Genomic DNA, 115,343 nt, shown 5'->3' on the forward strand with positions numbered 1-115,343 from the left:
GATGCTGGCTCCGAACCTGTTCAAACAGTTCGAAATTGAAACCGGCAAGTCCACCTGGCTGCTGGGGCTGGCGGGCATCACCGAAGGGGCAATTCCGATGGCTATCGAGGATCCGTTGCGGGTCATTGGCTCATTTGTTCTGGGGTCAATGGTGACCGGAGCGATTGTCGGGGCGATGGGGATTGGGCTATCCACCCCCGGCGCGGGCATTTTCTCGCTCTTCTTACTGCATGATGCCGGGCTGGGCGGCGTGATGGCCGCTGTCGGCTGGTTTGGCGCCGCGCTGGCTGGCGCCGCAATCTCTACGCTCATTTTACTGCTATGGCGACGCCAGGCCGTGAAGAGCGGCACCTACGTGACTGAAGACATACCATCGTAAACACGCACTGACAGGAAACGAAGATGAAAGCTGTATCTCGCGTTCATATCACGCCACATATGCACTGGGACCGGGAGTGGTACTTCACCACCGAAGCGTCACGTATTCTTCTGGTCAATAATATGGAAGAGATCCTCACTCGTCTTGAGCAGGACACAGAGTATAAATACTACGTACTCGACGGCCAGACGGCGGTGCTGGAAGATTATTTTGCCGTGAAACCGGAAAACAGGCCACGCGTGAAGGCGCTGGTGGCGGCCGGGAAGCTGATTATTGGGCCGTGGTATACCCAGACGGATACCACCCTTGTTTCCGGCGAGTCGATTGTCCGAAATCTGATGTACGGTATACGCGACTGTCTGGCCTTTGGCGAGCCGATGAAAATTGGCTATCTGCCGGACTCCTTCGGCATGTCTTCCCAGCTGCCGCACATTTACAATGGTTTTGGCATCACGCGCACCATGTTCTGGCGCGGGTGTTCCGAGCGGCACGGTACCGATAAAACCGAATTTCTCTGGCAAAGTCAGGACGGCAGCGAAGTGACGGCACAGGTGCTACCGCTGGGCTACGCGATTGGTAAGTACTTACCGGAGGATGAGGCCGGGCTGCGCAAACGGCTCGACACGTACTTCGAGGTGCTGGAAAAAGCCTCCGTGACGAAAGAAATTTTGCTGCCTAACGGCCATGATCAGATGCCGCTCCAGCAGAACATCTTTGCGGTGATGGATAAGCTGCGCGAAATCTATCCGCAGCGTCAGTTTGTGATGAGCCGCTTCGAGGAGGTGTTTGACCACATTGACGCGCACCGCGATGAACTGGCGACGCTGAAAGGGGAGTTTATTGACGGTAAATATATGCGGGTGCACCGGACGATAGGCTCCACGCGGATGGATATCAAAATCGCCCACGCCCGGATAGAGAATAAAATCGTCAACGTCCTTGAGCCGCTGGCCACGCTTGCCTGGACGCTGGGCTTTGAGTATCACCACGGCTTGCTGGAAAAAATGTGGAAAGAGATCCTCAAGAATCACGCCCATGACAGTATCGGCTGCTGCTGTAGTGACAAAGTGCATCGTGAGGTGATGTCCCGCTTCGAGCTGGCGGAAGACATGGCCGATAACCTGACGTGCTTCTATATGCGCAAGATTGTTGACAACATGCCGCAGAGCGAGGAAGACAAACTAGTGATGTTTAACCTCACGCCCTGGCCGCGTGAGGAAGTGATTAACACCACGATACGTCTGCGCGCCAGCCAGTTCCGCCTGCTGGACGATAGGGGGAATGAAATCCCTTACTGCCTGCGCAGCGCGCGTGAAATCGACCCCGGCTTGATTGACCGGCAAATTGTGCATTACGGCAACTACGATCCCTTTATGGAGTTTGATATCCAGCTCAATCAGATCCTGCCATCAATGGGTTACCGCACGCTCTATATCGAGCCGCACGTGGCCGGCAAGCTGCTGGCGGCAGAAAAATCGTCGGAGGCGTTGCTGGAAAATGCTTTCTGGGAAATAACGTTAAACGACGACGGCACCCTGCGTCTGCTCGATAAAGCGTCCGGGCTTATCTATGACCGCGCGCTGGAAATAGAAGAGAGCTCGGATGATGGCGATGAGTACGACTACTCGCCTTCACGGGAAGAGTGGAGACTCACTTCCGCTCAGGGCGAGCATGAGGTTGAGGTGATCCACGAGGCCTGGCAGAGCAGGGCGGTGATCCGCCATCGCATGGCGGTGCCGGCGGATCTCGCCGAACGTTCTGCGCGTCAGCAGACGGGAACGCTTGAGGCAGAACTCACGGTCACGCTCAGCCATAACAGCCGACGTATCGACGTTGAGGCGCGTCTCGGAAATCACGCGGATGACCACCGTGTGCGGGTGCTGATCCCGACGCCATTTACCACAGACACGGTGTTAGCCGATACCCAGTTCGGTTCGCTGACGCGTCCTGTACAGGATGAAGCGATGGCGAACTGGCAGGAGGAGGGCTGGAAGGAAGCGCCGCTGCCGGTGTGGAATCTGCTTAACTACGCTGTGCTCCAGGAACGGCGTAACGGAATGGCCCTGTTTACAGAAGGGTTGCGCGAATTTGAAGTGACTGGCGAGCGTCAAAAAACGTTTGCCCTGACGTTGCTTCGCGGCGTGGGGGTGCTTGGGAAGGAAGATTTACTGCTGCGCCCCGGCAGACCGTCCGGGATCAAAATGCCGGTGCCTGATTCGCAGATGCGGGGCCAGTTAACCTGTCGCTTTAGCCTGTTCAGTTTTAATGGTACGCCCGTCAGTGCTGGCGTTGCGCAGCAGGCGAAGTCGTGGTTAACGCCAGTGCACTGCTATAACAAAATCCCGTGGGATGCGATGAAGCTTAACCGCGCCTCTTTCACCACCCCTTGTAGCTATAGCCTGTTAACGCTGGCGCCTAACGGATGCGTACTCAGTGCGCTGAAAAAAGCGGAGGATCGTGACGAGATGATTCTTCGTCTGTACAACCCTGCGGAGACCCGCTCCGGTGATGTGGCTTTGTCTGTGAACCGTGAGGTCCAGGCCTGTTGCGAAACGGACATGAATGAGGTGCGCAAGGCGCAAGGGGAGGAGGGTTCAGCCATTACGGGGTCGTTCCGGCCATGCCAGTCACGCACCTTTAGCATAAAAATTGAAAGGTAATCCTCCGAACAAAATAAAGGCCGCATTCCTGCGGCCTTTATTTCATCAAATAGTCACGAAAGGGTGTTAATTTTAAGATTATTAAAGGTGAATGAAATGTAATCTTTTCGGCGGGTAGCAAAGCGAAAGAAAAATACTGTGAAGCAGATAACATTATATGGTTATCTTCCGGCAAAATGCGTTTTTTCTCGCGCGTTAATAAAAATCACAACTGTTTATATTATCTTCTGGCTTTTATAACCAATAACGCCTTTAAATATACATATTGTTAACAAGGTTTTTACTATCCGCACCACAAAGAAACATCATTAACAGCTCTGACTGTTTTTGATTTAAATCAATGTTTAATACTTGGAAAAAGGCTCCGAAAGGCGTTAAATTGTTCCCGATCAAAATGGCCGAAAAGTGGTAATTTTGCTATAAATTGATCGCCGTCGAAAAACGTAAATCTGTTCGAATAAAAACCTGTTTATTGTAAGGGTTTTGCAGCGTATTATATTTACGGGATCAATTTGGTTTTTTCTTAACGTATTTGTAACCTTTCATCATTGCTTTTTTCTCCTGAAGAGAATAAGCAACGAAGAAGGGAAGCAGATAACTTTGTATTGGGGCATGCGTGTGGATCCTTATCTAACGGGGTTCACTCTCGGAGTCTTCATGCGATGAGCAAGGAGTCATAATGTTAGACGTAGTCGAACTGTCGCGCTTACAGTTTGCCTTGACCGCGATGTACCACTTCCTGTTTGTGCCGCTGACGCTCGGTATGGCGTTCCTGCTGGCCATCATGGAAACGGTTTACGTCCTCTCCGGCAAACAGATTTATAAAGATATGACCAAGTTCTGGGGCAAGTTGTTTGGTATCAACTTTGCGCTGGGCGTGGCAACCGGTCTGACCATGGAGTTCCAGTTCGGGACAAACTGGTCTTACTATTCCCACTATGTAGGGGATATTTTCGGTGCGCCGCTGGCCATTGAAGGTCTGATGGCCTTCTTCCTCGAATCCACCTTTGTAGGTCTGTTCTTCTTCGGTTGGGACCGTCTGGGTAAAGTCCAGCATATGGCGGTAACCTGGCTGGTGGCATTAGGCTCCAACTTGTCCGCACTGTGGATCCTGGTGGCGAACGGCTGGATGCAAAACCCAATCGCATCTGATTTCAACTTCGAAACCATGCGTATGGAGATGGTCAGCTTCGCTGAGCTGGTCCTGAACCCGGTTGCTCAGGTTAAATTCGTTCACACCGTGGCGTCTGGCTATGTGTGCGGCGCGATGTTCGTGCTGGGCATCAGCTCCTACTATATGCTGCGCGGCCGTGACTTCGCGTTCGCCAAGCGTTCTTTTGCTATCGCAGCAAGCTTCGGTATGGCCGCGATTCTGTCCGTGATTGTTCTGGGTGATGAATCCGGTTACGAAATGGGCGACGTGCAGAAAACCAAACTCGCCGCAATTGAAGCTGAATGGGAAACCCAGCCGGCACCGGCAGCGTTTACCCTGTTCGGTGTGCCTGACCAGGAAGCGCAGGAAAACCGCTTCGCCATTCAAATTCCTTACGCTCTGGGTATTATCGCCACGCGCTCCGTCGACAAACAGGTGACTGGCCTGAAAGATCTGATGGTGCAGCATGAAGAGCGTATCCGTAACGGGATGAAAGCCTACTCGCTGCTGGAACAGCTGCGCGCCGGCTCTACCGACCAGGCCGTTCGCGATCAATTTAACGACGTGAAGAAAGACCTCGGTTACGGTCTGCTGCTGAAACGCTATACCCCGAACGTCTCCGACGCGACGGAAGCGCAGATTCAGATGGCAACCAAAGACTCTATTCCACGCGTTGCGCCGCTGTACTTCGCGTTCCGCATCATGGTGGGTTGCGGCATTATCATGCTGCTGATCATCGCGGCCTCGTTCTGGTCAGTCATTCGTAACCGTATCGGTGAGAAAAAATGGCTGCTGCGCACCGCGCTGTACGGTATCCCACTGCCATGGATTGCTATCGAGTCCGGCTGGTTTGTTGCGGAATATGGCCGTCAGCCGTGGGCGATCGGTGAGGTGCTGCCAACAGCGGTAGCGAACTCCTCCCTGACCGCAGGCGACCTGATCTTCTCCATGCTGCTCATTTGCGGTCTGTACACCCTGTTCCTGGTGGCTGAACTGTTCCTGATGTTCAAGTTCGCGCGCCTTGGCCCAAGCAGCCTGAAAACCGGTCGCTACCACTACGAGCAGTCTGTTGCGACTACTCAGCCGGCACGCTAAGACAGGAGTCATCAAATGATCGATTATGAAGTATTGCGTTTTATCTGGTGGCTGCTGATCGGTGTTCTGCTGATTGGTTTCGCGGTCACCGATGGTTTCGACATGGGCGTGGGCATGCTCACCCGTTTCCTCGGTCGTAATGACACCGAGCGTCGAATCATGATCAACTCCATCGCCCCGCACTGGGACGGTAACCAGGTGTGGCTGATCACCGCAGGCGGCGCGCTGTTCGCTGCCTGGCCGATGGTCTACGCGGCTGCGTTCTCCGGTTTCTATGTGGCGATGATTCTGGTGCTGGCTTCTTTATTCTTCCGTCCGGTGGGTTTCGACTACCGTTCCAAGATTGAAGACACCCGCTGGCGTAACATGTGGGACTGGGGCATCTTCATCGGTAGCTTCGTTCCACCGCTGGTCATTGGTGTGGCGTTCGGTAACCTGTTGCAGGGCGTACCGTTCCACGTCGACGAATATATGCGTCTGTTCTACACCGGTAACTTCTTCCAGCTGCTGAATCCGTTTGGTCTGCTGGCAGGCGTGGTGAGCGTGGCGATGATCATCACCCAGGGGGCAACCTATCTCCAGATGCGTACCGTAGGTGAACTGCATCTGCGTTCCCGCGCTACCGCTCAGGTGGCAGCGCTGGTGACGCTGGTCTGCTTCGCTCTGGCAGGCGTGTGGGTGGTGTATGGTATTGATGGATACGTGGTGACGTCCGCTATCAACCATGCTGCACCGTCTAACCCGCTGACCAAAGAAGTGGCGCGTCAGGCCGGTGCATGGCTGGTGAACTTCAACAATACCCCTGTGCTGTGGGCTATCCCGGCTCTGGGTGTGTTGCTGCCACTGCTGACCGTGCTGACGTCTCGTCTGGAGAAAGGCGCTCTGGCGTTCGTATTCTCTTCCCTGACGCTGGCGTGCATCATCCTGACGGCCGGTATTGCGATGTTCCCGTTCGTAATGCCATCCAGCACCATGATGAATGCCAGCCTGACCATGTGGGATGCAACGTCCAGCCATATGACGCTGAACTTAATGACCTATGTGGCTTGCGTGTTCGTTCCGATTGTTCTGGCTTACACCATCTGGTGTTACTGGAAAATGTTCGGTCGTATCACTAAAGAACATATCGAAAGCAACACCCACTCTATGTACTAAGTAAGGAGCTGAATATGTGGTATTTCGCATGGATTTTAGGGACGCTTCTTGCCTGTGCGTTTGGTGTCATCACTGCCCTGGCGCTTGAGCATGTAGAAGCGACCAAAGCAGGTGAAGAAAAGCACTAATGAATATTATCGCAACGTTATATGCGGTAATGGATAAGCGCCCCTTGAGGGCGCTTTCCCTCATTATGGCATTACTGCTGGCAGGCTGTATCTTCTGGGACCCGTCGCGCTTCGCGGCGAAAACCAGCGAGCTTGAAATCTGGCACGGCTTCCTGATTATGTGGGCGGTGTGCGCAGGCGTGATTCACGGTGTCGGCTTTCGTCCGAAAGCGCTACACTGGCAGGGCATCTTCTGCCCACTGATTGCCGATCTGGTTCTCCTCGCCGGTTTGATTTTCTTCTTCTTCTGAATAAGAAATGTCCGTTAACGTTATGGGCTTACCCTGGCCCATAAAAATTTACTCTCCGTTTACTTTCTCCCATTCCAAACCATCATTCCCGCGCGTATAGTAGCGAAGTTTGAAAGCTCCAACTTTTCTTGTATTACCGGGATGTAAAGTGAATACAACGCTGTTTCGATGGCCGGTACGTGTCTATTACGAAGATACCGATGCCGGTGGTGTGGTCTACCACGCCAGCTACGTTGCTTTTTATGAACGGGCACGCACAGAGATGCTGCGCCATCATCACTTTAGTCAACAGGTGCTGTTGGCTGAGCGAGTTGCCTTCGTGGTACGCAAGATGACGCTTGAGTATTTTGCGCCTGCCAGACTCGACGATATGCTCGAAGTCCAAACAGAAATTACATCAATGCGCGGAACTTCACTGGTTTTCACGCAGCGGATAGTCAATGCAGAGAACACGGTACTGAACTCAGCTGAAGTCCTGATTGTCTGTGTTGATCCAACCATAATGAAGCCTCGTGCGCTTCCTAAGTCTATTGTCGCGGAGTTTAAGCAGTGACTGACATGAATATCCTTGATTTGTTCCTGAAGGCAAGCCTTCTGGTTAAACTTATCATGTTGATTTTGATTGGTTTTTCAATCGCATCCTGGGCCATCATCATCCAGAGAACGCGTATCCTCAATGCCGCTGGCCGCGAAGCCGAAGCGTTTGAAGATAAGTTCTGGTCGGGTATTGAGCTTTCTCGTCTGTACCAGGAAAGCCAGGGACGCCGTGATAACCTTTCAGGCTCCGAACAAATTTTCTATAGCGGTTTCAAAGAGTTCGCTCGCTTACATCGCGCTAACAGCCATGCGCCGGAAGCCGTGGTAGAAGGGGCGTCGCGTGCGATGCGCATCTCCATGAACCGCGAACTGGAAAATCTTGAAACGCATATTCCTTTCCTCGGAACCGTTGGCTCCATCAGCCCGTATATCGGCCTGTTTGGTACGGTGTGGGGGATCATGCACGCCTTTATCGCCCTTGGGGCGGTGAAGCAGGCAACGTTGCAGATGGTTGCGCCGGGTATCGCAGAAGCACTGATCGCGACCGCAATCGGTCTGTTCGCCGCAATTCCGGCGGTAATGGCGTACAACCGTCTGAACCAGCGCGTGAACAAACTGGAACTGAACTACGACAACTTTATGGAAGAGTTCACCGCGATTCTGCATCGTCAGGCGTTTACCAGCACCGAGAGCAACAAGGGGTAAACCATGGCCAGATCGCGTGGACGAGGTCGTCGCGAGCTCAAGTCCGAAATCAATATCGTTCCGTTACTGGACGTGCTGCTGGTGCTGCTGCTGATCTTTATGGCGACGGCGCCCATCATCACCCAGAGCGTGGAAGTTGATCTGCCGGATGCGACAGAATCACAGGCGGTAAGCACCAATGACGATCCTCCGGTCATCATTGAGGTTTCCGGCGTAGGGCAGTACAGCGTGGTGGTAGAGAAAGATCGTATGGATCAGCTTCCGCCAGAGCAGGTTATTGCTGAAGCGCAACGACGCCTGGAGTCAAATCCGAAGACGGTCTTCTTAATCGGTGGTGCGAAAGACGTACCATATGATGAAATTATCAAAGCGCTGAACTTGCTACATAGCGCGGGCGTTAAGTCAGTTGGCTTAATGACTCAGCCTATTTGATCATCTGCGTAGTTTTTGGGAACCGATAGTGTCAAAGGCAACCGAACAGAACGACAAGCTTAAGCGAGCGATAATCGTCTCCGCAGTGCTGCACGTAATTCTTTTTGCAGCGCTGATCTGGAGTTCGTTCGATGAGCACCTTGATGCATCAGGCGGCGGTGGGGGGTCCTCCATCGACGCCGTTATGGTGGATCCTGGTGCGATCGTTCAGAACTATAATCGTCAGCAACAGCAGCAGGCGAGCTCTAAACGTGCTGAAGAGCAGCGAGAAAAACAGGCGCAACAGCAGGCGGAAGAGCTGCGTGAAAAGCAGGCCGCTGAGCAGGAACGTCTGAAGCAGCTTGAGAAAGAGCGTTTGCAGGCGCAGGAAACCGCTAAAGAGCAGGCGGAGCAGCAGAAACAGGCTGAAGCCGCAGCGAAGAAGGCGCAGGAACAGCAGAAGCAGGCGGAAGAGGCGGCAGCCAAAGCCGCGGCAGACGCGAAGGCGCAGGCAGATGCTCAGGCTAAGTTAGCCGCAGACGCGGCGAAGAAAGCGGCTGCTGATGCGAAGAAGAAAGCAGAAGCCGAAGCGGCGAAAAAAGCGGCCGCTGACGCACAGAAGAAAGCCGAAGCGGAAGCCGCCAAAAAAGCTGCGCAGGAAGCAGAGAAGAAAGCGGCTGCTGATGCTGCGAAAAAAGCGGCCGCCGCCGAGAAAGCTGCGGCAGAAAAAGCCGCCGCTGCGGAAAAAGCCGCTGCTGATAAAAAAGCGGCAGCTGAGAAAGCCGCTGCTGATAAGAAAGCGGCTGCCGAAAAAGCCGCAGCTAAAAAGGCCGCTGCTGCGGAAAAAGCCGCTGCCGCAGGGGTTGACGATCTGCTGGGCGACCTGAGCTCCGGTAAGAATGCACCGAAAACGGGCGGTGGGGCGAAAGGAAGTAACGCAGCACCGGCAGGAAGTGGTAACACTAAGAACAACGGTGCTTCTGGCGCTGAGATCAACGACTATAAGAATCAGATTGCTGCGGCTATTGCCAGCAGACTTAACGATAAATCGCTCTATACCGGGAAAACCTGCCGACTGCATATTAAACTGGCTACGGATGGTATGGTGCTGAGCGTTGAGTCAGAAGGGGGAGATGAAGCGTTATGCCAGGCTGCACTTGTGGCAGTGAATCAGGCAAAACTGCCAAAACCTCCGTCACAGGCTGTCTATGAAGTGTTCAAAGACGCTTCGCTGAACTTTAAGCCATAAGCAGAGCTGCGGTTATCGGGTTCTGATAGTTTTGTGTATTTGAGTTTGTTAACCTTCTGCTAAATTATCCAGGACTTATTGTTCGGATAAGGGAGATATGATGAAGCAGGCATTACGATTAGCTTTTGGTTTTTTAGTACTGTTGACGTCAGCAGTGCATGCCACAGTAAGCATCGACATTACCGACTGGAACGACTCAGCGCGTCCAATCGGTGTCGTTCCGTTCCAGTGGGCAGGCCCGGGCGCTGCGCCTGAAGATATTGGCGGCATTGTTGCAGCTGACCTGCGTAACAGCGGTAAATTTAACCCCTTAGATCGTTCTCGTCTGCCGCAGCAGCCGGGTACCGCTCAGGAAGTTCAACCTGCTGCATGGTCTGCACTGGGTATTGATGCCGTGGTTGTCGGACAGGTTACTCCTGCGCCAGACGGCGGCTATAACGTCGCTTATCAGCTGGTGGATACCGGCGGTGCGCCGGGTACCGTTCTGGCTCAAAACACGTATAAGGTGAACAAGCAGTGGCTGCGTTACGCAGGCCATACGGCGAGTGACGAAGTGTTTGAGAAGCTGACCGGTATTAAAGGTGCGTTCCGTACTCGTATCGCGTACGTAGTACAGACCAACGGCGGCCAGTTCCCTTATGAGCTGCGCGTCTCTGATTACGATGGCTACAACCAGTTCACCGTACACCGTTCACCACAGCCGCTGATGTCTCCGGCATGGTCTCCGGACGGCTCTAAGCTGGCGTACGTGACCTTCGAAAGCGGCCGTTCCGCGCTGGTTATCCAGACGCTCTCTAACGGTGCTGTGCGTCAGGTTGCGTCATTCCCGCGTCACAACGGTGCGCCTGCGTTCTCTCCGGACGGTACCAAACTGGCGTTTGCCCTGTCTAAAACCGGTAGCCTGAACCTGTACGTGATGGATATTGGCTCTGGTCAGATCCGTCAGGTCACGGATGGTCGTAGCAACAACACTGAGCCAACCTGGTTCCCGGACAGCCAGAATCTGGCCTTTACGTCTGACCAGGCAGGTCGTCCACAAGTTTATAAAGTGAATATCAACGGCGGAGCAGCGCAGCGTATTACCTGGGAAGGTTCTCAGAACCAGGATGCTGACGTCAGTGCCGATGGTAAAACAATGGTAATGGTCAGTACTGCGGGTGGTCAGCAGCACATTGCCAAACAAGATCTGGTAACGGGGGGCGTACAAGTACTGTCGTCAACGTTCCTGGATGAAACGCCAAGTCTGGCACCTAACGGCACCATGGTAATCTACAGCTCTTCTCAGGGGATGGGATCCGTGCTGAATCTGGTTTCTACAGATGGGCGTTTCAAAGCGCGTCTTCCGGCAACTGATGGACAGGTAAAATCACCTGCCTGGTCGCCGTATCTGTAATAATAATTAATTGATTACTAAAGGAATCTTAGAAATGCAACTGAACAAAGTGCTGAAGGGGCTGATGATCGCTCTGCCTGTTATGGCAATCGCAGCGTGTTCTTCTAACAAGAACGCAAGCAATGACCAGAGCGGCGAAGGCATGATGGGTGCCGGCACCGGTATGGACGCTAACGGCAATGGCAATATGTCTTCTGAAGAGCAAGCGCGTCTTCAGATGCAGCAGTTACAGCAGAACAACATCGTTTACTTCGATCTGGATAAATACGACATCCGTTCTGACTTCGCTGCAATGCTGGATGCGCACGCAAACTTCCTGCGTAGCAACCCGTCTTACAAAGTCACCGTAGAAGGTCATGCGGACGAACGTGGTACTCCGGAGTACAACATCTCCCTGGGTGAACGTCGTGCAAACGCTGTTAAAATGTACCTCCAGGGTAAAGGCGTTTCTGCTGACCAGATCTCCATCGTTTCTTACGGTAAAGAAAAACCAGCAGTACTGGGTCACGACGAAGCGGCTTACTCCAAAAACCGTCGTGCCGTACTCGTTTACTAAGAGAATTGCATGAGCAGTAACTTCAGACATCATCTGATGAGTCTGTCGTTACTGGTTGGAATAGCGGCCCCCTGGGCCGCTTTTGCTCAGGCACCAATCAGTAGTGTCGGCTCAGGCTCGGTAGAAGACCGGGTCACTCAACTCGAGCGTATTTCTAACGCTCACAGCCAGCTTTTAACTCAACTCCAGCAGCAGCTTTCCGATAACCAGAATGATATTGATTCCCTTCGTGGTCAGATCCAGGAGAGTCAGTATCAGCTTAATCAGGTTGTGGAGCGCCAGAAGCAAATTTTGTTGCAGATGGATAGCCTGAACAGCGGCGGAGCAGCAGCACAGCCAGCAGCAGGCGATCAAAGCGGTGCGGCAACGCCTGCACCTGCGGCAGATGCCTCCGCGTCGTCTGGTGCGCCTGTACAGAGCGGTGACGCGAATACGGACTACAACGCGGCCATTGCCCTGGTGCAGGACAAATCGCGCCAGGACGATGCTATCGTTGCGTTTCAGAACTTCGTTAAGAAGTACCCTGACTCCACTTACCAGCCTAATGCGAATTACTGGCTGGGTCAGTTGAATTACAACAAGGGTAAAAAGGATGATGCGGCGTTTTATTTTGCCTCTGTGGTGAAAAATTACCCGAAATCACCGAAAGCGCCTGATGCGATGTATAAAGTCGGCGTGATCATGCAGGACAAAGGCGACACTGCAAAAGCCAAAGCGGTTTATCAGCAGGTGGTTGCAAAATTCCCGGGTACAGACGGCGCCAAACAAGCGCAAAAACGTTTGAGTTCGATGGGTTGATTATCGCATGACCAGAAATCGCGTCATTTCTGGTCGTGCAGCATGATTCCTAAGCAGTTAAGTGATCTTCATCGAAATTTTTGTTGCGCAGAATTCTTAAATCAGTAATATATGCCGCCGTTGCCACGGGATATCAAACAACGTGAAAGCAGCGCAAAAGTGGGTCGTTAGCTCAGTTGGTAGAGCAGTTGACTTTTAATCAATTGGTCGCAGGTTCGAATCCTGCACGACCCACCACTTAAAGCAGTTCTGGCAGTACAGAGTGGGTGATTAGCTCAGTTGGTAGAGCATCTCCTTTACACGGAGGGGGTCGGCGGTTCGAGCCCGTCATCACCCACCACTCGGGTCGTTAGCTCAGTTGGTAGAGCAGTTGACTTTTAATCAATTGGTCGCAGGTTCGAATCCTGCACGACCCACCAATTTTATTGGTTCCGAGTGATAATTCAGGCAACACCCGAATGGGTCGTTAGCTCAGTTGGTAGAGCAGTTGACTTTTAATCAATTGGTCGCAGGTTCGAATCCTGCACGACCCACCAGCCTGAATAGATTTGAAGTACATCCCGCAAGGGGTCGTTAGCTCAGTTGGTAGAGCAGTTGACTTTTAATCAATTGGTCGCAGGTTCGAATCCTGCACGACCCACCAGTGTTGAAAGGCGCCCTAAAGGCGCCTTTTTGCTATCTGTCGTTCGCCAGTGCCTTGTAGGTCGGGTAAGGCGAAGCCGCCACCCGACAGATGCTACCGGCATCAATTCCCGATGACATTCCCCCTCAAATTCGCTATCTTGTTTAGTATACAAAACACCATTGCCTCATTTTTGTTATCTCATGCAAAACAAAGGCAATATTGTTAAGCCAGTAAAACGAGAAGCCATAATGAGTGTGATGTTTGATCCCGAAACCGCAATCTATCCCTTCCCGCCGAAGCCCGCTCCGCTAAGCCGGGATGAAAAACAGTTCTATCGTGAAAAAATCAAGCGCCTGCTTAAAGAGCGTGATGCGGTGATGGTGGCGCATTACTACACCGACCCGGAAATTCAGCAGCTGGCAGAAGAGACGGGCGGCTGTATCTCAGATTCCCTGGAAATGGCGCGTTTCGGTGCAAAACATCCTGCCTCCACGCTGCTGGTTGCAGGTGTGCGCTTCATGGGCGAAACGGCAAAAATTCTCAGCCCGGAAAAAACCATACTGATGCCGACGCTGAATGCCGAATGCTCCCTTGACCTCGGTTGCCCGATTGATGAGTTCACCGCCTTCTGTGATGCCCACCCTGATCGTACCGTGGTGGTCTATGCCAACACGTCTGCGGCGGTGAAAGCCCGGGCAGACTGGGTAGTGACCTCTAGTATCGCCGTTGAGCTGATTGAGCATCTGGACAGCCTGGGGGAGAAAATCATCTGGGCGCCCGATCGTCACCTGGGAAACTATGTACAAAAACAAACCGGTGCGGATGTGCTGTGCTGGCAGGGCGCCTGTATCGTTCACGACGAGTTTAAGACCCAGGCCCTGACGCGCATGAGAGGGTTATACCCGGACGCCGCGATTCTGGTGCACCCGGAATCCCCGCAGTCCATCGTCGACATGGCGGATGCCGTCGGGTCAACCAGCCAGCTCATTCATGCTGCGAAAACCCTGTCACACAAGCAGCTCATTGTGGCGACCGATCGCGGTATCTTCTACAAGATGCAGCAGGCCGTGCCGGAAAAAACGTTGCTCGAAGCGCCGACCGCCGGAGAAGGGGCGACCTGCCGAAGCTGCGCGCATTGCCCGTGGATGGCGATGAATGGGCTCAAAGCGATTGCGGAGGGCCTGGAGAACGGTGGCGCAGCGCATGAGATCCACGTGGATGCCGCTCTGCGTGAAGGCGCGTTAATTCCACTTAACCGTATGCTGGATTTTGCGGCTACACTACGTACTTAACTTATTACGCCCCGGAGAAAAAATGGATTTTTTTAGCACACAGAACATCTTGGTTCATATCCCGATTGGTGCGGGCGGCTATGACCTGTCGTGGATTGAAGCGGTGGGTACGCTGGCCGGTTTACTCTGTATCTGGCTGGCCAGCCTTGAGAAGATCAGCAACTATGCGTTCGGGCTGATAAACGTCACGCTGTTTGCGATCATCTTTTTCCAGATCCAGCTCTACGCCAGCCTGCTTCTACAGCTGTTCTTCTTCGCAGCCAATATCTATGGCTGGTACGCCTGGTCTCGGCAAAACAGTCAGCAGGAGGCGGAACTGCAAATCCGCTGGCTGCCGTTGCCAAAAGCCATCGCCTGGTTCGCGGCCTGCGTGGTGGCTATCGGCTTTATGACCGTCTTTATTGATCCGGTATTTGCCTTCCTGACGCGCGTGGCGGTCTCGGTCATGTCGGGTCTGGGATTAAATGTGACGATGTCTGAGCTTCAGCCGGATGCCTTCCCGTTCTGGGATTCCTGCATGATGGTGTTGTCGATTGCCGCAATGATCCTGATGACCCGTAAATACGTTGAGAACTGGCTGCTGTGGGTGGTCATCAACGTCATTAGCGTGGTGATTTTTGCCCGCCAGGGTGTTTATGCCATGTCGCTGGAGTACATGCTGCTGACGGTCATTGCCCTGAACGGTAGCCGCATGTGGATTAACAGCGCGCGTGAGCGTGGCTCGCGCGCGCTTTCCCGTTAATGGTGATGGGCGTGTGAGTGGCCGGACTGCGCCTCGTTCAGGTGACAGTCTGGCCCGTTACATGGCTGATACTCCATCTGGATGGTGGCGTGCGCAATTTCGTAGTGATGCTCAAGGAAGTGCCGAATACGTTCAAGCAACGCATCGTGATCGTGGGGCGGAATAACCTGAACGTGCAGCGTCATAAGCGGTTTCTCACCCACCAGCCAGACGTGAACGTGGTGAACGTTACGGACTTCAGGAATGGAACGACACAGATTGCGTTTTAGCTCGCCAATATCCAGCGACGTGGGAGCGCCTTCCAGCAGCTCATTGACGCTCTCTTTCAACAGCCGCCAGGCACTGCGTAATACAAGGCACGATACCAGCACGGAAAGAATCGGGTCGATGGGAGTCCAGCCCGTGCCCATAATGATCAGCGCGGCTACGATGGCACCTACGGAACCCAGCAGATCGCCCAGCACATGAAGCGCCGCGGCCCGTACGTTCAGATTTTTTTCACTGCTGCCGCGGTGCAATATCCAGAACGCCAGAATATTGGCGACCAACCCGGCAATGGCGATAACCATCATTGTCGTCCCGGCTATCGGTTGTGGATGCCGAAAGCGCTGAAAAGCCTCCCAGACGATAAGAAGAGTAATGACCACCAGTGCAATCGCATTCACAAAGGCGGCAAGCGTGGTCAGTCTGAGCCAGCCAAAGGTGTGGCGGGTATTGGGAGGGCGACGGGCAAACTGCACGGCCAGCAGAGCAAACAGGAGCGCGGCAGCGTCGGTCAGCATATGCCCGGCATCGGCCAGCAGCGCCAGCGATCCGGATATCAGCCCGCCTATTACCTCAATTATCATAAAGGTGGCAGTGACGCCAAAAGCCAGCAGAAGCCGTTTGGCATTTTCATCGCCAGTGGAGTAGGAATGGGAGTGGGAGTGCGCCATGGTATCGTTCCTGATTTATTATTATTTTTAGTTTAGCGTTTTTAAGAGCTTAAATAAAAAAGGAGAGCATTCGCTCTCCCTGTTTTACCTTACGGAAGGTTACTGGGTAGTACCGTCCGTTTTGGTATTGGCATCGCTGCCTACTTTGTCATTCGGGTCCGGGCATTTCCCGTCTTTACACACAGAGTTTTTATGAACCTCGTCGGTGGTCATACCCTCATGGTTCATCGTGCCTGTGCTCGTCCCGCCGGTGTTGGTATTGCCCGTGTTGATATTACTGTTATCAACATTGTTTGGCGCAATATTCTGTTTTGCATCCGGCGCAACCTGGCCCGCTTCGGCAGCGGCATTAGCGTCGCCGTTGCTGCCGGATGAGCCTGCGTCAGCAGCCAGTACGCTACCGCTTGCCAGAGTTAGGGTTGCCGTCAGGAAAAGCGTAGTCAGTTTCGTCATTTTCATCATGGTGCTCCTGTTCTTATCGTTACGCTGGATAACATTCTCCAACAGTGCATCTTGTTCAGTGGCGAAAGATCCCAGTTTCCTGATTTATGTCAGGATGGAATCGCGTATAAATATTTAAAAACAGTCGTTACAAGTAAAAAGCTTAGGCCAGATCTCATTTTTCGCTATTTTGTTGTGTATTTTAGGCGAATTCCAGGAATTATCTGCGCGAAGTGTAAAAGCCCGTTTACACTTCGTGGCCGACAAGTTAGATTGAAAGGATTGCTTTCATTACTAAAGATATGGCAGAGCCGGAAAGAAGATGAATTATCAGAACGACGATTTACGCATTAAAGAGATCAATGAGTTATTACCTCCCGTAGCGCTCCTTGAAAAATTCCCCGCCACCGAAAATGCCGCCAACACGGTGTCTCATGCCCGCAAGGCGATCCACAAGATCCTGAAAGGTAGCGACGATCGTCTTCTGGTAGTCATTGGGCCGTGCTCCATTCACGATCCTGCTGCGGCCAAAGAGTATGCGTCGCGTCTGCTCGCCCTGCGTGAAGAGCTGAAAGGCGAACTGGAAATCGTGATGCGCGTTTATTTCGAAAAACCGCGTACCACCGTGGGCTGGAAAGGGTTGATCAACGATCCGCATATGGACAACAGTTTCCAGATCAACGACGGCCTGCGCATTGCGCGTAAGCTGCTGCTGGAGATCAACGACAGCGGGCTGCCTGCTGCCGGAGAATTCCTCGATATGATCACCCCGCAGTATCTGGCTGACCTGATGAGCTGGGGCGCTATTGGCGCGCGTACGACGGAATCTCAGGTTCACCGTGAGCTGGCGTCTGGCCTGTCATGCCCGGTGGGGTTCAAAAATGGCACTGATGGCACCATTAAAGTCGCTATTGACGCCATTAATGCGGCTGGCGCGCCGCACTGCTTCCTGTCGGTGACCAAGTGGGGCCACTCCGCTATCGTGAATACCAGCGGTAATGGCGATTGCCATATCATACTGCGCGGCGGTAAAGAGCCTAACTACAGTGCTAAACACGTAGCGGAGGTAAAAGCAGGGCTGGAGAAAGCGGGTCTGGCACCGCAGGTGATGATCGATTTCAGCCATGCCAACTCCAGCAAACAGTTTAAAAAGCAGATGGAAGTCGGCGCAGATGTGTGTCAGCAAATCGCCAGCGGTGAACGCGCAGTGATTGGGGTGATGATTGAGAGCCATCTGGTGGAAGGCAACCAGAACCTGGAGGGCAGCGAGCCGCTGGTCTACGGTAAGAGCGTGACGGATGCCTGCATTGGCTGGGACGATACCGATGCGATCCTGCGTCAGTTGGCGGATGCGGTTAAAGCGCGTCGCGGCTAAGTTTGTCCCGGGCAATAAAAAAGCGTGGATTGCTCCACGCTTTTTTTATGTCCGGCGAATATTACTTCGCTTTACCCTGGTTCGCCACGGCCGCCGCTTTTGCAGCGATTTCGTCGGCGTTACCCAGGTAGTAATGTTTAACTGGCTTGAAGTTTTCGTCGAACTCGTACACCAGCGGCACGCCGGTAGGGATATTCAGCTCGAGGATTTCATCTTCACCCATGTTGTCCAGGTATTTCACCAGCGCACGCAGGGAGTTACCGTGAGCAGCGATAATGACGCGCTCGCCGCTTTTCAGGCGTGGCAGAATGGTTTCGTTCCAGTAAGGCACAACGCGGTCGATGGTCAGCGCCAGGCTTTCGGTCTGCGGCAGTTCAGCCTCAGTCAGCTTCGCGTAACGCGGATCGTGGCCCGGGTAGCGCTCGTCATCTTTGCTCAGCTCTGGAGGCGTGACCGCAAAACCACGACGCCACTGCTTAACCTGCTCGTCACCGTATTTTTCTGCGGTTTCCGCTTTGTTCAGACCTTGCAGCGCACCGTAGTGACGCTCGTTCAGTTTCCAGGATTTCTCAACCGGCAGCCAGGCCTGATCCAGCTCGTCCAGAACGTTCCACAGGGTATGGATGGCACGTTTCAGCACAGAGGTGTAAGCAAAGTCAAAGGTGAAGCCTTCTTCTTTCAGCAGTTTACCTGCCGCTTTTGCTTCGCTCACGCCTTTCTCGGACAGATCAACGTCATACCAACCGGTGAAGCGGTTTTCGTTGTTCCACTGGCTTTCGCCGTGGCGCACCAGGACAAGCTTAGTATTAGCCATTTCTTACTCCTCAAGCATTTTGAATGATAACAATTCTCATTATATTGCCGTGACTGTGCCAGCAGCAACGCTTAACCCTAACCATAGCGAAAATAGTTCGAGAGTGTAAGATGCATGTGAATCCAGGGTTATGATTTTGTCTGCGATCGCCGCTATTTTCAGCAAGGCGGAGATAAAAAAGCCCTCGCGATGAGGGCCAGTCTTTTTTGCCGGATGGCGCTTCGCTTATCAGGCCTATATTCGTAGGCCCGTGCGCCGCCGGACATTAAGCGCGCGGAATGAAATGATACTCGGTGACGCTAACGTACTCTTCACCCGGACGTAGCACGCAGTCCGGCTGCGGCCATTCAGGATGGTTAGGCGTGTCCGGAAGGAACTCGCTCTCCAGCGCCAGTCCTTGCCAGGCGCCGTAGGCGTCATGTTCACGCGCCGTGGTACCCTCCAGATAGTTACCGGAGTAGAACTGTAGGGCGGGGGCGGTGGTGTAGACCGTCATCTGTAACTTCTCATCAGCAGACCAGACCTGTGCGGCAGGTTGAGAAAGATCGCCTTTTGCCTGCAACAGGAACGCGTGGTCGTAGCCTTTCACCTTGCGCTGATCGTCATCACTCAGGAAATCCTGAGCAATGGTTTTCGGCTGACGGAAATCAAAGCTATTTCCGCTTACCGGTTTCAGCCCCTGATAAGGGATACCCATCTCATCGACCGGCAGATACTCATCCGCCAGGATCTGGAGTTTGTGGCTGCGGACATCGGTCTGATTACCGTCAAGGTTGAAATAGGCGTGGTTAGTCAGATTGACCGGGCACGGCTTATCGACGGTCGCGCGGTACTCAATGGCGATGCGATTATCTTCGGTCAGGGTGAAGCGCGCAGTTGCGGTGAGATTGCCCGGGAAGCCCTGGTCTCCATCGAGGGAGTCCAGAGAGAACCAGACCTCACCGTCATTTTGCTGCACAATCTTCCAGCGACGTTTATCAAACCCTTCCGGGCCGCCGTGTAGCTGATTTTCGCCCTGGCTGGCAAGCAGGGAATACGTTACGCCGTCCAGCGTAAACTGGCTTCTGGCGATGCGGTTAGCGTAGCGGCCTATGGATGCGCCCAGAAAAGCGGTCTGCTCGATATACTGCTCCGGCGATGCGCAGCCAAGCAGGGTTTCGCGCACGCTGCCGTCAGGCATCGGTACGCGGGCAGAAAGTAACGTTGCGCCCCAGTCCATCAGCGTAACCACCATCCCGGCACTGTTGCGCAGGGTTAACAGGCGATACGGCAGACCATCCGGTGCGAGTGTTGGTGTTTCGTTTAGCACTGTCCGGCTCCTTGTGATGCTTTGCAGACATAGAAAGTTTCTTTGATGCCCGTTTTGGCTTCGTACTGTTTAGCCACCGCGTCCTGAATGGCAGGGACCAGCTCTTCCGGCACCAGGGCGACGACGCACCCGCCAAATCCGCCGCCGGTCATACGCACGCCGCCTTTGTCGCCAATCGTGGCTTTCACAATTTCAACCAGGGTGTCGATTTGCGGCACGGTGATTTCGAAATCGTCACGCATGGAGGCATGCGATTCGGCCATCAGCTCGCCCATCCGCTTCAGGTCACCTTTTGCCAGCGCGGAGGCGGCTTCTACGGTACGGGCATTTTCCGTCAGTATATGACGCACGCGCTTCGTGACAACCGGGTCCAGCTCGTGGGCAACCTTGTTAAATTCATCAAGTGAGACATCACGCAGGGCTGGCTGCTGGAAGAAGCGCGCGCCGGTTTCGCACTGTTCGCGACGGGTGTTGTACTCGCTGCCCACCAGGGTGCGTTTGAAGTTGCTGTTGATGATCACCACAGCCGCCCCTTTAGGCAGTGGAACCGCTTTGGTCCCGAGGGAGCGGCAGTCAATCAGCAAAGCGTGTTCTTTATTGCCCAGCGCGGAAATCAGCTGATCCATAATGCCGCAGTTGCAGCCTACGAACTGGTTTTCCGCTTCCTGACCGTTGAGGGCGATTTGCGCCCCGTCCAGCGGCAGATGATAAAGCTGCTGGAACACGGTGCCGACCGCCACTTCCAGCGATGCGGAAGAGCTTAATCCCGCCCCCTGCGGCACGTTGCCGCTGATCACCAGATCGGCCCCGCCGAAATTCTTGTTACGCTTTTGCAGGTGCTTCACCACGCCGCGAACATAGTTCGACCACTGCTGGCTGTCGTGGGTCACGATCGGCGCATCGAGGGAAAATTCGTCAATTTCGTTGCCGTAATCCGCGGCGATCACTCGCACATGACGATCGTCGCGTTTCGCGCAGCTGATCACCGTCTGGTAGTCGATGGCACACGGCAGGACAAAACCGTCGTTATAGTCTGTGTGCTCGCCGATCAGATTAACGCGGCCTGGCGCCTGGATAACATGGGTGGCAGGGTAGCCAAATTTTTCAGCAAACAGGGATTGTGTTTTATCTTTCAGACTCATTTTTAGACTCCTGATTCGCGGTAATGGACGTCGCTAACGGCACGCAGACGTTCTGCCGCCTGTTCCGCCGTCAGGTCGCGCTGGGTTTCCGCCAGCATTTCATAGCCCACCATGAATTTACGTACCGTCGCAGAACGCAGCAGCGGCGGGTAGAAGTGTGCATGTAACTGCCAGTGTTGATTCTCTTCGCCGTTAAACGGCGCGCCGTGCCAGCCCATGGAGTAGGGGAAGGAGCACTGGAAGAGGTTGTCGTAGCGGCTGGTCAGTTTTTTCAGCGCCAGCGCAAGGTCGTCTCGCTGGGCGTCGCTGAGTTCGGTAATGCGCTGAACATGGGCTTTAGGCAGCAGCAGCGTCTCAAACGGCCACGCCGCCCAGTAAGGGACCACCGCAAGCCAGTGCTCGGTTTCCACCACGGTACGGCTGCCATCCGCCAGCTCACGCTGGGTGTAATCCACTAGCATCGGCGAACCGTTCTGGGCGAAATATGCTTTTTGCAGTCGGTCCTCACGCTCGGCTTCATTTGGCAGGAAGCTGTTCGCCCAGATCTGACCGTGCGGATGCGGGTTGGAGCAGCCCATCGCCGCGCCTTTGTTTTCGAACACCTGCACCCACGGATAGCTCTGCCCCAGCTCTGCGGTTTGCGCCTGCCAGGTGCTGACCACCTCTTTCAGCGCCTCAACGCTGAGCTCCGGCAGCGTTTTACTGTGATCGGGCGAGAAGCAGATCACGCGGCTGGTGCCGCGGGCGCTTTCGCAGCGCATCAGCGGATCATGGCTTTCCGGCGCGTCCGGCGTATCGGTCATCAGCGCGGCAAAGTCGTTAGTAAACACGAAGGTGCCTTGGTAGTCCGGGTTTTTATCGCCCGTCACGCGCATATTGCCCGGGCAGAGGAAACAGTCCGGATCATGCTGCGGCAGCGTCTGTTTGGCAGGCGTCTCTTGCGCCCCCTGCCAGGGGCGCTTGGCGCGATGCGGTGAAACTAAAATCCATTGCCCGCTGAGCGGGTTAAAACGACGATGCGGGTGATCGACGGGATTGAATTGCGTCATGACAAATCCTTAATCTGGATAGCCTTGCGGATGGCGCGACTGCCAGTGCCAGGTATCCTGTGCCATTTCATCAAGCGTGCGGGTGACACGCCAGTTAAGCTCTTTATCCGCTTTGGTGGCATCGGCCCAGTAAGCCGGGAGGTCGCCATCCCGGCGGGGAGCGAAGTGATACTTCACCGGCTTGCCGCAGGCTTTACTGAAGGCATTCACCACGTCCAGCACGCTGCTGCCGATCCCGGCGCCGAGGTTGTAAATATGCACGCCCGGTTTATCAGCCAGCTGCTGCATCGCCGCCACGTGGCCGTCGGCCAGATCCATGACGTGAATGTAATCGCGCACGCCGGTGCCATCTTCGGTGGGATAATCGTTACCAAAAATCGCCAGGGAATCGCGGCGCCCTACGGCAACCTGCGCGATATACGGCATCAGGTTATTAGGAATGCCCTGCGGATCTTCGCCCATATCACCTGACGGATGCGCGCCAACCGGGTTGAAGTAGCGCAGCAAGGCAATGCTCCACTCAGGCTGAGCTTTTTGCAGGTCGGTCAGGATCTGCTCTACCATCAGCTTGCTTTTGCCATACGGGCTTTGCGGTGTACCGGTCGGGAAGCTTTCAACGTAAGGGATTTTTGGCTGATCGCCGTAGACGGTCGCGGAGGAGCTGAAGATAAAATTTTTAACGTTGGCCGCACGCATGGCGGAGATCAGACGCAGTGTACCGTTGACGTTGTTGTCATAGTACTCAAGCGGTTTTGCCACCGATTCGCCAACCGCTTTCAGGCCCGCGAAGTGGATAACGGTTTCAATCGCGTGATCGTGAAGGATTTCAGTCATCAACGCTTCATTGCGGATGTCGCCTTCCACGAAAGTCGGCTGTTTACCCGAAAGGCGTTCAATGACCGGCAGCACGCTGCGCTTACTGTTGCACAGGTTATCAAGAATGACGACATCGTGGCCGCTTTGCAGCAGTTGCACACAGGTATGACTTCCTATGTAACCGCTACCACCTGTTACCAGAACTCGCATATTTCGCTCCATTAGGCTTATGGTATGAATTAACCATAGCATATCAGAGACGCGAAAAGTGTGACATGGGATAAAATAGTGGTATCGTTTACACTGGTTTTCACACGCGCTTTTTCTCAGACTGAGAGCATTGTAGATCAAAGAGATAGAGATGTATTGTTGCAGGTTGTCTGAAAAGCGGAGGGCAGCGCCCTCCACGCGTTAATCGATTTTGCTCAGCAGGTAGCGGTATTGCTCGCCGTCAGGCACAAATTCCAGCCGATGGGTGATGCAGGACGGGGCATCTTCAGCATGGTGGGACACAAACAGCAGCTGGGTTTCACCTTCGCTAATCAGGACATCCACAAAGCGGCGGATCAGCTGACGGTTGAGCGGATCCAGCCCCTGCAACGGTTCGTCAAGAATCAGCAGCGTAGGGTGCTTGACCAGCGCGCGGACGATCAATGCCAGCCGCTGCTGCCCCCACGACAGGCTGTGGAATGGCGCATCGGCGACCCGGTTATCCATACCCAGAATATCCAGCCACTGCTGCGCCAGCTTGTGCTGCTTGTCGGATACCGCCTGATAAATACCAATGGAGTCGAAGAAGCCAGAGAGGATCACGTTTCGCACCGTGGTGCTCACCCGGTAGTCCAGATGCAGGCTGCTGCTGACATAGCCGATGTGCTTTTTGATATCCCAGATGGTTTCCCCGCTGCCGCGGCGACGGCCGAACAGGGTGAGATCGTTGCTGTATCCCTGCGGGTGATCCCCGGTGATCAGGCTCAGCAGCGTGGATTTACCCGCTCCGTTGGGGCCGACGATCTGCCAGTGCTCACCAGGATTAACCGTCCAGCTGAGGTGATTAAGAATAGGGCGATCGTCGTAAGCAACCAGCCCATCGCGCAGCACAATGCGCGGCTGGTCAGGCTCCAGCCCGTGGCGTGCCGAAGGCGCATCCGGCTCCGGCAGGGCAATACCGTCCAGTTTCTCGCTGTGCGCCAGCTGCGCAATCAGCGCCTGCCGGAGCAGTACGGCTTTCTCGCCGGTTTCGGTCAGGCTACAGTCCGCCAGCACGCCCGCATAATGTACGAAATCCGGGATCTCATCAAAGCGGTTAAGAACCAGCACAAGCGTGTATCCCTGCTGGTTAAGCGACGCCAGCAACGCTGCCAGCTGCGCGCGGGACTGCACATCCAGTCCGTCAAACGGTTCATCCAGGATCAGGAGTTCCGGCTCGCTCATCAGCGCCTGACACAGCAGCGTTTTGCGCGTTTCACCGGTTGAAAGGTATTTAAAGCGGCGATTAAGCAGGGCGGTAATGCCAAATTGCTCCGCCAGCTGCTGACAGCGGGCAGGATTTTTTATCTCATCCTGGATAATTTCCGCCGTCGTGCGGCCGGTATCTTCTTCGCCGGGGCTGAGCAAATCGGTATTGTTACGCTGCCACTCATCGCTGACCAGCTTTTGCAGCTGTTCGAAGGAAAGGCGCGTCAGCCGGGTAAAGGTGCACCGACGTTCACCCTTAAGTTGGGTTAATTCGCCTGCCAGAGCGCGTGCCAGCGCGGATTTTCCGCTGCCATTCGTGCCCACAAACGCCCAGCTTTCTCCGGCGCGAAGGGTTAACTCTGGCAGCGATAAGGTACGGGTATCGCTAAGACGAAACGTGCCTTGCGAAATATGCAATGATGACATGTGTTATCCCATTTTTTGCAGCAACAGATGTCAGGGATACTCAGTGTTAGCGGGGTTGTCAATGCGATTAGCACAATGTGGCGATAATTACCCGGTCTGCATTGAAATATGCGGTCACCACAGCACCTTCGTCTAATTCGGTCGCGTCGTTCACCGGAACGGTGGCGCAGAGCGACTGTCCATCCGGCAGAGTCATCAGCACTTCACACTGTTCTGCGCCGCGCTCGATGTGGCTGATACGCCCGCGTAGCTGGTTGTCGGCCTCTGCGGCCTGCTCAGGGTTGAGTGCGATGCTGATCCAGGGCGCTTTGAGTAATACCAGCACCTCCTGACCTTCGTTCAGCCCAAGGCGTTGACCACTTTGCGCGGTGATGGCGGCTTTCAGGCGCGTCGCACCGTCCGCAAGCAGGATCTCTATATGCTCCTGCACCTGCGAATGATCGCGCCCCGTCACCGTACCAAACCACTGGTTGCGGGCGCTGGTCTGCAAAGAGAAACGGGAGATGGCACCCAGCAGGCTGTCCAGCGGCAGGTTGTCGTCATCGCTCAGCACATCAAATGCTTTTTGCTGGATCTGCGCCAGTAAATCGTAGAGCTGGATCAGACGTTGCCCGTAACGCGTCAACACGGCGCCGCCGCCGCCTTTCCCGCCGGTGGCGCGCTCAACCAGCGTGTGTTCGCTCAGGGTGTTCATGTCGTTAATCGCATCCCAGGCGCTTTTATAGCTGATACCGGCGTTTTTGGCGCCCTGGCTAATCGAGCCAGTTTGTTCTATTTGTTTTAACAGGGCGATGCGTCGCGGATCGGCGAAAAGCTTCTGCTGAAGTCGTAGGGTGAGGAGAATTTCGGCCTGCATAACAGTGTCCCGGTAAAAAGGCTATTGTGACCCAAATGCCCGGGGGCGGAAAGCGCACCGCACAAAAGGGGATGTTTTTCTTACTTTTCAGGGTAGAATAAGCCGTTCACAAGATCTGGAGAAAACCATGTTAGAGTTGTTGAAAAGTCTGGTATTCGCGGTAATCATGGTGCCAGTAGTGATGGCTATCATCCTCGGTGCCATCTACGGCCTGGGTGAAGTGTTCAACGTCTTTTCGAACATTGGTCATCGTCGTGACCAGCCTAAAAAGCAGCAATGATTTCCTCCAAAACGCCCGGCCAGCCCGGGCGTTTTGCTCTCAAGTTTATTCCTTTCCCGCCGATATCTTTTACAACGTTCCTTGAGTTTACGCATTAATGGGTACGATTTAGCGCTAGGAACGCCTGCGATATGTCGTTATATTTATGTGTATATAACGACACGCACAGGAGCTTCAAATGGCACGTTCATGGGTACGCCTTTTCGCAGGGGCAACGCTGACTCTCTCACTCACCGCCCACGCACTGGCGGATGAAGGAAAAATCACGGTCTTTGCGGCGGCGTCGCTGACTAACGCGATGCAGGATATTGCTGCGGTATACAAAAAAGAGAAAAACGTCGAGGTGGTCTCGTCGTTTGCCTCCTCGTCCACGCTGGCCCGCCAGATTGAAGCGGGGGCACCCGCGGATCTGTTCATCTCTGCCGATCAGAAATGGATGGATTACGCGGTGGAGAAAAAATCTGTTGATACGGCGACCCGCGAAACGCTGCTGGGAAATAGCCTGGTGGTGGTCGCGCCCACAAACAGCAAGCAGGACGACATCGCCATCAACAAACAGACGGACTGGACCCGTCTGCTCAACGGTGGCCGTCTGGCGGTAGGCGATCCGGAGCATGTTCCTGCCGGGATTTATGCGAAAGAAGCGCTACAAAAACTGGGTGCATGGGAGACCTTATCGCCGAAGCTGGCTCCCGCAGAAGATGTGCGTGGCGCGCTGGCGCTGGTGGAGCGTAACGAAGCGCCACTCGGGATCGTTTACGGCTCCGATGCCGTCGCCAGTAAAGGTGTGAAGGTGGTGGGCACCTTCCCGGAAGACTCGCATAAGAAAGTAGAATATCCTGTTGCGATAGTTGATGGACATAAAAATGCGACCGTGACGGCCTTTGTTGACTACCTGAAGGGGCCGGAAGCGTCCGCGATCTTTAAACGTTACGGATTTACGACTCACGAATGATATTGACCGAACCTGAATGGCAGGCCGTGCTGCTGAGCCTGAAAGTCTCTTCCCTGGCGGTTGCGCTGAGTTTGCCCTTTGGGGTGTTCTTTGCCTGGTTACTGGTTCGCGTGAAGTTTCTAGGCAAAGCCCTGCTCGACAGTGTTCTCCATCTTCCGCTTGTCTTACCGCCTGTGGTGGTCGGATATCTGCTGCTGATCTCCATGGGGCGGCGCGGTTTTATCGGCGAATGGCTGTACGACTGGTTCGGACTGACCTTTGCTTTCAGCTGGCGCGGCGCGGTTCTGGCCGCGGCAGTAATGTCCTTCCCGCTGATGGTGCGCGCTATCCGCCTGGCGCTGGAAGGGGTGGATATCCGGTTAGAACAGGCCGCCCGCACGCTGGGCGCAGGCCGCTGGCGGGTATTCCTGACCATTACGCTTCCGCTCACGTTACCGGGCATTATCGTCGGTACGGTGTTAGCCTTCGCCCGCTCGTTGGGTGAGTTTGGCGCGACCATCACCTTTGTGTCGAACATTCCCGGCGAGACGCGGACCATCCCGTCGGCCATGTATACCCTGATTCAGACCCCGGGCGGCGAAGGTGCGGCGGCCCGGCTGTGTATTATTTCGATTGTGCTCGCTCTGGTCTCGCTGCTGGTGTCTGAGTGGCTGGCGCGCCTCAGCCGTGAACGGATGGGGAAATCGTGATGCTGGAACTCAACTTTACGCAAACCCTGGGCAGCCACACCCTGACGCTGAACGAAACGCTGCCTGCCAGCGGTATCACCGCCATTTTTGGCGTGTCCGGGGCGGGGAAAACGTCGCTGATTAATGCGATTAGCGGCCTGACGCGTCCCCAGTCTGGCCGTATTGTGTTAAATAACCGCGTCTTGAATGACGCGGAGAAGAAGGTCTGCCTGTCACCGGACAAACGCCGTATCGGCTATGTGTTTCAGGATGCGCGCCTGTTTCCGCACTACAGCGTTCGCGGGAACCTGCGTTACGGCATGGCAAAAAACATGGCCGGACAGTTCGATAAGCTGGTGGCGCTGCTGGGCATCGAACCGCTGCTGGATCGTCTGCCGTCGTCGCTGTCGGGTGGTGAAAAACAGCGCGTGGCGATTGGCCGCGCCCTGTTAACCGCGCCGGAACTGTTGCTGCTGGATGAGCCGCTGGCCTCGCTGGATATTCCGCGCAAGCGCGAGCTGCTGCCGTATCTGCAACGTCTGGCGCGGGAAATCAATGTGCCAATGCTCTACGTCAGCCATTCGCTGGATGAGATTTTACATCTGGCCGACAAAGTGCTGGTGCTGGAAGCGGGCAGGGTGAAGGCATTCGGCAATCTGGAGGAGGTGTGGGGCAGCAGCGTTATGCATCCATGGCTGCCAAAGGAGCAGCAGAGCAGCATTCTGAAGGTGAGCGTGCTGGAGCACCATCCGCACTACGCGATGACCGCGCTGGCGCTGGGCGATCAGCATTTGTGGGTGAATAAAATCGATACGCCGATTCAGTCCACGTTACGGATCCGCATTCAGGCGTCGGATGTCTCCCTGGTCCTGCAACCGCCGCTGCAAACCAGTATCCGCAATATTTTGCGCGCAAAAGTGGCGCAGTGTTTTGATGATAACGGCCAGGTGGAAGTGCAGCTGGAAGTAGGCAACAGAACGCTGTGGGCGCGCATCAGCCCGTGGGCCAGGGATGAGCTAGGCATCAAGCCTGGCCTGTGGCTTTACGCGCAAATCAAGAGCGTTTCCATAACCGCCTGATTACAGCAGGTGGGTATAAATATACTGCGCGATGCTGTCGGTGGTGTTATCGCCAATCACCACGTCAGCGCGCGCTTTCACCGCGTCATCGGCATTACCCATCGCCACGCCCGTTCCGGACGCTTCCAGCATGCTGATGTCGTTATAGTTATCGCCGAAGGCAATTACGTCCTGCATTGATCCGCCCTGCGATTCGACGAACTGGGTCAGACGCTTTCCTTTGCTGTTGCCTTTGCGGGCGATATCCACCTGATCGTGCCAGGACCATTCACATTCCAGACCCAGCGTATGCTCGACATGTTTTGCGAAAGTATTCAGTTTGGCGGTGTCTTCATCGGTCAGGGCAAATTTCCAGATTGCGTCGACGTCTTCCGCCGCCTGGCGCAGGGAGGAAACCTGAGTGAACACCGGACGCTGCGCTTCCGGCAGAGACAGAGCCCAGTTGCTGGTGCGGATCACATGGCCGGTAGGGCGTTCATACACCATGGCGTTGTCCACATACATCAGGCCGTGAATGGCATGCTCATCCAGTAAATCAATCAATTGCAGCGCCTGCGTAACGGGAAGCGGATCGGAGGCTAAAACCTTTTTTGCCTGATAATCATACAAATAGGTGCCATTACAACAAATTGCAGGTGTATCTAAGCCCAGTGCCTGATAAAAAGGATGAATGGCTACGTGATGTCGACCCGTTACGATGAGAAGTTGATACCCCGCTTCCTGGGCTCGTTTGAGGGCCTCAAGAGAAGAGGGGAGCAGGGTTTTCTGAGGGGTAAGCAGTGTTCCGTCTAAATCCAGGGCAATCACTCGCGAGGTCATTTTTTCTTCCGGGTTAATGTTGAATTTAAGGTCTGTCGGGATGGTACACCGAGAGCGGAACCCTGCAAAATCCCGGACTACAATTCAGCATTCACCGTTAAAAATAATCAGGAGTATTCATGAAACAAACCGTTTATACCGCCAGTCCTGAAAGTCAGCAGATCCATGTCTGGCGTTTGAATACAGAAGGTTCGCTTACGCTGGTTCAGGTTGTTGATGCGCCAGGCCAGGTGCAGCCGATGGTCGTCAGCCCGGATAAACGTTTTCTTTATGTCGGCGTACGCCCGGAATTCCGCGTACTGGCATACCGTATCTCCCCGGATGACGGCGCGCTGACCTATACCGCAGAAGCCCCGCTGCCGGGCAGCCCGACCCATATTTCCACTGACCATAAAGGCAACTTTATCTTCAGCGGCTCCTACAATGCAGGCTGCGTGAGCGTCACCCGCCTGGAAGACGGTATTCCCGTTGAAACCGTCGACGTGGTAGAAGGGCTAGAAGGTTGCCACTCCGCCAACATTTCGCCGGATAACCGCACGCTGTGGGTGCCAGCGCTTAAGCAGGACCGCATCTGCCTGTTCACCCTGAGCGATGACGGCCATCTGGTCGCGCAGAGCCCGGCGGAAGTCACCACCGTGGAAGGCGCAGGCCCGCGCCACATGGTCTTCCACCCGAATCAGCAGTATGCCTATGTCGTTAACGAGCTGAACAGCTCGGTAGACGTGTGGGAGCTGAACGATCCTAACGGACAGATCGAGTGCGTACAGACGCTGGACATGATGCCATCTGATTTCTCCGACACACGCTGGGCGGCAGACATTCACATTACGCCGGATGGCCGTCACCTGTATGCCTGTGACCGTACCTCCAGTCTGATCACCATCTTCAGCGTCTCTGAAGACGGCAGCGTCCTGGCAGTTGAAGGCTTCCAGCCGACAGAAACCCAGCCGCGCGGCTTTAATGTCGATCACAGCGGCAAATACCTGATTGCGGCGGGGCAGAAATCCCACCACATTGCGCTCTATGAAATCCAGGGCGTGCAGGGTCTACTGGAAGAGAAAGGACGCTATGCGGTCGGACAAGGGCCGATGTGGGTTGTGATTAACGCTCATTGATCCGTAGACGAAAAAAAACCTCGCAAATGCGAGGTTTTTTTATGCGCGGTTAATGCATGAGGTAGGCCGGGTAAGGCGCAGCCGCCACCCGGCAGCAGGCATTTTACTGCTTCGGCTCAGCAACCACTTTGCTACCCAGACCGCGGTTGTTATATTCCCACATGCGGTTAAAGTTAGCGTCATTCAGGTTACGCTGCACGTTGTCTTTATCATCCACCGTGCCGGTGTTGCCGGAGAAAGGACGTTTCGAGATCGCCGCATCCGCCCACGGTTTCGCCATGTTAAAGCCTTCGTTAATCACGCTGTCGCGGATCACGACCTGGCCGTTAGTGGCGGAGTCCACGTCCAGAGAGCGACCAAGCTGCGCCACGCCATCGCCAGCAGCAGTAAAGCGGCTATTCACGGCCAGGAAGCCATAGAACAGGTTAGACTGCGTGGCCGGGGCAAAGACGTAACCTTCCTGCTGCGTACGTGAATTCACCACGCGGAAGTCGGTGTTATCAAATACCACCGCGCCGCGGCCAGAGACCATATCCACGTCGCCTTCAATGTAGCTGTTGGTGACCAGAGTACGCGTCAGACGGTTGTTCTGAAGGGTATTCTGCACGCCGCTGTTGGTCACGAAGAAGGTGTTCTGGCGGCCCAGGATATTGACGTTGTTAATCTGTACCTTGTCGCCATCGCTACGCAGCGCCACGGCCTGATGATTACCTGCGTCAACGCTGTCGCCCAGGGTGTTCTGAATGGTCAGGTTCTGCAATTGCAGGCCATTGTTCTGTGACCAGAATACCGCCGAACACATCACGCCAATGGTGGCGGCACGCTTGCGCTGGCAGTTATCAAACATATACCACGCCGGTTTACCTGGCATGTATTTACCGGCCGGGTTCACCAGATGGCGCCAGGTGGTGCTGTCGATCTCTGAATCAATCGCCAGGCCAATTTTTACGTCGACCGCTTTTTCGCCCAGGCCGTAAAGCGTAATGCTTCCCGGTGCCGCCGGAACATAAACGGTTCCTTCGTATTCACCCGGCAGGATGGCAATGTACTGACGAGATGCGCTGTGTTTGGTGATTGCGGCATCAACGGCTGCCTGAATAGAGGTGTGTGTAACGCCCTCTGCCCCGGCCGGGCCGACAACGAAGTCTGGCTGTTTCGGCAGGTTAATAGAAGAAGGCGTCCACGGGGCTGCATTGGGATCCATCGCCGAGAAATAGTGCGCACGGGTGAAGTTCTTCGCTTCAGCCGCTGACAGGATCGGACGGGAAGCGGTGCCCGGAGCAACCTGCTCAGAAGGTTGCTGATCCGGTGGTGTTGAACTGCAAGCGGATAAAGTCACGCCAAAGGCGAGTGCCAACGCCAGACGGGAAATCCTGGAAATATTCAAGGTAATGCTCCTGGGTATGCAAGTCTTATCTGGATAGACGAAATAGCCTGCTTTTTTATACTAAGTTGAGCGAAACGGGAAGATAAAAACCGGAAAAGTTGCATTTTTGCCCGCAGGCGACGGGAAAGTCATCACAAATAAATAACATTTTCCCCCAATGCGGTTGACAGCAGGCGGCAGATGAAAATAAATGTCTATACAACCCATGACAAGCGGAAGGCACATGCAGCAGCTTCATCCCGATGATGTGATATGGCGAAATGCGCGACTGGCAACCCTGGCGACAGGTGAGGCGGAGCCCTACGGCCTGAGAGAACAACATGCCATCGTTGTGCGCGGCCAGACGATTCTGGCCATTATTCCTGAATCCGGGATCCCCTCCGGGCATCGTCAGTGTGTCGATCTCGACGGGCGTCTGGTTACCCCCGGCCTGATCGATTGCCACACCCATCTGGTGTTCGGCGGCGATCGCGCAGCGGAATGGGAGCAACGGCTTAACGGCGTGTCATATCAGACCATTAGCGCGCAGGGCGGCGGAATTAACGCCACGGTCACGGCCACCCGCAACAGTTCGCCGGAAACGCTCCTGACGGTGGCGCAGCAGCGACTCCAGCGGCTGATGAATGAAGGCGTAACGACCGTTGAAATCAAATCGGGATACGGACTGAATGCCGAAGCCGAAGAGAAAATGCTGCTGGTTGCCCGCCAGCTCAGCCTGAATAATCTGGTCGATATCAGCCCGACGCTGCTGGCCGCGCACGCCGTTCCTGCCGAGTACCGACAGGATCCGGATGCCTATCTGGCGCTGGTCTGTGAGCAGATCATGCCCACGCTGTGGCAAAAAGAGTTATTTGAAGCGGTGGACGTGTTTTGTGAAAACGTCGGCTTTACCCCGGCGCAAACCGAGCGCCTGTTCCGGGCCGCCGCCGCGCTCGGGATCCCGGTAAAAGGGCATGTAGAACAACTGTCGAATCTCGGCGGCGCGGCGCTGGTCAGCCAGTATAAAGGGCTGTCGGCCGATCATATTGAGTATCTTGATGATGAAGGTATTCAGGCGATGGCGCAAAGCGGCACGGTGGCGGTATTGCTCCCCGGCGCGTTCTATTTTCTTCAGGAGCGCCAGCGTCCACCGGTGGCGCAGTTGAGAGAGCAGGGCGTGCCGATGGCGGTGGCTACCGACTACAATCCGGGCACCAGCCCGTTTGCCAGCCTGCATCTGGCAATGAACATGGCCTGCGTCCAGTTTGGCCTCACGCCGGAAGAGGCCTGGGCTGGCGTGACGCGGCATGCGGCGCAGGCGCTAGGACGTGGTGCGACGCACGGGCAGTTAAAGCCCGGTTATGTGGCTGATTTCGTCGTCTGGGAGGCGAATCATCCGGTTGAGATGGTTTACGAGCCGGGGCGGAATCCTTTGTATCAACGCGTGTTTCGGGGGCAGGTAGCATGAAACTGTGGCATCCCGTCTCTCCGCAGGTCTGGCAGGGTCGTGACGACAGCGCCGAGTCCAGCACCGCGAAACGTCTCTTCCAGACCATACAGCAGCGCGAACACTTTTCTCCCGCGCCGTCAGGCATCGCCCTGCTGGGCTTTGAATGTGATGAAGGGGTTAAGCGTAACCAGGGCAGGCCCGGTGCTGCACAGGCGCCCGATGTGTTGCGTGGCGCGCTGGCGAATATGGCGAGCCATCAGGGGCATGCGCGCCTCGTGGATATGGGCGCTATTTATGTTGAAGGCCACGCGCTGGAGGCGGCACAGCAGGCGCTGAGCGAGGCCATAACCGCGTGCCAGCAATCCGGGATGCGTACTCTGGTTTTCGGTGGTGGACATGAAACCGCCTGGGCGCACGGGCGCGGCGTGCTGGACGCCTTTCCGAACGATCGCCTTGCGGTGATCAACCTGGATGCGCACCTCGATTTACGCAAGGCCGAACGGGCAACGTCCGGCACGCCGTTCCGCCAGCTGGCGCACTACTGCGCGTCTCAGTCGCGGGTGTTTCACTACGCCTGCCTGGGGGTAAGCCGTGCGGCGAATACTCAGGCGCTGTGGGAGGAAGCTGAGCGGTTGAACGTGACGCTGGTTGAAGATCTCGATTTTCGCCGGGATGCGCTATCCGCGCTGGATAGCGTGCTTGCGCAGGCAGACCGGGTTTATCTCACCGTTGACCTCGATGTGCTGCCTGCCGCAGAAATGCCCGCCGTGTCCGCCCCTGCGGCGTTGGGGATCCCGGCGCTGGATCTGTTCCCGGTTATTGAGCGTATCTGCCGAAGCGGTAAACTACAGGCGGCGGATCTGGTGGAATTTAATCCGCACTACGATCGGGACGGTCAGGGCGCTAAGCTCGCCGCCCGACTGGCCTGGCAAATTGCTCACTGGTGGGCATAACAACATTCAAGGAGTCATGATGTTTTCACGCTCGCCCCTGCCGCAGCCGAGCCCTCCCGCGCCTTTTTACGAAAAGGTGAAGCAGGCGATCAGCGAAAAAATCGCCGCCGGCGTCTGGCGCCCGCACGACCGCATTCCGTCCGAGGCCGAGCTGGTGGCGCAGTTTGGCTTTAGCCGAATGACCATCAACCGCGCATTGCGTGAACTGACCGATGAAGGGTTGCTGGTGCGTTTGCAGGGTGTCGGAACCTTTGTCGCCGAGCCAAAAGGACAGTCGGCGCTGTTTGAAATCCGCAGCATTGCCGATGAAATTGCCGCCCGCAACCATCAGCACCACTGCGAGGTGCTGGTGCTTGAAGAGACGCAGGCCAGCGCCGAACAAGCCATCGAGCTGAACGTTACCGAGGGCACCCGGATTTTCCATTCGGTGATGGTGCATTATGAGAACGACATTCCGGTCCAGATTGAAGATCGCTGCGTCAACGCGGAGCGGATACCGGATTACCTGAGCCAGGATTACACCCAAACCACACCGCATGCGTATCTCTCGCTCGTCGCCCCGCTGACGGAAGGGGAGCATATCGTGGAAGCCGTGCGCGCCACGCCGCAGGAGTGCGAGCTGTTGCGTATTAAAGAGCACGATCCCTGTCTGCTGATCCGCCGTCGTACCTGGTCGTCCTCGCAAATTGTGTCGCATGCGAAGCTGCTATTCCCGGGGAATCGCTACCGGTTGCAGGGCCACTTTATGTCATAAGTTTTATAAGCGTGATCGCTAACGCAATATAGCAAAATTGTATCTTTTTTGTTAAATCCGACCTTGTGTGTGCTTGTCTATACAAGTATATCTAAATGCATCACCTGTCCCTTATGAGGAACACACAATGTCGTCAGATAAATACCGCAAGCAGGATGTCCGCGCCGCGCGCGGCACCACGCTCACCGCAAAAAGCTGGCTCACCGAAGCACCGCTGCGCATGTTGATGAACAACCTTGATCCTGAGGTAGCAGAAAATCCCCACGAGCTGGTGGTCTACGGCGGCATTGGCCGCGCCGCGCGCAACTGGGCGTGCTATGACGCGATTGTCGAGTCTTTGACGAATCTCGAAAACGACGAAACGCTGCTGGTGCAATCCGGCAAACCGGTGGGCGTATTCAAAACCCATAAAAATGCGCCCCGCGTGCTGATTGCCAACTCCAACCTGGTGCCGCACTGGGCGACGTGGGAACACTTCAACGAGCTGGACGCAAAAGGGCTGGCCATGTACGGCCAGATGACCGCGGGTAGCTGGATCTACATCGGCAGCCAGGGGATTGTGCAGGGCACGTATGAAACCTTCGTGGAAGCGGGCCGTCAGCACTATAACGGATCACTGAAAGGCCGCTGGGTGCTCACCGCCGGACTGGGCGGCATGGGCGGCGCGCAGCCGCTGGCCGCGACGCTGGCGGGCGCGTGCTCCCTGAACATTGAGTGCCAGCAGAGCCGCATCGATTTCCGTCTGCGTACCCGCTATGTTGATGAGCAGGCCGACAACCTCGATGACGCGCTGGCGCGCATCAAAAAGTACACCGCTGAAGGCAAAGCCGTGTCGGTTGCCCTGTGCGGCAACGCGGCGGATATTCTGCCGGAACTGGTGGCGCGCGGCGTGCGTCCGGATCTGGTCACCGACCAGACCAGCGCTCACGATCCGCTCCACGGCTATCTGCCAAAAGGCTGGACGTGGGAAGACTATCAGCAAAAAGCGGAAACCGATCCTGAGGGCACGGTACTGGCGGCCAAACGCGCCATGGCGGAACACGTCTCCGCGATGCTGGCCTTCAGTAAGATGGGTATTCCGACCTTTGATTACGGGAATAACATCCGCCAGATGGCGAAAGAGATGGGGGTGAATAACGCCTTTGACTTCCCCGGCTTCGTGCCCGCCTATATTCGTCCTCTGTTCTGCCGCGGCATTGGGCCGTTCCGCTGGGTTGCCCTGTCCGGCGACCCGGAGGATATCTACAAAACCGACGCCAGAGTGAAAGAGATTGTCGCCGACGACGAACACCTGCATCGCTGGCTGGATATGGCGCGCGAACGCATTAACTTCCAGGGCCTGCCGGCGCGTATCTGCTGGGTCGGGCTGGAGTGGCGGCAAAAACTCGGCCTCGCCTTTAACGAAATGGTGCGCAGCGGCGAAGTCTCCGCGCCGATCGTCATTGGCCGCGACCACCTGGACTCCGGCTCTGTCGCCAGTCCGAACCGTGAAACCGAAGCCATGCGCGACGGCTCGGATGCGGTCTCCGACTGGCCGCTGCTGAATGCCCTGCTGAACACCGCCAGCGGCGCGACCTGGGTGTCGCTGCACCACGGCGGCGGCGTCGGGATGGGCTTCTCCCAGCACTCCGGGATGGTCATCGTCTGTGACGGAACTGATGAAGCGGCCGCGCGTATCGCTCGCGTGCTGCACAACGACCCGGCAACCGGCGTGATGCGTCACGCGGATGCGGGTTACGAGATTGCCATTGATTGTGCCAAAGAGCAGGGCCTGAACCTGCCGATGATCCCCGCCACACAAGGAAAGCCTGCATGAACGCGTTAACACTTACTCCCGGCTCGCTGACGCTCAAACAGCTGCGTCACGTCTGGCGTCAGCCGGTGACACTCTCCCTTGATGAAAGCGCCAACCGTGCCATTAACGACAGCGTGGCCTGCGTGGAGGCGATTGTGGCGGAGGGGCGCACCGCCTACGGCATCAATACCGGGTTTGGCCTGCTGGCGCAGACCCGCATCGCCACGCACGATCTGGAGAATTTACAGCGTTCGCTGGTGCTGTCGCACGCGGCGGGGGTTGGCCAGCCGCTGGACGATGAGATCGTCCGCCTGATGATGGTGTTGAAAATCAACAGCCTGGCGCGTGGGTTTTCCGGCATTCGTCTGAGCGTGATCCAGGCGCTGATGGCGCTGGTCAATGCGGAAATTTATCCGTGGATCCCGGCGAAGGGCTCCGTCGGCGCCTCCGGCGATCTGGCGCCGCTGGCGCATATGTCGCTGCTCCTGCTGGGTGAAGGCCAGGCGCGCTGGCAAGGGGAGTGGCTGCCTGCGAAAGAGGCGCTGAAAAAAGCTGGCTTAACGCCGATCACCCTCGCGGCAAAAGAGGGGCTGGCGCTGCTCAACGGCACGCAGGCGTCGACCGCTTTCGCGCTGCGCGGTCTGTTTGAAGCGGAAGATCTGTTCGCCTCGGCGGTGGTGTGCGGTGCACTGACCACTGAGGCGGTGCTCGGCTCGCGTCGTCCGTTCGATGCCCGCATCCACGAGGTGCGCGGCCAGCGCGGTCAGATTGATGCCGCCGCCATGTACCGCCTCGTACTTACCGATACTAGCGACATTGCCGATTCGCATCACAACTGTGAGAAGGTGCAGGATCCGTATTCCCTGCGCTGCCAGCCGCAGGTGATGGGCGCATGCCTGACGCAGCTGCGCCAGGCGGCAGAAGTGCTGCTGGTCGAAGCCAATGCGGTGTCCGATAACCCACTGGTATTTGCTCAGGAAAACGAGGTGGTTTCTGGCGGTAACTTCCACGCCGAGCCGGTGGCGATGGCCGCAGATAATATCGCCCTGGCGATTGCCGAAATCGGGGCGTTGTCTGAGCGTCGAATCGCGCTGATGATGGATAAGCACATGTCCCAGCTGCCGCCATTCCTGGTGCGCAACGGCGGCGTGAACTCGGGCTTCATGATAGCCCAGGTCACCGCCGCGGCACTGGCAAGCGAGAACAAAGCCCTGTCGCATCCGCACAGCGTGGACAGCCTGCCAACCTCAGCCAACCAGGAAGATCACGTTTCGATGGCCCCGGCTGCCGGGCGTCGCCTCTGGGAGATGGCCTCTAACACCCGCGGCGTGCTGGCGGTGGAGTGGCTGGCGGCGTGTCAGGGTATTGATTTGCGCGAAGGGCTAAAATCCAGCCCGCTGCTGGAGCAGGCGCGCCAGGAACTGCGCGAGCAAGTTACGCACTACGATGACGACCGCTTCTTTGCGCCGGATATTGATAAGGCGATGCAGCTTCTGGAGGAAGGACGGCTGGTGGGGCTGTTACCTTCGGTGCTGTGATTTTATGCCCGGTGGCGCTGCGCTTACCGGGCCTACGAGTGCGAAATGTAGGCCGGGTAAGGCGTAGCCGCCACCCGGCTTTTTTTACGAATACATCGCCGTAATCGACGCGCTGCCCAGCGAATGGAAATGCACGTTAAAGCCTACCATCGCACCGCTCGCCCCTTCGTCGACCTCAATCTTGTCCACATCCAGCGCGTGCACGGTGAAGATATAGCGGTGCGTTTCCCCTTTTGGCGGCGCCGCGCCGCCGTAGCCCGCTTTGCCAAAGTCAGTGCGCGTCTGAATCGCACCGTCAGGCAGAGCAACCAGATCGGAACCGGAGCCCTGCGGCAGCACGCGCGTGTCGGCGGGCAGGTTTGCCACGATCCAGTGCCACCAGCCCGACCCGGTTGGCGCATCCGGATCGTAGCAGGTCACGACAAAACTTTTGGTTCCCGCTGGCACATCGTCCCACGCCAGATGGGGAGAGATATTATCCCCCTGATAACCCATCCCGTTAAACACGTGACGTTCCGGCAGCTTTTCGCCGTCGCGCAAATCTTTACTGATGATTTTCATCCGATTTCCCTCGTTACTCACTCATTCAGAAAGTGTAACGCATGGGGTTAAATCGCGAAATGCGCTGAAGTGTTAACGGCTTCAACCACTGCCCCGGTCAGCTTGCGGAGCTGATCCGCAGAAATGGTGTACGGCGGCATGAGGTAAATCAGCTTACCGAAAGGTCGCACCCACACGCCCTGGTCAACGAAGAAGCGCTGCAACGCGGCCATGTTCACCGGATGCGTTGTCTCGATTACCCCGATGGCGCCCAGTACGCGGACGTCCGCGACGTATTCCGCCTCCGCCGCCGCGCTTAACTGCTGCTTCAGCTGCGCCTCAATCGCCGCCACCTGCGTCTGCCATGCGCCGCTTTCCAGAATGGCGAGGCTTTCGCTTGCCACGGCGCAGGCCAGCGGGTTGCCCATAAACGTCGGGCCGTGCATAAAGCAGCCCGCGTCGCCGTCGCTGATGGTATCGGCAACCTGGCGGGTGGTAAGCGTGGCGGAGAGCGTCATGGTGCCGCCGGTGAGCGCTTTCCCCAGGCACAGAATATCCGGCGCGATCCCCGCATGCTCGCAGGCGAACAATTTCCCGGTGCGGCCAAAGCCGGTGGCGATCTCATCGGCAATCAGCAGGATCCCTTCGCGGTCGCACATCTTCCGAATGCGCTTCAGCCACTCGGGATGGTACATCCGCATTCCGCCCGCGCCCTGCACAATCGGTTCGAGAATAACGGCGGCAATCTCGTGGCGATGGGCCGCCATCAGCCGCGCGAAGCCCACCATGTCCATCTCGTCCCATTCGCCGTCGAAGCGGCTCTGCGGGGCTGGCGCAAACAGGTTTTCCGGCAGATAGCCTTTCCACAGGCTGTGCATGGAGTTGTCCGGATCACATACCGACATCGCGCCGAAAGTGTCGCCGTGATAGCCGTTGCGGAAGGTAAGGAACCGCTGGCGCGTTTCGCCCTTCGCATGCCAGTACTGCAACGCCATTTTCATCGCCACTTCCACGGCCACCGAGCCGGAGTCGGCCAGGAAAACGCACTCCAGCGATTCAGGCGTCATCGCTACCAGGCGACGGCATAAATCCACCGCGGGCTGATGCGTGATCCCGCCAAACATCACGTGTGACATCTGGTCAATCTGCGCTTTCATCGCCGCGTTCAGTCGCGGGTGGTTGTAGCCATGGATCGCCGCCCACCAGGAGGACATCCCGTCAACAAGCCGCTCGCCGCTGGCAAGATGCAGCTCGCAGCCGTGGGCCGAGGCTACTGGATAGACGGGAAGGGGGCGGGTCGTGGAGGTGTAAGGGTGCCAGATATGCTGCTTGTCGAAGGCGAGATCGTCCTGGGTCATAATCGACTTGTAAACCATTTTGAAAAGTTTTAGGTTTACAAGTATAAACCGAACCGACAATTAACAAAACCCTTTGGAGAAGCCCGATGGCTCACCACGCACGCTGGACGATGTCGCAAGTCACTGAATTATTCAACAAACCTTTCCTGGATCTGATGTTTGAGGCGCAACAGGTGCACCGCCAGCACTTCGATCCGCGTCATGTTCAGGTCAGCACGCTGCTGTCGATCAAAACCGGGGCTTGCCCGGAAGACTGCAAATATTGCCCGCAAAGCGCGCGCTATAAAACCGGTCTCGAATCCGAGCGCCTGATGGAAGTCGAGCAGGTGCTCGACTCCGCGCGCAAGGCCAAAAACGCTGGCTCGACCCGCTTCTGCATGGGCGCGGCGTGGAAAAATCCGCATGACCGCGACATGCCCTATCTGGAGCAGATGGTGAAGGGGGTGAAGGAGATGGGGCTTGAAGCCTGCATGACCCTCGGCACGCTGAACGAGGAGCAGGCGCAGCGTCTCTCGGCGGCGGGGCTGGATTACTACAACCACAACCTCGATACTTCGCCGGAGTTCTACGGCAACATCATCACCACGCGCACCTATCAGGAGCGTCTGGACACGCTGGATAAAGTGCGTGATGCGGGGATCAAGGTCTGTTCCGGCGGGATCGTGGGACTGGGAGAGACGGTAAAAGATCGTGCCGGCCTGCTGTTACAGCTGGCAAACCTGCCGACCCCGCCGGAAAGCGTGCCCATCAACATGCTGGTGAAGGTAAAAGGGACGCCGCTGGCGGATAACGAGGACGTGGATGCCTTCGATTTCATCCGCACCATCGCGGTGGCGCGCATCATGATGCCGACCTCTTACGTTCGCCTCTCTGCCGGTCGCGAGCAGATGAGCGAGCAGACCCAGGCGATGTGCTTCATGGCCGGGGCCAACTCCATCTTCTACGGCTGCAAACTGCTGACCACGCCAAACCCGGAAGAGGACAAAGATGTCCAGCTGTTCCGCAAGCTGGGGTTGAACCCACACCAGACCGAGGTACAGGCGGGGGATAACGAGCAACAGCAGCAGCTGGAGCAGCAGATTTTTAACGCCGACACCGACCAGTTCTACAACGCGGCAGCCGTATGACCTGGCAGGCACGTATCAGGACCGCGCTCGACGAGCGGCGGGCGGCGGATGCGTTTCGGGTGCGCAGGGTAGTGGAAAACGGTGCAGGCCGTTTTCTCTCCCGGGAAGGAGAGCGGTTCTGTAATTTCTCCAGCAACGATTATCTGGGCCTGAGCCAGCACCCGCAGATCGTTCGCGCCTGGCAGCAGGGCGCGGATCGTTACGGCGTGGGCAGCGGTGGCTCCGGGCACGTCAGCGGCTACACCACGGCGCATCAGGCGCTGGAGGAAGAGCTGGCCGACTGGCTGGGCTACCCGCGGGCGCTGCTGTTTATCTCCGGTTTTGCCGCGAATCAGGCGGTGATTGCCGCCCTGATGGGCAAAGACGACCGCATCATCGCGGACCGCCTGAGCCACGCGTCCCTGCTTGAAGCGGCCAGTCTCAGCCCGGCGCAGCTGCGGCGTTTTGCCCATAACGATGCCTCTCAGCTGAACGTCCTGCTGGGTAAACCCTGTTCAGGGCTTCAGCTGGCGGTGACGGAAGGGGTATTCAGCATGGACGGCGACAGCGCGCCCCTTGCCACCTTGCATGACGTCGCAAAACAGCAGAACGCCTGGCTGCTGGTCGACGATGCCCACGGCATTGGCGTCACCGGCGAGGAGGGGCGCGGAAGCGCGCACCAGCAACGCGTCAGGCCGGAACTGCTGGTGGTCACCTTCGGCAAAGGCTTCGGCGTCAGCGGCGCCGCGGTGTTGTGCAGCGAGCCGGTGGCCGATTACCTGGTGCAGTTCGCCCGGCACCTGATCTACAGCACCAGCATGCCCCCGGCGCAGGCCGTGGCGCTCTCTGCGTCGCTTGCGGTGATCCGCGGCGAAGACGGCGCTGAACGCCGGGCGCGCCTGGCCGACCATATTCAGCGTTTTCGCCGGGGGGTAAGCGCACTGCCTTACCGGCTTACCGACTCGCACAGCGCCATTCAGCCCGTGATTGTGGGTGAAAACCCTCGGGCGCTGATGCTGGCACAGGCGCTACGAGAACGCGGGCAGTGGGTCACGGCGATCCGCCCACCCACCGTGCCGCCAGGCACCGCGCGCTTGCGTCTGACGCTCACGGCAGCGCACGAGCCGCAGGATATCGATACGCTTCTGGAGGCACTGTATGTCTCCCGTCAATAAACAGGCCGTTGCCGCCGCGTTTGGCCGGGCAGCGCAAAGCTATTCACAGCACGATGAGCTGCAACGCCTGAGCGCCCGCGGGCTGCTGGCCGCGCTCGGTGAGGGGCGTTTTGCGCAGGTGCTCGACGCTGGCTGCGGGCCTGGCGGCAATAGCCGCTACTGGCGCGCAACGGGTAGCCACGTCACGGCGCTGGATTTATCCGCGCAGATGCTGGATGAGGCCCGCCAGCAGCAGTCAGCAGACCGTTATCTGGTGGCCGATATCGAGGCCATCCCGCTGGAGGATGCGCTGTTTGACCTTGTCTGGAGTCATCTGGCGGTGCAGTGGTGCGCCAGCCTGCCGCAGGCCCTACGCGAGCTATACCGCGTGGCGCGGCCCGGCGGAGCGGTGGCCTTTACCACCCTGCTGGAAAGTTCGTTGCCAGAGCTGAATCAGGCGTGGAGGGCAGTGGATGCGCAGCCGCACGCCAACCGGTTTCTCTCGCACGTACAGGTCACTCAGGCGCTGGCAGGCTGGCGCTATCGCAGCGTGGTCCAGACCGTCACCCTCGAATTTAGCGATGCGTTAAGCGCCATGCGATCGCTTAAGGGCATAGGCGCGACGCACCTGCACGCCGGACGGGAGAAGAAACCCCTTACCCGCGGCCAACTCCAGCGTCTCGAGCTGGCCTGGCCGCAGGAGCGGGGCCGGTTCCCGCTCTCTTATCATCTTTTTCATGGGATTATTGAACGTGACTGAACGTTATTTTGTTACCGGCACGGACACTGAAGTCGGTAAAACGGTTGCCAGCGCCGCGCTGTTGCAGGCGGCGCGTCTGCTGGGGAAAACTACGGCCGGGTATAAGCCCGTAGCCTCCGGCAGCGAGATGACGCCGGAAGGCTTACGTAATACCGATGCGCTGGCGCTACAGCGTAACAGCAGCCTTACGCTGGCCTATTCTGCGGTGAACCCCTATACCTTTGCTGAACCCACCTCGCCGCACATCGTCAGCGTCGATGAAGATCGTCCGATTGATTTTTCGGTGCTCTCTTCCGGGTTACGCGTCCTGGAAACGCAGGCCAACTGGGTGCTGGTGGAGGGGGCTGGCGGCTGGTTTACCCCGCTGTCCGACGAGCAGACATTTGCTGACTGGGTGCAGGCCGAGCAGCTTCCGGTCATTCTGGTGGTTGGCGTGAAGCTTGGCTGTATCAATCACGCCATGCTGACCGCCCAGGCCGTGCAGCAGGCCGGGTTGCGTCTGGCAGGGTGGATTGCCAATGACGTGGTAGCGCCGGGTAAACGTCATGCTGAGTATCTGGCGACGCTGAAGCGGGTGCTGCCTGCGCCGTTTCTCGGCGAGATCCCGTGGCTTGCCGACGGCGCAGAGCAGGCGGAAACCGGACGCTATCTCGACCTCAGCGCCTTATGTCCCGCGCCATCCAGTGCGCAATAAGGTCGTCATCCAGCTCGTTAACGTGGCCCTGTGCCACGTTACGTCCGCGATAGAGCATGCAGAAACGCTCCGCTACCCGGCGGATAAACGACAGCTGTTGCTCCGCTAACAGCACCGTCATTCCCAGCTCCCGATTCAACCGCACCAGCAACTGCCCCAGCCTGCGCGCGAAACCGTGCCCTGCGCCATGCATGGGCTCATCCAGAATCAACACGCGCGGACGATTAACCAGCGCACTGGCGAGGGCCAGCTGATACTGGTCGTCAGGGGACAGCGCAGAGGCACGGCTCTGTCGCAGCGGATAGAGCTCCGGAAACAGGGCATACACGTCACTTTTTGATGCCGGATCGGGTTTCCCCGTCGCCCGCATAGCGATATGCAGATTTTCATCGACGGTCAGCTGGGAAAATATCCGCCGATCCTGCGGGACGTAGCCTATCGTCGGCGGCGCCGGGAATGCTGACGCAGGGTTGAGCAAGTTATGCGGCGGCGCGCCAGCCTCATGCCAGATGATGGTGCCGCTCTCGACGGGCACCTTTCCGGTAATGCAGTTCATAAGCGTGGATTTGCCCATGCCAGGCAGGCCAACAATGCCCGTACAGATGCCTTGCGGGAAATCGATATTCACGTTCCATAGCGTATGTTGGCTTCCGTAAAACTGATTTACAGCACGCAGACTCAACATCTTTCTCTCCTTAAAAATGTGTGGGGTGATGCACAGAGTGATGTCTGCAAAACGCCTGCCAGGAACTTCATAATGATTAAAAAAAGGCCATTTTTAGGAATAACTCACTATCAAAAGCTGAACGTTTATACGAATTGCACACTCCCGGTGCTGCGTATGTCGAATTGTGGTGCAGGAGAAATGACAGAATTGTGATTAAGATCTCGCCAGTCGCTTATGAAAAAATGAACGTTTTCCAGGCAAAAAAGAGTGATAAAAATTTTTTACTGCCGCTTCGTGGGAAAAACCGGGAATTTGCTGGAGTGCATGCTGTACGGGCTGGAGGCAGTTATCCACTATTCCTGTGGATAACCTTGTGCATTAGAGTTAGAAAACCCGCGATAAGCGAGAGAATACGCGGGTTACAACCAAATTGATGCGAAACGCGGCTTAATAAATTAGTCTTTATTTTTTAACGAATTAGATAAAAGCAATTCCCTCAACGCCAGTGACACCTGTTGCCATAAAACTTTCATAACCGCCCTTGACAAATGTTAAAAAAGTAATAGTTCTGGGGATAACCCCCTGAGGCTGGTGTTTTATTTTGTCACAGTCGAAATTTGGCTCGCGAACGCACTAATCCTCTCTGCGCTACGCTAAATATCCTGACACGCTACTGGTTTTTCATCCAGTGTTTTTTACTGGCAATCCTGGCCACAACGAGTAAAATTACTCACCTGCCGCTTATTCTGTCATCAGGTCGTCGCCCATGAGTAAACCGTTTAAACTGAATTCTGCTTTCCGTCCTTCCGGGGATCAGCCCGAGGCTATTCGTCGCCTGGAAGAGGGGCTGGAGGACGGGCTGGCGCACCAGACCCTGCTGGGGGTTACCGGTTCGGGCAAAACCTTCACCATTGCCAACGTCATTGCCGATCTCCAGCGTCCGACGATGGTTCTCGCGCCGAACAAAACGCTGGCGGCGCAGCTGTATGGTGAGATGAAAGAGTTCTTCCCGGAAAACGCGGTGGAGTATTTCGTCTCCTACTACGACTACTACCAGCCGGAAGCCTACGTTCCCAGCTCCGACACGTTTATCGAGAAAGATGCCTCGGTGAACGAACATATCGAGCAGATGCGTTTGTCGGCGACCAAGGCGCTGCTGGAGCGTCGTGATGTGGTGGTGGTGGCCTCGGTGTCGGCGATCTACGGCCTGGGCGATCCGGATCTCTATCTCAAGATGATGCTGCACCTGACGCAGGGGATGATCATCGATCAGCGTGCGATTTTGCGCCGTCTGGCGGAGTTGCAGTACACCCGTAACGATCAGGCGTTCCAGCGCGGGACCTTCCGCGTGCGCGGCGAGGTGATTGATATCTTCCCGGCGGAGTCGGACGATATGGCGCTGCGCGTGGAGCTGTTCGACGAAGAGGTTGAACGCCTGTCGCTGTTCGATCCGTTGACCGGTCACGTCGAGTCGGTGATCCAGCGCTTCACCATCTACCCGAAAACGCACTATGTAACGCCGCGCGAGCGTATTGTGCAGGCGATGGAAGAGATCAAAACCGAGCTGGCGGACCGCCGTAAGGTGCTGCTGGCGAACAATAAGCTGCTGGAAGAGCAGCGCCTGAGCCAGCGTACCCAGTTCGATCTGGAGATGATGAACGAGCTGGGCTACTGCTCCGGCATCGAAAACTACTCGCGCTACCTCTCCGGGCGCGGGCCGGGCGAAGCGCCGCCGACGCTGTTTGACTACCTTCCGGCGGACGGCCTGCTGGTGATCGACGAATCCCACGTTACGATCCCGCAGATCGGCGGGATGTACCGCGGTGACCGCGCGCGTAAAGAGACGCTGGTGGAGTACGGGTTCCGACTGCCGTCAGCGCTGGACAACCGTCCGATGAAGTTTGAAGAATTTGAGGCGCTTGCTCCGCAGACCATCTACGTATCGGCGACGCCGGGCAACTACGAGCTGGAAAAATCCGGTGATGACGTGGTGGACCAGGTGGTGCGTCCGACCGGGCTGCTGGATCCGATTATCGAGGTGCGTCCGGTGGCGACGCAGGTGGACGATCTGCTCTCGGAAATACGTGCCCGTTCCGCCATCAACGAGCGCGTGCTGGTTACCACGCTCACCAAACGTATGGCGGAAGATTTGACGGAGTATCTGGAAGAACACGGCGAGAAGGTGCGGTATCTGCACTCGGATATCGATACCGTGGAGCGTATGGAGATCATCCGCGATCTGCGTCTGGGCGAGTTCGACGTGCTGGTAGGGATTAACCTTCTGCGAGAAGGGCTGGATATGCCGGAGGTGTCGCTGGTGGCGATTCTGGACGCGGACAAAGAGGGCTTCCTGCGTTCTGAGCGCTCACTGATCCAGACCATTGGCCGCGCCGCGCGTAACGTCAACGGGAAGGCGATCCTGTACGGGGATAAAATCACCCCGTCGATGGCCAAAGCGATTGGCGAAACGGAACGTCGTCGCGAGAAGCAGCAGCGCTATAACGAAGAGCACGGCATCACGCCGCAGGGGCTGAACAAGAAGGTGGTGGATATCCTGGCGCTGGGTCAGAACATTGCGAAGACCAAAGCGAAAGGCCGCAGCAAGGCCCGTTCAGTGGTGGAAGAGGATACCGTCGCGCTGACGCCGAAAGCGTTGCAGCAGAAGATCCACGAGCTGGAAGGGCAGATGATGCAGCATGCGCAGAACCTGGAGTTCGAAGAGGCCGCGCAAATCCGCGATCAGCTGCATCAGCTGCGGGATCAGTTTATTGCGGCATCGTAGTTTTTTGCCCGGTGGCGTTTTCGCCCTCTCCCTGTGGGAGAGGGCCGGGGTGAGGGCATCAGGCCGCACAAAACGAACCTAACCTAATGCCTGAATCGCCTTCTCCAGCGCCTCGCGCAGCAGATGGCGGTCGTGGCGATATTTAATATCGCTGGCTTCCAGCGGCTCCTGCACCACCACGCGATCGCCAATCCCCGATACATCCACTTTCGGCCCGACCACGACACCATCGATAATTTTCTTACCAACGTACTGTTCCATCAGGTCCAGCTTATCCGCCAGCGACAGGCTTGCCGCCGCCGGGCTGAGTTCGCGGCCTAAATTACCGATATAGACCATGGGCGCAGGCGTTCTGCGCAGCGCCTGCGCCAGCTCTTTCACCAGCAGGATCGGCATCAGGCTGGTATAAAAACTTCCCGGCCCAATCAGGATCAGATCGGCCTCGGCAATCGCTTCTACCGCTTCACGCGTTGCGGGTACGCTGGGGTAGGTCATCAGCTCTTTTGGCGGAAGAAGAAGCTGGTCGATATTCACTTCACCATACACTTCGTGATCGTCGGCATCGATCGCCATTAAATCCACCGGCTGTTCAGACATCGGGATCAGGAATGCATCCACCTTTAACAGGTTACGAATTAAATTGATCGCTTCCAGAGGGCGCACGCTCAGGTGATCCAGCGCCTTTAACATCAGATTTCCAAGGTTATGGCCTGAAAGTTCACCATTTCCGCCAAAACGGTACTCAAACATTGCCGAGGCCACGCTTGGCTCCGTGATGAGCTGGTTGAGGCAATTGCGCATGTCACCCCAGGCTATCCCGCCTTCAGCACGTCGGATCCGCCCGGTTGAGCCGCCGTTGTCCGTTGTTGTCACGATGCCCGTCAGGCGCGAGCCCAGTGACGATAACGAGGACATCACTCGTCCCAGACCGTGACCTCCGCCAAGAGCGACCACACGGTCCAGATCCGCAAAAGTGCGATTGCGCATACCTATTCCTTATCCTGTTAAGCTTGCGTCACAGTAACGCAACTACTCCTAAAAGACGATGCCTCTCACAAACCATAATGACGTATATCAATGCGAAAGCGCTGTTTTTGCGTATTCTGTAGTGAAAATGCACGATAACATCGTTATATATAAATTTATATAGCGAAAAGCGACAATGGCGAAGTGGCGATTTCCACGCTACTATCGCCATAACCCCGTTTTCAAAACTGAAAACATACACTCTAGCCCTGGCGCCTGTGTCGAGAGATATGGCGCCCTGGCCGTGGCGGATTTGCCACCAGGGTACAGAAAGAAATGACTGTGCCTCCCGATCTGGAAAGGTGTACATGGCTTCACAACTTACTGATGCTTTCGCGCGTAAGTTTTTCTACTTACGTTTGTCGATTACCGACGTGTGTAACTTCCGTTGCACCTACTGCCTGCCCGATGGCTACAAGCCGGGCAGCGTCACCAATAATGGCTTTCTCTCCGTGGATGAAGTACGCCGCGTCACGCGCGCGTTCTCTGAACTTGGCACGGAAAAAGTGCGTCTTACCGGGGGAGAGCCCTCCCTGCGCCGTGATTTCCCTGACATCATTGCCGCCGTGCGTGAAAACGAACGTATCCGCCAGATCGCGGTGACCACCAACGGTTACCGCATGGCGCGTGACGTGGCGAACTGGCGCGATGCGGGGCTGACGGCGATCAACGTCAGCGTCGATAGCCTGGACGCCCGTCAGTTCCACGCCATTACCGGCCAGGATAAGTTCCAGCAGGTGATGGACGGCATCGATGCCGCGTTCACCGCCGGTTTCGACAAGGTCAAAGTCAATACCGTGTTGATGCGTGATGTGAACCACCATCAGCTGGACACTTTCCTGGCGTGGATCAAACCGCGCCGCATTCAACTGCGTTTTATTGAGCTGATGGAGACCGGGGAGGGCAGTGAGCTGTTCCGTCGCCATCATATCTCCGGCATGGTTCTGCGCGACGAACTGCTGAAACGCGGCTGGATCCACCAGATCCGCCAGCGCAGCGATGGCCCGGCGCAGGTCTTTTGTCATCCGGATTATGAAGGCGAAATCGGCCTGATCATGCCCTATGAAAAAGACTTCTGTGCCAGCTGCAACCGCCTGCGCGTCTCCTCCGTCGGCAAGCTCCATCTTTGCCTGTTCGGGGATGGCGGCGTCGATCTGCGCGATTTGCTGGAAGATGACGCCCAGCAGGACGCGCTTGAAGCACGTATTTCCGAGGCGCTGACGCACAAAAAGCAGACCCATTTCCTGCATCAGGGCAACACCGGCATTACTCAGAACCTGTCCTATATCGGCGGGTAATCAGGCTTTAGAAGGAACCAGAAGATGAGTCAGGTAAGCGCGGAATTTATCCCGACACGCATTGCTATTCTTACCGTTTCCGAACGTCGTGGTGAAGAGGATGATACCTCTGGCCACTGGCTGCGCGAGGCGGCACACGAAGCCGGACACCAGATTGTTGATAAAGCGATCGTCAAAGAAAACCGTTACGCCATTCGCGCTCAGGTCTCACAGTGGATTGCGGGTGATGACGTCCAGGTTGTGCTGATCACTGGCGGCACCGGCTTTACCGCAGGCGACCAGGCGCCGGAAGCGCTGCTCCCGCTGTTCGATCGCGAAGTGGAAGGCTTCGGCGAAGTGTTCCGCATGCTCTCCTTTGAAGAGATTGGCACCTCTACGCTTCAGTCCCGTGCCGTCGCGGGGGTGGCGAATAAGACGCTGATCTTCGCCATGCCGGGGTCGACCAAAGCCTGCCGCACCGCGTGGGAAAACATTATTGCCCCGCAGCTGGATGCCCGTACCCGTCCGTGTAATTTCCATCCCCATTTAAAGAAATAAGCTATGTCACAACTGACCCACATTAACGCCGCTGGCGAAGCGCATATGGTGGATGTCTCCGCCAAAGCCGAAACGGTGCGCGAGGCGCGTGCTGAAGCGTTCGTCACCATGCTGCCGGAGACGCTGGCGATGATTATCGACGGTAGCCATCACAAGGGTGATGTGTTTGCCACCGCCCGCATCGCCGGTATTCAGGCCGCTAAACGTACCTGGGACCTCATCCCGCTCTGCCATCCGCTGATGCTCAGCAAAGTGGAGGTAAATTTGCAGGCGCAGCCGGAGCATAACCGCGTGCGTATCGAGTCCCTGTGCCGCTTAACCGGGAAAACCGGCGTGGAGATGGAGGCGTTGACGGCGGCCTCCGTGGCGGCGCTGACCATCTACGACATGTGTAAAGCGGTGCAGAAAGATATGGTGATTGGCCCGGTGCGTCTGCTGGCAAAAAGCGGCGGCAAATCCGGTGATTTTAAGGTGGAAAGCCATGATTAAGGTGCTCTTTTTTGCCCAGGTCCGTGAGCTGGTCAATACCGACAGCCTGACGCTGGACGGCTCTTTCGAAAATGTCGCCGCCCTGCGTGCGCATCTGGCGGCGCAAGGCGACCGCTGGGCGCTGGCGCTGGACGAAGGCAAACTGCTGGCCGCCGTGAACCAGACGCTGGTGGAGTTGACCCACCCGCTGGCCGATGGGGACGAAGTGGCCTTCTTCCCGCCGGTCACAGGGGGTTAAGATGACGGAAACCCGAATTCTGGTCGGCCATGAGCGTTTTAACGTGGGCACGGAATATGACTGGCTGGCCGGGCGCGACGAAGACGGCGCGGTCGTGACGTTTACCGGGAAAGTGCGTAATCATAATCTCGGCGACAGCGTAAAAGCGCTGACGCTGGAGCACTATCCGGGAATGACCGAAAAATCGCTGGCGGCCATTGTGGAAGAGGCGCGAGGCCGCTGGCCGCTAGGGCGCGTTACGGTTATCCATCGCATCGGCGAAATGTGGCCCGGCGAAGAGATTGTATTTGTCGGCGTCACCAGCGCCCATCGCGGGAGTGCTTTTGCGGCAGGGGAGTTCATCATGGATTACCTTAAAACCAAAGCGCCGTTCTGGAAGCGTGAAGCGACGCCGGAAGGTGAGCGCTGGGTGGAATCACGCGACAGCGATAAACATGCCGCCAGCCGTTGGTAGTTGGTTTACGCGGATGTGTTACTCTTAACGTGTGTGTTTACTTAATCAGGAGTGAATCATGGACCGATTTCCGCGTTCCGATTCGATAGTTCAGCAGACCCGTAGCGGGCTGCAAACCTACATGGCTCAGGTGTATGGCTGGATGACGGTTGGCCTGCTGCTTACCGCGTTTATCGCGTGGTATGCGGCAAACACGCCTGAACTGATGATGTTTATCTTCTCAAGCAAAATCACCTTCTTTGGGCTGATTATTGCGCAACTGGCGCTGGTGTTCGTGCTCTCCGGGCTGGTGCACAAGCTCAGCGCGGGTATGGCGACCACGCTGTTTATGCTCTATTCGGCGCTGACCGGGCTGACGCTTTCCAGTATTTTCATCGTTTACACCTACTCTTCCATCGCCAGCACGTTTGTGGTGACCGGCGGGATGTTCGGTGTGATGAGCCTGTACGGTTACACCACCAAACGTGACCTGAGCGGCTTCGGCAACATGCTGTTTATGGGGCTGATTGGGATTGTGCTGGCGTCGCTGGTGAACCTGTGGCTGAAGAGTGACGCGCTGATGTGGGCGGTGACCTATATCGGGGTGGTGATCTTCGTGGGCTTAACCGCTTACGATACCCAGAAGCTGAAAAACATCGGTGAACAAATTGATGTTCGCGACAGTTCAAATCTGCGCAAATACTCGATTCTGGGCGCGCTGACGCTTTATCTGGACTTCATCAACCTGTTCCTGATGCTGCTGCGTATCTTCGGCAACCGTCGCTAGTTATTTCCCCCTCACCCTAACCCTCTCCCTCAGGGAGAGGGGATTGCACGGTGCGGGCTTTTCTCCCTCTCCCCGTGGGAGAGGGCCGGGGTGAGGGCATCAGACCGCAGCGCTACCCGACACAACTCACTTCGCCAACATCCTCTCGTTCTTCGCGCGCAGCTTCTTCGCCCGACTCTCCAGCACCAGATAACAGACCGTTGCCAGCGCCAGCGGCAGGAAGTAGTAGATCATGCGGTACGCGAGCAGGGCGGCGATAATCGTCCCGTGAGACACATGCTCCCCCGCAAGCAGCGCGATAAACACCGCCTCCAGTACGCCAATACCCGCCGGAATATGCACAATCACCCCGGCAATACTGCTTACCAGCAGCACGCCCAGCACGAAGAAGTAGTTCACATCTTCGCCAATCAACAGCCAGATAATGGCCCCCATCGCCATCCAGTTAGCGCTGGAAACCACCATTTGCAGGACGGCAAACTTCCATGACGGCAGCACCAGCTTCTGGCCTTTAATGGTCATGTGACGACGTTTGGCAAAGGCGCAGGCCCACAGGTAGGCGGCGATGATCAGCAGCAGTACGATGCCCAGGATGCGCAGGGTAGCCTCATCGATGTACCAGTGCGCAGGCAGCTGCACCACGCCGATGGTGAAAATCACCCCGCCCAGCAGGATATACCCCAGCCAGTTGGTGGTGATGCTTAAGGAGAAAATACGCGTGATGGTGCCGCCCGGTAAGCCAAGGCGGGAGTACAGGCGATAGCGCATACCAATCCCGCCCACCCAGGTGCTCAGCGTCAGGTTAAAGGCATAGCAGATGAATGACACCAGCATAACCTGCCGTTTGGCAAGCTTATGTCCGCAGTAGGCACGTCCCAGCAGGTCATAGCAGCCGTACATCAAGTAGCTCACAATCACCAGCCCAACGGCCCCCAGCAGGACTGTCCGGTTGTAGTTGCGAATAACTTTCCACACCTCTTCCCAGTCCACCTTTTGGGCATACACCACCAGCAGGACCGCGACGGCAATGAAGAACAGCCAGGTCAGGATTTTTTTCGCCAGCCGCCAGCGAGGATGAGATTTCGACATCAGGTTTTCCCTCCATCTTCCGCCTCTACGCGGTCCTGGGTTTCCATTTCGGGTTGCACAGGCGGATCCACCAGCGCCAGTTTCGGCGTATGCGCGGGCAGCCAGCCCACCATGGCCGGGAAGTGGCGCAGGAAGTGGAACACCACCACGCCGATGCCCACGTTCCACCAGCTCCGTTTCGGCACCATGGACTCATCCACACGCACGCAGTCTTTATTGATAAGACCCTGAAGGTTATCGCGCAGGGTCTGATTAAACTGGCGATCGTGGATGATCAGGTTCGCTTCCAGATTGAGCGATAAGCTCAGCGGATCGAGGTTGCTGGAGCCAACGGTCGCCCAGTGGTCATCCATCACGGCGACTTTGCCGTGCAGCGGGCGGCGGCGATATTCATAGATCTGCACGCCGCTTTTGACCAGATAGCGATAGAGCAGACGCGCGCCGACCTTCACAATCGGCATATCGGGCTCACCCTGCACGATAAGCTTCACGCTCACGCCGCGTCGGGCCGCGTTGCGCATGGCGTGCAAAATCCGGTAACCGGGGAAGAAATAGGCGTTGGCGATAATCACCTCGCGCTTCGCGTTCGCCAGCATCTTCAGGTAATGACGCTCGATATCGTCCCGGTGCTCCTCGTTATCCCGCCAGACAAACAGCGCCTGCGCCTCGCCGGGCTTGCGGTTCTCTTCCGGGCGATGACGGCGTCGCCACCAGCGGCGAGCGGCCTCTTTGCCGGGTAAGTTTTCCAGCACGAACAGCTGGATGTCCTGAACCACCGGTCCTTCGATACGGATCGCGTAGTCCTGTTTAGCTTCGGGACCGTAATCCGACATATGCTCGGCGGAGTAGTTAATGCCGCCAACGAAGGCCACTGTTTCATCCACCACCACAATTTTGCGGTGCATTCGACGGAACAGGTTGGTGCGCATGCCGAACAGACGCGGGCCGGGATCGTAATAGCGGAACACCACCCCTGCGGCGGTGAGCTCGTTAACAAATTCCTCGCTGAGATCCGGCGAACCATATCCGTCGAGCAGAACCTCGATTTTTACACCGCGACGGGCGGCATGCAGCAGTGCGCTGTGCAACTGCCTGCCCACGTCGTCTTCAAACCAGATAAACGTTTCCAGAAAGACTTTCTGATGTGCGTGGCTAATCGCCTCAAAAACCGCCGGATAAAAGTTATCGCCATTTTCCAGCAGCGTAATACGGTTACCTTCCTGCCATGTGCATTTCATAAGTGGATCTCCGCGCTGAGTGGGGCATGGTCGGAGAGATGTCGCCAGTTGAGTAAAGCCAGCGCCGTCGGGCTGCTGGCGTGGGCATTTTTTACGTAGATGCGGTCAAGGCGCAGCAGGGGGAAGCGCACCGGAAACGTCCGCGCGGGACGACCGCGTGAGCGGGTAAAGATCTCCTCCAGCCCCGCCTTCACCTTCAGCGGATGGTTGGCCCGCTGTCGCCAGTCGTTGAAATCACCGGCCACCACTACGGGCTCGCCCTCCGGCAGCGCATTGGTCCAGTCTGCCAGCATCTGTAGCTGGGCCTGACGGTGGGCTTCACGCAGGCCAAGATGAACACAGCCCACATGAATGGGAAAATCGAGCGCCGGGGGGGTGATACGACAGTATAACAGCCCGCGTTTTTCGCTCTCGCCAACGGAGACGTCGCGGTTCTCATAATGCTCGATAGGAAAACGCGACAGCACCGCGTTACCGTGATGCCCCTCCGGGTAGACCGCATTGCGCCCGTAGGCGTAATCGCTCCACATGGTATCCGCCAGAAACTCGTAGTGGGGCGTGTCGGGCCAGTTTTCGAAATGCATAGGGTGCACTTCGTGCGCGCCCATGACCTCCTGGAGGCAGACAATATCGGCGCTGACGGTGCGTACCGCGTCGCGCAGCTCCGGTAAAATGAAGCGGCGGTTAAATGCTGTGAAGCCCTTATGAATGTTTATCGTCAGCACCTTAAGCGAGAAATGCTGCGTTTTTTTGCTCATAAACACCTTCCTGGGTGACTATCCCGATGAAAATAAAGTGTAGTAGGCGTCACAAAAAGATGCGGCGTTACGGAATTTTCCGTAAAGTGCGGTAGTCTGAATTAGCAGAGAAAAATCCTTCAGGAGAGAAGCCATGAAGTGGCAACAACGCGTTCGTGTCGCAACCGGTTTGAGTTGCTGGCAGATAATGTTGCATTTACTGGTCGTGGCCGTACTGGTGATGGGCTGGATGAGCGGCACGCTGGTGCGTGTCGGCTTAGGGTTATGCGTGGTTTACGGCGTGACCGTGCTGTCGATGCTGTTTTTACAGCGTCACCACGACGCGCGCTGGCGTGAAGTGGGTGATGTGCTCGAAGAGCTCACCACCACCTGGTATTTTGGTGCGGCAATGATCGTCCTGTGGCTGTTGTCACGCGTGCTGCAAAACAACCTGCTGCTGGCCCTGGCGGGTCTGGCTATCCTCGCAGGGCCTGCGGTGGTGTCATTGCTCACCAAAGAGAAAAAACTACGCGATGTTTCGTCTAAACATCGCATAGGCCACTGAGCCCGTTGTGGCCGCGATGACCAGTAGCGGCCACAAACTTCCCCATACAATATCCAGACTCGCATCCTTCAGATAGATTTGCTTGGTGATATCCGTGAAGTGACGAATCGGGTTTATCCACGTCAAATCCTGTAACCACACCGGCATGTTCTCCACTGGCGAAACGTACCCTGAAAGCAAGATCGCCGGCATCATAAAGACAAACACCCCGATAAACGCCTGCTGCTGCGTTGAGCAGAGCGCGGAAATCAGCAGCCCAAACCCCACCAGCGACAGGCCGTAAATTACCATCGTGAAGTAAAACAGCGCCAGCGATCCGGCAAACGGGATCTGGTACGCCCATATTCCCACCCCCAGCACGATGGTGGCCTGGAACGTCGCGACAATCAGTGCCGGCACCGCCTTGCCGACAAATATCTGCCAGGTGGCGAGCGGTGAGACCAGCAGCTGATCCAGCGTACCTTGCTCACGTTCGCGCGCCACGGACAGCGAGGTGACAATCATCACGCCAATGGTGGTGATCATGGCGATCAGCGACGGCACCACAAACCATTTGTAGTCCAGGTTCGGGTTGTACCAGTTGCGCACCACCAGTTCGCTGTTGTTGGGTTTGGGTTTGCCCGCCATCAGCTCCTGCTGGTAATCCTTCACCACCTGTTGCAAATAGTTCGCCGCAATCTGGGCGCTGTTGGAGTTACGTCCGTCGAGGATCAGCTGCATCGGCGCGGTCTGGAATGTGTCCAGGTTGCGGGAGAAGTCCGCCGGGAAGCGCACCAGCAATAATGCTTTCTGCGTGTCGATGGTGGGCTGGATCGCCTGCGGGCTTTCCAGAAGCAGGACATGGGTAAAGGCTTTGGCGCGGGCGAAACGCTGCGTCAACTCGACGGAATGCTTGCCGTTGTCTTCGTTGTAAATGGCGATGGTGGCGTTGGTGACCTCCAGCGTGGCGGCAAACGGAAACAGTACAACCTGAAGCAGCACCGGCAGCACCAGAATGGCGCGGGTCTGCGGCTCGCGCAGCAAGGATTGCAGCTCTTTGCGGATCAATGTCCATAAACGGTGAAACATCGCGTCGTCCTCCTGTCGGGTGGCGCTTGCGCTTACCCGACCTACAAAATCCGATGGCTAATCTAATCTTCTTTTCGTTTTCATCCACGTCAGCCCGATAAACATCACCGCCGACGCCAGCAAAAACAGGGTGTTGATAATCAGCACCACCGGAATATTTCCCGCCAGGAACAGGCTTTGCAGGGTACTCACAAAGTAGCGCGCCGGAATGATGTACGTCACGGCGCGGATCACCGCCGGCATACTGTCTATCTGGAAGATAAAGCCGGAGAGCATAATCGACGGCAGGAAGGCGGCATTAAGCGCCACCTGCGCGGCGTTAAACTGGTTGCGGGTGATGGTGGAAATTAACAGTCCCATCCCCAGCGTGCTGAGCAAAAACAGGCTGGTAATAAAGAACAGCAGCACCAGCGAGCCGCGGTACGGCACGCCAAGAATAAATACCGAGACCAGCATACACAGCAGCATCGCCAGCATGCCGAGGAAGTAGTAGGGGATCAGCTTGCAGAGCAGCAGCTCGACGCGCGTCACTTCGGTCGAGAGCAGCGCCTCCATGGTGCCGCGCTCCCATTCGCGGGCGATCACCAGCGAGGTGAGGATCGCGCCAATCACCGTCATGATGATGGTGACCGCCCCCGGAATAATAAAATGCTGGCTGATGGCGGCGGGGTTAAACCAGTAGCGCGTCTGCACGTCAATCAGCGGTTCAAACTCCTCCCCCCGGTCTTCGGCGCGCTGCATCTGCCAGAGCTGCCAGATCCCCTCCGCATAGCCCTGCACGAAGTTGGCGGTGTTCGGCTCGCTGCCGTCGGTGATCACCTGAATTGGCGCATCGGCGCCCGGGCGTGCCATATTGGCGGCAAAATCGACCGGAATGACGATCAGACCGCGAATTTTTCCGGCCTGCATTTTCTGGATCAGTTCCTGCCGGTTGTCGCTGATGGTGGCATCGATGTAGGGCGAGCCGGTCATGGCGTGGGTGAAGTCCAGCGCCTCTTCGCTCTGCTGCTCCAGCAAAATCCCGACCCGCAACTTGCTGGAGTCGAGGTTAATCCCGTAGCCGAAAATAAACAGCAGCAGCAGGGGGATCACCACCGCAATCAGCCAGCTGCTGGGGTCACGCACAATCTGCCGCGTCTCTTTGACGCACAGGGCGCGCACCCGGCGCCAGGAAAGGGCGTTACTGCGCATGAGTATTCTCCTTATCCCAGTCGTGGATGAGGGTGATAAACGCCTGCTCCATGGTCGGGTCTGGCTGCGCGTCGTCGGCGGCCTGCGCTTTCAGGTCATCCGGGGTGCCGTGGGCAATCAGCTTGCCGCGATAGACCAGCCCGATGCGGTCGCAATACTCTGCCTCGTCCATAAAGTGGGTGGTGACCATCACGGTCACGCCTTTTTCCACCATGCTATTGATATGCAGCCAGAATTCGCGGCGGGTGAGGGGGTCCACGCCTGAAGTCGGTTCATCAAGAAACAGGATATCCGGCTCGTGCATCAGTGAGCAGGCCAGCGCCAGCCGCTGTTTGAAGCCAAGAGGCAGAGCGTCTGTAGCGTGTGAGGCGATATCGGTCAGGCCGAAGGCGTCGCACATGCGGCCGATCTTCTCATTCTGTGCCCGTCCCCGCAGGCCATAGACGCCGGAGAAAAATCGCAGATTTTGCTCCACCGTCAGGTTGCCGTAGAGCGAAAACTTCTGCGCCATATAGCCCAGGTGCTGGCGCGCCTTGCCGGAGCTGACTTTGAGATCCATGTTCAGCACCAGCGCTTTGCCGGAGGTCGGTACCAGCAGGCCGCACATCATTTTAAAGGTGGTGGATTTCCCCGCGCCGTTCGGCCCGAGCAGGCCAAATATCTCGCCGCGCTTCACGGCAAAATTGACGTTATCGGTGGCGGCGAAATCGCCGAATTTTTTGGTGAGCGATTTCGCTTCAATGACCGTTTCGCCCGGCGTGCCTTCCACCGTGTGCAGGATGGCGCCAAGCGGTGATTCTGAGGTTCCCGCCCCGCCCAGCAGATCGATAAACGCATCTTCAAAGCGCGGCGCGGTCTCTGTCATGTCGATCTCAGGCATACCCTGCGCACGGCGGATATCGTCGGCGGTAGTCTCTTTTTTGAGGATCACGCGCACCGAACGGCCCTGAATCATCCCGTCGCTCACCTGCGGCAGCTTCAGTACCCGTTGCAGCAGCTTGCGGTTGGACTCCTGCGCGCTGTGCAGCAGAAAACTGCGCCCGGCCATGGTTTGCGTCAGCTCGGTGGGTTCGCCCTGATAGAGCAGTTCGCCTTCATTCATCAGCAGCACGTCGCGGCACTGCTCTGCTTCATCAAGGTAAGAGGTACTCCAGAGGATCAGCATGCCGTCACCCGCCAGCTCGTGCACCATCTGCCACAGCTCGCGGCGGGAAATCGGGTCCACGCCCACGCCGGGTTCATCCAGCAATAGCACCTTCGGTTCGCCCACCAGCGTGCAGGCCAGCCCCAGCTTCTGCTTCATCCCGCCGGAAAGTTTGCCCGCCAGCCGGTCGGTGAACGGGCCGAGGGAGGTAAACGCCAGCAGACGCTGGAAGGTTTTCTGCCGGGTTTCGCCGGTAACGCTGCGCAGATCGGCATACAGGTTGAGGTTTTCCATTACCGTCAGATCTTCGTACAGACCAAACTTCTGCGGCATATAGCCGAGCATGCCGTGGAGCGCCGCGTCGTCTTTGATCGGATCGAGGCCAAGCACGCTGGCACTGCCTTCATCCGGCTTCAGCAATCCCGCCAGCATCCGCATCAGCGTGGTTTTACCCGCGCCGTCCGGCCCCACCAGCCCGGTCACATAGCCTTTCTGAATCGTACAATTCAGCGGTGCGACCGCCGGTTTGGCCATTCCCGGGAAGCGTTTGACCAGATTGTTGAGCTGGATAACCGCATCATTCATGTCGTTCCCCGTCGTTTAAGGTCACGGTAACAGGCATTCCCTGACGCAGCGCGTCGTCCGCATCGGTGACGATGATGCGCAAGCGGTACACCAGGTCGGTACGCAGGTCCGGGGTTTCAACGGTTTTTGGCGTGAACTCGGCGGTAGGGGAGACGAAGCCCACTTTGCCGTGATACGGCTTGTCCGGGCGACCGTCGGTATAGAGCAGCAGTTCGCGGCCCGACTGCATCTGGCCAAGATTTGGCTCATCAATGTAAGCGCGCACCCACACCGGACGGGTTAAGGAGAGCGTTAACACGGTGCTGCCCGCGCTGAGCATGCTGCCCGGCTCCACGGCGCGGGTCATCAGCGTGCCGTCAGACGGGGCGATTAACGTGGTGTCGTGCAGATCCAGCTCCGCCTGGGCTAACTGCGCCTGCGCCTGCTCAAGGCTGGCCTTCGCCTGGGCAATGTCCTGCGCACGGTTACCGGTGCGGTACTGGCTTAGCTTATCCTGGGCAGATTTCAGCGTCGCCTGTGCCTGGTCGCGGGATGAGCGCGCGTTTTCCAGGTCGTTGGCGGAAATAGTACGGCTTTTCCATAAGCCTTGCTGACGGTTATAGAAATTCTGCGCATAGTCATAGGCGGCTTTTGCCTGCTTAACGGCAGCGGCCGCCTGGGAGATCTCTTCGTCACGGTAGCCCGCCAGCATCAGGTCGTATTGCGCCTGTGCGACGGAGACGCCTGCTTTTGCCTGCATCAGCGCGTTCTCAAACGGGGCTTTGTCCAGCATTCCCAGCGTCTGCCCGGCTTTGATGGCATCGCCTTCGTCAACGTTCAGCGAGGCCAGCCGTCCGCCGACGCGGAAGCTCATGTTCACGGTGCGGATATCCACGTTGCCGTACAGCGTCAGGCCACGATCCTGCTGGCTCTGATACCACAGCCAGCCACCGATTCCCGCAGCAAGTAACACAACAACCACCAGAATGATGGCGACAGGTTTTTTCATGACTTCTGGCTCCTTTGCGTTAAGCCTTGCAGGATCAGATCAACGTGACAGGTAATGACCTGGCTAATTTGCGCGGCTTTATCCTCATCGAATTGTGTCCAGCCCGTACGTAACAGGATGGTCTCACGCCCCAGACGGAAGGCGAGCACTTCGCCCAGCAGGGCGTGGGTATGCAAAATGGTGTCGGTATCGCTGGCGTCCCGTCCGGTATAGGCGGCGATCAGCCGGGTCAGATGGCCGTGCATCGGGGCGATCACCTGATCGTGCACCAGCTGGTACGCTGTAGTGGGGGAGAGCTGCTCGCGGGAGATAAATTTGCTCAGGTTCAGCGTATCGTCGTGCGTCAGCAAGCGGATCATGTTGTGACAGGCGTTAAGGATCAGCTGGCGGATGGCAGCCCGGTCAGGCTCTGGCTGGCTGAACAGCGCGGTGGCTTCTTCCACGTGCGGGCGAAAGCTGGTGCCGATAAAATCCGCGATCCACTGGGCGCAGGCGAGGTATAAATCCTCTTTTGAGCCAAAATAGTAGGTGATGGCCGCAATATTCTGCCCGGCCTGAGCGGCGATATCCCGCGTGGTGGCATGCAGACCATACTCGCCAAACTGCGCCAGCGCGGCGGCGATAAGCTGACTTTTCGCCTGTTCGCCTTTGGTTGTCGTTGGGGTTGTATTCATAGCAGCATTAAAAATTAATCAATCGATTGATTAAGATTATGCCTGATTTGCGCAAACGTCGAGTCATGGCCGGGGATATTTTATGCGCCACGTCACAAAAGCTGCTACACTCCGCTCCTTCGCGACATTGTGGTTTTTGTCCTTCTATTCGTTATATCTCCCTGAAAACTACACCTGTGATGGTCGGGGCGGTTCGGAGTTTTTATGTCTTTTGATTCCCTTGGTCTGAACCCGGAAATTCTGCGCGCCATCGCAGAGCAGGGCTACGTTGAGCCAACCCCTATCCAGCAGCAGGCCATTCCGGCCGTTTTGCAGGGCCGTGACCTGATGGCAAGCGCGCAGACCGGTACCGGTAAGACCGCAGGCTTTACCCTGCCGCTGCTGGAGCTGTTGGTAAAAAACCAGCCGCACGCCAAAGGCCGTCGTCCGGTGCGTGCGCTGATCCTCACCCCAACCCGCGAACTGGCGGCCCAGATTGGCGAGAACGTGCGTGAATACAGCCGCTACCTCAACATTCGTTCGCTGGTGGTTTTCGGCGGGGTAAGCATTAACCCGCAGATGATGAAGCTGCGCGGCGGCGTGGACGTGCTGGTGGCAACGCCGGGGCGTCTGCTGGATCTGGAACACCAGAACGCGGTGAAGCTCGATAACATCGAAATTCTGGTGCTGGACGAAGCCGACCGTATGCTGGATATGGGCTTCATCCACGATATTCGCCGCGTGCTGGCGAAGCTGCCGACGCGTCGTCAGAACCTGCTCTTCTCGGCAACCTTCTCCGACGAGATCAAGGCACTGGCGGAAAAGCTGCTGCATAACCCGCTGGAAGTGGAAGTCGCGCGCCGCAATACCGCCTCCGAGCAGGTGACGCAGCACGTGCACTTTGTGGATAAGAAGCGCAAGCGGGAACTGCTCTCCCAGATGATCGGCCAGGGCAACTGGCAGCAGGTACTGGTCTTTACCCGCACCAAGCACGGCGCTAACCACCTGGCGGAACAGCTCAATAAAGACGGTATTCGCAGCGCGGCGATCCACGGCAACAAGAGTCAGGGTGCGCGTACCCGCGCGCTGGCTGATTTTAAATCCGGCGACATACGTGTGCTGGTGGCAACCGACATCGCCGCCCGTGGCCTGGACATTGAAGAGCTGCCGCACGTGGTGAACTATGAGCTGCCAAACGTGCCGGAAGACTACGTGCACCGTATCGGCCGTACCGGCCGTGCGGCGGCAACCGGGGAAGCGCTCTCTCTGGTCTGCGTGGATGAACACAAGCTGCTGCGCGACATCGAACGCCTGCTGAAGAAAGAGATCCCGCGCATTGAGACCCCGGGTTATGAAGTGGACCCGTCGATCAAAGCTGAGCCAATTCAGAACGGTCGTCAGGGCGGCGGTCGCGGTCAGGGCGGCGGCGGTCGCGGTCAGCAGCCGCGTCGTGCCGAAGGTGGCGCGCCGAAATCTTCGGGCAAACCGCCGCGTCGTAATAACGACAGCAAACCAGCCGGTGAAAACCCGTGGCGTAGCGGCGAAGGGAAACCGGCAGGCGAGGGGCAGCGCCGACGCCGCCCGCGTAAACCTGCTAACCCGCAGTAATCTGGAAGCCCGGTCGTAAAGCCGGGCTTTTCTTTTTGCGGCAGCGGAGAGAAAGTGCCACAATAGTGGCTGTTTATACAGTATTTCAGGTTTTCCGATGGCTTTAACCGCTGCGCTCAAGGCGCAAATTGGCGCATGGTATAAGGCGCTACAACAGCAGATCCCCGATTTTATCCCCCGAGCCCCGCAGCGGCAGATGATTGCTGACGTGGCCAAAACGCTCGCCGGGGACGACGGGCGACATCTGGCGATTGAAGCCCCGACCGGCGTCGGGAAAACCCTGTCGTATCTCATTCCCGGCATTGCCATCGCGCGGGAAGACGACAAAACGCTGGTGGTCAGTACCGCTAACGTGGCCTTGCAGGATCAGATCTTCAGCAAAGATTTGCCGCTGCTGCGCAAAATTATCCCGGATTTACGCTTCACCGCCGCCTTTGGTCGCGGGCGCTACGTCTGCCCGCGCAATCTGGCGGCGCTGGCCAGCAGTGAACCCTCCCAGCAGGATCTGCTCGCGTTTCTTGATGACGAGCTGACGCCAAACAACAAGGCGGAGCAGGAGCAGTGCGCAAAGCTAAAGGCCGATCTCGACGGCTACAGGTGGGACGGCCTGCGGGATCACACCAGCCAGGCGATCGGCGACGACCTGTGGCGCAGGCTCAGCACCGATAAAGCGAGCTGCCTGAACCGCAACTGTCATTACTATCGCGAGTGCCCGTTCTTTGTCGCCCGGCGTGAGATTCAGGAAGCGGAGGTGGTTGTCGCCAACCATGCGCTGGTGATGGCTGCCCTGGAGAGTGAAGCGGTCCTGCCGGAGCCCAAAAACCTGCTGCTGGTGCTCGATGAAGGTCATCATCTGCCCGACGTGGCGCGGGATGCGCTGGAGATGAGTGCGGAAATTACTGCCCCGTGGTTTCGCCTGCAACTCGATCTGTTCTGCAAGCTGGTGGCAACCTGCATGGAGCAGTTCCGCCCGAAAACCACGCCGCCGCTGGCGGTCCCGGAGCGGCTGAGCGAGCACTGTGAAGAGGTGTACGGCCTCATCGCCTCGCTGAATAACATTCTCAACCTGTATCTCCCCGCCACCCAGGAAGCGGAACACCGCTTTGCGATGGGGGAGTTGCCGCAGGAAGTGATGGAGATTTGCCAGCAGCTGGCGAAGCACCTTGAAAAGCTGCGCGGGCTGGCGGAGATGTTCCTCAACGATCTCAGCGAGAAAACCGGTACCCATGACGTGGTGCGCTTGCACCGCATTCTGCTGCAAATGAACCGCGCGCTGGGCATGTTTGAGGCGCAGAGCAAACTCTGGCGGCTGGCCTCGATGGCGCAGGCGTCCGGGGCGCCAGTGACAAAGTGGGCCACCCGCGAAGTGCGAGACGGACAGGTACATCTGTTCTTCCACTGCGTGGGCATCCGCGTGGCCGATCAGCTGGAAAAGCTGATCTGGCGCAGCGTGCCGCACGTGGTAGTGACGTCGGCAACCCTGCGTTCCCTGAACAGCTTCTCAAGGTTGCAGGAAATGAGCGGCCTGAAAGAGAAAGCGGGGGACCGTTTTGTGGCCCTGGACTCGCCGTTCAACCACTGTGAGCAGGGCAAGCTGGTGATCCCGCGCATGAACTATGAGCCGCTTATCGATAACGAAGAGCAGCATATTGCGGAAATGGCGGCCTACTTCCGCGAGCAGGTTGAGAGTAAAAAATGCCCCGGTATGCTGGTGCTGTTTGCCAGCGGCCGCGCGATGCAACGCTTCCTGGAGCACGTCACCGATCTGCGCTTACTCCTGCTGGTGCAGGGCGATCAGCCGCGCTATCGGCTGGTGGAAACGCACCGTAAACGCATTGATAACGGCGAGCGTAGCGTGCTGGTGGGGCTACAGTCCTTTGCGGAAGGGCTGGATTTAAAAGGCGACTACCTGACGCAGGTGCATATCCATAAAATTGCCTTCCCGCCCATCGACAGCCCGGTGGTGATCACCGAAGGCGAATGGCTGAAAAGCCTTAACCGTTATCCGTTTGAAGTGCAAAGCCTGCCTGCGGCGTCGTTTAACCTGATCCAGCAGGTCGGGCGCTTGATCCGTAGCCACGGATGCTGGGGCGAGGTGGTGATTTATGACAAACGTCTGCTCACCAAAAACTATGGCCAGCGGCTGCTGAATGCGCTGCCGATCTTCCCGATTGAGCAGCCAGAAGTGCCGGAGGTAAAAAAACGCCCGGCAAAACCCTCTGCCGGGCGTACAAAAAGCATCCGTGCAAAGAGGCGCGGACCTACTGGTAAGTGAATGTCACCTGAATCACGCTGCTGAACGTCCCGGCAGTGACGGGCATTGAGGTGGCGTAGTAGCGTGCGGACAGAGGAAAGGTTGCCGTGTGGTCGCTCGGATTGATGGCGGCGTTAAAGGCGGCCTGCGGGGCAATCAGTATTTTGTCCTGTCGGTCTGCCAGCTCCAGCGCCAGTCCCTTTGCGCTACCGATATTGGCAAATTTGGTCGGATGCACGCTGTCTGCCTGGCCATAGAAAAAGGCCGTGGCAAGCGCCAGCGTGGCTGGGCAGTGCGATACTGACAGGGAAAAGTCTTTCCACTCGCCGGTATCCCCCACGTCTTTAAAACTGCCCGACACCGCCAGGCCTAAGTCCACCGTCAGGTTGCGGCTGGCGCTGTCAATAACGCAGGTATTGGCGTAAATATTTCCCGTCATCTGGATCTGAATGTCGTCTGCGTGAGCCTGGGCCAGTAAGCCCACCGCCAGAAACGCGATTGTCTTTTTCATGTTTGTCACTTATAGGCGAGAGTGATGGTTGCTACGGTGTTGGCGGGGCCGGGCGTCACCACATCGCTGGTCTGCTCGTAGCGAACCTGAAAGGGGATATCCAGCGTTTCATTGGCAACGGCCTGGCTTTGGGTGTTGACGTAGGAGTCAAAGGTCGCGATATGGTCATCAAACAGCATTCTTACCCCGACGCCCCTTGCCATGCCCGTCTGCTTCGTCAGTTTGATCACTCCCTCAAATGCCGTTTCGTACCCGTTAGCACTGGTGATTTTTAGCTCAGGCTGAACGGTTGTGTCACAGTTAACGGTGATATTAAACGTCTGAGCGGGGCTGGATAAAAACCCCACGCTCATAAAATCACTGACGGGAAAATCGCCCAAATTAACGGTGAGATTTTTTGGCGAAACAGAGCAGGTGACCTGATGCAAAATGACGTTACCTGAATACGCAATATGGTTAGGGCTGCCGATCCCTTCATGGCCAAAAACGCCAATGCCGAATTCGGTCTGAGACTGCACCAGCGTGCCGGATGTCACGGCGTCGCTTGTTTTCACCAGTTCAAGCGTGACGTCAAAGTTAAACGACTGTGTGCCATCGGTAGAAACATAGGCAACAGGCGTTCCGCGTGAATCGCACTGTACTCCGCCTGCTCCGCTGATTCGCTGACCCTGATCGTTCATTAGTGCGACCCCAATCCCCGGTACGCCGGAATCATAAACGCCCCTGAGCCCGGGAATTTCCGCGCCGGTGCCGTAGTAGCAGGAAACAATTTCCAGACCGCTGTCAATACTCTGATCGCAGTGCCCGGCAACATGAACGCTTTGCTCTGTACCCGGGATAGTTGCGCCAACGGCCAGCGTCGTCGGGACAGAGATGGAGGCCACGTTAATCATTTTGGGCAGATCCGGCGTGGTGCAGGTCGCCTTCGCATGCGGCATAAATAACGCGGCGGTTCCCAGAACCAGTAAGAAAAAGCACTGTTTAATCATTTGCATAATCGTTAGCCTGAACGGTAATCAATGACACTGCGCGGCAGCGTTAATGATGCTGGTTTTCTCTTTCTCATCCGTTAGCGCATAGTCAGCGACGCAGTGCTCGCTCGCCTCCTGTCCCCAGGAAACGTTGAGATGCCCTTGCTGTGGCAGACCCGAGAGGTAAGTCTGGCCGTCATTTCCGACAATAAATTCGCTGTCCTTATCCCCGGTGGTGACCGTTGCGCCGAAGGGCAGCGGTTTACCATTTTGTGTAAGCGTCATCAGGACGCGATTACCCACGCGGGTAGTAAAGCTGGCGCGCACCACGGCCCCTCGGGTCGGCGTCACAATTTGCGCCGCGTGGGTGACGTCGGCATCCTCCGGCAGCGTTTCGGTATCCAGTGCGATGGTGTTATGGCGATACGCGGTCACGAACGGCACGACGGTATAGCCACGGAAGTCAGTCTCCACGCCTGTCTGGTTGGTGATATGGGTGCCGTGCGTACCTGGCGCTTTCACCAGCGCGATGGTTTCACCGAGCGGCTGGCTCAGGGTTATCCCGTTAGCGTGGGCCACCACGCCGCCCTGCAAACCGACGTTCAGGGTCTGCTGATACTTATCCTGACTGACGCCTGCGCTCACTTCGCCGTAGGTCGCTTTGTAATCGGTGTTGATGCTGGTGGAGTTACCGCTGCCGGTGCTGCTGAGCCCTTCCTGGATATTCCAGTTCAGGTTGTCTTCTTTCAGGGCCGTACCGTTAAGACCGATGTTCTGCGTGGTGCCATCTTTGGTGTTGTTCAGGTTGTACGTGGCCCAGGTATTATGCATCCAGCGATCCAGCGGAACCGAAACGCTCAGCGAGAACTGGTTGTCGTTTGTTACCTCATTACCGTCTTCATCGCTGTCGTGAGTGTTTTTGTTCATGCTGTAGCTGAGGCTGTAGCTCACGCCGTGCCAGCTGTTGTTGTAGCTGACGCTCAGGGAGGTCATGTTCTGGCTCTGGCTCCAGTAAGTTTCCTTCACCATGCTCAGCGTCACCGACCCCCAACCTTCTGGCAGCGTCTGGTCAATGGTGGCTTCTGTACGGGCGCGGCGCTGCTGGGGAGCAGACCAGTCGTCAGCGCGGGTATACGACTCCATAGTGTCGTCCAGGGTGTAAAACCCCTTGCTGTTATAGCGATAGCCCGCAAGCGAAAAGTTGGTGCCTGAACCGGCGAAATCTTTGCTGTAGCGTACGCGCCACGACTGGCCCTTGCTGGACTGCTGTTTTTTCAGCAGGGCTCTGGCGCGGGTCACGTCAATGGAGAACGCCCCGAGATCGCCCATGTTTTTCCCGGCGCCGAGCGCCTGGGACTGATAGTGGCTGCTCTGCTGCACGCCGCCGTAGGCCGTGAAGCCGTGAGGTAAACCGTAGATGGCGCTTCCCTGGGCAAACGGGGTCTTTTCAACGTCTTTGTCATAAGAGCGATAACGCCCGGCGGTTACGCTGTAGCGCAGGTTTTTTTCACGCTGCAATACCGGCACGGAGGCAAACGGCACCACGAAATGACTTTCGCTGCCGTCAGTTTCTTTCACCGTGACCTGGAGGTCGCCGCTGCTGCCGGTGGGGTAGAGGTCGTTAATTTCGAATGCGCCCGGCGCGACCGTGTTCTGATAAATCACGTACCCGTTCTGGCGGACCATCACCAGCGCGTTGCTGTGGGCGGTGCCGCGAATAATAGGGGCATAGCCTTTTTCACTGTCCGGCAGCATGTCGTTGTCGGATTTCAGCTCCACGCCGGTGTAGGGGACGCTGTCAAAAACGTCGGAAGGTGAGGTGCTTTGGCCCACCGTCACGTCACTTTTCATTGCCACCATATCGCGTTGCGCATAGGTATAAACGGAGGTGAATTTCTGTTCCTCCTCGTGGCCCGTGGTGCTGCGATTCCAGGTGGAGTAGTTACGAACGCGCCATGCCCCGAGGTTGAAGCCGGGACGCAGGTTAACGTACTGGCTGCTGCTATCCTCTTCACCCTGCTGGCGCGCATGGCTCTGGCTGGCGTTGACGCTGTAATTAAGCAGGCCCGCGTTGATCCCTTCGTCAAACTCTTTCGGGTCGATGTAACCGCGTGGCACCTGTCCGAGCGCCTTTTGCGGAATGCTCAGCAGCAGCTGCTGATTGCGCACGCGAAAGGTCGCGGATGCCGAAGGGATGGCGTGTAGATCGGCGCATTGACCTTCTGCCCTCAGCTGCGGATATTTTTGCGTTTTGATCCCGAGGCTCTTTAATTCGTCCAGTGTAAAACAAGGCTGAAGCGTGCTGGTGCCCTGCGGATCTTTAACTACGTTAAAGGTCACGTCACGGGTATCAATTTTATTGTTATTGATAAATACCGCGACCTGATATTTACCTGGCGCCTGACCGGGACCTTTTTCATAGACAGACAGATCGGTCTTTTCCTGCTGCGGGTTATCAATGTCCAGCAGGGCAGGGTTAAAATAATCATCAGCCAAAACCTGCTGCGCAAAGATCGCCATTGCCAGGCAACAAAAAGTCATCAGCAATGACGAAAATCGGCAGGTGAACGGCTTTTTATGGCTGTACATGATGATTTTATTACCGGGCAATATTACTAATGAACGGGTTTAGACCATGTCTGGCTGATGCTGCCGTAATCCGTAATAATGGAATACACGACGGTCGAGCCTCCGAAATTGCCAGGTAAAGCAAAATGCGTTTCAGTTTTCGGCACAGCCCAGGTGGCTTTCGTGATTTTCTGACCATTCAGGGTGACGGCCTGAAAATTCATATAGAAAGGCGTGGGATTATTCACCACTAAATCATTCCCTTCGCGATGCCATTCAAGTTTATCGGCCATATCTTCTGGTTTGCCTTTTACCGCTGACGGGCGATACAGCAATTTAATTCGGGTGTTAATGGCAATTTGCAGCGTATTTACGCCTTCAACATGCTTTGAGGACGGGATCGCTTTAATATTCAGCCAGTACAGAGATTCCCTGTCTTCCGGTAAATTTCCTCCCGTACGCACCACGCGTAGTACGTTATCTTCTTTCGCATCCAGTCGGAAAAGCGGCGGGGTGATCAGGAACGGTGCTTTGGCCAGGTTTTTACCACCGGAATCGACCCAGGACTGCACCAGATAATCCGTGGTATCCGGGTTTGAAAGACCAAGAGATGATTCCTTTTTATCTCCCTGATAGACCAGACGGGTGCCATTGATCACGACACCCGCCTGTGCCGAGGCTGCTACCAGTAAAAGAGTGCTCAGTAAATAACCGTGGCGCATAAAGATTTCTCAATAAAAAGATGAGATATTAATGCCCGCAAGAGCATTAATATCTCAGGATTGATAAGATCAGTTATAAATAACGGTGAAGGTCGATACAGAGTTAGCAGGGCCCGCAGTAACTGCCGCCTGAGTTTGAATATAACGCGCACCGAACTCCAGGTCGTTAACCGCCGTGCCGGAGGCTAAAGGATATTGCTTCGAAGGGGTATACAGAGTGACAGGCTGCCCGGAAGCGTCCATTAGCTGAATAGCTACACCAGTAGCCGCATCGGTATCGGGCGTTAATGCCAGCGTGGCATTATTATCCGCATCCGGGGTACCACCGAAGTTAATCGCAGCCGAGGTTACGGTTTCCGGACAATTGGTTAACTTAATATCAAACTTCGTGAGTGTGCTGGTAGAGCCTGCGCCGGTAAATACCGTTTTAGATACTTTTCCTAACTGAACATCTAATGGATTACTTAATCCATTCACGACCTGGCAAGCAGAATCGATAATTTCTCCGGTGAAATTAATCTGCCCTTCACCGTTGGTTTCCGCAAATGCGGATGCAGAACACCCCACCGTTGTGGCGATAAACAACCCTAATGCAACCTTGTTCATAGTAAATCCCAATGTGTTTCTGGCAAAAACGTTGCCTGGACGTTTTTACCGTTGACCCTTAATAACTTTCCGATGTTTATTTAATCAAAAAAAGGGCAGGTACGAATCTTTAGTTCCAATCACAAATAATGCAAATAGTGCTTGAGTTTATTTTTTTACCTGAAAACAGCAGGTTGATAATGATCACAAAACACTATCAGGTGCGTGTTCATCGGGCTATATTGTTAACAAGATGATGCTGTCAGGAGAAATGTCGTGGATTACCGCAAAATTATCAAAGAGGTAGGGCGTGGGAAAAACCATGCTCGCGATCTGGACCAGGAAACGGCCCGTACGTTGTACACGCATATGCTGAATGGCGACGTGCCGGATCTGGAAATGGGCGGCATTCTGATTGCGCTGCGCATCAAAGGGGAAGGTGAGGCGGAGATGCGCGGTTTTTATGAGGCCATGCAGTCGCAGACGATGCGTTTAACCCCGCCCGTCACGAAGCCGATGCCGATTGTGATCCCGACCTACAATGGCGCGCGTAAGCAGGCAAACCTCACGCCGCTGCTGGCTATTCTGTTGCAGAAACTCGGTTTCCCGGTGGTGGTGCATGGCGTGAGCGAAGATCCGACGCGCGTGCTGACAGAAACCATTCTGGAATTATTAGGCATCGAACCCACTCTCCATGCTGGCCAGGCGCAGGCAAAGCTGGAGGGGAACCAGCCGGTCTATATTCCCGTGCGCGCGCTCTGCCCACCGCTGGAAAAGCAGCTGGACATGCGCTGGCGCATGGGGGTGCGTAACAGCGCCCACACCCTGGCGAAGCTGGCGACGCCGTTTGCCGAAGACGCCGCGCTGCGTCTTTCCAGCGTCTCCCATCCGGAGTACGTGACGCGGGTCGGTCAATTCTTTGCCGAAATCGGCGGGCGAGCGCTGCTGATGCACGGGACTGAAGGGGAGGTTTACGCCAACCCGCAGCGTTGTCCACAGCTGATGCTGATTGAGCCTGCCGGGACGCGGGTCGTGCTGGAACGTGGGGAAGAGAACAGCGATGTGATCCTGCCTGAGTCGAAAGATCCGCAAGTCACCGCGCACTGGATCGTACAGTGTCTGGCCGGAAAGGTGCCGGTTCCGCAGTCTATCAAGCTGCAAATGGCCTGCTGTCTGCTGGCGGCAGGGGAAGTGGCGTCTGTGAACGCCGGGTTGCAGCGCGTGGCGCAGTCTTTTTAAGCAAAAAAAAGCCCGTCCAGTGGCGGACGGGCAAACAAGGGTAACAACAACAGGGTCAATGAGGGTTGGAGCATCTCACCAGAGGGTAGGGTGAGGGTGGAGCATAATTCGTTCGATTACTTGTAGATAACCGCGGTACCGCTCAGTTTGTTATTACCGTTAGTGGAGGTGATGGTGTATCCACTTGCGCCGGCAGCGGCAGCTTTTTCCGCCAGTTTGGCTTCCAGACCGTCCAGCGTGGTCGCGCCTTCAGCACTCACCACCCCGATTTTGTTCAGATCCTGTGCCTGAGTAGAGGAGACTGGCTCTACGGCGAAAGCGCCGAAAGACAGAGCGGACAGGGCAACAGCGGCAACAGCATATTTGATGGTTTTCATAGGTCAATTCTCGCAGGTTATTCTGTTAAGGGGACGATGTTCCGTCGATGTGATAAGTATCACGGTTTTTAGTGGAAGATAAAATCGAAGAGAATTGACGTGGTTGCTCAAAAAAATTGAATGACAAATAACTTATTGATTATTAATAAATTCAGAAGCGCAATTGACATTTCTTGGGGATGCGCTTTACAGAAGCCATCGGAAGGGCACGTTTTGCTACGCGTTTCGCTAAAAGTCGTGAGCGTAAAGTAAACGGCTGGCGCGGTTAACTTCGGTAAAGGAAAGTCAACGTAACTGGCTGTCTTTCGATCCTCTACGATTATATCCTGAATGTGCCGCATTTTTTGAATCTTTCTCCTGCTGACAGGCAATGCATAGCCGTACGCCAGGAATGGCTTTACGCCGTGCTTCAGGAATCGGATCCCCGCATTCTTCGCATTCCGTCAAACTTTCGCCGCGCGGAATTTCACCGCGAGCACGCGCGACCGCATCTTCAATGGTACTGTTGATCTGTTCGTTAACGGCGTCGTCATTCGCCCAGCCGGAAGCCATCATGTTCTCCTGATCTGTTTAAGCCATTCATCTTAATATGGGGTTAAAAAACGCACAGTCAAGGCGAAGGAAGGAAATGAGAACTGCATCTGCCTGGCAGATGCAGTGTGGGAAAAGAGGGCGTTATTTATAGATGGTCGCGGTGCCGTACATATGGTTATCGCCACCGGCGGCGTTCACCACGAAGCCTTTAGCCCCTTCCTGACGCGCTTTTTCGGCCAGCTTGTCCTGAAGGTCATCAAGGTTGCTTGCCCGGCTGACAGAGACCGTCCCGGCCGCACGTAGCTGGCTGGTGTCGTTGCTGTCGGTCAGAGGTTGAACGGACCAGGCTGAGAACGATGCGCCTGCCAGCGCACCCGCAATAATAAAGGTCAGATACTTTTTCATAATCACATCCTCAGGGGAAACAACAGGTGATTCCTCTTAAGTTTAGAAGCCTGACGCGCGTGATTTAGCGCAAAAATTTGATGATGATCTGCTTATTTTTTGAACGATAAATTCTGACAATTTGCTGACAGATCATAGACATACAGGTTGCTGATTTTCGTCGGTTTTTTGTGCAGCGCAGACAGATATTTACCCCCGCGCCGTCACAGGGTATCTTACGCGGCTGTCTAAAGGAGAATGCCATGACTTCCCAAAAGCCGGGATTGCACCCGCGTAACCGCCACCGTAGCCGCTACGACATGAAAGCCCTGTGCCTGAGCTGCCCGGAATTGCAGGATTTTATCGTTCAGACACCAGCCGGTGAACCGTCGGTAAACTTTGCCGATCCGCTGGCGGTTAAGACGCTGAACAAAGCGCTGCTGGCCCATTTTTATGGCGTTACGCACTGGGACATCCCGGATGGCTTTCTCTGCCCACCGGTGCCAGGACGTGCGGATTATGTCCATCATCTTGCCGATCTGCTGGCGGATGACAATGGCGGCGTGGTGCCGAAACAGGCCACCGTGCTTGATATCGGTACGGGCGCGAACCTGATCTACCCCCTGATAGGCGCACATGAGTACCAGTGGCGGTTTACCGGCAGCGAGATCGGCGCCGAAGCCTTCGCCAGCGCGCAGGCCATTATCAACGCTAACCCGGGGTTAAGCCGGGCCGTTCGTTTGCGTCGTCAAAAGGATGCCGCTGCTATTTTCAACGGCATTATTCACAAGAACGAACAATATGATGCCACCCTGTGCAACCCGCCCTTCCACGACTCCGCCGCCTCCGCACGTGCGGGAAGTGAACGCAAGCGGCGTAACCTGGGCCAGGCTGAAGACGGCGCGCTGAACTTTGGCGGCCAGCAGCAGGAGCTGTGGTGCGAGGGAGGGGAAGTGGCATTTATTTTGCGCATGATTGCCGAGAGTAAGGGCTTCGGTCGTCAGGTGAAATGGTTTACCACGCTGGTCTCCCGCGGCGATAACCTGCCGCCGCTTTACCGCGCGCTGACCGACGTCGGCGCGGTGAAGGTAATCAAAAAAGAGATGGCGCAGGGCCAGAAGCAGAGCCGCTTTATCGCCTGGACCTTTATGGACGATAACAAACGCCGCAAATAGCCCCCCATCGCAGGCCGGGTAAGGCGAAGCCGCCACCCGGCTCGGTTACAGCGTCGGCTCTTGCGGAGGGAGCGGCGAAGCGGGCGGCGATAATACCTGATACGTCTGCACCGGCGCTCTCACGTTCGCCAGATCGAAGTGTTTTTTCACCATGCTGTCGAGGGCGAAGCGCACCGTCCACTGCTTCAGCGGCTGGGTGGTGAACGACACGCGCAGGGTAAAGGCAGTGTTCGTTAGCCCGACGATGCCCGCGAACGACGGTTCACCAATCACCAGCCCGCGAATATCCTCCATCTCCATCAGTTCGCTCACCGCATCCCGCAGCGCCTGCTTCGCCTTATCTGCATCCTCATGACGATCGACATCATAATTCGCCACCACCGAACCAATGCCGCGCACAAAGTTGGCAAAGGTGGTGATCGATGACCACGGAATAATGTGGTACGCGCCGGTATCCTGACGTACGCCGACGGAGCGAATGGACATCCTCTCCACCGTGCCGGTGAGCGGTCCGATGGTCACCAGATCCCCGGTGTTCATCCCGTTCTCAAACTGGATAAAAATGCCGGTGATAATATCCTTCACCAGCGTCTGCGAACCAAAGGAGATCGCCAGCCCCAGGGCACCGGCACCCGCCAGCAGCGGGGCGATATTCACGCCGATTTCCGACAGTACAATCATGATGGTGATGGTGCTGATGATCACCGCCAGCGCGTTGCGGCACAGGGTCAGCAGCGTGCGGGCGCGGGCGCTCGGCAGCGGCCTGCCGTGGACATCCGACACCAGACGGTTTTCGATAAGGCTTGCCAGCAGCGTCCAGCCGACGGCGGAGAAGAACAGGATCAGCGCGATACGAATAAGAATATCAACGGTCTTTTCCCCCGCGCCGTTATGCAGCCAGTTCCAGAAATCAAACAGCCCCCACGCGTTCAGCAGCAGCATAATTGCCACGCAGACCGTCAGAATACGCGCCACCTTCAGGGATACCGTCATCCAGCCATTTACCCGCTTTTGCAGTTCCGGGTAGTTACGCTGAACCTGCGACGACAGGGTGATCGTTTTCGACAGCCAGCGGGAAAGCAGGCCAGAGACAAAGGCCGCGATGCCGATAATCGCCAGGCTTTTGAACGTCGCCCCCATCATAAATTTCAGGCTATTGCCCGGATCGAACAGGGAGAAGAAACAGAGCACAATAAAATAGGCGCTGGCCAGCCAGTGCCACACCAGCGCAAAGGCGCGAATAAAGAGGCTGAAAAAGGAGAGGGAGCGATCGGCCAGGTGCAGCAGGCTGTCGGTGATCGCTTTTTTATTGTGGAAGATGAGGTACAGCGCCCAGACGGTAATGCACAGCATGATCAGCACGTTCGCCAGCGCCCCGAACTGCACGTTAACCTGGTTGGAAATAATCGGCACGGCAACCAGCAGGCCATAACCGATCAACCCGCTCAGCACGCTGAGCCGCACCGCCCAGTATTTGGCGCTCTGATCCGAAATGGCGAAGGGGCGAAGGTCCGGCACGCGCGGGCAGAAGATCAACCGCAGGAGGGCTTTAAAGAACTCAATCAGGGCAAAGGCATTGAGGAACAGTCCCTGCTGAAACGCGATGGTTTTGTTTCCGGTATTAAGTCGGTCGGCCAGCATCTGGCCGACAAACAGCGTCAGGGCCAGCAGCAGCAAATCGATGACAAACGCCCCGGTAATCATTGCCGGAAGATGCAGCCAGCTGCTTTTATGCTGATTCTTTTTGCGTCCCCACTGGCCCATTTTCCGGTAAAGCGGCCAGACAGACAGGCGCAACAGCCAGTAAAAAATGAAGACGGCGCCAGCCAGAATAGCAAACTGGGTGGCGGCTGCGGAAAAGGTGTGAGGATTAAAAGGCTTATGTGAGGTGCCAACCAGGTTGCGATAGAGCTGGGCAAAACGCGACGACAGGGCTTCCCCGTAGCGGCGACTGATGTCGGTGACGTTTTCCAGCACCGTTTTTTCTTCTTCGGCTTCCGGCGGCGCAATAGCAGGAACCGGATCCTGAGGCGGCGTGGCGGCCACCTTCCTCAGCTGATCGATCAGCTCCTGTCGGGACGTGTCGTTCTCAAGCACGTCGGCCAGCGCGCCGTAGGCGGCTTTTTTCTTTTCAGCGTCTGGCTCTGGCGGCGCATTTTGCTGGGTGGCGGTGGCTCCGGTGGTAACGCCGGGAAGGGTTACAGCAAGTGATGGCGCGCTAAACAGGCTAAACAGTAGCAACAGGATCCACGGCACGGCGTCCTCCGACAAAAATATCGTGCAAAATGATAAGTATAGAGCGCGGGGAGCGGAGGGGAGTTTTTGGGAACAATCCGGCGTAAAAAAGCCGGGCATGCCCGGCTCTGGGTGTGTCTATCAGGAGACGTGTTGCAGGAACTCCTGGAGGCGCTGGCTTGGTGGGTTCGCAATCAGCGCCTGCGGATTCCCGTCTTCCGCGATACGGCCCTTATCAATGAAGATCAGACGGGACGCCACCTTTTCGGCAAAGCCGATTTCGTGGGTAACGATCACCATCGTCATGCCTTCTTCCGCCAGATCCTGCATAACTTTCAGCACTTCGTGACGCAGCTCCGGGTCGAGTGCCGACGTTGGCTCATCGAACAGCATCATCTTTGGCTTCACCGCCAGCGCACGGGCAATGGCCACGCGCTGCTGCTGGCCGCCGGACAGCTCGGAAGGATAGTGGTGGGCACGCTCCGCCAGACCAACCTTCGCCAGCAGATCTCTTGCCAGCGCTTCCGCTGCCGCTTTGCTGGCCCCGCGCACGCGCAGAGGACCAAACATCACGTTTTCCAGCGCCGTGAGGTGCGGGAACAGGTAGAACTGCTGGAACACCATGCCCGCTTCCTGGCGGATCAGGCGCTCGTCCACTTTCGGATCGTTAACCTTCAGACCATCGACGATCAAATCGCCGCTGGTGATCTCCTCAAGCTTGTTAATGCAGCGCAGCAGGGTGGATTTACCGGAACCGGACGGCCCGATGATCACCACCACTTCGCCCTGCCTGATGTTCAAATCGATATTGTGCAGCACCTGGGTTGGGCCAAAGTGCTTGGAAACGTTTTTAAATTCAATCACAGGATTTTCATCCTTCTTTCAAGACGACGCAGAACAAAGCTCAGGACAAGCGTGATAATCAGGTAGACAACGGCGACCGCACTCCAGATTTCCAGAGCGCGGAAGTTACCCGCGATGATCTCCTGGCCCTGACGGGTCAGCTCGGCCACGCCGATAACAATAAACAGCGAGGTGTCTTTAATGCTGATGATCCACTGGTTACCCAGCGGCGGCAGCATGCGGCGCAGCGCCAGCGGCAGGATCACGTGACGGATGGTTTCGCGACGGGAAAGACCTAACGCCAGGCCGGCTTCGCTGAAGCCTTTATGAATCGACAGCACCGCACCGCGGGTAATTTCCGCAATGTAGGCGCCGGAGTTGATCATGATGGTGACAACGGCGGCGCTGAACGGGTCGATGCGCAGGTCGGTGAAGGCCATCGGCAGGGCGAAGTAGATGAACATGACCTGCACCACAATGGGGGTGCCGCGGATCACTTCGATGAAAACCAGTGCGATGTGGTTTGCAATCCAGCCGCCGTAGGTGCGGGCGAAACCGGCCACCAGACCGATAATCAACCCGCCAACCAGACCGAGGACCGAAATCCACAGGGTCATTTTAGCGCCTTCAAGCAAGAGAGGAATGGCAGGCCAGATGGCGCTCCAGTCAAACTGCATGATGTATTCCTGTATACCGTGGTGAAAAACAAAAAACGTAGGCCCGGTAAGCGGAAGCGCCACCGGGCGTTACAAACCTGAAGTCAGGTGAAATTATTTAGGCTCGGTACCGAACCATTTTTTGTAGATTTCGTTATAGGTGCCGTTCTCTTTCAGGGTTTTCAGCGCGCCGTTAACTTTGTTACGCAGGTCGTCGCTGCCTTTCGGGAACGCAATACCGTACTGCTGAGCTTCCAGGGAATCACCTACCGCTTTGAACTTGCCATTACCGGCGGTTTTGATGAAGTAAAGGATGTTAGGCGTGTCGTGCAGCACCGCGTCAGCGCGGTTGGTGCCCAGTTCCATGTAAGCGTTGTCGATGTTCGGGAACTGACGCAGGTCTTTGGTTTTGATGTTGGCTTTCGCGTAATCAACGGAGCCGGTGCCGCTCTTCACGGCGACCACTTTACCGTCGAGATCTTTCACGCTTTTCACGTCGTTGTTATCCGCTTTCACCATCACCAGCAGGCCGCTTTTGTAGTAGCCGTCAGAGAAGTCGATGGCTTTTTTACGTTCTTCGGTAATGGTGATGCCTGCCAGCGCCAGGTCAACGTTTTTGGTTTGCAGTGCCGGGATAATGCCGCTGAAATCCATTGGCTTCAGGGTGTAATCCAGTTTGAGTTCTTTTGCGACAGCGGCCCACAGATCCACGTCAAAACCAACGTATTTATCACCCTGTTTGAATTCAAACGGTACGAACGCCGTGTCAGTCGCCACAACCAGTTTGTCGGCAGCCTGCGAGGACACCGCAAACGCCAGGGTAAGTGCAGCCAGTGAAACTTTTAATACAGACTTCATAGCATTTCCTTTTATATCCACGGGGCGATCCCCTGCGAGAACCTCAGGCACAATGAAAAAATCGTGCCAATTTTGCAAGTTGTTGTTTTGCAAAGGGGATGATGTCACGCATTGCACAAAAAGCGTGGCAATTTTGCCAGGTTGCACCAGAATGGAGCACCGTTTTGGTGCGCTTCGTTAAGGTCTTTTGACAGGGGGATATTTAGCGCAGAATCTGACGAAAAAACAATCTTCCGTTAACGGTTGTGTGAGGTGATTATTACATTTTATTCACTTTTGCGGCCGTTGCGGGCAAAAGTGCGCACCATAAATGTGCAAAACCCCCGCCAGGGGCGAGGGTTATTCGGACAATCCGCAGGGATTATTCGATGTTGGACTCGATGAACCACAGGAACTGATCCAGGTCGCGTGATGCGGCAGTGAAGATATCAGCGGTATCTTCGTCTTTGGCTTCGCCAATCGCTTTACGAACATCGTTCGCCACAATCGCGTAACGATCAGCCAGCTCTTTCAGGTGATCCTGAACGGTATGGATATCCAGCGGATAGCTTTTCAGTGGCGTTTTGCTGTTGATCACCTGTGTGGTACCCAGTGCCACGCCACCCAGCTGTACGGCGCGTTCGGCCATGGTATCCAGGTGAGTCACCAGTGCTGTGCGGAAGCCATCCAGCATTTCATGAACGGCAATAAAGTTTGCACCGCGCATATTCCAGTGGGCCTGTTTGGTGATCAGCGAAAGATCGATGAACTGGACCACCTGGCGATTCAGCAACTCGATGGTCGCTTTTTTATCGCTATCCGATACATCGTTACGGGTATAAAGCAGATTAGACGCTTTCGTTTTCACCAGTTTAGCGGTACTCATAATCTCATATCCTCTTGATGTTTGTGTCCCAGGTAATTACGGGACTAAGTATAGCACCGGATTTTTTCTCTGCGGTTTGGCTCTGCCTATCGGTTTAATAGCGAAAGGAAGGTTGTATTATCAACCATTTGAAAAGTAAGTGGTTTATTTAAATTGATACAGATCAATCTTAATTCACTCTCCAGGAAAGCGAGCAGGTGAAATATTTTGGCAATAGGAGAGAGTTTGTAAGAAATTATTTGAGCGACTGACGTGGCGTATATTCTGCATGGCGGGTTAGCCATGCAGAATTTAAGGTTTAGTTGAGGTCTATTTTTTCCACTTTAGGTTCCGGACGCATGGTCAGGGTGGAGCCCATTGACGCCGCGATAATGGAACAGAGCGCCAGCGTTTGTACCAGGGTCAGGGTTTCACCGAGGAAAATCATTCCTGAGATGGCGGCCAGCGCGGGCTCCATGCTCATGAGCGTACCAAAAATGCGTGTGGGCAGGCGCGTCAGGGCGATCATCTCCAGAGAGTAGGGCAGCGCCGTGGAGAGAATGGCAACCGCCAGCCCAACCGGCAGGATTGACCATTGCCATATTGAGTCTGTCGCTTGTGCCATTCCAATCGGGACAAAGATAACGGCGGCAATCAGCGAGCCTAAGGCGACCGTCGCGGGGCCGTGCTCTTCCCCCGCACGCTGGCCAGTGAGAATATACACCGCCCAGCATGCCCCCGCGCCCAGCGCCAGAGCTGCCCCTGTCAGATCGATTTGTGAAACGCTTTGCCCGAGCGGCAGCAGGAACCATAGCCCCAGCACGGCCAGTACGACCCAGATAAAGTCTACCGGACGACGAGAAGAGAAGAGGGCAACCGCCAGCGGGCCGGTAAATTCAAGCGCGACCGCGATCCCCAGCGGGATCGTCTGAATAGAGAGATAGAACATGTAGTTCATCCCTCCCAGCGCCAGCCCATAAAAAAGCAGTGGCAGTCGCTGCTCCTTTTTAAACCGTAGCCGCCAGGGTTTAAAAACAACCACGAGGATCAGGGTGCCTAATGCGATACGCAGCGCCGTGACGCCGGGCGCACCAACCAGCGGAAACAGCGATTTTGCCAGCGACGCACCGCTTTGTATGGACATCATCGCGATAAGTATGACTGCCACCGGCATCCAGACCGACGATTTACGAGGTAAACCTGGCATCCTTTCTCCTGTCAATTTATGTCAAATGAGGTAAAAGTCGCAGTGTAATGGAAATAAGCTGCAACGGTTGAGCTACTGTTGAAAAAAATCCAGGGAAAATCCGTAAAATGAGAAAACGTTGATGATTTTATCGCCTGAAAGATTAGGAATAATCTGGATGAACTAAATGGCGATGACGCGCACTATTAGCATTTACAGGTGAAAATCTGGAGTTATTTGAACGAGATAGCTGGTGCTGGAAATGTTCTGTTACAGGAAAGGTCGCATTAGACATCGTGAATGACAAAGAGTTTCACAGAATTTTTTGATATATTTAAAACTTACGGACTTACTTGAAGCACATTTGAGGTGGTTATGAAAAAAATTGCATGTCTTTCAGCACTGGCAGCTGTTCTGGCTGTTTCCGCAGGTACCGCTGTAGCGGCAACTTCTACTGTAACCGGTGGTTACGCTCAGAGCGATATGCAGGGCGTGATGAACAAAACCAACGGTTTCAACCTGAAGTACCGTTACGAGCAAGACAACAACCCGCTGGGTGTGATCGGTTCTTTCACTTACACCGAGAAAGATCGTACTGAAAATGGCTCTTACAATAAAGGTCAGTACTACGGCATCACCGCGGGTCCTGCTTACCGCCTGAATGACTGGGCAAGCATCTACGGTGTTGTAGGTGTTGGCTACGGTAAATTCCAGCAGACCGAAAACCAGGGTCTGAACCGTACTGCAAGCAACAGCGACTATGGTTTCTCCTATGGCGCAGGTATGCAGTTCAACCCAATCGAAAACGTTGCTCTGGACTTCTCCTATGAGCAGAGCCGTATCCGCAACGTTGACGTTGGCACCTGGATCGCGGGCGTAGGTTACCGCTTCTAATCACTTCGGTGAGCCAGTAAAAAATCCGCCCAATGTGGCGGATTTTTTTTGTTTGTACCCTCTCCCCGTGGGAGAGGGCCGGTGAGGGCATCAGCCCGCACGAAACGGCAGAAATTACTTACTCTTAATATCGAAAATATCCGTCCCAAGATGGTTATAGTCGACTTTCTGTAACTTAAAGTTGGTAATGTAAACTGGCGGGCCCTTCTTCCCGGAGATAAACGGGTAATCATTTTTTATCTCTTTCGCCTTAATCCCCGTCCATTGTGAGAAGAATTTCAGGAAATCGTTCGCGGAACGGCGCGCTTTGATGATGCGATGCGTTTTGTCATCACTCGACAGCACCATAAACGGTACCTGGAAGTTTTGCTGGAACTTGTCATCGTGTGCCAGATACTGCACCTGTTTACCGCGCTCCTTAAATGCCAGACCGTGGTCAGAGAAATAGACCATCGAGAAGCTGTCGCCGCTGTTGCGCAGCTGTGCGTACAGCTTGCTGAGCAGATCGTCGGTTTGCGTCATGGTGTAGAGATAACACGAGGTCTCTTTGGATTGCACAAACTCCGCATATTTTCCCCCGGTACGATCGCATGCCTGCGGGTGTGACCCCATCAGGTGCAGGACAATCAGCTGCGGCTGGGTGCGCTGAGTAGCAAAGACCTGCGCCGTCATTTTTAGCAACGCTTCATCTTTTGTGTTTTTATCGGCTTCGAAATCACCGCTTTTCAGGAACTGTACCTCGTCGGCACGCTTCGCGATGCTGGCGATGGCGGTATCATACTCGCCGATCTGTCCCTGGTTAGAGAACCACCATGTCTGAAAACCTGCCCGGTTGGCCAGGGTGACAAAATTATCCTGAAACTGCGGTTTTCCATCCACCACGCGGTTGAGCGTCAGACCGAGTGATTTCTGCGTCGAGCCGCTGGCCGCCACGTAGTCGGTAAACAGCGTACCGTTAACGGCGCTGGCAAACGGCGTGTTATCCCAGTGACCGCCAAACGCGCCGAGCGCATCGCGACGCGCGCTTTCACCGATCACCACCACGTAGGTGTGATACTTCGGTTTCACCGCCAGCACATTCCAGGTGTCTTTCATGGTGGAAAGCTCGGCCATACGCGCCTGCTCGTCGAGCACTTCCTCGTTATTCACCACCACGTCTTTGACGAAGCGAAACACCGGATACCCGGTATCTTTAAGCTTAAACACGCCGCCCCAGGCCAGATTTTGTACCGGTGCAACAAAAAACGTCACCACGCTAAAGGCCAGGCACAGGCTTTCAATTTTACCCCATGCCTTTTTCCCGACGGGCTTACGACGAACCGCAATCACGCCGAGGGCAAAAATGAAAAGGCCAACCACGTAGTTGTACCACGGAAAGATCGTCAGGATCTCTGTGGACTCTTCCATATTGGTGGAGTGGAGCGCCAGCAGAGTATTAAAGTTCGGCGCGCCATAGGCCTGGCCAAACGGGAAATAGGCGGCAGCAATCAGAGAACAGATCCCGATAAGCACTTTCTGCACGCGCGGTGCGCTTCGCCAGAGCAGGTGAAGAATACAGGTGAATCCGACGGCATAAAGCAGGCTAAAGGGGTAGCCAAGAGCAAAGTTAATCAACAGCGATTGCAAAAAATAGAATCCCGTCCACGGGCTTAAGGCCCGGCTGCGGGTAACAAGTGTATCAATCAGGGTTACGTTCATAGATCACTATCACGAAAACGCCATGTGCTCACCCTGGCGTCAAGGGTCAAAGCCTGCCGGACAGTGCGTGGAAAGGGAATGAGAGGTCCGCTTCAGCGAGCCGCAAATTGTGCAGGGCTGCAAGAAGATAGTGCGAGCGTGAATTAAGGTCAACAGTTGCTAAACAGATGTTTTGCGAAGGGGGCTGCAAATCCGCAAAAATAATCGGGAACAGGCCAGTTTACAACGTAAGTGTGACGGGAAAATGAAGCGGCGTACCGCGACGCCGCTTAGTGGGAAGAATTGTCGTCCTGCTGCGGTTTGGCGTTAAACATATCGCACAGCATGTTCAACAGCATCAGGCGCACTTTAAAAGGAGAGTGGGTAAACACGTTCATACACCTCTTGAATTCATTCATAAGACCTCCTGATTCATGATCCCTTCGATCCGTGAAGGGTGACTGCATTACATACAGATATAGCACAGGCTATATTGTATAGCTATGGCTAATTCGTTAATTTTTTGTGCTTGTAGAGCTATGGTTTACAATGTGCGCTCCGTTACAGGGCGCTGGAAGCGTCAACCCCATTGAGGAAGCACAATGAACCGTCGCGCAGGTAAGCCAACAACAAAAAAAACGACGCAACTGGTGAACGTTGAAGAGCATGTGGAAGGCTTCCGCCAGGTGCGTGAGGCGCACCGCCGGGAGCTGATTGATGATTATGTCGAACTGATCTCTGATCTGATCCGTGAGGTTGGAGAAGCGCGCCAGGTGGATATGGCCGCACGCCTGGGGGTGTCGCAGCCAACCGTTGCCAAAATGTTAAAACGTCTGGCGTCGGTCGGGCTGATCGAAATGATCCCCTGGCGCGGGGTGTTTCTCACCGCTGAGGGCGAGAAGCTGGCGCAGGAGAGCCGCGAGCGACACCAGATCGTCGAGAATTTTTTACTGGTGCTGGGCGTCAGCCCGGAAATTGCCCGTCGGGATGCCGAAGGTATGGAACACCACGTCAGTGAAGAGACGCTGTTGAAGTTCCGCGAGTTTACGCTCAAATACGGTCCCTCCGCTGAATGAACATCCCCGGCTTGCAGGCCCTGAAACGCGATCGCTTTTTCCATCTTTTACTGATCACTGGCGTTGGGCTCAGCGTCTTTGTGCCCTTCACGCCGCACACCTGGCCGGCGGCCATAGACTGGCGCACCATTATTACTCTGAGCGGTTTGATGATGCTCACCAAAGGCGTGGAGCTGAGCGGCTATTTTGACGTGCTGGGGCGCAAAATGGTGCGCCGCTTCGCCACCGAGCGCAAGCTGGCCCTGTTTATGGTCTTTTCGGCGGCGCTGTTGTCGACGTTTCTCACTAATGACGTGGCGCTTTTTATCGTGGTGCCGCTTACGCTCACGCTGCGTAAGCTGTGCGAAATACCGGTTACCCGTCTGATTATCTTTGAAGCGCTGGCCGTCAATGCGGGCTCGCTGCTCACGCCTATCGGTAACCCGCAGAACATTCTGCTGTGGGGACGCTCCGGCCTGTCGTTTACCGCGTTTACCGGGCAGATGGCGCCGCTGGCGCTGGCGATCGTGGCGTCGCTGCTGGCGGTGGGCTGGTTTGCTTTCCCGAATAAATCGTTGCAGTACCACAGCGGTACAACCGGCCCCCAGTGGCAGCCGCGTCTCGTCTGGAGCTGCCTGGGGCTGTATATCGTTTTCCTTATCGCGCTGGAGTTAAACCAGGCGCTGGCGGGCGCGCTGCTGGTGGCGTGCGGCTTCCTGTTCCTCGCCCGGCGGGTGCTGGTGAGCGTTGACTGGACGCTGCTGCTGGTGTTTATGGCGATGTTTATTGACGTCCATCTCCTGATCCAGCTCCCTGTATTGCAGAACGTTCTCCATAGCGTCAGCGGTCTGTCACAGCCGGGATTATGGCTGACGGCGATTGGTCTCTCGCAAGTGATCAGTAACGTGCCGTCCACCATTTTGCTGCTTAACTATGTTCCCCCAACGGTACTGCTGGCGTGGGCGGTCAACGTCGGCGGCTTTGGGCTGCTGCCTGGCTCGCTGGCCAACCTCATCGCCCTGCGGATGGCCAACGATCGCCGCATCTGGTGGCGCTTCCATTTATGGTCAATCCCGATGCTGCTCTGGTCAGCGGCGGTCGGTTTCGGACTATTCCTTCTCATATAGTGCGCAATTTGTCAGTTTTTCCTGGCAAATGTATAGCAACGTCCTAGCTTTAGTGAACGGCATAGTGTGATGCCGCTCACTGACAGGACTGTTGCTGAACTATGGCAGAAGATCAAAACCCACCTGCTGACGAGCAGGATCAAAACAATAACGAGCGCAAGCGCCCGGGGAAAAAACCGTTAATTATCCTTGGCATCGTGGTCATCGTGATGGTGATTGTGGCGCTGGTCTGGTGGTTTTTAACCCGTAACGAAGAGACCACCGACGACGCCTTCACCGACGGCGACGTAGTAACCATTGCCCCAAAAACGGCAGGCTACGTCACCGAACTTCGCGTGCGGGATAACCAGCGCGTGAAGAAAGGGGATGTGCTGGTGGTGATCGATCCGCGTGATACCACCGCCCAGCGCGATCAGGCCCAGGCCCAGCTTGGGCTGGCGGTTGCGCAGCTGCATCAGGCGCAGGCGCAGCTGGCGCTCTCGAAGGTGCAATATCCCGCCCAGCGCGATGAAGCCAAAGCCCAGGTACTGAAAGCCCAGGCGGATATGGCCAACGCGCAGGCGGAGTACCGCCGTCAGCGCGGCGTTGACCCGCGCGCGACCACGCAACAAAGTATCGATGCCGCGAACGCTCAGTTGCGCAGTGCCCAGGCTGGCCTTGCCAGCGCCCAGGCGCAGCTGGAAGTGGCGGAGCAGGTACAGCTGCAAATTCGCCAGCAGGAGACCAACGTCGAAGCCCGCGAACGGCAGGTCGATCAGGCCAGAGCGCAGCTGGAAACCGCCAACCTGAACCTCTCTTACACCGAAGTCCGCGCCCCGTTCGACGGTTTTGTCACCAAACGCAACGTCCAGCCCGGTACGCTGGTGCAGGCAGGTACGGCGCTGTTCTCGCTGGTTTCCCCGAACGTGTGGGTGGTGGCGAACTTCAAGGAGTCGCAGCTTGAGCGCATGAAGCCGGGCGACAAAGTGACCGTGTCCGTCGATGCCTGGCCGGATATGGAGCTGGAAGGCCATATCGACAGCATCCAGCAGGGCAGCGGCTCGCGCTTCTCCGCCTTCCCGTCGGAAAACGCCACCGGTAACTTTGTGAAGATCGTTCAGCGCGTGCCGGTGAAAATCGTCATTGATAAAGGGCTGGATCCGAACAAGCCGCTGCCGCTGGGGCTGTCGGTTGAACCGAAGGTCACCGTGGAATGACGGATCACAGCCACGATAACTGGAAGCCCGCCAGTAACCCGTGGGCGGTGGCGATTGTGGTCACCCTGGCGGTGTTTATGGAAATTCTGGACACCACCATCGTCAACGTGGCGTTGCCCCACGTCGCGGGGTCGCTCTCGGCCAGCTATGACGAATCCACCTGGGTGCTCACCAGCTACCTGGTGGCGAACGGCATCGTGCTGCCGATTTCGGCCTTTCTGAGCCGCCTGTTTGGTCGCAAGCAGTTCTTCCTGATCTGCATTGTGATGTTCACCATCTGCTCGTTCCTGTGCGGCATCGCCACCGAGCTATGGCAAATCATCCTGTTCCGCGTGATGCAGGGGTTCTTTGGCGGCGGATTGCAGCCTACCCAGCAGTCGGTGCTACTCGACTACTTCAAGCCGGAGGACAGGGGCAAAGCCTTTGGCCTTTCATCCATTGCCATTATCGTCGCGCCGGTACTCGGTCCCACGCTGGGGGGCTGGATCACCGATAACTACTCCTGGCGCTGGGTGTTCTTTATCAATATCCCGGTAGGGATTGTGACGGTGCTGGCCATCTATCAGCTGCTGGAAGATCCGCCGTGGGAGAAAAAGTCGGAAGAGAAGCTCACCGTCGACTGGACGGGGATCGGCCTGATCGCCCTCGGCCTTGGCTGTTTGCAGGTGATGCTCGACCGGGGCGAAGATGATGACTGGTTCTATTCGAACTTTATCCGCACCTTCGCAGTACTGACGCTGGTCGGCATTATCGGCGCGATCTACTGGCTGATGTATGCCAGAAAGCCGGTGGTGGATCTGCACTGTATGAAGGACCGCAACTTTGCGATCTCCAGCCTGCTGATGGCGGGGATGGCGATGATCCTGTACGGCAGTTCGGTGGTTATTCCGCAGCTGGCGCAGCAGGATTTGGGCTATACCGCCACCTGGTCCGGGCTGGTGCTCTCGCCCGGCGCGGTGCTGATTGTGCTGACCATCCCGCTGGTGCTGAAGCTGATGCCGGTGGTGCAGACGCGCTGGATCATCGCCTTCGGCTTTACCTGCCTGGCGGTGTCGTTCTTCTGGTCCCGCACGCTGACGCCGGATATCGACTTCGAAACGCTGGTGCTGTTCCGCAGCGCGCAGTCGATTGGACTGGGGTTCCTGTTTGTGCCGCTGACCACCATCGCCTTTATCTCGATCCCGAGGCGGCTCAATGCCGACGCAGCGGCGCTGTTTACCATGTTCCGCAACGTGGCCGGCTCGATTGGGATTTCTCTCTCGACGGCGGCGATCACCGAGCGCTCGCAGGCGCACAGCGCGCATCTGGCTTACCACGCTTCGCCGTTTAACGAGCAGTTCCAGCTGGCGATTCGCGAAAGCGCCCAGGCGATCCAGAACTTCACCACTCAGGTGGGCGATCCGACCGGCATTGCCACCGGGCGGATGTACCAGACGATGATCGAGCAGTCGCGCTTTCTGGCCTACATCGACGTCTTCACCATTCTGAGCGCGGTGGCCCTATTACTGATTCCGTTTTGTTTGTTGCTCTCGCCGGTTAAGAGCGAGGGGAGTGCAGGAGCACACTGATGATACACAGACGTTTACACCCCCTGATGATAATGATGCTGCTGGTGGGCTGCGCCGTCGGGCCGGACTACCAACAGCCTGCACCGCCCGCCACCACGCACTGGAACGATAAGGGCGACAGCGCGGTGAAATCGCAAACTTCCTCCGCGGCCACTAACCCGCGCTGGTGGAAAACCTTCGGCTCGCCGCAGCTCGACAGCCTGATTGAACGCGCCATCGCCGGGAATCTGACGCTACAGCAAACGGTATTACGCATTGCCGGCGCGCGCGAACAGATTAACCAGGCCGGCGGGGCGTTTTTCCCGTCGGTGAATGGCAATGTGCAGGCGACGCGCCAGCAGCTTGGGCTGGAAGGTGAGCTGAAATCCCACGGCGTGTATGACCAGTTGAATAATGTCGATCCTGAACTGCGGGGCGCGTTAGGCCCGCTGACGCAGCCGATAAACCTCTATCAGGGCAGCTTCGACGCCCAGTGGGAAATCGACCTGTGGGGCAAGGTGCGCCGTCAGGTAGAAGCGGCTGAGGCGCAGCAGCGGGCGGCGATCGAGCAGCGTAACGATGCGCTGGTCTCGCTGGAAGCCGAAGTGGCGCGGGCGTGGCTACAGCTGCGTGGGGCGCAGAGCATCATTGCCACGCTTAATACGCAAATTGAAAGCGCACAGCAGACGCTGGATCTGACCGAAAGCCGCCAGCGGGGCGGGCTGTCGCCGCAGATGGACGTGGAGAACGCCCGGGCGCAGCTGGGCAATCTTGAAGCGCAGCTGCCGCAGTATCAGGCGCAGGAACGCCAGGCGATGAACGGGCTGGCGATCCTGCTCGGCAAACCTCCGGGCGCGCTGGATGCCGAACTGCAATCCGTGCAGCCGATGCCTGCCCTGCCAGATATTGTGCAGACCGGTATTCCGTCGACGCTGGCCCGCCGTCGCCCGGACGTGCGCGAAGCCGAGGCGAATCTCCATGCCGCCACGGCGCAGATTGGCGTCTCGGTGGCAGAACTGTTCCCGAGCTTTACCCTCTCCGGACAGTTTGGCCTGCGCAACAGTGAATCTAACTGGCTGACCGACTGGAGCAGCCACTTCTACAGCTTTGGCCCGCAGGTTTCCATACCGATTTTCCAGGGCGGTCGGCTGGTCTCCAGCGTCAAGGTGGCGCGCGCGCAGCAGGGGGCGGCAGTGCTGGACTATCGCCAGACGGTACTGACGGCGCTCGGCGACGTTGAAAACGCGCTGGTGAGCTATCGCACCGACCAGCAGCGTGAAGCGGGCCTGGCGAAAACCATCGACGCGCTGCAAAACGCCTTTGATCTCGCCAGCGACAGCTACCGGCAGGGGATCGCCAGCTTTATTGACGTGCTGGACGCCCAGCGTCAGCTCGCTCAGGCCGAACAGCAGCGGGCGCAGGCGCAGGTGCAGAGCGCGCTTGACCTGGTGGCGCTCTACAAAGCCCTCGGCGGCGGCTGGGAGCCGTATCAGCAGGTACGGCTGCCAGACTACAGCGTCTTTGGCGACGCCCCGCGCGGATAGATTCAGAGGATTGGGCAAGAAACGGACAGGAACGCCACATTCGCGATGGCTGGGGGGCGGGTATAACTAACAGACACCCAATCGACATGCGAGGAAAGCGTTATGCGTTATCAAAAACTGGGCAATACCGGACTGTTTGTTTCTGAACTCTGCCTCGGCACCATGACCTTCGGCGGTGAAGGCGGCATGTGGGGCAAAATTGGTCAGCTTCAGCAAAGCGACGCCGAGCAGCTGGTGGGCCGCGCGCTGGACGCCGGGATCAATTTTATCGACACGGCAGATGTCTACTCGGAAGGGCGTTCAGAGGAGATCACCGGGCAGGCGCTGAAGAACCTGAAAATTCCGCGCGAAAACGTGGTCGTTGCCACCAAGGTGTTCGGTGAAACCGGCACAGCGGGGGTGAACTCGCGCGGTAGCTCGCGCTATCACATCATCAGCGGCGTGAAGGAGAGCCTGCGTCGCTTGCAGCTGGATCATATCGATCTCTATCAGCTACACGGTTTCGACCCCGCGACCCCCATCGAGGAGACGCTTTACGCGCTGGATAATCTTGTGCAGCACGGTCACGTACGCTATATCGGCGTCTCGAACTGGGCGGCATGGCAGATTGCCAAAGCGCTCGGCATCTCTGAGCGTCTGGGGCTGGCGCGTTTTGCCTCATTGCAGGCGTACTACACCATCGCCGGGCGCGACCTTGAGCGCGAACTGGTGCCGATGATGCAGAGCGAAGGCGTCGGGTTGATGGTATGGAGCCCGCTGGCGGGTGGTCTGCTGAGCGGAAAATACGATCGCGACGGGCAGAGCGCGGCCGGTAGTCGTCGCCTGGCGTTCGACTTCCCGCCAGTGAATAAAGATCGCGCCTTCGACTGCGTGGACGTGATGCGTACCATCGCTGAAAGTAAAGGCGTTTCCGTGGCGCAAATCGCGCTGGCGTGGCTGCTGCACCAGAAGGCGGTGACCAGCGTCATCATCGGGGCGAAACGGGTCGATCAGTTGGATGACAACATTGCCGCAACCGGCATTCAGCTGAGCGATGATGAGCTGAAACAGCTGGATGCGGTCAGCGCGCTGCCGCGCGAGTATCCTGGCTGGATGCTGGAGCGCCAGGGCGAGTACCGTCGCAATCAGTTAGCGCAACAATAACCTTTCTTTCCCCGGTGGCGCTTGCGCTTACCGGGGCTGCGTTCCCTTGTAATGACATATTAACGTTATGTCACTACACGAAATACCAATGGGCTGTTCTCTTCTTCCGCTGTTTCAGTATGCCAGCTTTACGAACGCACAGGGCGGTACCCGGGAAGAATCACTCCGGGCCAATGCGTGCGTTTCATTAATGCGCGCATCCGTGTATTAAGGATTGCCTTAATCCTCTCCAAATGATATTAATTATCATTCTTATTATAAAAATAATGGCAGTTTAAAATATCTGGCAAGGATGTGAGCTTAACGATCGATCACTTTTACGTTAGGCATGTATTAGGGAATGGGTATGAGAATTATCAAGATCTTCTGGCCGCTCACTGCGCTCCTGGCAGGGTTGAACAGTCAGGTATCACTGGCAAAATCCTCCGATGATAACGACGAGACCCTGGTGGTGGAAGCCACCGCTGAGCAGGTACTCAAACAGCAGCCGGGCGTGTCGATTATTACCAGCGAAGATATTAAAAAGAACCCTCCGGTCAACGATCTCTCCGATATTATTCGCAAAATGCCCGGTGTCAATCTGACCGGCAACAGCGCCTCGGGTACACGTGGTAATAACCGCCAGATCGACATTCGCGGCATGGGGCCGGAGAACACCTTAATTTTAATTGATGGTGTGCCGGTGACGTCGCGCAACGCCGTGCGTTATAGCTGGCGTGGAGAGCGTGATACCCGCGGCGACACCAACTGGGTGCCACCGGAACAGGTTGAGCGTATTGAAGTGATCCGCGGCCCTGCGGCGGCACGCTACGGTTCGGGCGCAGCGGGCGGGGTGGTGAACATCATTACCAAACGCCCTACCAACGACTGGCACGGTTCGCTGTCGTTATACACCAACCAGCCGGAAAGCAGCGACGAAGGCGCTACGCGTCGCGCCAACTTCAGCCTTAGCGGGCCGCTGGCTGGCGATGCGCTGACCATGCGCCTGTACGGAAACCTGAATAAAACCGATGCCGACAGCTGGGATATTAACTCCTCGGCCGGTACGAAAAACGCGGCCGGGCATGAAGGGGTGCGCAACAAAGATATTAACGGCGTTGTCTCGTGGAAATTAAATCCGCAGCAAATTATCGATTTCGAAGCCGGATATAGCCGCCAGGGGAATATCTATGCGGGCGATACGCAAAACAGTTCTTCCAGTGCCGTCACTGAAAGCCTGGCGAAATCCGGCGAAGAGACGAACCGCCTGTACCGGCAGAATTATGGCATTACACATAATGGTATCTGGGACTGGGGTCAAAGCCGTTTTGGTGTCTATTACGAGAAAACCAATAACACCCGCATGAATGAAGGATTATCCGGAGGCGGTGAAGGGCGTATTTCGGCGGATGAAAAGTTCACGACCAATCGCCTGAGCTCCTGGCGAACCAGCGGCGAGCTTAATATTCCGCTGAATGCGCTGGTCGATCAAACGCTGACCGTGGGTGCGGAGTGGAGCCGCGATGAGCTCGACGATCCTTCCTCTACCAGCCTGACCGTGGATGACAGTGATATCGGCGGCATTTCTGGCTCGGCTGCGGATCGCAGCAGTAAAAACCATTCCCAAATCAGTGCGCTGTATATTGAAGATAATATTGAGCCGGTTCCCGGCACGAATATCATTCCCGGCCTGCGCTTTGATTATCTCAACGATTCCGGCGGTAACTTCAGCCCCAGCCTGAACCTCTCGCAGGAATTGGGGGATTACTTCAAAGTCAAAGCGGGGATTGCCCGAACCTTTAAAGCACCAAACCTGTATCAATCCAGCGAAGGTTATCTGCTCTACTCGAAAGGCAACGGTTGTCCAAAAGATATTACATCGGGCGGCTGCTACCTGATCGGTAATAAAGATCTCGATCCGGAAATTAGCATCAATAAAGAAATTGGGCTGGAGTTCGCCTGGGAAGATTACCATGCCAGCGTGACCTACTTCCGCAATGACTACCAGAATAAGATCGTGGCCGGCGATAATGTTATCGGGCAAACCGCTTCCGGCGCATATATTCTCCAGTGGCAGAACGGCGGGAAAGCGCTGGTGGACGGTATCGAAGCCAGCATGGCGTTCCCGCTGGTGAAAGATCGTCTGAACTGGAATACCAATGCCACCTGGATGATCACCTCGGAGCAAAAAGACACCGGTAATCCGCTGTCGATCATCCCGAAATACACCATTAATAACTCGCTTGACTGGACCATCACCCAGGCGTTCTCTGCCAGCGTCAACTGGACGTTATACGGCAGACAAAAACCGCGTACTCATTCGGAAACTCGTAGTGAAGATACTGGCGGTCTGTCAGGTAAAGAGCTGGGCGCTTATTCGCTGGTGGGGACGAACTTCAATTACGATATTAATAAAAATCTGCGTCTTAACGTTGGTGTCAGCAATATCTTAGATAAACAGATTTACCGATCTTCCGAAGGGGCGAATACCTATAACGAGCCTGGCCGGGCTTATTATGCCGGTGTTACCGCGTCATTTTGATCGTAGTGTTACAGGTGTACTGCCCGCGTCAAGGCGGGCAGTGTTTAGCGGCTTAATGAATGACAGCCAGCTGTGTTACCTGCGTTTTCACCACTGATATCTAACAGCGCTCCGCGGAAGGAGGCGTTGAACATCGGCCCGTGTCCCAGGTTTGGGAAATCCCAAAAGGCGGCATTGACGCCTTTATCTTCCAGCGTGGCGAGGGTGGCATGAATTTTCGTCAGCACTCCGGCAGCATGCGTTTCCCGGTTATCGCCCGGCGTCGCCGAACCTTCCATTATCATCAGGCGCCTGGCGCAGTATTGCGACGGCTCAACCGCCGTGATGCGGCTCAGTAGCGCATCATGGCCTCTGCCCAACGACGGGCTGGCGCTGTAATACGTCCGGAAATAAGGGGAAGACAGCCATGCATCCAGCACGAACAGGCCGCCGTAGGAGTGCCCCCACAGGCCGCGACGCTGCCGATCGATATTCAATCCCTGTTCCACCTTTGGCGCTATACGCGTTTCCAGTAACTGGCGAAAGTCGTTGCTACCCCCACTCTTACGGCTAAAACGCCCGTTGCGGGTATCCGTTTTGCCGCTTTCTGCTGCTGGCGTATAGTCGTAGGCCCTGCCGTTGAGATCGAAGGGGAGGTTGGTCTGATACCCGACAGCCACAATCACCGGCGGTGATTTTTCTGCCAGCTGTTTGAGCAGGTCGTCGTTCAGGCGGTCCATAACTGCGTTGCCGTCGAGCATATATAAAATCGGGTAGCCCGACGCCGGTGCGGCTTTATTTGGCACGGCCGTCCATACCCGATAATGGCGGCTGCCATCGGCGGAGTCGAACGAGTTGACGCTGAAATGGTAAAACGCAGAGCCTTTATCGGCGATATTCGGCCCCAGTGGCTGCATATCCGGCTTTGCGAAAGCGTGCGCATTCCAGATAAGGGTGAGACCAGAAAGAAGAGTGACAAGCGCCTTGCGTGAGCGTGTTGGGCGATACTCGCGGGCATACATCTGATGTTTATTCCTTTTCCGCAGGTGACATTTTCTTTATTCAGGAAGCCTGTACAGTTGCCTGAAAGTGTTCGCGGGTCAAGTCAACCCTGGAGTAAACCAAGCCCGTCAATCAGTGCGCCGCGCCACCATGCGTAATCGTGACCCCCGGTATACATTGCGCAATGGCTGTCGACGCCAGCGGTAAGCAACTGCTGATGCAGCCGCTGAACGTGGGGTACCGTCGAACCTTCCAGCGATCCCACGCACAGGCGGATGCGCACGCCCTGCGGCGGGGCAGAAAGCAGATGTTCGCTCACCCATGACGTATCGGTTTCGCTGAACACGTTTGGCCGGCTGGCACCCTCTGGCGTCCACCACATCGAAGGGGAGTGGCTGAGCGCCAGCCCGAACGTTTCCGGTGCGTAACGAGCGGCCATGAGCGCGCTGACCCCGCCGAGGCTCTGTCCGGCCAGCACGGTGCGCGAACGGTCTGCCCACCGCCGCTGCGGGTGTTCGGCGCGGATCGTCGGCAACAACTGGCCGGCGATATCCTTTATCAGCTCGCTGCGCCCGCCGAGTATCGCAGTTCGCTCGTGTTCATCGATATTGTCGATGCCAAGTACAGCCACAGGCACGATGCGTCCGTTGTTTATGGCGGCGTCAATTGCCGCGCATACGCCAAGGTGATCGAACCAGGTTTCACCATCGGGCAGTACCACCAGGCCGAGGGGCTGCGAAACATCAACGTCCGGCAGATAGAGCCGAACCCGGCGCGATTCCCCGGCGAGAGTGCGCGCCGAGGTAAGCAATTGCCCGCTGGGTGACCCGCCGCGCCATTCGGACTGGGCGGGGGCTTTATCAAGCGCCAGCACCGACTCCTGTGTGCTTCCCCGAACGTTGATCCCCGGCGTTTTGTTTAGCGGATCGGCGTGCCCGACGAGGGTAGCAAAGCGGCCTCCGGACTGTGCAATCGTCTCGGCCGGGGTGCCGGGGGGGATTTCCACCAGCGAATAGGAGCCGCAGTAGATTGCAGGTAAACGCAGTGTCAGAGTCCAGATATCCGTCGCGGGAAGGGCGGTCATCATCCCTTTCGCCACGTGCTCTTTATCCGTCACCCGATTCAGACGCAGATAAACGCCCTGTAGAGGGTGCCTGGCGCGCCATAGAAATGTCACATCACGCTCGTCTTTCGCTCCGTCGACTGGCGTCACCAGCGGTACATTTAGCGACTCAGCGTCTCGCCAGAAGTCAGAAAGGTTAGCAATGTGGCCTGCTGCCAGCTGGCTGCGCAGCCTGGCGATAGCAGAGGGATGTTGTTGCATGTTCAGCATTCACTCTCTTTGAATATGAAGGGTGTCAGTATAAATAGCTAAAGCGGCTATTCCGGGAACAGCCGCTTTAGCGCGTGTTTTGTAATGTCTTACGTGCGCAATTACTCTTCCACGATTTCCCCCGTGATGTCGTGCTGGCGATGGGGAACAGAGCTGCCGACGCTGTCATGCCACAAGCGGGTGTAGAGGCCGCCGGCCGCTAACAGCTGTTCGTGGGTGCCGTATTCCGCAAGCTGCCCCTTATCGATAACGGCAATCAGATCGCAGCGCTGCGCGGTGGTCAGACGATGCGCCACAATCAGCGCCAGGTGCTTCCCGGCGTGCGCGACGTCTGTTAACGATGACATCAATCGCTCTTCGGATGTGCGATCCAGGCGTGACGTGGCTTCATCGAGCAGCAGGATGTGAGCATTCGCCAGTTGTGCGCGGGCCAGCGCAATCAGCTGGCGCTGACCTGCGGACAGATCGGCACCGCCGTTATTCACCGGTGTGCGGAATCCCTGCGGCAGATTGCGCACCGTCTCATACAGCCCTGCCTGTTGAGAGGCAATCTCAATGTCGTCATTGGTACTGGATGGCCGTGAATAACGAATGTTTTCCGCGATATCACCACTAAACAACGCCACATCCTGATCGACCAGCCCAATCTGGCGACGGTAATCGGCAAGCGAGGCATCATCAATTATCCGATCGCCAATGCTGATCCTGCCGTGGGTGGGGGAATACAATCCGGCGATCAGCTTAATCAGCGTTGACTTACCCGCACCGCTGCGACCAACGACCGCGACGACCCTTCCCTCAGGGATTGTCAGGGTAAGTTTGTTCAGCGCGGGTTCAGGGCTGTCGGGATAACTGAACGTGACCTCATCAAGATGCAGCGCGCCGGTGGCGGGCGGTGCGGAAGAGGGCTCGATGTTCTCTGTGCCTTCGGTCGCCAGCAGTTCATTGATATGTTTGCCGCTGGCCGTCGCCTGCTGCCAGGCGTCGACAATTCCTGATAACTGCTGCACTGGCCCATAGAATTGCCCCAGCAGCAGGAAGAAAGCCGCCAGCACCCCGGCGGTCATTTCGCCTTCGGCGACCCGCGATGCACCCACCAGAAGAACGGCGGCATAGGAGGCCTCGGTGCAGAAGGTCAGGAACGGGAAATAGACGGCAAGGTATTTTTGCGCACGTACGCGGGTCGCACGGAACCGATCCGATAACGCGCGCAGCCGGGCGGCTTCCTGTTCCTGCTGGCCATGCGATTGCACAACGCGCAAGCCGGAGACTTTCTCCTGCAGGGTGCTGTTGACTTTGCCTATTTCCAGCCGCGCCTGCGCATAAGCAGGGGAGCTGAGGCGGCGATAAATCCAGGTTGCCAGTGCGACCACTGGCACCGCGCTTAATGCCGTCAGCGCCAGGAGCGGGTCGAGCCAGAACATGGCGGCGGCGATGGCGAACATTGTCACCAGGCTGGTGGCTGCACCGGCAAGGCCGTTTTGCAGAAAGCGGGCGAGAGAGTCCACATCTACGGTCATGCGGGTCAGACGCGAATCGACATGCTTTTCATGCCAGGGGAGACCAAGACGCAGCATATGGCCGAAGCTGCGCAAGCGCACCGTATGCTGGACTGACTCTGCCGCTCTGGCGGCGAAGACAGTCTGTAGTGAATAACAGCACCAGCTCACGGCCACCAGGCACAGGGCGAATAGGGCACAGAGGCCGATAGTCGACATATCGCCTGTGGCAACGCCGGAGTCAATGCCGCGCTGCAGCAGTATCAGTACCCCGACGCCTGCCGCCGAATCGAGGGCGATCAGCAGGGCGGCGATGACGAACATCCACGCCACGGGCTTCAGCAGCGACGTAACTTTGCGGCCTTTACCGGCCAGCGCCTGCTGTACTGCATTTTCCGGCACGCGCGTCATACGGGCGACAAAGCCTTTATCCCCCGTCTGCGCCGCATCGTCTTGTGCCGCTGGTACGGTCGGCCACAATCCGTTAGGCCCACTGTGGGAAGGCGCGAGGAAATCGCCGTCGCCGGTCATCAGCGCGCGGAACGCCGGACAGCGCGCTTCAAGTTCTGCCTGGGTTCCGGTGTCCACCACCCGGCCCTTATCCAGCACCACAATCCGGCTGGCTAACTGAAGCGTCGAACGGCGTCGGGCAATCACCAGCAGCATATGCTTTTCGTCAGCATAGCGACTCAGCGCGGTGTTGATCTCCGCTTCAGTACCGGCATCGACCGCCGAGGTGGTGTCATCGAGGATCAACACTTCCGGCGCGGTAATGAGCGCCCGTGCCAGCGCGATTCGCTGCCTCTGTCCGCCGGAAAGATTCGTACCGCGTTCGGTTAATTGGGTATCGAAACCTTTCGGCAGGGCGTTGATAAAATCGCTGGCTCCTGCTGCCCTCGCCGCGAGGCGAATGTCGTCCGCCGTTGCCTGAGGGTGCCCGTAGGCGATATTTTCCGCCACCGTACCGGCAAACAGAAAAGCATCCTCAAACACAACGCCTACCCGACGACGAAGCGCCTCCAGCCTGAGATCGCGGAGGTTCTGTCGGCCTGCGCTGGTGTTGAGCCATATCTCTCCGGCGCTGGGATCGTAAAAACGCGCCAGCAGCATCAGCAGCGTGGATTTCCCGGAACCCGATGCGCCCACTACCGCCACCGTTTCACCGGCGTGCAGGGAAAAGGAGACATCGCTGAGGATGCGTCTGCCGCCACGGTACTCGAAGCTCATATTCTCCAGTTGCAGCCCGATAACCTGACCGTTAACCGCCTCCGTCCCGTCTTCCATCTGCGAACGGGTGTCGATCAGAGCAAACACGCGCTCCACGGACGCCTGGGTGCGCTGGGCGATAACCAGAAACGATGCCAGTACACGGGTTGGCCCGGTCAGCATCGCGAGGAAGCTGGCAAACGCCACGAAGGTGCCGAGATCGATGCGCCCGTGCATAACCGACCAGCCGCCGTAGCACAGCAGGACGATTTGCCCGAGCACCGGTAGCGCCAGCATGGTGGCACCTGGCATCGCCTGCGAGATGGCCGCGCCGATGCGTACCCGCACCATCTGCCGCGACTGGCGATCCAGCCAGCGCGTTTCACGCAGCTCCGCCACGCAGGATTTTACCACTGAGATCTGCGCCAGCACCTCGCGCATATGTTCGGTGAGATTTGCCAGTCGGTCCGAGGCCAGCCCGGTTTGCGCAAAGACCCGGCGACGCGCGCGCAGCGCAGTGATAGCCAGGCATGTCAGTACGCACACGACGATGAGCGTCATGGCGGGTGACATCCACAGCATCACGGCAATGCCGGCAATGTAATAAGTGAACACCGCCAGCGGCACCGGGCACATCTGTAGCAGGGTATGCACCTGCTGCAGATCGCTGTTGGTCCGTGAAATCACCTGCCCGGTGCGCAGTGCGTCCTGGCCTGCGCCGTCAAGTTTTTGAATACTGTCGAATGCCCGTCCTCGCAGGGTGTGCTGCACCCAGAGCGAGAGCTCCCCGGCATAACCGCGGCGCACGTAGTTACCGATGAAATCAAAAAAGGCAATCAGCAATAGCCCGCAGGCCAGCCACGGCAGACGAGTCGGATTGCCCGCCAGCGCGTCGTTCACCGCTTGCCTTGTCAGCAACGGCGTCAGCGCGGCCAGCAGAATGGTCGAGACCGACGCTACCACTACGATGATGCTAAGTTTCTTACGTTCCCAGCACACGCGTGCCAGGCGAACTATCCAGGACCGCGCAGGAGTGGGAGAGTGAGTCGCAGGCATTAATCCTCCTCCGTCTGTAAACAATAGGATCCAAGTCGGATCGCTGTGCAAAAAAAAGCGCCAGCCCGATCCGGTCCCGCATTGTTACGGGCGTATCTCCTGGATGCGTGCTGGCGTATGATCGTCATGACGGCGTAGTGGCTACCCTTTCTGTACCCTCGCGATCAGGCTTTTCGCCACCTCGCTCGGACAGGGTTGCGCTGCCATTTCCGCCGCTACCTCTTCAGAGGCGTCGCGAAGCGCGCGATTGTCGAGGAAAGCATTGATCATGCTGCTCGACAGGCCGTCGTCGCCGGGGATGATCCCGCAGCCGCGTTCGACAACAGCGCGGGCATTTACCGGGCGATCGGCACCCTGGCCGAAGACGATCTGTGGAATACCGGCGTGCAGCGCCGTCAGGGTATTGCCCGCGCCACCATGATGAATGAAGCCATCTGCGCCGTTCAGGAAGGCTCCCATGGGTATCCAGTCGACCAGGCGAACATTTGAGGGCAGTGAGCGCAGATCCGACCGCGCATTGGCCGAAAGATGCAGGATGATCTCGGCATCGACTTCACTGGCGGAATCCATCACCCAGGCGATCAGGTCAAGGCCGTCGACCATCGGTTTGACGGTACCGAGACTCACCAGCAGACGTTTACGGTCGGGCGTCCTCTCCCACCACGGTTCCCACACCGCGCCGCCGTTGTACGGGACGTACTGCATGGGAATAATGGGTTCTCCGTCGTTTTCAAGAATGCTCATGCTCGGTGGTGTTACGTCGATCCAGGCCATATCGCGCGGTGCGGCCCCAACGCCGTGGCGATGATAGGCGTCCGCGAGCGAACGCGTTACGCCTTTGATATGCCAGGGCGTATGGCCGAAGCCGACGGTTTGCATTACGACCGGTATATCGTATTTGGCGGCAATCAGAGGCCCGATGACGCCGAGCGGCGGGTAGATGATGAGATCGGGCCGCCAGTGTCCGGCAAACTCCACCAGGTGGTCGGCCATCTCTTCGCTGAAGAATGAGAAGTTGCCCATTTTTGTGCCGATGTTGCTTTCTTTTCGCTGTGCCTCGCGGCGGCGATAGTCAGCTTCAGAATCAAAACCGGGTGCGGCGTCAAATACCACCAGCCCTGCTTCTGCCGCTTTTTGGGCGAATTTTCCTCCGCTGGCGATCAGCACTTCATGGCCGTTAACGCGAAACGCCTGTGCCAGAGACAGCACAGGATACAGCAGCCCATAGAGAGGCGGGCCTACAAACAAAATACGCATGAGAAAATCCCTCTCCGCTTGACGAACTAAATCAGGAAGTCGACGCAGTCATATGCCAGCAGCAGGACGTTAATTTTCGTTAAGCCTGCTTTGACAGACGCTGCGTCCTTTTTGAGTTTCACCAGCCTTACGAACGGTCCTGTCGCTGACTGTTCCGTGACGTAGGCTGGTGAATCGGGAATTCCTTGTCCCGGCTTCCATTAACGCTTACGCGCCGTTGTCCTTTTGAACAGCCCAGGCGGCGTCGTGCTGCCACGCCGCGGTGTTCAGATGCATTTGTTGAGTGTGAGACCGTTCAACAAACCTGGAGAGGCTTGTTTCCTGAGACCTCTGTATACCTTGCCAGATAAACCATCAGTGCAAATGCTAATGATAATAATTACTATTATCATATATGAGTTGCAACTATAATTAAGCACTTAATGCACAATGAATCGATTATGGGAAAAATCGCAGGTGGGGCTCAGCAAAAGGGGACTCTGTGGATTTAGGCACAAAATCCCACGCTTGCGGCGGTTTACAGGCGGACCTGGTGATTCTGTGTAATTGATGGCGGGGGTCTACGATGACGCTACTTCACCAAATAGCGCGGGTTTACCTCCCGTAAATACTGGCGATGTTACTATGATGCCTGATTCACTGCTGTTTATCGTTATGGAAAACCTGCGTAATGTTAACAAAATTCCCTCCCCGACGCGTAATGACCTGTGCTGCGGCTCTGCTAATTATTTTTAGCATCGCCTTGTTCTTCTTCCTGAGAAGCCCCGAGGTTCCTGAGTATGTTACCGCTCCAGTACGCATCGGCGATATTGAAAACGCCGTACTTGCTACCGGTCGAATTGATGCGATTGAGCGGGTCAACGTTGGGGCACAGGTTTCTGGCCAGGTTAAGTCGCTGAAGGTGAAGTTAGGCGATCGTGTCACTAAAGGGCAGCTCATCGCTGAAATTGATGACGTGCCGCAGCGGAATGATTTACGCAACGCAGAAGCTGCTCTCAACGTGGTAAAAGCGGACCTTCAGGCTAAGCAGGCGCAGTTGAAGCAAGCCTCATTGCGTTTTAAGCGCCAGCGCCAGATGTTAAATGAGGATGCCAGCTCGAGAGAAGATTTCGAAACGGCTGAAACCACGCTGGCCAGTACCCGCGCTGAGCTATCGGCACTGAATGCCAAACTCGTTCAGGCGCAAATTGATGTCGACAAGAAAAAGGTCGATTTGGGTTATACAAAAGTTGTTGCTCCCATGGACGGCATTGTTATTGCCGTTGTCACCCAACAGGGCCAAACGGTTAACTCCAGCCAAAGTGCGCCGACCATTATCAAACTCGCACGTCTGGACGTGATGACAATTAAAGCCCAGATCTCTGAGGCGGATATCACGCGAATTTCACCGGGACAGAAAGCCAGATTCACCATTTTCTCTGAGCCGGATAAGCATTATGACGCCACGTTACGTACCGTTGAACTGGCACCTGAGTCGGTTATGAAAGATGATAGCCTTGCCAGCAGTAGCTCAGCCTCAGGGTCAGGCACGTCAAATGCTTCGGTGTACTACAACGCGCTGCTGGATGTCCCCAATCCAGAAAATCGGCTGCGAATTGCCATGACAGCACAGGTGACCTTGCTGGCTGGAGAAGCTAAAAATACGTTACTGGTGCCGATTCAGGCTGTGCACAAGGTGAGTGGCAACAAACAGCAGGTGCAGATATTGACCAGTGATAACCGGCTGGAAACCCGTGAGGTCAAAACCGGCATTACTAACAGTGTGGATATCCAGATCCTGGACGGTGTAAAGGTCGGGGAACATGTTGTGTTATCGCAGCCGGGTGAAAAAGCGCCCGGGGAAGGGTTTGTATCTTGAGTAATATCATAGAACTCAAGGGCATCAGCCGCACCTACAGGAACGGTGGACAGGATCTCACCGTGCTTAAAGGGATTGATTTGACTATCGCTGCTGGGGAGATGGTCGCGATCATCGGCGCCTCCGGTTCCGGTAAGTCAACCCTGATGAATATTATGGGCTGTCTCGATGTCCCTGATTGTGGCGATTACTTTATCAGCGGTCAAAATGCCGCCCAGCTTTCACCTGACGATCTGGCAAGGATCCGCCGTGAGCACATCGGTTTTATCTTCCAGCGTTATCATTTAATGCCCGACCTGAGCGCGTTAAGTAACGTTGAAATTCCGGCGATTTATGCCAACAGTGAGCGCGAAAAGCGCCGTCTGCGCGCGGCGACATTGCTTGGAAGACTCGGGCTGGAAGGTCGTGAACATCATAAGCCGGGAGAGCTTTCAGGCGGCCAGCAGCAGCGTGTGAGTATTGCCCGCTCGCTGATTAACGGCGGTGAAATCATTCTGGCGGATGAACCCACCGGCGCGCTGGATACGCAGTCCGGTCAGGAGGTACTGTCAATACTCAGTGAACTGAATCAGCGTGGCCATACCGTGGTTATGGTGACACATGATATGAAGGTAGCGCAGCATGCTAACCGTATTATTGAGCTGCGTGACGGTGAAATTATTTCTGATACCGGCAGTCGTGTTACCTCCGGGGTTGCCCTTAAACGACCTGACAGCGTTCAGCAAAGCTGGTGGCAAAGTATTGTTGACCGTACCCGTGAATCCCTGCACATGGCGTTAAAAGCGATGAATGCGCATCGCCTGCGCACGACGTTAACCATGACGGGCATTATTTTTGGTATCGCCGCGGTTGTTACGGTGGTGGCACTGGGAGAAGGCGCGAAACAGCGAACCCTTGATAATATCAAGGAGCTTGGAACCAACGTGGTGAGCATCTACCCGGGAAGGGATTTCTTTGACGACAGCACTGAAGCCATTCGTACACTGGTCCCGGCAGACGCCGAAGCATTAGCAAAGCAGGGGTTTGTTGACAGCGTCAGCCCCGAAGTTAACGCTTCCGACAACATTCGCTTTCTGGGTAAATCCGCTACCGCCACGATCAATGGCGTTGGGCGCGATCATTTTCGCGTAAACGGTATTGAACTGTTGCAGGGATCAACTTTCCAGGACGATCGAAATGCCTCGCAGGAAGTCATCATTGATGAAAACGCCCGCAAGGCGTTATTTGACGATGCGGGACTCAAGGCACTTGGGCAAATCGTTTTTCTGGGTTCCGTGCCTGCACGGGTTGTCGGCATCGCCAAAGGGAACAGCCGAAGCTATGCGCCTAATCGCATTAACGTCTGGATGCCTTACAGCACGGTGATGTATCGAATGACAGGAAAACCGGTGTTGACCAGCATCAGCGTAAGGCTTAAGGATGATGTTGCCAACGAGGCAGCGGTCAGCGCTATTTCTCAGCTTCTCACTCAACGCCACGGCGTGAAAGACTTCCAGCTTTATAATTTCGAGCAGATTCGACAATCAATCGAACGGACCTCAATGACCTTTAGCATCCTGATTCTGATGGTGGCCTGCATCTCGCTGATGATCGGCAGCATTGGGGTGATGAATATCATGCTGGTGTCGGTCACGGAACGGACCCATGAGATTGGCGTACGAATGGCGGTCGGTGCGCGTCAGGGCGATATCATGCAGCAGTTTATGATTGAGGCTGTGCTGGTATGTCTAATAGGCGGAGTGTTAGGTATTGCACTGTCGTATGCCGCCGGAGCGCTGTTCACCGCGCTGGCAGGGGGCATTTTCACCGCCATTTATTCGTGGCAGGCCGCTGCTGCCGCATTCTTCTGCTCAACTTTAATCGGCATGATCTTTGGTTATCTCCCTGCCCGCAAGGCAGCAAGGATGGATCCGGTCGTTTCACTGGCCAGCGAGTAACCCATGAAAATATTATCCCCTTTAACGGTATGCCTTGCTGTCCTGCTTAGTGCTGGCTGCGCCGACTCTCTGAAAAGCGACTATCAGCCTCCTGAGGTGAAATACCCTGCCAACTGGTATCAGGCGGATGCTGCGGAGGAGAGGATGCCGTTCGACTGGCAGGCCTTTAACGATCCAGACCTCGACGGCTGGCTGCGGCAGGTGATGGTGCGCAATAACGATGTCGCTGGAGCAGTATTGCGTGTTTATCGCGCCCGCCTGGAAGAAGAGCGGATTGGCATCACAAACGATCCGGGACTAAAAGGTTCGCTCGCGCTTGACGGTAAAAAACAGCTGAACAGCTCAGCCCACTGGAGCAGGGGCAGCGTTGCCAGTATTAATACCAGCTATGAGCTGGATCTGTGGGGCAAAATAGCGCGGCAGCGCGATGGGAAGGCGTGGGCACGTTTTGCCTCGGAAGAGGATCTGCGTTCTGCACGCCTGACGCTGCTTTCAAATGCCAGTAATAATTACTGGCGCTTAGGCTTTATTAACCAGCAGTTGTCTGTCCTGCAACAAAGCATCGACTATGCAAAAGAGACGCTGCGCCTGGCTAACGCGCGTTATGCCGCGGGCGGTGCCTCCTCTCTGGATGTTGTGGATGCTCAGCAGGGCGTGCTTTCGCAGGAAAACAGGCTGGCGGCGTTGAAGAATGAACGTTTACAGGCGCTCAATCAGCAAGCCGTTTTGCTTGGAACCGCGCCGGGCAGCGCGATAGTCGAACCGAAAGCGTTACCAATGGGACCACTGCCGCAGGTCAGTGGAAAGATCCCGGTCAACGTGCTGCGGCATCGACCCGATATCAGCGCTAAAGAGTGGCGGGTACGGGAAGCATTGGCCACCGTTGATGTCCAGCGTACTGCATTTTATCCAGCGTTTAGTCTGACCGGCTCGCTTGGCACCAGCAGCAGCAGCCTTATGGCCTTCCTGGAAAATCCTGTAGGCTCTGTTGGAGCAAACCTGACCCTGCCGTTCCTGGAATGGAGAGAAAGGGGCATGGACGTGAAGATTGCCCGCAACGACTACGAGCAACGGGTTCTGGAGTTTAAACAGGAACTTTACAAGGCGATGAGTAGCATAGAAGATGCGCTTGCTTTGCGTCATCAACTCCTGGAACAGGAGACGCTTCTACGTGAAGGCCTGGAACTGGCGAAAAAATCAGAGAGGCTAAACGAAGTTCGCTATCGCCAGGGCGCGGTGCGAATTTCTTTCTGGCTTGATGCTCAGGAGAAACGCCGTCAGGCCGAACTGGCACTGTATGAAAATCGCTTTAACCAGTTAAATAATCTGGCAAAAATCTATATGGAGTTTGGCGGTTCGGTATCTTTCCCCTGAATTGCGCAGACTCATTTACGTCTGTCAGCAATATGACTTGCTGCCAGGGCGCAGTTCGCAAGACATCCCTCGTCATTATTCAAACCCATCTCACAAAAATCGTTCCTCCCCTTTGATCGAAATTTCATCTCCGGCTATATGACTAGTCATATCATTTAAATGACTAGTCATATAGGAGGCAACCATGAATCAATCACTGCCAGCCAACTTCTTATGGGGCAACTCGGTGTCGAGCATGCAGACGGAAGGGGCCTGGAATGAGGGCGGAAAGGGGATGTCGGTGTACGACATTCGCGAAGCCGGTGAAAATATCTCTGACTGGAAAGTGGCCACCGACTCCTACCACCGCTACCGGGAAGATTTCGACCTGATGCAGGATCTGGGCATGAACTGCTACCGCTTCCAGATCTCCTGGAGCCGCGTCTGCCCGCAGGGTGACGGCGATTTTAACGACGAGGGTATCGCCTTTTACGACCGCTTTATCGACGATCTGATCGCCCGCGGTATCGAGCCGATGGTCTGCCTCTACCACTTCGATATGCCGCTGGCGCTGGCGCAGGAGTACAACGGATTTAACGATCGTCGCGTCGTGGAGGCGTTTATCCGCTACGGCAAAAAGATGATCGACTGCTACGGTGACCGGGTGAAGTACTGGCTGACCTTTAACGAGCAGAATATTTTCCACATGCCGATAGCCTTCCGCATCTCCGGCTATATGAAGGGGGAGGAAACCCTGCGCGAGCTGTACGAAGTGCAGCATCACACCATGGTGGCGCACATGGCGCTGACCGAGTACCTGCACCAGACTAAGCCGGGCAAGCTGATGGGCGGCATGCTGGCGCACCAGCTGATTTATCCGGCCACCTGCAAACCGCGTGACATCTTCTGCGCCCAGCAGTACGACGAATTCCTCAACCAGAACCTGCTGCGCGTCTTCGCGGGCCAGGGCTACAGCCCGGCGGTGATGGCGGTGGTAGAGCAGGAAGGCTTCGGTGATATCTACCGCGCAGACGATCTCGCGCTGTTTGCGCGCACGAAGAACGACTTTATGGCCTTCAGCTACTACGCCAGCAAAACGCTGGACAGCGATGCCATCCCGGAAGGCACGCCGGTTAACTATTACCTGCTGCACGGCGAGAAAAACAATCCGTACCTGAAGGCCACCGAGTGGAACTGGCAGATCGATCCGCTGGGCTTTCGCACCATCATCACCCGCTATGCCAACGACTGGCGGATGCCGGTATTCCCGATTGAAAACGGTATTGGGGTGATTGAGTCCTGGGATGGCGTGAATCCGATTGAGGACACCTACCGCATCGACTACCACCGGGCGCATATCGAGGCCATGAAAGCGGCGATGTTCGAGGACGGGGCTGAGGTCATTGGCTACCTCGGCTGGGGGTTAATCGACATTCTCAGCTCCCAGGGCGACATGCGTAAGCGCTACGGCGTGGTCTACGTCAACCGGGAAAACCACGACCTGAAAGACCTGAAGCGCGTGCCGAAGAAGAGCTACGCGTGGTTAAAACAGGTTATCCATACCAACGGACGCGAGATGTAAGCCGTACGCTGCCGGGCCGTTTTTGTGACTGATTGATGGGAACTATCCGCTATGTCTGAAACAAAAATAACACCGCACATGCAGTCTTTTGTCGATAAATTTGTTGAGTTCTCGGCGCGCCTGGCAAACCAGGTGCATCTTCGCTCCCTGCGCGATGCCTTCGCCACGGTAATGCCGATTTTCATCCTTGCCGGTCTGGCTGTGCTGGTGAACAACGTGGTGTTCCCCTGGATCTTAGAGGGCGAGACGCTCGCGCAATTTAAGGTGTGGGGCGAGGCGATCATCAACGGCACGCTGAACATCGCCGCGCTGCTGCTGGCGCCGATGATTGCCTGGTCGCTGGCGCGCAACAAAGATTTCGACAATCCGGTCTCGGCAGTGGTTATCGCCGTCAGCAGTTTCATCATCATGATGCCGATGCGCTTACAGATTACCCCCGTCGGCAGCGACGCCACGGTAAACGTTACCCAGGTGCTGACGTTCGCCAATATCGGCTCCACCGGGATTTTCGCCGGGGTGCTGATTGGGCTGCTCTCAACCGAGCTGTTTATCGCCATTTCACGGCTGAAGGCGCTGCACATTTCGCTGGGGGAGAACGTACCGCCAGCGGTGAGCAAATCCTTTACCGCGCTGATCCCGACGATCCTCACGCTCTCCCTGTTTGCAGTGCTGGCGGCTATACTGGCGAACGTGCTGCACACGGATCTGATCCATCTCATTACGACATTTATTCAGCAGCCGCTGCGGCTGATCAACACCAGCCTGCCCGGGACGATCTTCATTTACAGCTTCGGTAACTTCCTGTTCACGCTCGGTATTCATCAGTCGGTGGTCAACAGCGTGGTGCTGGAGCCATTCCTGCTGATCAATACCAATGAGAATATGCTGGCCTTTGCCAACGGCCAGCCGATCCCGCACATCATCAACAACATCTTTGTGCCGACCTTTGGCATGGTGGGCGGGACGGGCAGCACAATCTCATTGCTGATTGCTATCTTCATCTTCTCAAGACAGAAATCAGCGAAGCAGGTGGCGCGTCTGTCGCTGGCGCCGGGTCTGTTTAACATCAACGAGCCGGTGATTTTCGGCCTGCCGATAGTCTTTAACCTGCCGCTGATGATCCCGTTTGTGCTGCTGCCCGCTATCGGGATTTACTTTGCGTGGCTCTGTACCACGCTGGGGCTCATGTCGCGCTGCGTGGTGATGATCCCGTGGACGACCCCGCCGATCCTCAGCGCCTGGCTGGCGACGGCGGGGGACTGGCGGGCGGTGGTGGTGCAGTTGGCAATCATCGTATTTGGTGTATTCTTCTACCTGCCTTTCCTCAAAGTTGCCGAGCGAGTGGCGTTGAAAAACAGCGGGACAGAACACTAATTTAAGGAAGGACGATGGCGGCGAAGTACATCACCATAGCGCGGGAAATTAAGAAACGCATTATCACCCAGCAGTACGCCGCCAATGAACCTCTGCCGGACCAGTTCGCGCTGGCGGCGGAGTTCAGCACCAGCCGGATGACCATTCAGCAGGCGATGCGTCAGCTGATCGTAGAAGGGCTGGTCTATACCCGACAGGGGCAGGGCACGTTCATCCGCAAAAATTTCCTCCAGCTTTCCCAGTGGGATCTCTCCGGCAGCGACTACTTCGGGGCGACCAAAACCTGGGAACATTTAGGCACGGTGACGAGCCAGGTGGTGCACTTCGAACTGCGCTTCCCGAACGAGAAAGAGCAGGCATCGCTGATGATAAATCCGGATACGCCGATCTATGACTTTATCCGTCTGCGTTTACTGAACGGTGAGCCGATGTCTCTGGACGCTACGGTAATGCCGCTCAATCTGGTCCCCGGTCTGAACAAAACCCATCTTGAAAGTTCGGTATTCCGGTATGTACAGGAGACGCTGGGGCTGAAGATCATGGGATCGTATCGGGTGGTGCGGGCGCTGAAGCCCAGTGCGCTGGATATGCAACACCTTGTCTGCGAGCCAACCGACCCGGTGCTGGAGGTAGAGCAGGTGATCTATCTTGAAGATGGTACGCCGCTGGAGTACGCCCATTGTCACTATCGCTATGACCATGGCGGCATCGTTATCGTGAATAACGGATAAAAAAAAGCGGGCCCCGCGGCCCGCTTTTTTAATTCTCACGATTAGTTCAGACGCACCGGCATACCGGAACGGTTCTGAATCGCCTGGTCAACAATGGTCGTGTCAACATCCGCCTGAGAGGTGACGGACTGCACCGCGCTGGTCAGCTTAATCGGTACGATTTCGTTGTTGTTGATCTGATCTTCGCTGGTGGACAGCGGGTTATGCACTTCAATGTAACGGCTGCCGTCCGGCTCTGACGTCGCTTTCACCGGTTCGTTAATGAACTGCACGCGCGTACCGACCGGCACGTTATCGAACAGGAATTTGATGTCTTCATTACGCAGACGCACGCAGCCGTGGCTTACGCGCAGGCCGATACCGAAGTTGGCGTTAGTACCGTGGATGGCATACAGACGTCCAATGTACAGCGCGTACAGACCCATCGGGTTATCCGGGCCGGCAGGCACAACGGCTGGCAGCGGTTCGCCGGCAGCAATGTACTCAGCGTGCATTTTGGCGGTCGGCGTCCAGGTTGGGCCCGCTTTCTTACGCTCCACTTTGGTGGTCCAGTTCAGCGGAGTGTCTTTACCCAGCTGACCGATACCGATAGGCAGCACGATCACGGTGTTGGTGCCTTTCGGGTAGTAATACAGACGCATTTCGGCGCTGTTAATCACGATACCTTCGTGCACGGTATCCGGCAGGATCAGCTGCTGTGGAATGTTGAGTACGGTACCCGCTTTCGGCAGATACGGGTCAACGCCCGGGTTCGCCTCCAGCATGTTTGACAGGCCGAGCTGATACTGCGCCGCGAAGTATTCCAGCGGCTGAGAGTTGCCTTCCGGCACCGTCACCACCTGGTTTTCACCCACCAGACGGCTTCCGTCTGTCGGCAGGGGATACGTCACCGCAGACGCGGTCTTACAAAAACCTACTACGGCTAACGCCGCCGCAAAAAGCGTTGTTAATTTCATGTTCATGTTATGCGAGGTATCTAAGCCATTCTGGCGATGAGTTGATAAGTCTGAATCGGTAATGGGAGCGCATTATATGTGCATTCCCGTTAACTGGGAATTCAGATGTGTACGAAATCACATTTTTTTCGATTTTGTTAAAGTTTAGTGGATTACCGCAACACGGGATCTCAATTCGGAATTGTGGCATAATGCCGCGTTTATCACACTTTTCGCAGGAATCTCTCCGTGTTAGTTACCAGCAACGTCACTATGCAGTTTGGCAGTAAGCCGCTGTTCGAAAACATTTCCGTCAAATTTGGCGGCGGCAACCGTTACGGCCTGATTGGTGCCAACGGTAGCGGAAAATCCACCTTTATGAAGATCCTCGGCGGTGACCTGGAGCCAACGCTCGGTAACGTGTCGCTCGACCCTAACGAGCGCATCGGTAAGCTGCGTCAGGATCAGTTCGCCTTCGAAGAGTTCACCGTGCTCGACACCGTGATCATGGGGCACGCGGAGCTGTGGGAAGTGAAGCAGGAGCGCGATCGTATCTACGGTCTCGCTGAGATGAGCGAAGAAGACGGTTACAAAGTGGCCGACCTGGAAACGCAATACGGCGAAAAGGACGGCTACTCTGCGGAAGCGCGTGCGGGCGAACTGCTGCTGGGCGTCGGTATTCCGGTTGAACAGCATTACGGCCCGATGAGCGAAGTCGCGCCAGGCTGGAAGCTGCGTGTGCTGCTGGCACAGGCGCTGTTCTCTAACCCGGACATCCTGCTGCTCGACGAACCGACGAACAACCTGGACATCGACACCATCCGCTGGCTGGAGCAGACGCTGAACGATCGCGACAGCACCATGATCATCATCTCGCACGACCGTCACTTCCTGAACATGGTGTGTACTCACATGGCGGATCTGGACTACGGCGAGCTGCGCGTTTATCCGGGCAACTACGATGAGTACATGACGGCGGCAACCCAGGCGCGCGAGCGTCTGCTGGCCGACAACGCCAAGAAGAAAGCGCAGATTGCTGACCTGCAATCCTTCGTCAGCCGCTTCAGCGCCAACGCCTCTAAATCGCGCCAGGCAACGTCGCGTGCCCGTCAGATCGACAAAATCAAGCTGGAAGAGGTTAAAGCCTCCAGCCGTCAGAACCCGTTCATCCGCTTCGAGCAGGACAAGAAGCTGTTCCGTAACGCGCTGGAAGTGGAAGCCCTCACCAAAGGCTTCGATGAAGGCCCGCTGTTCAAAAACTTCAACCTGCTGCTGGAAGTGGGCGAGAAGATTGCCATCCTCGGCGCCAACGGCGTGGGTAAATCCACTATGCTGAAAACCCTGGTCGGTGAACTGCAACCGGATAACGGTACCGTGAAATGGTCTGAAAACGCGCAGATTGGTTACTACGCGCAGGACCATGAATATGAGTTTGAAAACGATCTGACCGTCTTCGACTGGATGAGCCAGTGGAAGCAGGAAGGCGACGACGAACAAGCGGTACGCAGCATTCTGGGGCGTCTGCTGTTCAGCCAGGACGACATCAAAAAGCCCGCCAAAGTGCTCTCCGGTGGTGAAAAGGGCCGTATGCTGTTCGGCAAGCTGATGATGGAAAAACCGAATATTCTGGTGATGGACGAACCGACTAACCACCTGGATATGGAATCTATTGAGTCGCTGAACATGGCGCTGGAGATGTATCAGGGCACCCTGATCTTCGTCTCTCACGACCGGGAGTTCGTCAGCTCACTGGCGACCCGCGTGATCGAAATTACGCCAGAGCGCGTGGTGGACTTCACCGGTAACTACGAAGATTACCTGCGCAGTAAAGGTATCGAGAGTTAAAAAAATAGCCGGGTGGCGGCTTCGCCTTACCCGGCCTACGTTCTATCCCCTCTCCCTGTGGGAGAGGGTTAGGGTGAGGGCAACAGGCCGCGCTACACCACCCACTCGCCCCCTTCAACTCCGTTCACCCGCAGCGTACGTTTTTCCCCCGCCGGTAATGACACCTTCAGCGCCTTCCATGCCGGACGATAGTCGCCGCGCGCATTCACCTTCAGGTTGATACTTGCGCCGTCGCACACCATCTCCCATTCCACCCACAGCGCATTGCCGTTCTGGTAGCCCCAGCTTTCGCCGTCATCCTCAAACAGCAGCCCGGCGGTGGTGCCGACGCCTTTCACCGGGAACAGTTTCAGCTCACGGGTATCGTCTTTATCTGCGCTCACGTGACGGATGCGTTCGCTGAGTGGCAAACCGGCCCCGGCGCGTACCAGCAGCGGCAGTTTTTCCAGCGGCGCATCAAGGACGATCGATTGCCCGCCCGCATACCACGCGTGAGTGTAAAAATCGTACCAGCCGGTTTCGTTATCCGGCAGCCAGACGCGGCGCTCGCGCTGCCCGGCTTCGACGACGCTGGCCACCAGCAGGTCACGGCCCAGCAGGAAGTCGTCGCACTCTTCAAACGTCTGCGCATCGTGCTCATGATCGAGGAAGGTCGGGCGCAGCATCGGCTCGTCGTCGGCGTGCGCCTGCCAGAGCAGGGTGTAGAGATACGGCAGCAGGCGGTAGCGCAGTTCAATGGCGCTGCGAATCGCAGGCGTGACGCCCGGGTACATCCACGGCTCGTTCACCGTGTGATCATCGTTCCACGAGTGAATGGTAAAGCGCGGGTGCATCACGCCGTTCTGTACCCAGCGCACGAACAGCTCGGCATCCGGCTTGTCGCCGGAGAAACCGCCGACGTCGTGACCGACGTTGAACAGTCCGGACAGGCTCATGCCCAGCCCCATGCGGATGTTATAGCGCAGGGTGTCCCAGTTAGTGCGGTTATCGCCGCTCCAGGTCTGAACGTAGCGCTGCATCCCGGCGCAGCCGGAGCGGGAGATCAGATACGGACGTTTCTCCGGCGCAAAGCGCTGCTGCGCTTCCAGCGAGGCGCGCATCATCAGCAGCGGCATCACCGGGCGAATGTGCTTGATGGCGATCTCCTGACCGAAGCCATAGCAGCGCGCTTCCCCGTCCCACACTTCATACTCGTTGTTGTCGTTCCAGGTGGAGTCGATGCCCATCTCCAGCAGCTGCGTGGTCACGCCGTTCTGCCACCACTGCACCGTCTGCGGGTTGGTGAAGTCGAGATGCGATCCTTCATCATCCCAGAAGCTGGAACGTTCAGGCGCATCGGTTTCTGAATCACGAATGAACAGGCCGCGTTCCGCCACTTCGCTGTAGCGGGGATGATCCTGCAACAGACACGGCTTGATGTTGGCCGCAAGCCGCAGCCCCGCGTCGTGGAACGCCTGGCTCATCACCTTCGGCTGCGGCACTTTGTCGTAGTTCCAGTTAAAGACGTAGCGCTTGCCGTTAATCGAGGTATAGCCGGAGGAGAGCTGGAACGAGTCGCACGGAATGGCATGCTCATCGCACAGGCGGATGAAGTTCATCAGCTGGTTTTGCGCGTCCGGCGCGTCGGTGTAGTGCATGGTCGAGCCGCTGTAGCCCAGGCTCCACTTCGGTCCGAACAGCGTTTTCCCCGTCAGGCGCACGAAGGCTTTGGTCACGTCCAGCACGCGCTTGCCGGTGAAGAGGTAGTAGTCAATATCGCCCGCTTCCGCCTGCCAGCGGCGGTAGGCAGTGTGATAGTTGTCGATCTCGTTACCCAGATCCAGCCAGCAGCTGCTCAGGTTATCGTAGAACAGACCGTAGCTCACGTCATCGCGACGGGTGAGGGTGAACGGGATGTGCTTGTAAAGCGGATCGGTGCTGGCCGCGTTATAGCCCATCGCGTCCAGGTTACGCATCTCATAGCGTTTGCCGTTGCGCTGTAAATCACCCGCTTTCTCACCCAGACCGTAAAAACGTTCATCCTTAGGACGGCTAAGATAGTGCGCCACGCCGTCACCGTGGGCGTTCAGCAGGTAGGCGCTGGTCGGGCGGTCATTGACCAGCGGCTGCCACTCGCCCGCCTCATTGCGGTAGTGCCACTCCAGCCACAGCGGCTGGTGGACGGTGACGCGCAGCTGTTCAGTCGCTACGGTTAACGTGTCGTCCTGCTGCGTCAGCGTCCAGGCAGGGCAGGTGAAGCCGCTGACATCGTCACGACGGCGGCCTTCCCACGGCACATCTTGTTCCGGCGCGATGCTCCAGGTGCGGTTCAGCGCCAGCTCGCCTTTACGTTTGATCAGCACACGGAACAGATTCTCTTCCAGCACATACAGGCACAGGCGGTGCTGGTTATCGATCAGCAGTTCCAGATGATTCGCCGACTGCGTATCGACGGTCCAGTTTTTCAGGGTTTTC

Annotated in this window: 102 protein-coding genes, 5 tRNA genes and 1 riboswitch (2 of these 108 cut by a window edge); of the genes, 62 read left to right on the forward strand and 45 right to left on the reverse strand. The window is 56.4% G+C overall.

Going from position 1 to position 115,343, the window contains the following annotated elements; genetic code table 11:
* The 20 genes from mngA to pnuC form a co-directional block, all read left to right on the forward strand.
* Positions 1–379: the 3' end of a PTS 2-O-a-mannosyl-D-glycerate transporter subunit IIABC gene (gene mngA / locus IMQ56_RS03170; RefSeq protein WP_040117385.1), read on the forward strand. 1,538 nt of this gene lie to the left of the window's left edge; only the last 379 of its 1,917 coding nucleotides appear in the window; its start codon lies beyond the left edge, outside the window; it ends in the stop codon at positions 377–379.
* Positions 380–402: 23 nt separating this feature from the next.
* Positions 403–3,039, forward strand: a complete 2,637-nt coding sequence (gene mngB, locus IMQ56_RS03175; protein WP_196063728.1) for a mannosylglycerate hydrolase — start codon at positions 403–405, stop codon at positions 3,037–3,039.
* Between the two features lie 679 nt (positions 3,040–3,718).
* Complete coding sequence (gene cydA, locus IMQ56_RS03180) at positions 3,719–5,287, forward strand: cytochrome ubiquinol oxidase subunit I (RefSeq protein ID WP_003858601.1); 1,569 nt, start codon at positions 3,719–3,721, stop codon at positions 5,285–5,287.
* Positions 5,288–5,302: 15 nt separating this feature from the next.
* Positions 5,303–6,442: a cytochrome d ubiquinol oxidase subunit II gene (gene cydB, locus IMQ56_RS03185; RefSeq protein WP_023303309.1), complete on the forward strand. Its 1,140-nt coding sequence runs from the start codon at positions 5,303–5,305 to the stop codon at positions 6,440–6,442.
* Positions 6,443–6,456: 14 nt separating this feature from the next.
* On the forward strand, positions 6,457–6,570 hold the full coding sequence (cydX, locus tag IMQ56_RS03190; RefSeq protein WP_003858598.1) for a cytochrome bd-I oxidase subunit CydX: 114 nt from the start codon (positions 6,457–6,459) through the stop codon (positions 6,568–6,570).
* Positions 6,570–6,860 carry a cyd operon protein YbgE gene (ybgE, locus tag IMQ56_RS03195; RefSeq protein ID WP_003858596.1) on the forward strand — a complete coding sequence of 97 codons (291 nt, stop codon included), beginning with the start codon at positions 6,570–6,572 and terminating at the stop codon, positions 6,858–6,860. Before cydX ends, ybgE begins: the two co-directional genes overlap by 1 nt.
* Before the next feature lie 148 nt (positions 6,861–7,008).
* On the forward strand, positions 7,009–7,413 hold the full coding sequence (gene ybgC / locus IMQ56_RS03200) for a tol-pal system-associated acyl-CoA thioesterase (RefSeq protein ID WP_003858593.1): 405 nt from the start codon (positions 7,009–7,011) through the stop codon (positions 7,411–7,413).
* A complete protein-coding gene (gene tolQ / locus IMQ56_RS03205; protein WP_003858590.1) occupies positions 7,410–8,102 on the forward strand; it encodes a Tol-Pal system protein TolQ in 693 nt (230 codons plus the stop codon). The genes ybgC and tolQ overlap by 4 nt, the downstream gene beginning before the upstream one ends.
* Before the next feature lie 3 nt (positions 8,103–8,105).
* Complete coding sequence (tolR, locus tag IMQ56_RS03210) at positions 8,106–8,534, forward strand: colicin uptake protein TolR (RefSeq protein ID WP_003858589.1); 429 nt, start codon at positions 8,106–8,108, stop codon at positions 8,532–8,534.
* Between the two features lie 28 nt (positions 8,535–8,562).
* Positions 8,563–9,762 carry a cell envelope integrity protein TolA gene (gene tolA, locus IMQ56_RS03215; protein ID WP_196063727.1) on the forward strand — a complete coding sequence of 400 codons (1,200 nt, stop codon included), beginning with the start codon at positions 8,563–8,565 and terminating at the stop codon, positions 9,760–9,762.
* Between the two features lie 100 nt (positions 9,763–9,862).
* Positions 9,863–11,155: a Tol-Pal system beta propeller repeat protein TolB gene (gene tolB, locus IMQ56_RS03220; protein WP_017384962.1), complete on the forward strand. Its 1,293-nt coding sequence runs from the start codon at positions 9,863–9,865 to the stop codon at positions 11,153–11,155.
* A gap of 34 nt (positions 11,156–11,189) precedes the next feature.
* Positions 11,190–11,711, forward strand: coding sequence for a peptidoglycan-associated lipoprotein Pal (gene pal, locus IMQ56_RS03225; RefSeq protein WP_003858578.1), 522 nt, complete (start codon positions 11,190–11,192; stop codon positions 11,709–11,711).
* Between the two features lie 9 nt (positions 11,712–11,720).
* Positions 11,721–12,509 carry a cell division protein CpoB gene (cpoB, locus tag IMQ56_RS03230; RefSeq protein ID WP_003858574.1) on the forward strand — a complete coding sequence of 263 codons (789 nt, stop codon included), beginning with the start codon at positions 11,721–11,723 and terminating at the stop codon, positions 12,507–12,509.
* A gap of 161 nt (positions 12,510–12,670) precedes the next feature.
* A tRNA-Lys gene (locus tag IMQ56_RS03235) sits at positions 12,671–12,746 on the forward strand.
* Between the two features lie 27 nt (positions 12,747–12,773).
* Positions 12,774–12,849: transfer RNA gene (locus IMQ56_RS03240), tRNA-Val, on the forward strand.
* A gap of 3 nt (positions 12,850–12,852) precedes the next feature.
* Positions 12,853–12,928 (forward strand) — tRNA-Lys (locus tag IMQ56_RS03245).
* Positions 12,929–12,969: 41 nt separating this feature from the next.
* Positions 12,970–13,045, forward strand: a tRNA-Lys gene (locus IMQ56_RS03250).
* 31 nt (positions 13,046–13,076) lie between these two features.
* A tRNA-Lys gene (locus IMQ56_RS03255) sits at positions 13,077–13,152 on the forward strand.
* A 230-nt stretch (positions 13,153–13,382) separates the two neighbouring features.
* Complete coding sequence (gene nadA, locus IMQ56_RS03260) at positions 13,383–14,426, forward strand: quinolinate synthase NadA (RefSeq protein ID WP_017384960.1); 1,044 nt, start codon at positions 13,383–13,385, stop codon at positions 14,424–14,426.
* Between the two features lie 22 nt (positions 14,427–14,448).
* A complete protein-coding gene (gene pnuC / locus IMQ56_RS03265; protein ID WP_196063726.1) occupies positions 14,449–15,168 on the forward strand; it encodes a nicotinamide riboside transporter PnuC in 720 nt (239 codons plus the stop codon).
* Here the strand turns inward: pnuC and zitB are convergent.
* Positions 15,165–16,103: a CDF family zinc transporter ZitB gene (zitB, locus tag IMQ56_RS03270; RefSeq protein ID WP_196063725.1), complete on the reverse strand. Its 939-nt coding sequence runs from the start codon at positions 16,101–16,103 to the stop codon at positions 15,165–15,167. The genes pnuC and zitB overlap by 4 nt on opposite strands.
* A 99-nt stretch (positions 16,104–16,202) precedes the next feature.
* Entirely contained in the window at positions 16,203–16,562 is a 360-nt protein-coding gene (locus IMQ56_RS03275) for a protein YbgS (RefSeq protein WP_017384957.1), read from the reverse strand.
* Between the two features lie 304 nt (positions 16,563–16,866).
* Here IMQ56_RS03275 and aroG point away from each other — a divergent pair, with 304 nt between their 5' ends.
* Positions 16,867–17,919 (forward strand): 3-deoxy-7-phosphoheptulonate synthase AroG, encoded by a 1,053-nt coding sequence (aroG, locus tag IMQ56_RS03280; protein WP_003858564.1) that lies wholly within the window; start codon positions 16,867–16,869, stop codon positions 17,917–17,919.
* A gap of 61 nt (positions 17,920–17,980) precedes the next feature.
* Here aroG and gpmA read toward each other — a convergent pair whose 3' ends face one another.
* The 7 genes from gpmA to modE form a co-directional block, all read right to left on the reverse strand.
* Positions 17,981–18,733, reverse strand: a complete 753-nt coding sequence (gene gpmA, locus IMQ56_RS03285; protein WP_006809557.1) for a 2,3-diphosphoglycerate-dependent phosphoglycerate mutase — start codon at positions 18,731–18,733, stop codon at positions 17,981–17,983.
* Between the two features lie 265 nt (positions 18,734–18,998).
* Positions 18,999–20,042 (reverse strand): galactose-1-epimerase, encoded by a 1,044-nt coding sequence (galM, locus tag IMQ56_RS03290; protein ID WP_045328178.1) that lies wholly within the window; start codon positions 20,040–20,042, stop codon positions 18,999–19,001.
* Entirely contained in the window at positions 20,036–21,184 is a 1,149-nt protein-coding gene (gene galK / locus IMQ56_RS03295) for a galactokinase (protein ID WP_048220262.1), read from the reverse strand. The genes galM and galK overlap by 7 nt, the downstream gene beginning before the upstream one ends.
* 2 nt (positions 21,185–21,186) lie before the next feature.
* Positions 21,187–22,233 (reverse strand): galactose-1-phosphate uridylyltransferase, encoded by a 1,047-nt coding sequence (gene galT / locus IMQ56_RS03300; protein WP_047717924.1) that lies wholly within the window; start codon positions 22,231–22,233, stop codon positions 21,187–21,189.
* 9 nt (positions 22,234–22,242) lie between these two features.
* On the reverse strand, positions 22,243–23,259 hold the full coding sequence (galE, locus tag IMQ56_RS03305) for a UDP-glucose 4-epimerase GalE (RefSeq protein WP_003858554.1): 1,017 nt from the start codon (positions 23,257–23,259) through the stop codon (positions 22,243–22,245).
* Positions 23,260–23,460: 201 nt separating this feature from the next.
* Positions 23,461–24,933, reverse strand: a complete 1,473-nt coding sequence (modF, locus tag IMQ56_RS03310; RefSeq protein WP_196063724.1) for a molybdate ABC transporter ATP-binding protein ModF — start codon at positions 24,931–24,933, stop codon at positions 23,461–23,463.
* Between the two features lie 67 nt (positions 24,934–25,000).
* Entirely contained in the window at positions 25,001–25,789 is a 789-nt protein-coding gene (gene modE / locus IMQ56_RS03315) for a molybdenum-dependent transcriptional regulator (protein WP_017384952.1), read from the reverse strand.
* Positions 25,790–25,916: 127 nt separating this feature from the next.
* Between modE and IMQ56_RS03320 the strand changes: the two genes are divergently transcribed.
* The 4 genes from IMQ56_RS03320 (at position 25,917) to modC (ending at position 28,771) form a co-directional block, all read left to right on the forward strand.
* Positions 25,917–26,069 carry an AcrZ family multidrug efflux pump-associated protein gene (locus tag IMQ56_RS03320; RefSeq protein ID WP_003858549.1) on the forward strand — a complete coding sequence of 51 codons (153 nt, stop codon included), beginning with the start codon at positions 25,917–25,919 and terminating at the stop codon, positions 26,067–26,069.
* Between the two features lie 178 nt (positions 26,070–26,247).
* The gene (gene modA, locus IMQ56_RS03325; protein WP_017384951.1) at positions 26,248–27,024 is read left to right on the forward strand and encodes a molybdate ABC transporter substrate-binding protein; all 777 of its coding nucleotides are present in this window, start codon (positions 26,248–26,250) and stop codon (positions 27,022–27,024) included.
* Positions 27,021–27,713, forward strand: coding sequence for a molybdate ABC transporter permease subunit (gene modB / locus IMQ56_RS03330; RefSeq protein ID WP_196063723.1), 693 nt, complete (start codon positions 27,021–27,023; stop codon positions 27,711–27,713). The genes modA and modB overlap by 4 nt, the downstream gene beginning before the upstream one ends.
* Positions 27,713–28,771 (forward strand): molybdenum ABC transporter ATP-binding protein ModC, encoded by a 1,059-nt coding sequence (gene modC, locus IMQ56_RS03335; RefSeq protein ID WP_017694124.1) that lies wholly within the window; start codon positions 27,713–27,715, stop codon positions 28,769–28,771. The genes modB and modC overlap by 1 nt, the downstream gene beginning before the upstream one ends.
* Here the strand turns inward: modC and IMQ56_RS03340 are convergent, their stop codons facing one another.
* Complete coding sequence (locus tag IMQ56_RS03340) at positions 28,772–29,590, reverse strand: pyridoxal phosphatase (RefSeq protein WP_017384949.1); 819 nt, start codon at positions 29,588–29,590, stop codon at positions 28,772–28,774.
* A gap of 119 nt (positions 29,591–29,709) precedes the next feature.
* Here IMQ56_RS03340 and pgl point away from each other — a divergent pair, with 119 nt between their 5' ends.
* Positions 29,710–30,705, forward strand: a complete 996-nt coding sequence (pgl, locus tag IMQ56_RS03345) for a 6-phosphogluconolactonase (protein ID WP_196063722.1) — start codon at positions 29,710–29,712, stop codon at positions 30,703–30,705.
* Between the two features lie 103 nt (positions 30,706–30,808).
* Here pgl and IMQ56_RS03350 read toward each other — a convergent pair whose 3' ends face one another.
* Positions 30,809–32,092, reverse strand: a complete 1,284-nt coding sequence (locus tag IMQ56_RS03350; RefSeq protein WP_017384948.1) for a putative acyl-CoA thioester hydrolase — start codon at positions 32,090–32,092, stop codon at positions 30,809–30,811.
* Between the two features lie 223 nt (positions 32,093–32,315).
* Between IMQ56_RS03350 and hutI the strand changes: the two genes are divergently transcribed.
* The 5 genes from hutI to hutH all read left to right on the forward strand — a co-directional run bounded on the left by hutI (position 32,316) and on the right by hutH (position 38,561).
* Complete coding sequence (hutI, locus tag IMQ56_RS03355) at positions 32,316–33,539, forward strand: imidazolonepropionase (protein WP_196063721.1); 1,224 nt, start codon at positions 32,316–32,318, stop codon at positions 33,537–33,539.
* The gene (hutG, locus tag IMQ56_RS03360; protein ID WP_015571092.1) at positions 33,536–34,474 is read left to right on the forward strand and encodes a formimidoylglutamase; all 939 of its coding nucleotides are present in this window, start codon (positions 33,536–33,538) and stop codon (positions 34,472–34,474) included. The genes hutI and hutG overlap by 4 nt, the downstream gene beginning before the upstream one ends.
* 19 nt (positions 34,475–34,493) lie before the next feature.
* The gene (locus IMQ56_RS03365; protein WP_017384945.1) at positions 34,494–35,228 is read left to right on the forward strand and encodes a histidine utilization repressor; all 735 of its coding nucleotides are present in this window, start codon (positions 34,494–34,496) and stop codon (positions 35,226–35,228) included.
* Positions 35,229–35,355: 127 nt separating this feature from the next.
* Positions 35,356–37,044, forward strand: coding sequence for a urocanate hydratase (gene hutU / locus IMQ56_RS03370; protein WP_003858533.1), 1,689 nt, complete (start codon positions 35,356–35,358; stop codon positions 37,042–37,044).
* Positions 37,041–38,561, forward strand: a complete 1,521-nt coding sequence (hutH, locus tag IMQ56_RS03375; protein ID WP_196063720.1) for a histidine ammonia-lyase — start codon at positions 37,041–37,043, stop codon at positions 38,559–38,561. The genes hutU and hutH overlap by 4 nt, the downstream gene beginning before the upstream one ends.
* Before the next feature lie 84 nt (positions 38,562–38,645).
* On the opposite strand, the gene IMQ56_RS03380 is transcribed toward hutH, so the two are convergent.
* The gene (locus IMQ56_RS03380) at positions 38,646–39,122 is read right to left on the reverse strand and encodes a kinase inhibitor (RefSeq protein WP_003858531.1); all 477 of its coding nucleotides are present in this window, start codon (positions 39,120–39,122) and stop codon (positions 38,646–38,648) included.
* A gap of 47 nt (positions 39,123–39,169) precedes the next feature.
* The gene (bioA, locus tag IMQ56_RS03385) at positions 39,170–40,477 is read right to left on the reverse strand and encodes an adenosylmethionine--8-amino-7-oxononanoate transaminase (protein ID WP_047063393.1); all 1,308 of its coding nucleotides are present in this window, start codon (positions 40,475–40,477) and stop codon (positions 39,170–39,172) included.
* Positions 40,478–40,545: 68 nt separating this feature from the next.
* On the opposite strand from bioA, the gene bioB reads away from it, so the two are divergent.
* From bioB to bioD, 4 genes are read left to right on the forward strand one after another with little or no spacing between them, the layout of a single operon-like run.
* On the forward strand, positions 40,546–41,586 hold the full coding sequence (gene bioB / locus IMQ56_RS03390; protein ID WP_196063719.1) for a biotin synthase BioB: 1,041 nt from the start codon (positions 40,546–40,548) through the stop codon (positions 41,584–41,586).
* The gene (bioF, locus tag IMQ56_RS03395) at positions 41,583–42,740 is read left to right on the forward strand and encodes an 8-amino-7-oxononanoate synthase (RefSeq protein ID WP_040117397.1); all 1,158 of its coding nucleotides are present in this window, start codon (positions 41,583–41,585) and stop codon (positions 42,738–42,740) included. The genes bioB and bioF overlap by 4 nt, the downstream gene beginning before the upstream one ends.
* Positions 42,724–43,479 carry a malonyl-ACP O-methyltransferase BioC gene (bioC, locus tag IMQ56_RS03400; protein WP_017694114.1) on the forward strand — a complete coding sequence of 252 codons (756 nt, stop codon included), beginning with the start codon at positions 42,724–42,726 and terminating at the stop codon, positions 43,477–43,479. Before bioF ends, bioC begins: the two co-directional genes overlap by 17 nt.
* Positions 43,472–44,173 carry a dethiobiotin synthase gene (bioD, locus tag IMQ56_RS03405; protein WP_026094362.1) on the forward strand — a complete coding sequence of 234 codons (702 nt, stop codon included), beginning with the start codon at positions 43,472–43,474 and terminating at the stop codon, positions 44,171–44,173. The genes bioC and bioD overlap by 8 nt, the downstream gene beginning before the upstream one ends.
* Here bioD and IMQ56_RS03410 read toward each other — a convergent pair.
* Complete coding sequence (locus IMQ56_RS03410; RefSeq protein ID WP_017694112.1) at positions 44,136–44,858, reverse strand: ATP-binding cassette domain-containing protein; 723 nt, start codon at positions 44,856–44,858, stop codon at positions 44,136–44,138. The genes bioD and IMQ56_RS03410 overlap by 38 nt on opposite strands.
* A 748-nt stretch (positions 44,859–45,606) precedes the next feature.
* Between IMQ56_RS03410 and uvrB the strand changes: the two genes are divergently transcribed.
* On the forward strand, positions 45,607–47,622 hold the full coding sequence (gene uvrB, locus IMQ56_RS03415) for an excinuclease ABC subunit UvrB (protein WP_196063718.1): 2,016 nt from the start codon (positions 45,607–45,609) through the stop codon (positions 47,620–47,622).
* Between the two features lie 78 nt (positions 47,623–47,700).
* On the opposite strand, the gene yvcK is transcribed toward uvrB, so the two are convergent.
* A complete protein-coding gene (yvcK, locus tag IMQ56_RS03420) occupies positions 47,701–48,609 on the reverse strand; it encodes a uridine diphosphate-N-acetylglucosamine-binding protein YvcK (RefSeq protein WP_017384936.1) in 909 nt (302 codons plus the stop codon).
* A 226-nt stretch (positions 48,610–48,835) separates the two neighbouring features.
* A riboswitch (molybdenum cofactor riboswitch) is annotated at positions 48,836–48,969 on the forward strand.
* Between yvcK and moaA the strand changes: the two genes are divergently transcribed.
* The 6 genes from moaA to IMQ56_RS03450 all read left to right on the forward strand — a co-directional run bounded on the left by moaA (position 48,957) and on the right by IMQ56_RS03450 (position 52,430).
* Complete coding sequence (gene moaA, locus IMQ56_RS03425) at positions 48,957–49,946, forward strand: GTP 3',8-cyclase MoaA (protein WP_017384935.1); 990 nt, start codon at positions 48,957–48,959, stop codon at positions 49,944–49,946. (Overlaps the previous riboswitch by 13 nt.)
* A 24-nt stretch (positions 49,947–49,970) precedes the next feature.
* Positions 49,971–50,483, forward strand: coding sequence for a molybdenum cofactor biosynthesis protein B (gene moaB / locus IMQ56_RS03430; protein ID WP_015571084.1), 513 nt, complete (start codon positions 49,971–49,973; stop codon positions 50,481–50,483).
* Between the two features lie 3 nt (positions 50,484–50,486).
* On the forward strand, positions 50,487–50,972 hold the full coding sequence (gene moaC / locus IMQ56_RS03435) for a cyclic pyranopterin monophosphate synthase MoaC (protein WP_006809528.1): 486 nt from the start codon (positions 50,487–50,489) through the stop codon (positions 50,970–50,972).
* A complete protein-coding gene (gene moaD / locus IMQ56_RS03440; RefSeq protein WP_003858510.1) occupies positions 50,965–51,210 on the forward strand; it encodes a molybdopterin synthase sulfur carrier subunit in 246 nt (81 codons plus the stop codon). The genes moaC and moaD overlap by 8 nt, the downstream gene beginning before the upstream one ends.
* Before the next feature lies 1 nt (position 51,211).
* Complete coding sequence (gene moaE, locus IMQ56_RS03445) at positions 51,212–51,664, forward strand: molybdopterin synthase catalytic subunit MoaE (protein WP_015571082.1); 453 nt, start codon at positions 51,212–51,214, stop codon at positions 51,662–51,664.
* 58 nt (positions 51,665–51,722) lie between these two features.
* The gene (locus tag IMQ56_RS03450; protein WP_015571081.1) at positions 51,723–52,430 is read left to right on the forward strand and encodes a Bax inhibitor-1/YccA family protein; all 708 of its coding nucleotides are present in this window, start codon (positions 51,723–51,725) and stop codon (positions 52,428–52,430) included.
* 126 nt (positions 52,431–52,556) lie between these two features.
* On the opposite strand, the gene IMQ56_RS03455 is transcribed toward IMQ56_RS03450, so the two are convergent.
* From IMQ56_RS03455 to IMQ56_RS03465, 3 genes are read right to left on the reverse strand one after another with little or no spacing between them, the layout of a single operon-like run.
* Entirely contained in the window at positions 52,557–53,519 is a 963-nt protein-coding gene (locus IMQ56_RS03455; RefSeq protein WP_015571080.1) for a YbhN family protein, read from the reverse strand.
* On the reverse strand, positions 53,519–54,757 hold the full coding sequence (gene clsB, locus IMQ56_RS03460) for a cardiolipin synthase ClsB (RefSeq protein WP_032102646.1): 1,239 nt from the start codon (positions 54,755–54,757) through the stop codon (positions 53,519–53,521). Before clsB ends, IMQ56_RS03455 begins: the two co-directional genes overlap by 1 nt.
* Positions 54,754–55,515, reverse strand: coding sequence for an endonuclease/exonuclease/phosphatase family protein (locus tag IMQ56_RS03465; protein ID WP_017384933.1), 762 nt, complete (start codon positions 55,513–55,515; stop codon positions 54,754–54,756). Before IMQ56_RS03465 ends, clsB begins: the two co-directional genes overlap by 4 nt.
* A gap of 133 nt (positions 55,516–55,648) precedes the next feature.
* On the opposite strand from IMQ56_RS03465, the gene IMQ56_RS03470 reads away from it, so the two are divergent.
* Entirely contained in the window at positions 55,649–56,059 is a 411-nt protein-coding gene (locus IMQ56_RS03470) for a YbhQ family protein (RefSeq protein ID WP_003858499.1), read from the forward strand.
* On the opposite strand, the gene IMQ56_RS03475 is transcribed toward IMQ56_RS03470, so the two are convergent.
* From IMQ56_RS03475 to cecR, 5 genes are read right to left on the reverse strand one after another with little or no spacing between them, the layout of a single operon-like run.
* A complete protein-coding gene (locus IMQ56_RS03475) occupies positions 56,021–57,127 on the reverse strand; it encodes an ABC transporter permease (RefSeq protein WP_017384932.1) in 1,107 nt (368 codons plus the stop codon). The genes IMQ56_RS03470 and IMQ56_RS03475 overlap by 39 nt on opposite strands.
* 57 nt (positions 57,128–57,184) lie before the next feature.
* Positions 57,185–58,318: an ABC transporter permease gene (locus IMQ56_RS03480; RefSeq protein ID WP_045343735.1), complete on the reverse strand. Its 1,134-nt coding sequence runs from the start codon at positions 58,316–58,318 to the stop codon at positions 57,185–57,187.
* The gene (locus IMQ56_RS03485) at positions 58,308–60,047 is read right to left on the reverse strand and encodes an ATP-binding cassette domain-containing protein (RefSeq protein WP_032102648.1); all 1,740 of its coding nucleotides are present in this window, start codon (positions 60,045–60,047) and stop codon (positions 58,308–58,310) included. The genes IMQ56_RS03480 and IMQ56_RS03485 overlap by 11 nt, the downstream gene beginning before the upstream one ends.
* On the reverse strand, positions 60,040–61,035 hold the full coding sequence (hlyD, locus tag IMQ56_RS03490; protein ID WP_196063717.1) for a secretion protein HlyD: 996 nt from the start codon (positions 61,033–61,035) through the stop codon (positions 60,040–60,042). The genes IMQ56_RS03485 and hlyD overlap by 8 nt, the downstream gene beginning before the upstream one ends.
* Entirely contained in the window at positions 61,032–61,709 is a 678-nt protein-coding gene (cecR, locus tag IMQ56_RS03495) for a transcriptional regulator CecR (RefSeq protein ID WP_196063716.1), read from the reverse strand. The genes hlyD and cecR overlap by 4 nt, the downstream gene beginning before the upstream one ends.
* 204 nt (positions 61,710–61,913) lie before the next feature.
* On the opposite strand from cecR, the gene rhlE reads away from it, so the two are divergent.
* Together rhlE and dinG are read left to right on the forward strand one after the other, a co-directional pair.
* Positions 61,914–63,296 (forward strand): ATP-dependent RNA helicase RhlE, encoded by a 1,383-nt coding sequence (gene rhlE / locus IMQ56_RS03500; RefSeq protein ID WP_017693771.1) that lies wholly within the window; start codon positions 61,914–61,916, stop codon positions 63,294–63,296.
* Between the two features lie 97 nt (positions 63,297–63,393).
* A complete protein-coding gene (gene dinG, locus IMQ56_RS03505) occupies positions 63,394–65,571 on the forward strand; it encodes an ATP-dependent DNA helicase DinG (protein ID WP_058686130.1) in 2,178 nt (725 codons plus the stop codon).
* Here dinG and IMQ56_RS03510 read toward each other — a convergent pair.
* The 5 genes from IMQ56_RS03510 to IMQ56_RS03530 all read right to left on the reverse strand — a co-directional run bounded on the left by IMQ56_RS03510 (position 65,558) and on the right by IMQ56_RS03530 (position 70,928).
* Positions 65,558–66,061, reverse strand: coding sequence for a fimbrial protein (locus IMQ56_RS03510; RefSeq protein WP_196063715.1), 504 nt, complete (start codon positions 66,059–66,061; stop codon positions 65,558–65,560). The two genes, dinG and IMQ56_RS03510, sit on opposite strands and share 14 nt — an antisense overlap.
* Positions 66,062–66,066: 5 nt before the next feature.
* On the reverse strand, positions 66,067–67,056 hold the full coding sequence (locus tag IMQ56_RS03515; protein ID WP_047733003.1) for a fimbrial protein: 990 nt from the start codon (positions 67,054–67,056) through the stop codon (positions 66,067–66,069).
* A 21-nt stretch (positions 67,057–67,077) separates the two neighbouring features.
* A complete protein-coding gene (locus IMQ56_RS03520) occupies positions 67,078–69,621 on the reverse strand; it encodes a fimbria/pilus outer membrane usher protein (protein ID WP_154598028.1) in 2,544 nt (847 codons plus the stop codon).
* A 26-nt stretch (positions 69,622–69,647) separates the two neighbouring features.
* Positions 69,648–70,322, reverse strand: a complete 675-nt coding sequence (locus IMQ56_RS03525) for a molecular chaperone (protein ID WP_032670288.1) — start codon at positions 70,320–70,322, stop codon at positions 69,648–69,650.
* Between the two features lie 69 nt (positions 70,323–70,391).
* Positions 70,392–70,928: a fimbrial protein gene (locus tag IMQ56_RS03530; protein ID WP_196063714.1), complete on the reverse strand. Its 537-nt coding sequence runs from the start codon at positions 70,926–70,928 to the stop codon at positions 70,392–70,394.
* A gap of 255 nt (positions 70,929–71,183) precedes the next feature.
* Here IMQ56_RS03530 and ybiB point away from each other — a divergent pair, with 255 nt between their 5' ends.
* Positions 71,184–72,146, forward strand: a complete 963-nt coding sequence (gene ybiB, locus IMQ56_RS03535; RefSeq protein ID WP_196063713.1) for a DNA-binding protein YbiB — start codon at positions 71,184–71,186, stop codon at positions 72,144–72,146.
* A gap of 116 nt (positions 72,147–72,262) precedes the next feature.
* Here ybiB and ybiJ read toward each other — a convergent pair whose 3' ends face one another.
* The 3 genes from ybiJ to mcbA all read right to left on the reverse strand — a co-directional run bounded on the left by ybiJ (position 72,263) and on the right by mcbA (position 73,462).
* Entirely contained in the window at positions 72,263–72,523 is a 261-nt protein-coding gene (gene ybiJ, locus IMQ56_RS03540) for a DUF1471 family protein YbiJ (protein WP_003858474.1), read from the reverse strand.
* 285 nt (positions 72,524–72,808) lie between these two features.
* Entirely contained in the window at positions 72,809–73,075 is a 267-nt protein-coding gene (locus IMQ56_RS03545) for a DksA/TraR family C4-type zinc finger protein (RefSeq protein ID WP_017693765.1), read from the reverse strand.
* A gap of 123 nt (positions 73,076–73,198) precedes the next feature.
* On the reverse strand, positions 73,199–73,462 hold the full coding sequence (gene mcbA / locus IMQ56_RS03550; RefSeq protein WP_003858470.1) for a DUF1471 family periplasmic protein McbA: 264 nt from the start codon (positions 73,460–73,462) through the stop codon (positions 73,199–73,201).
* Positions 73,463–73,704: 242 nt separating this feature from the next.
* On the opposite strand from mcbA, the gene rlmF reads away from it, so the two are divergent.
* Positions 73,705–74,616 (forward strand): 23S rRNA (adenine(1618)-N(6))-methyltransferase RlmF, encoded by a 912-nt coding sequence (gene rlmF / locus IMQ56_RS03555; protein WP_032620039.1) that lies wholly within the window; start codon positions 73,705–73,707, stop codon positions 74,614–74,616.
* A 45-nt stretch (positions 74,617–74,661) separates the two neighbouring features.
* On the opposite strand, the gene ybiO is transcribed toward rlmF, so the two are convergent.
* The 6 genes from ybiO to rhtA form a co-directional block, all read right to left on the reverse strand.
* Positions 74,662–76,872 (reverse strand): mechanosensitive channel protein, encoded by a 2,211-nt coding sequence (ybiO, locus tag IMQ56_RS03560; RefSeq protein WP_196063776.1) that lies wholly within the window; start codon positions 76,870–76,872, stop codon positions 74,662–74,664.
* Positions 76,873–76,992: 120 nt separating this feature from the next.
* Positions 76,993–77,715 carry a glutamine ABC transporter ATP-binding protein GlnQ gene (gene glnQ, locus IMQ56_RS03565; RefSeq protein WP_023296158.1) on the reverse strand — a complete coding sequence of 241 codons (723 nt, stop codon included), beginning with the start codon at positions 77,713–77,715 and terminating at the stop codon, positions 76,993–76,995.
* Complete coding sequence (gene glnP, locus IMQ56_RS03570) at positions 77,712–78,371, reverse strand: glutamine ABC transporter permease GlnP (RefSeq protein WP_003858462.1); 660 nt, start codon at positions 78,369–78,371, stop codon at positions 77,712–77,714. The genes glnQ and glnP overlap by 4 nt, the downstream gene beginning before the upstream one ends.
* Before the next feature lie 93 nt (positions 78,372–78,464).
* Positions 78,465–79,208: a glutamine ABC transporter substrate-binding protein GlnH gene (glnH, locus tag IMQ56_RS03575; RefSeq protein ID WP_003858455.1), complete on the reverse strand. Its 744-nt coding sequence runs from the start codon at positions 79,206–79,208 to the stop codon at positions 78,465–78,467.
* A 361-nt stretch (positions 79,209–79,569) separates the two neighbouring features.
* Positions 79,570–80,073, reverse strand: a complete 504-nt coding sequence (gene dps / locus IMQ56_RS03580; RefSeq protein WP_000100801.1) for a DNA starvation/stationary phase protection protein Dps — start codon at positions 80,071–80,073, stop codon at positions 79,570–79,572.
* Positions 80,074–80,371: 298 nt separating this feature from the next.
* The gene (rhtA, locus tag IMQ56_RS03585) at positions 80,372–81,259 is read right to left on the reverse strand and encodes a threonine/homoserine exporter RhtA (protein ID WP_017384917.1); all 888 of its coding nucleotides are present in this window, start codon (positions 81,257–81,259) and stop codon (positions 80,372–80,374) included.
* 354 nt (positions 81,260–81,613) lie between these two features.
* Between rhtA and ompX the strand changes: the two genes are divergently transcribed.
* Positions 81,614–82,132 carry an outer membrane protein OmpX gene (gene ompX, locus IMQ56_RS03590; RefSeq protein ID WP_003858450.1) on the forward strand — a complete coding sequence of 173 codons (519 nt, stop codon included), beginning with the start codon at positions 81,614–81,616 and terminating at the stop codon, positions 82,130–82,132.
* A 114-nt stretch (positions 82,133–82,246) separates the two neighbouring features.
* Here the strand turns inward: ompX and IMQ56_RS03595 are convergent, their stop codons facing one another.
* Positions 82,247–83,830 (reverse strand): phosphoethanolamine transferase, encoded by a 1,584-nt coding sequence (locus IMQ56_RS03595; RefSeq protein WP_017384916.1) that lies wholly within the window; start codon positions 83,828–83,830, stop codon positions 82,247–82,249.
* Positions 83,831–84,099: 269 nt separating this feature from the next.
* Complete coding sequence (gene mntS / locus IMQ56_RS03600; protein WP_017384915.1) at positions 84,100–84,228, reverse strand: manganase accumulation protein MntS; 129 nt, start codon at positions 84,226–84,228, stop codon at positions 84,100–84,102.
* Between the two features lie 183 nt (positions 84,229–84,411).
* On the opposite strand from mntS, the gene mntR reads away from it, so the two are divergent.
* From mntR to iroN, 7 genes are all read left to right on the forward strand, one after another.
* Entirely contained in the window at positions 84,412–84,885 is a 474-nt protein-coding gene (gene mntR, locus IMQ56_RS03605) for a manganese-binding transcriptional regulator MntR (RefSeq protein WP_015571059.1), read from the forward strand.
* The gene (locus tag IMQ56_RS03610) at positions 84,882–85,991 is read left to right on the forward strand and encodes an anion transporter (protein ID WP_017384914.1); all 1,110 of its coding nucleotides are present in this window, start codon (positions 84,882–84,884) and stop codon (positions 85,989–85,991) included. Before mntR ends, IMQ56_RS03610 begins: the two co-directional genes overlap by 4 nt.
* 101 nt (positions 85,992–86,092) lie before the next feature.
* The gene (locus IMQ56_RS03615; protein ID WP_015571057.1) at positions 86,093–87,187 is read left to right on the forward strand and encodes an HlyD family secretion protein; all 1,095 of its coding nucleotides are present in this window, start codon (positions 86,093–86,095) and stop codon (positions 87,185–87,187) included.
* A complete protein-coding gene (locus IMQ56_RS03620; protein ID WP_015571056.1) occupies positions 87,184–88,755 on the forward strand; it encodes a DHA2 family efflux MFS transporter permease subunit in 1,572 nt (523 codons plus the stop codon). Before IMQ56_RS03615 ends, IMQ56_RS03620 begins: the two co-directional genes overlap by 4 nt.
* A complete protein-coding gene (locus IMQ56_RS03625; RefSeq protein ID WP_017384913.1) occupies positions 88,755–90,278 on the forward strand; it encodes an efflux transporter outer membrane subunit in 1,524 nt (507 codons plus the stop codon). Before IMQ56_RS03620 ends, IMQ56_RS03625 begins: the two co-directional genes overlap by 1 nt.
* A gap of 102 nt (positions 90,279–90,380) precedes the next feature.
* On the forward strand, positions 90,381–91,421 hold the full coding sequence (locus IMQ56_RS03630; protein ID WP_015571054.1) for an aldo/keto reductase: 1,041 nt from the start codon (positions 90,381–90,383) through the stop codon (positions 91,419–91,421).
* Between the two features lie 346 nt (positions 91,422–91,767).
* Complete coding sequence (gene iroN, locus IMQ56_RS03635; RefSeq protein ID WP_023296162.1) at positions 91,768–93,942, forward strand: siderophore salmochelin receptor IroN; 2,175 nt, start codon at positions 91,768–91,770, stop codon at positions 93,940–93,942.
* Positions 93,943–93,986: 44 nt separating this feature from the next.
* Here the strand turns inward: iroN and IMQ56_RS03640 are convergent, their stop codons facing one another.
* The 4 genes from IMQ56_RS03640 to iroB form a co-directional block, all read right to left on the reverse strand.
* The gene (locus IMQ56_RS03640; protein ID WP_032647796.1) at positions 93,987–94,943 is read right to left on the reverse strand and encodes an alpha/beta hydrolase; all 957 of its coding nucleotides are present in this window, start codon (positions 94,941–94,943) and stop codon (positions 93,987–93,989) included.
* Between the two features lie 83 nt (positions 94,944–95,026).
* Positions 95,027–96,256 carry an esterase family protein gene (locus IMQ56_RS03645; RefSeq protein WP_196063712.1) on the reverse strand — a complete coding sequence of 410 codons (1,230 nt, stop codon included), beginning with the start codon at positions 96,254–96,256 and terminating at the stop codon, positions 95,027–95,029.
* A gap of 101 nt (positions 96,257–96,357) precedes the next feature.
* On the reverse strand, positions 96,358–100,017 hold the full coding sequence (iroC, locus tag IMQ56_RS03650) for a salmochelin/enterobactin export ABC transporter IroC (RefSeq protein ID WP_047735303.1): 3,660 nt from the start codon (positions 100,015–100,017) through the stop codon (positions 96,358–96,360).
* Between the two features lie 141 nt (positions 100,018–100,158).
* On the reverse strand, positions 100,159–101,274 hold the full coding sequence (iroB, locus tag IMQ56_RS03655) for a salmochelin biosynthesis C-glycosyltransferase IroB (RefSeq protein WP_017384908.1): 1,116 nt from the start codon (positions 101,272–101,274) through the stop codon (positions 100,159–100,161).
* Positions 101,275–101,974: 700 nt separating this feature from the next.
* On the opposite strand from iroB, the gene IMQ56_RS03660 reads away from it, so the two are divergent.
* From IMQ56_RS03660 to IMQ56_RS03685, 6 genes are all read left to right on the forward strand, one after another.
* A complete protein-coding gene (locus IMQ56_RS03660) occupies positions 101,975–103,132 on the forward strand; it encodes an efflux RND transporter periplasmic adaptor subunit (protein WP_086523927.1) in 1,158 nt (385 codons plus the stop codon).
* Positions 103,129–105,069, forward strand: coding sequence for a MacB family efflux pump subunit (locus IMQ56_RS03665; RefSeq protein ID WP_023296167.1), 1,941 nt, complete (start codon positions 103,129–103,131; stop codon positions 105,067–105,069). Before IMQ56_RS03660 ends, IMQ56_RS03665 begins: the two co-directional genes overlap by 4 nt.
* Positions 105,070–105,072: 3 nt before the next feature.
* Positions 105,073–106,443, forward strand: a complete 1,371-nt coding sequence (locus tag IMQ56_RS03670) for an efflux transporter outer membrane subunit (protein ID WP_063136425.1) — start codon at positions 105,073–105,075, stop codon at positions 106,441–106,443.
* Between the two features lie 184 nt (positions 106,444–106,627).
* Positions 106,628–108,004, forward strand: a complete 1,377-nt coding sequence (locus IMQ56_RS03675) for a glycoside hydrolase family 1 protein (protein ID WP_063136424.1) — start codon at positions 106,628–106,630, stop codon at positions 108,002–108,004.
* A gap of 51 nt (positions 108,005–108,055) precedes the next feature.
* Complete coding sequence (locus IMQ56_RS03680; RefSeq protein WP_047364629.1) at positions 108,056–109,378, forward strand: PTS transporter subunit EIIC; 1,323 nt, start codon at positions 108,056–108,058, stop codon at positions 109,376–109,378.
* A 14-nt stretch (positions 109,379–109,392) separates the two neighbouring features.
* On the forward strand, positions 109,393–110,109 hold the full coding sequence (locus tag IMQ56_RS03685) for a GntR family transcriptional regulator (RefSeq protein WP_015571043.1): 717 nt from the start codon (positions 109,393–109,395) through the stop codon (positions 110,107–110,109).
* Positions 110,110–110,150: 41 nt separating this feature from the next.
* On the opposite strand, the gene ldtB is transcribed toward IMQ56_RS03685, so the two are convergent.
* Entirely contained in the window at positions 110,151–111,071 is a 921-nt protein-coding gene (gene ldtB / locus IMQ56_RS03690) for a L,D-transpeptidase (protein WP_015571042.1), read from the reverse strand.
* Between the two features lie 222 nt (positions 111,072–111,293).
* Between ldtB and IMQ56_RS03695 the strand changes: the two genes are divergently transcribed.
* Positions 111,294–112,889, forward strand: a complete 1,596-nt coding sequence (locus IMQ56_RS03695) for an ABC-F family ATPase (RefSeq protein WP_196063711.1) — start codon at positions 111,294–111,296, stop codon at positions 112,887–112,889.
* Positions 112,890–112,981: 92 nt separating this feature from the next.
* Here IMQ56_RS03695 and IMQ56_RS03700 read toward each other — a convergent pair whose 3' ends face one another.
* A protein-coding gene (locus IMQ56_RS03700) for a glycoside hydrolase family 31 protein (RefSeq protein ID WP_196063710.1) crosses the window boundary here: on the reverse strand, positions 112,982–115,343 show its 3' portion. The gene runs 2 nt beyond the window's last position; 2,362 of the gene's 2,364 nt are visible here — the last part of the coding sequence; the start codon is cut by the window's right edge — 1 of its three bases falls inside, at position 115,343; its stop codon occupies positions 112,982–112,984.

Source organism: Enterobacter sp. Res13-Sevr-PEC09-46 (assembly GCF_015672585.1).
In the GTDB taxonomy this organism is placed as follows: domain Bacteria; phylum Pseudomonadota; class Gammaproteobacteria; order Enterobacterales; family Enterobacteriaceae; genus Enterobacter; species Enterobacter hormaechei_C.

Excerpts from the sequence above, each read along its gene's own strand:
- rhlE (WP_017693771.1), top strand. The coding sequence starts at position 61,914 with ATGTCTTTTGATTCCCTTGGTCTGAACCCGGAAATTCTGCGCGCCATC.
- IMQ56_RS03485 (WP_032102648.1), bottom strand. The coding sequence starts at position 60,047 with ATGAATGATGCGGTTATCCAGCTCAACAATCTGGTCAAACGCTTCCCG.
- moaE (WP_015571082.1), top strand. The coding sequence starts at position 51,212 with ATGACGGAAACCCGAATTCTGGTCGGCCATGAGCGTTTTAACGTGGGC.
- IMQ56_RS03595 (WP_017384916.1), bottom strand. The coding sequence starts at position 83,830 with ATGAACGTAACCCTGATTGATACACTTGTTACCCGCAGCCGGGCCTTA.
- IMQ56_RS03640 (WP_032647796.1), bottom strand. The coding sequence starts at position 94,943 with ATGTATGCCCGCGAGTATCGCCCAACACGCTCACGCAAGGCGCTTGTC.
- modF (WP_196063724.1), bottom strand. The coding sequence starts at position 24,933 with ATGTCATCATTGCATATTTCGCAAGGCACGTTTCGTCTTAGCGATACC.
- mntR (WP_015571059.1), top strand. The coding sequence starts at position 84,412 with ATGAACCGTCGCGCAGGTAAGCCAACAACAAAAAAAACGACGCAACTG.
- cydA (WP_003858601.1), top strand. The coding sequence starts at position 3,719 with ATGTTAGACGTAGTCGAACTGTCGCGCTTACAGTTTGCCTTGACCGCG.
- gpmA (WP_006809557.1), bottom strand. The coding sequence starts at position 18,733 with ATGGCTAATACTAAGCTTGTCCTGGTGCGCCACGGCGAAAGCCAGTGG.
- IMQ56_RS03410 (WP_017694112.1), bottom strand. The coding sequence starts at position 44,858 with ATGTTGAGTCTGCGTGCTGTAAATCAGTTTTACGGAAGCCAACATACG.
- IMQ56_RS03525 (WP_032670288.1), bottom strand. The coding sequence starts at position 70,322 with ATGCGCCACGGTTATTTACTGAGCACTCTTTTACTGGTAGCAGCCTCG.
- cecR (WP_196063716.1), bottom strand. The coding sequence starts at position 61,709 with ATGAATACAACCCCAACGACAACCAAAGGCGAACAGGCGAAAAGTCAG.
- yvcK (WP_017384936.1), bottom strand. The coding sequence starts at position 48,609 with ATGCGCAATCGCACTTTTGCGGATCTGGACCGTGTGGTCGCTCTTGGC.
- ompX (WP_003858450.1), top strand. The coding sequence starts at position 81,614 with ATGAAAAAAATTGCATGTCTTTCAGCACTGGCAGCTGTTCTGGCTGTT.
- uvrB (WP_196063718.1), top strand. The coding sequence starts at position 45,607 with ATGAGTAAACCGTTTAAACTGAATTCTGCTTTCCGTCCTTCCGGGGAT.
- pal (WP_003858578.1), top strand. The coding sequence starts at position 11,190 with ATGCAACTGAACAAAGTGCTGAAGGGGCTGATGATCGCTCTGCCTGTT.
- IMQ56_RS03465 (WP_017384933.1), bottom strand. The coding sequence starts at position 55,515 with ATGAGCAAAAAAACGCAGCATTTCTCGCTTAAGGTGCTGACGATAAAC.
- IMQ56_RS03365 (WP_017384945.1), top strand. The coding sequence starts at position 34,494 with ATGTTTTCACGCTCGCCCCTGCCGCAGCCGAGCCCTCCCGCGCCTTTT.
- IMQ56_RS03615 (WP_015571057.1), top strand. The coding sequence starts at position 86,093 with ATGGCAGAAGATCAAAACCCACCTGCTGACGAGCAGGATCAAAACAAT.
- glnP (WP_003858462.1), bottom strand. The coding sequence starts at position 78,371 with ATGCAGTTTGACTGGAGCGCCATCTGGCCTGCCATTCCTCTCTTGCTT.
- IMQ56_RS03520 (WP_154598028.1), bottom strand. The coding sequence starts at position 69,621 with ATGTACAGCCATAAAAAGCCGTTCACCTGCCGATTTTCGTCATTGCTG.
- IMQ56_RS03545 (WP_017693765.1), bottom strand. The coding sequence starts at position 73,075 with ATGGCTTCCGGCTGGGCGAATGACGACGCCGTTAACGAACAGATCAAC.
- galT (WP_047717924.1), bottom strand. The coding sequence starts at position 22,233 with ATGACGCAATTCAATCCCGTCGATCACCCGCATCGTCGTTTTAACCCG.
- glnH (WP_003858455.1), bottom strand. The coding sequence starts at position 79,208 with ATGAAGTCTGTATTAAAAGTTTCACTGGCTGCACTTACCCTGGCGTTT.
- IMQ56_RS03660 (WP_086523927.1), top strand. The coding sequence starts at position 101,975 with ATGACCTGTGCTGCGGCTCTGCTAATTATTTTTAGCATCGCCTTGTTC.
- IMQ56_RS03470 (WP_003858499.1), top strand. The coding sequence starts at position 55,649 with ATGAAGTGGCAACAACGCGTTCGTGTCGCAACCGGTTTGAGTTGCTGG.
- hutI (WP_196063721.1), top strand. The coding sequence starts at position 32,316 with ATGCAGCAGCTTCATCCCGATGATGTGATATGGCGAAATGCGCGACTG.
- tolB (WP_017384962.1), top strand. The coding sequence starts at position 9,863 with ATGAAGCAGGCATTACGATTAGCTTTTGGTTTTTTAGTACTGTTGACG.
- bioC (WP_017694114.1), top strand. The coding sequence starts at position 42,724 with ATGTCTCCCGTCAATAAACAGGCCGTTGCCGCCGCGTTTGGCCGGGCA.
- IMQ56_RS03685 (WP_015571043.1), top strand. The coding sequence starts at position 109,393 with ATGGCGGCGAAGTACATCACCATAGCGCGGGAAATTAAGAAACGCATT.
- IMQ56_RS03620 (WP_015571056.1), top strand. The coding sequence starts at position 87,184 with ATGACGGATCACAGCCACGATAACTGGAAGCCCGCCAGTAACCCGTGG.
- mcbA (WP_003858470.1), bottom strand. The coding sequence starts at position 73,462 with ATGAAAAAGTATCTGACCTTTATTATTGCGGGTGCGCTGGCAGGCGCA.
- IMQ56_RS03380 (WP_003858531.1), bottom strand. The coding sequence starts at position 39,122 with ATGAAAATCATCAGTAAAGATTTGCGCGACGGCGAAAAGCTGCCGGAA.
- IMQ56_RS03530 (WP_196063714.1), bottom strand. The coding sequence starts at position 70,928 with ATGAACAAGGTTGCATTAGGGTTGTTTATCGCCACAACGGTGGGGTGT.
- moaA (WP_017384935.1), top strand. The coding sequence starts at position 48,957 with ATGGCTTCACAACTTACTGATGCTTTCGCGCGTAAGTTTTTCTACTTA.
- pgl (WP_196063722.1), top strand. The coding sequence starts at position 29,710 with ATGAAACAAACCGTTTATACCGCCAGTCCTGAAAGTCAGCAGATCCAT.
- cydB (WP_023303309.1), top strand. The coding sequence starts at position 5,303 with ATGATCGATTATGAAGTATTGCGTTTTATCTGGTGGCTGCTGATCGGT.
- IMQ56_RS03475 (WP_017384932.1), bottom strand. The coding sequence starts at position 57,127 with ATGTTTCACCGTTTATGGACATTGATCCGCAAAGAGCTGCAATCCTTG.
- mngB (WP_196063728.1), top strand. The coding sequence starts at position 403 with ATGAAAGCTGTATCTCGCGTTCATATCACGCCACATATGCACTGGGAC.
- modC (WP_017694124.1), top strand. The coding sequence starts at position 27,713 with ATGCTGGAACTCAACTTTACGCAAACCCTGGGCAGCCACACCCTGACG.
- ybiJ (WP_003858474.1), bottom strand. The coding sequence starts at position 72,523 with ATGAAAACCATCAAATATGCTGTTGCCGCTGTTGCCCTGTCCGCTCTG.
- IMQ56_RS03610 (WP_017384914.1), top strand. The coding sequence starts at position 84,882 with ATGAACATCCCCGGCTTGCAGGCCCTGAAACGCGATCGCTTTTTCCAT.
- dps (WP_000100801.1), bottom strand. The coding sequence starts at position 80,073 with ATGAGTACCGCTAAACTGGTGAAAACGAAAGCGTCTAATCTGCTTTAT.
- hutU (WP_003858533.1), top strand. The coding sequence starts at position 35,356 with ATGTCGTCAGATAAATACCGCAAGCAGGATGTCCGCGCCGCGCGCGGC.
- moaD (WP_003858510.1), top strand. The coding sequence starts at position 50,965 with ATGATTAAGGTGCTCTTTTTTGCCCAGGTCCGTGAGCTGGTCAATACC.
- IMQ56_RS03450 (WP_015571081.1), top strand. The coding sequence starts at position 51,723 with ATGGACCGATTTCCGCGTTCCGATTCGATAGTTCAGCAGACCCGTAGC.
- IMQ56_RS03680 (WP_047364629.1), top strand. The coding sequence starts at position 108,056 with ATGTCTGAAACAAAAATAACACCGCACATGCAGTCTTTTGTCGATAAA.
- IMQ56_RS03515 (WP_047733003.1), bottom strand. The coding sequence starts at position 67,056 with ATGCAAATGATTAAACAGTGCTTTTTCTTACTGGTTCTGGGAACCGCC.
- cpoB (WP_003858574.1), top strand. The coding sequence starts at position 11,721 with ATGAGCAGTAACTTCAGACATCATCTGATGAGTCTGTCGTTACTGGTT.
- galE (WP_003858554.1), bottom strand. The coding sequence starts at position 23,259 with ATGCGAGTTCTGGTAACAGGTGGTAGCGGTTACATAGGAAGTCATACC.
- tolR (WP_003858589.1), top strand. The coding sequence starts at position 8,106 with ATGGCCAGATCGCGTGGACGAGGTCGTCGCGAGCTCAAGTCCGAAATC.
- mntS (WP_017384915.1), bottom strand. The coding sequence starts at position 84,228 with ATGAATGAATTCAAGAGGTGTATGAACGTGTTTACCCACTCTCCTTTT.
- IMQ56_RS03320 (WP_003858549.1), top strand. The coding sequence starts at position 25,917 with ATGTTAGAGTTGTTGAAAAGTCTGGTATTCGCGGTAATCATGGTGCCA.
- aroG (WP_003858564.1), top strand. The coding sequence starts at position 16,867 with ATGAATTATCAGAACGACGATTTACGCATTAAAGAGATCAATGAGTTA.
- pnuC (WP_196063726.1), top strand. The coding sequence starts at position 14,449 with ATGGATTTTTTTAGCACACAGAACATCTTGGTTCATATCCCGATTGGT.
- galK (WP_048220262.1), bottom strand. The coding sequence starts at position 21,184 with ATGAGTCTGAAAGATAAAACACAATCCCTGTTTGCTGAAAAATTTGGC.
- IMQ56_RS03275 (WP_017384957.1), bottom strand. The coding sequence starts at position 16,562 with ATGAAAATGACGAAACTGACTACGCTTTTCCTGACGGCAACCCTAACT.
- ybgE (WP_003858596.1), top strand. The coding sequence starts at position 6,570 with ATGAATATTATCGCAACGTTATATGCGGTAATGGATAAGCGCCCCTTG.
- IMQ56_RS03630 (WP_015571054.1), top strand. The coding sequence starts at position 90,381 with ATGCGTTATCAAAAACTGGGCAATACCGGACTGTTTGTTTCTGAACTC.
- zitB (WP_196063725.1), bottom strand. The coding sequence starts at position 16,103 with ATGGCGCACTCCCACTCCCATTCCTACTCCACTGGCGATGAAAATGCC.
- moaB (WP_015571084.1), top strand. The coding sequence starts at position 49,971 with ATGAGTCAGGTAAGCGCGGAATTTATCCCGACACGCATTGCTATTCTT.
- IMQ56_RS03645 (WP_196063712.1), bottom strand. The coding sequence starts at position 96,256 with ATGCTGAACATGCAACAACATCCCTCTGCTATCGCCAGGCTGCGCAGC.
- cydX (WP_003858598.1), top strand. The coding sequence starts at position 6,457 with ATGTGGTATTTCGCATGGATTTTAGGGACGCTTCTTGCCTGTGCGTTT.
- bioA (WP_047063393.1), bottom strand. The coding sequence starts at position 40,477 with ATGGTTTACAAGTCGATTATGACCCAGGACGATCTCGCCTTCGACAAG.
- bioB (WP_196063719.1), top strand. The coding sequence starts at position 40,546 with ATGGCTCACCACGCACGCTGGACGATGTCGCAAGTCACTGAATTATTC.
- hutG (WP_015571092.1), top strand. The coding sequence starts at position 33,536 with ATGAAACTGTGGCATCCCGTCTCTCCGCAGGTCTGGCAGGGTCGTGAC.
- modA (WP_017384951.1), top strand. The coding sequence starts at position 26,248 with ATGGCACGTTCATGGGTACGCCTTTTCGCAGGGGCAACGCTGACTCTC.
- moaC (WP_006809528.1), top strand. The coding sequence starts at position 50,487 with ATGTCACAACTGACCCACATTAACGCCGCTGGCGAAGCGCATATGGTG.
- bioF (WP_040117397.1), top strand. The coding sequence starts at position 41,583 with ATGACCTGGCAGGCACGTATCAGGACCGCGCTCGACGAGCGGCGGGCG.
- hutH (WP_196063720.1), top strand. The coding sequence starts at position 37,041 with ATGAACGCGTTAACACTTACTCCCGGCTCGCTGACGCTCAAACAGCTG.
- IMQ56_RS03670 (WP_063136425.1), top strand. The coding sequence starts at position 105,073 with ATGAAAATATTATCCCCTTTAACGGTATGCCTTGCTGTCCTGCTTAGT.
- IMQ56_RS03510 (WP_196063715.1), bottom strand. The coding sequence starts at position 66,061 with ATGAAAAAGACAATCGCGTTTCTGGCGGTGGGCTTACTGGCCCAGGCT.
- IMQ56_RS03625 (WP_017384913.1), top strand. The coding sequence starts at position 88,755 with ATGATACACAGACGTTTACACCCCCTGATGATAATGATGCTGCTGGTG.
- IMQ56_RS03340 (WP_017384949.1), bottom strand. The coding sequence starts at position 29,590 with ATGACCTCGCGAGTGATTGCCCTGGATTTAGACGGAACACTGCTTACC.
- IMQ56_RS03675 (WP_063136424.1), top strand. The coding sequence starts at position 106,628 with ATGAATCAATCACTGCCAGCCAACTTCTTATGGGGCAACTCGGTGTCG.
- ldtB (WP_015571042.1), bottom strand. The coding sequence starts at position 111,071 with ATGAACATGAAATTAACAACGCTTTTTGCGGCGGCGTTAGCCGTAGTA.
- rlmF (WP_032620039.1), top strand. The coding sequence starts at position 73,705 with ATGACTTCCCAAAAGCCGGGATTGCACCCGCGTAACCGCCACCGTAGC.
- nadA (WP_017384960.1), top strand. The coding sequence starts at position 13,383 with ATGAGTGTGATGTTTGATCCCGAAACCGCAATCTATCCCTTCCCGCCG.
- IMQ56_RS03480 (WP_045343735.1), bottom strand. The coding sequence starts at position 58,318 with ATGCGCAGTAACGCCCTTTCCTGGCGCCGGGTGCGCGCCCTGTGCGTC.
- IMQ56_RS03455 (WP_015571080.1), bottom strand. The coding sequence starts at position 53,519 with ATGTCGAAATCTCATCCTCGCTGGCGGCTGGCGAAAAAAATCCTGACC.
- modE (WP_017384952.1), bottom strand. The coding sequence starts at position 25,789 with ATGCAGGCCGAAATTCTCCTCACCCTACGACTTCAGCAGAAGCTTTTC.
- iroB (WP_017384908.1), bottom strand. The coding sequence starts at position 101,274 with ATGCGTATTTTGTTTGTAGGCCCGCCTCTCTATGGGCTGCTGTATCCT.
- iroN (WP_023296162.1), top strand. The coding sequence starts at position 91,768 with ATGAGAATTATCAAGATCTTCTGGCCGCTCACTGCGCTCCTGGCAGGG.
- dinG (WP_058686130.1), top strand. The coding sequence starts at position 63,394 with ATGGCTTTAACCGCTGCGCTCAAGGCGCAAATTGGCGCATGGTATAAG.
- rhtA (WP_017384917.1), bottom strand. The coding sequence starts at position 81,259 with ATGCCAGGTTTACCTCGTAAATCGTCGGTCTGGATGCCGGTGGCAGTC.
- clsB (WP_032102646.1), bottom strand. The coding sequence starts at position 54,757 with ATGAAATGCACATGGCAGGAAGGTAACCGTATTACGCTGCTGGAAAAT.
- hlyD (WP_196063717.1), bottom strand. The coding sequence starts at position 61,035 with ATGAAAAAACCTGTCGCCATCATTCTGGTGGTTGTTGTGTTACTTGCT.
- modB (WP_196063723.1), top strand. The coding sequence starts at position 27,021 with ATGATATTGACCGAACCTGAATGGCAGGCCGTGCTGCTGAGCCTGAAA.
- iroC (WP_047735303.1), bottom strand. The coding sequence starts at position 100,017 with ATGCCTGCGACTCACTCTCCCACTCCTGCGCGGTCCTGGATAGTTCGC.